The sequence below is a fragment of the Actinoplanes oblitus genome, assembly GCF_030252345.1.
GTDB classification, from domain to species: Bacteria; Actinomycetota; Actinomycetes; order Mycobacteriales; family Micromonosporaceae; genus Actinoplanes; species Actinoplanes oblitus.
The window spans coordinates 9380043-9495103 of record NZ_CP126980.1; the positions used below are offsets into that span (position 1 = coordinate 9380043).

The window sequence follows — 115061 nt, forward strand, 5'->3', positions numbered from 1 at the left end:
GCGAAGAACCCGGAGACCACCCGCTACGTCTCCTTCAGCCGGAACTTCGGCAAGGAGGCCGGCATGCTGGCCGGGCTGCGCGAGGCGACCGGCGACGCGGTCGTCATCATGGACGCCGACCTGCAGCACCCGCCGGAGCTGATCGGCCGGATGCTCGAACTGCACGCCCTCGGGCACGACCAGGTCATGGCGCGGCGCACCCGCAAGGGCGACCGGTTCCTCCGCACCCTGCTGAGCAAGACCTACTACCGGTTCGTCAACCGGGTGGTGGACGTCGAGCTGACCGACGGCGTCGGCGATTTCCGGTTGCTCTCCCGGGCCGCTGTCGACGCGCTGCTGTCCCTGCCGGAGTACAACCGGTTCTCCAAGGGCCTGTTCTCCTGGATCGGTTTCGACACCGTCACCTTCGACTACCAGAACGTCGAGCGCGAGGCGGGCGCCACCAAGTGGTGCTTCAGCTCGCTGCTGAACTACGGCCTCGACGGGCTCATCTCGTTCAACAACCGGCCGCTGCGGCTGGGCATCCACGTCGGCCTGGCGCTGACCGTGCTGGCCGGCCTCTACGCCGCCTGGATCACCGGCGAGGCGATCGTCGACGGCATCGACACCCCGGGCTACGTGACCCTGCTGGTCGCCATCGTCGGCCTGGGCGGCCTGCAGATGGCGATGCTGGGCCTGGTCGGCGAGTACATCGGCCGGATCTACTACGAGTCGAAGCGCCGGCCGCACTTCCTGGTCAAGGAGACCAACGTGCCGCGCGATCCCTTCCGCGGCGGCGGCACCGGCGTCCCGGCGATGCTGTCGCAGCGGCTCACCAGGCCCGACGAGCGCTGGCCGGCCGTCGAGGAGGCGACAACGGGACGACCCGCCTGATGCGGGTACCGCTGCTCCAGATCGCCACGTTCACCGCCGTCGGCGTGCTCAACACCGGCACGTTCTACCTGTGCTACCTGCTGCTGCGCGGGTGGTTGCCGTACTACCCGGCCTACGTGCTCGCCTTCCTGATCAGCATGGTCGGCTCGTTCTTCCTGAACACCCACCTCACCTATCGCACCCGGCCGACCTGGCGGAAGTTCCTGCTCTTCCCGCTGACCAACCTGACCAACTTCGTGGTCACCTCGCTCGGCGTCCTGGTGCTGGTCGAGTGGGCGCACGTGGACGAGCGGATCGCCCCGCTGACGGCCGCCCTGGCCGCCGTACCGGTCACCTTCGTGCTCTCCCGGCGGATCCTGACGCACCGCGACGCCGAGCGTCCGGCCGGCGAGGCCGCCGCCGGCGCGCGGCGCTGACCGCTCAGAAGCCGGCCAGCAGCACCGTGTCGGTCGTGTAGTAGTAGATCGGCGACTCCGGGTCGTCCGGCCCGTCCAGCCGGCGCCGCTCGATCGCCAGGTAATGCTCGGCGATCTGGTAACCGCCGAACTTCCAGAGGTCGTCCTCCTTGCCGAAGGCGAGGCGGACGTCAGCGGTCTGCCGCCCGGTGGCGGCCTCCAGGGTGATCAGGTGATGGTCCGGCCGGACGAGCAGCACCAGGCTCGACGAGCCGCCCAGCACGCGGGCCTCGCCCGGCCAGGTCCACCGCACCGCGCCGTCCGGGTCGTGCCCGGTGACCACGCCGTTCACGACCGACACCACGACTCCGGCGGCGACCGTGGCGTCCGGCGAGTCCAGCGCGGCGGCCCGCCGGGGCGTGGCGGCCGCGGCCAGCCAGCCGTGGCCGGCGGCATCCCGGAACCCGGCGCAGTTCGAGCCGGCGACCAGGCAGCCGAGCGCGGTGAACGGCCCGGCCGGCCAGTTCGCCATCGGCCGGCCGCTGGTGGCGTCGTAGGCGCCGGTCGCGCAGACGTACACCCCACCGGCGGTGGTGAAGCCGTCCACGCACCCGGCCGGCGGCGTGGCCCGCCAGCGCTCGGCGCCGGTGCTCACGTCGTACCCGAAAAGATCTTGACCCTGGGTGACCACGACGGACCCGGCGGCGATCCGCAGACCCGGCGGCGACCACACGGCCGCGGCGCCGGTCCGGTGTCCGGCGTAGTCCGGCGCGTCCGGACCGCTCGTCCGCCAGAGAATCTTCCCGGTACGCCCGTCCTGCCCCACCAACAGTCCGTCGGACCACCGGCTGACCACCGTCGTCCCGCTCGTCACCACCCCGCTGAGCTGCTGCGGCCAGCGGCGCAGCGACCACCGGCTGGTGTAGACGGCCCGGCCGTAGACCGGCTCGTCGGCGCGCAGCTGATGCTTGGCGGCATAGATCCGGAGGCGGTCGTTGAAGATCAACGGAGCCACGCCGATCCGGCCCTGCACGCCGGGGGCGGAGACCACCAGCGGCGGGTACGGCGCGGAACTGGTGTCCAGTCGCTCGGCCGGGCCGAGCACCCGCCAGCCGATCAGCGCGGAGGCCAGCAGCAGAAGCACCGCCGCGGAAGCTCGCAGCAGCACCCTTGTCACGGGCGTGAAGTATTCCAGGTCCGGTTCGGGGCGATCGCGGAACCCGCCGTGATCAAGGCCTCAGATCGCCGCGAGCAGCACCGACTCGGAGCTGAAGTAGTACGTCGGCGAGTCCGGGTCGTCGGGCGCCGTGGCGTTCTTCCGCTCGATCGCCACGAACCGCTCGGAGACCAGCACGCCCGAGGCCACCCACTCGCCGTTCCCCCGCTCGCCCTCCTGCTTGCCGAAGAACAACCCGAACTGGAACCGTCGCTCGCCGGTGGCGGCGTCCAGCCCGACCAGTTCCCGCCGCGGCGTCATCAGCAGGATCCTGGTCGAGTTGCCGCCGAGCACCCGCACGCCGGTGGCCGGCCAGGTCCACTTCACGCCGCCGTCCGGCCGATACGCGGTGACCAGCCCGTTCGCTGTCGACACCGGAACACCGCCGGCGATCGTGACGGCCGGGGAGTCCAGCGCGACGGACCGCTGGGGCACCCCGCCGCGGGTCAGCCAGCCGTGGCCGGCGCCGTCCCGGAACCCGGCGCAGTCCGAGCCGGCGACCGGGCAGCCGAGCGCGGTGAACGGCCCGGCCGGCCCGGACCGCAGCGCCGCCCCGCTGCCCAGGTCGTAGCCGCCGGTCGCGCAGAGGTAGCGGTCACCGGTCGTGAAACCGCCGGTGCAGCCGGGCGGGGTCGCGGTGTGCCAGCGCTCGGTGCCGGTGCTCACGTCGTACCCGAAAAGATCTTGACCCTGGGCGACCACGACGATCCCGGCGCCGGTCCGCAGCCCCGGCGGCGACCACACGGCCGCGGCGCCGGTCCGGTGTCCGGCATAGTCCGGCGCGTCCGGACCGCTCGTCCGCCAGAGGACCTTCCCGGTACGCCCGTCCTGCCCCACCAGCAGCCCGTCGGACCACCGGCTGACCACCGTCGTCCCGCTCGTCACCACCCCGCTGAGCTGCTGCGGCCAGCGGCGCAGCGACCAGCGCGCGGTCCGCACGAACCGGCCGGTGACCGGCTCGTCCGCGCGGACCTGGTGCTTGGAGCCGTAGAGCCGGAGGCGGTCCTCGAACAGGAGCGGCGCCAGGCTGAGCCCGCTGGTGACCCGGGGGCGAGTGGCGCTGGTCGGGGCCGGATAAGGGGTCTCGGCGGTCGCCAGGACCTCGGCCGGTTCCAGGATCCGCCAGCCGACCAGCACCGTGGCCAGCAGCAGGAGCAAGGCCACCGAGGTTCGCAGCAGCACCCTGGTCACGGGCGGAAGTATGTCAGGTGGGATCCAGGGGGATCAGTCCGCTTGCCCGGCCCTCGCGGCTTCTCCGGGTTCAACCTTGGCAACTTTCTCCGGGCTGCGGCTTTCCGGCTCGGGCTTCGCGGCCTTGCCGGGCCTCAGGTCTGGTAGCCGCCGTTGATCAAGCCGAGCCGGACCAGCTCGGTGAGCGGCTCGACGACGTTGGCCGCGCCGAAGCCGGTGAACAGCGGGCGCGGCAGGTCGCGGTGCGCCCGGGCCGGCTCGACCAGCGGCACCGGATGGGTGGCGGCCAGCGCCTCGGCCACCTCGGCCACCTCGCCGCCGTCGACCGCCAGCAGGGTGGCGACCAGCACGTTCAGAAAGCCGTGGTGGGTGAAGCCGGTCTCCGGGTCGGTGTGCCGGGTGGCGTGCCGGAGCCCGGCGGCCAGCTTGAAAGGGAGGTCGCGGTCGCGGCAGGCGCAGATCACCGCGGCCAGTTCGACAGGGGTGGGGAAGAGCTCCGCGGCCAGGCCGCCCACCCGGAACTTGGGGGCGATCGACAGGCCCTCGGCACGGGCGTCGGCGACGGCGTCGAGGGCGCCGATCAGACCCCAGCTCAGGGGGATCTCGGCCCAGACCCGGCTGGCCCCGGTCTCAGCCCCTTGGTCGCTTCTCGGCGCGCTCTCGTCGGCGGCTTCACTGTGCCGGGTGCGCTCGTTGGCCGCGAGGGCACGCAACAGGGACAGCCCGGGCTGGGGATCCTCGCCGCGGCGGGCCACCGCGGCCTCGACGTGCTTGATCAGCATGCCGGCGGCGCGCAGTTTCTCCACCGTCGCCGGCAGCGCGCCGAGCGGGATGTCACCGATCAGCGCGGCGGCGACGTGGGCCACCGGCTCGGCGCCGACCACCGACGCGGGAACCAGCAGGGCGCCGATGAGATCCGCATACCACGCCGCGGCGTGCTCGCGATGTTTCGCCTCGGCGTCGGCCAGGCCGGTCAGGCTGGGCGGCAGCAGGGACGCGTCATCGACGAGCCCGGCATACAGCGGAGGCACCATCGTCGACACGATCCGAACCTAACGGACCACGCACGAAGCGGACAACCATGCGAGTCGGACCGCCCACCCGGCCGTCTCGACCGTCACGCGCGTGGGCAGCGGTTTCTCGGCCGGTGACGCCGGAATCCGGAAGACCGGGACGGGTTTCGGGCCGGCCGTGCGGCGCATGCGGTACGCCCGGCCGGCCACCAATTCCATATATTGCGATTGATATGTCGCCCCGCTGCCCTCGGCGCACCCACCACCGGCCGTTCTCCAGCGGGTCCGCGCTCCAGACGCGCTGTCTCGCACCCCTGCGCGGCCCTCGTTCCGGCCGGGCCACTTCTCAGCGGCGGCTGGTCAGGACCACCAGGTCGGCAATCGCGGCCAGGACCATGCCGGCGATCAGTGTCGGCAGGCCGCCGACCGCCGCGTACGCCACCAGGAACAGCGGCGCGGCGAGGGTCAGATACAGCGCGACTGCCAGCCGGCGGTCGCCGGCGCGGAGCCGGGACAGCACCCGGCCGGCCGGCTCGGTGAGGCGGCTGCGGAACCAGAGGACCACGGCGAGGAAGACCAGCAGGCCGATCAGGCCGGCCCAGGCCCGGGAGATACCGGTGCTGACCAGGGTCATCGCGGCGGTGAGCACGGCGGCGACCAGGGTGCCGTTCGCGCCGTACCGGATCGTCTCGCGGACCGCCTCGGCCGAATCGGCGGAGACGTCGAGCACCGGTTGGCGCGGGCGGCTGACCGCCGGCGGCTCGGACCAGACCGGTCGGGACGGCGGGACCTGCTGCGACGTCGCGGCGGGGTCGATCCCCGGTCCCGGTGCCGGACCGGCCGGCGCAGCACCCAGCGAGGCCTCCTCGGCCAGCTCCTCCAAGGCCCGCGCCCAGCGGCGCCGCTCCAGCCGGACGATCCCCACGTCCTGCCCGGCGTCGCCGATCGCGGGATCGAGGTCAAGCGCCTCCGCGTACGCCCGCTGAGCCAGGTCGAAGAGCCGCAGCCGGGCCGCCACCACGGCCAGCACCAGGTGTGCCTCGGCCTCGGTCGGCGCCACCCGGACGCCGTTCCACGCGGCGTTCAGGGCTTCCTGGCCGTTGCGCGACTCGCTCAGCAGGGCGGCGCCGGTGCGTTGCGCGTACGGCTCCTCGGGCCAGGTCCGCAAGATCTCGCCGGCCACCTGAGCGGCCTCCGCGAACCGCCGGCTGTCGGTCAGCGCCATCGCCCGCACGACCAGTGAGGAGAGCTCGCCGGGGGCGGTCGCGGCGGCCCGGTCGGCGGCGGCGAGCGCCTCGACCGGTTGCTCGGCGGCCAGGTGGATGCGGGCAAGTGTGGTCAGCAGGCCGGTCTCGGCGGGGCCGGTCCCCGAAGCGACACCCGCATCCGGGTACGCCCCCGCCCACGCGCTCCCGTCCGGCCACCCGCCCGCGTCCGCTCCCCGGCCCGCCCCGGCGCTCGGGTCCACCGGCCCACTGCCGTCCGCGGCCGGGTCCGCCGGCCCGCTAGCGTCCGCGTCCGCGCTGGCGCCTCCCCTCGCGCCCGGGTCCGGCTTACCACCGCCGTCCGCATTCGCGCCCGGGTCCGCCTGCCCACTCGCGTCCGCGCCGCCGCGCGTCTCCGCCCACAAGTTCGCGTCTGCTTCCTTGTCGGCGCCGGGCGTGGCATGAGCGCCGGACGTGGCACCGGGGCCGGGCCCCGCGCCGAGGGTGGTGGGCGTGCCACCGGCGGAGGCGGCGCCGGACGAGCCGGCCGAGGCGGCACTCAGGCCGGCCGCGATCTCGTCGGCGGCCTCGTCGTAACGGCCGAGGTCGGCGAGCAGAAGCGCACGCTGGCGGTGGTCCTCCGGCGTGGTCTCGGGCTCCATGGGGGCGGGCACCGTCCGAGCGTAGGCGGTCTACCTGTAAATCACATGGGTCGGGGTGAGCCGGCACACCACCCGCACGGTCTCCGGGCTGTCGCTGGTCCACGGCTCGTTCGCGTACTTGTAGCTGAGCTCGCCGATCAGGTCGGCCGGGTCGTCGCGGAGCGTCACCACGCCCTCGACAGTGCAGTAGGAATACGGCTGCGCCGGGTCGAAGGCGCAGATCGACACCCGCGGGTCGCGCTCCATGTTCCGGGTCTTGCGCCGCCCGCGAATCGTGGAGAAGAGAACGTCGTCCCCATCCCGCTTCACCCAGATGACTGTCGACTGCGGGGTGCCGTCGGCATTGATCGTGTTGAGCACCGCATAGGTAGGGTTGTCGATCAATCTTCGTGCCACATCGGGCAGGACGACAGTCATGATCGTCATCATGCCGGACCATCCCGGCCCAGCTCGCCGTGACGGTTACCACCCGTTGTCGCCCACCCGCCCGGCACACGGTGGTTCACCCGCGACTACTCGGCCGGCCGCCCCGGGACGCGTGGCGAAGCACACGGTTCATCGGGCCCGGCTACCCGGGGGTCGCGGCCGCCATCTCGCTGTAGACCATCGCCACCGCGACGCCGGCCAGGCCCTCCCCGCGACCGGTGAGGCCCAGCCCGTCCGTGGTCGTGCCGGCGACCGTCACCGGCGCGCCCACCGCCGCGGAGAGCACCTTCTCGGCCTCCGCGCGCCGCTTGCCGATCTTCGGGCGGTTACCGATCACCTGGATCGACACGTTGCCGATCGCGAATCCGGCGGCCCGCACCAGCCGGGCCGACTCGGCGAGCAAGGTCACCCCGGCCGCACCGGCCCACTCCGGCCGGCTGGTGCCGAAATTGCCGCCCAGATCGCCGAGCCCGGCCGCGGAGAGCAGGGCGTCGCAGGCGGCGTGCGCGGCAACGTCGGCATCCGAATGGCCGGCGAGTCCCGGCTCTCCGGGCCACTCCAGCCCCGCCACCCAGCAGGGCCGGTCGGCGTCGAACGCGTGCACGTCGGTCCCGACACCGACCCGCGGAATGATCACCCCGTCACCCTAACGGCCGAAACACGCCGACAGCATGCGCGTCGGCCCGAAGCCGTCCCGGGGATGGTCGCCTCAGGCGTCCGGGTCGGGGAGGGCCAGCAGGTGGGTGGCCAGGGCCAGGTCGATCGGGCGGGTGATCTTCAGGGCCAGGTCGGAGCCGGGCACGCAGAGCACCGGCCGGCCGAGTTTCTCCACCGCGCCGGCGTCGTCGGTGTGCAGGTCGGCGGCGGCGCGGTGAGCCGCGCGCAGCACCGTGGCCCGGAAGCCCTGCGGGGTCTGCACCGCCCGGAGAACCGACCGGTCGACAGTCCCGAGCACGGTGTCGTCGGCGCCGACCTCCTTGATCGTGTCGACCACCGGGAGAACCGGGATCACCGCGTCGGCGCCCGCCCGGACGGCGGCGGCCACCCGCTCGACCACCGAGGGCGGGGTGAGACAGCGGGCCGCGTCATGGACCAGCACGATCGCCACCTCGTCGGGGACCACCGCGAGCGCGGCAGCGACCGACTCCTGGCGCTCGGCACCGCCGGGCACCACGGTGACCGGAGCCACCGGGGCGAGCAGGTCGTGCACCGCCTCGACGTCGGCCGGCGGCGCGGCCACCACGATCATCCGGACCGAGGGCGCCGCGGCAAGCCGGCGCACCGCGTGGACGAGCAGCGGCTCCCCGTCGAGCAGACGCAGCGCCTTGGGCGCGCCCGGACCGAGCCGGACACCGGCGCCCGCGGCTGGAACGACGACCGCGACGTCACCGCGAGCATTCAGCTGCGCGGTCACGTCGCGGTCGGCGTACATGGTGCTATGAGGGATGCGTCGGTGTATCAGGCCTCGGTGAGGACCTTGTCGAGCAGAACCTCAGCCTCGTCCTTGGTGCTCTTTTCGGCGAGGGCCACCTCGCCGACCAGGATGTCGCGGGCCTTCGCGAGCATGCGCTTCTCGCCTGCCGAGAGACCGCGCTCCCGCTCGCGACGCCAGAGGTCACGAACAACCTCGGCAACCTTCAGCGGGTTGCCGGAAGCGAGCTTCTCCAGGTTGGCCTTGTAGCGCCGCGACCAGTTGGTCGGCTCCTCGGTGTGCGGAGCGCGGAGGACGTCGAAGACCTTGCCCAGGCCTTCCTCGCCAACCACTTCGCGCACGCCGACTTCCTCGGCGTTCTCAGCGGGCACCCGGACCGTCAGATCGCCCTGGGCGACACGCAGAACGAGATACTGCCTTTCAACGCCCTTGATGACCCTAGTCTCGATTGCCTCGATGAGTGCGGCCCCGTGGTGGGGGTAAACAACGGTCTCGCCGACACTGAAAACCATAGGTTCGAAACCCCTTTCGCTGTGTCTAGGGTAACACGCCAAAGCGACGGTGTCTCGCCCTGACGGTCACTGTTAGTGCAGCTCAGAGGCCCTGTGACGGGGCTTTCTACCGCTTGACAGCGAAGCCGGAAGCTGCCTAAGTAACTCAAAGTGACCAAGACATCACGACTCCAGCCAACGAGTCGGAAATTCCGGACCTGATGGCTTTGCCAGATCAAGCGTATCCCTGCGGTCCATGCCACGACACCACTGGCGATGCGGCGTAGCGTGCGAGACGCTGGACGGAAGTTCCCCGACCGAAGCAAGATCTGGTCGGCCAGGGGGGAGGTGAGTCATGGCAGGCGCGAGCGACAACGGCGGCTGGCCGCCCGACGGCGGTTCGCCCGACGAGCTGCCCGACCTCCCTGAGGAGTGGGGCGTCATCGTCATCCCCGACGACCTCTCAGAGCTGTCTGACGAGGTGGAGGCGGTGCGCGCCGAGCTGCACCTGGCTCCCCCGCCGAACCGCTGGCAGCGATTCGCCCGCCGTCCGGGGGTCCGCCTGCTGAGCCGGGCCGCCACCCTGCTGCTGCGCGCCCCGGTCCTGATCGTCTCGATGGCGATTTTGGTGACGGTGGCGAGCCTGTTCGCCTCGGCGTGGCCCGGCACGCCCCGGCAGCCGGCCACCCAGCGCACCTCCGGCACCTCCGCGGCACCCGGCAAGACCCTGCCCGCCCTCGACCTGATCGGCCCCGACGGCCAGGCCGTGCCCCTCCTCGGGCAGAAACCGATGGTCGTCATCATCACTGACGGTTGCGACTGCGACCGCCTGATCGCCGACACGGTCGCCGCCGTCCGCCCGCACGTGTCGGTGCTTGCCGTCTCGACCACCGCCCCCACCCGGCGAGGCAATCCGACCACCGCCGCCCCGCCCCGAGGCGATGCGGCCCCCATCCCGCAGGGCAGTGCACCCGGCGCCCGGACGCCGCAGGGTGGTGCGCCCGGCGCTCAGACCGAGCAGGGCAGCGCGTCCGGCGGCCAGAATCCGCAGGGCGGCCTGACCACCGCGCAGACACCACGCTCGGATGGCAAGACCGTGCTCTACCTCCAGGACCCGACCGGCCACCTCCGCGAGCGCGCCGGCCTGACCACCCAGGACGGCAGCGCCGCGACCTTCGTGGTCAACAGCACCGGCGAGGTCCTGCGCCTCTACCAGCACGTCGTCTCGGTCACCGCGTTCCAGTCCGACCTCGACCGCCTCTAGCCCCAGGTGCGCCGCCCGATCCCGGTCACCCCGTTTTCCGGTACGCCCACCCGGCCCCGCATCGACCACCGCCCACGAACGCACCGATCGCGCACACGGCGACCCAGATCACCGGCATGCCCGTTCGAAGGCCTAGCCGGGGCTGCTCCGCTCGAGCGTGTAGCGGAAGATCACCGGGCCGATCTTGTCGACCACGACCCGCAGGCGCAGCTGGGTGCCCACGCCGACGCTGAACACCTCGGGCGTCCGCGACCCGGAACAGTGCAAGCCGCGCCCGGAATCCTCGTCGCCCTCGCCGAGGCTGACCCGGACCAGACTGCCGTCCGGCCCCGCGCACACCACCGAGACCAGAAACGCCCCGCCGTCCAGATCGTCTGTTTTCGCATAGTCTGCACCAGCGGCCAGCACCATGGTGTCCGCCGCCTCCTGCTCGCCGGTGTCCGGCAGCAGCCGCTCGGCAGTCAGCCGCCAATCCAGCAGCCGCGGATCAGCCGCCGACCGAGGCCGCGCCGACCACCACCAGGCTCCCCCCACCACAAGCAGCAGGGCAGCCGCGCCGTGCAGCACCACCCCGCGTGCCCGCGCACCGGTCACATCACTCCCCCGTCCGCCTCCAGCACGCCCGACCTTCACGCCATCGCCCCGCCGGCCATCGGTCGCGCTCGCAACATCACGTCATCGCCCCGCCTGCCACCGGCACCGGCCCGCTCGCGACTTCACCCCATCGCCGCGCCCGTCGCCGGCACCGGACCCGCTCGCGACCTCACGTCATCGGCTCGCCTGCCTCCGGCGCGGCGGGTGCGTTTCGCCGGTTCGGTTGCGACCCGGCTTTTGGCCGCTTGCTAGCCATCCATCCCTTTCGCCGCTTCCGGGGTGACTGTAGAGAATTCGAGCAGGGCGCCATAGAGGGTGAGGCCGGGACCGAAGGCCAGCATCACCACCCGGCGGGGCGGGCGCGGGGCGCGGCGGAGTGCGTTCAGGACCAGGAGAACGGTGGGTGAGGAGCAGTTACCGTACGCCGAGAGCACGCCCCGTGACGCCGCCAGCGCCGACTCCTCCAGGCCCAGCCGCTCGCGCACCACGTCCAGGATCCGCGGGCCGCCGGGATGCACCGCCCAGCCGTCCACCTCGTCGATCTTGAGTCCGTGACGGTCGAGCAGGACGTCGACCAGCTCCCGGACGTGCACGGAGAGCACGGCCGGCACCTCCGGGGACAGCCCCATCCGGAACCCGAGGTCGGTGACCTCCCAGGTCATGTGCCCGGTCGTGGTGGTGTCGGTGACCGCGACGACCTCGCGCACCTGGTACCCCGGCAGTGACCGGGCAGCCGGGGTGAGCACCGCCGCGGCCGCCGCGTCGGAGAAGAGCGCGTGCGAGACGATCTGCTGCACGTCCAGCGCGCCGGTCCCGGCCGGCTGCATGTGCAGGCTGGTCAGCTCGGTGCAGAGCAACAGCGCGGGACGGCCGCGGGCGACCACGAAGTCATTGGCCGCGCCCAGCCCCGGCAGCGCGGCGTAACAGCCCATGTGCCCGACGAAGAGGCGCTGCACGTTCGGTGACATGTCCAGGTCGCGGGCGAGCAGGATGTCCAGCCCGGGCGTGGCGTAACCGGTGCACGAGCAGACCGCGAAAAGTCCCAGCTCGGACGCGGTGAGCCCGGCGTCGGCCAGGGCCTGGCTCGCCGCGGCCCGGCCGAGCGGCACCGCCTCGTCCTGGTAGCGGCGCATCCGGCGCTCGGTGGACCACTCGGAGACGTCCTCCAGCAACGGGCTCACCGCGGCCTGCCGGGTGACCACCCCGGAGTTCGCGAAGATCCGCCGGGCCAGTCCGCGCCGCCCGCTCGCGTAGTGCTGGGCGAAGAAGCCATCCCACAGCGCGTCCTGCTCCGTGGTGGGCGGCAACGCCACGCCCAGCCCGCTGATCACCGCTCCGGACACGGCTGTCACCTGCCACCACGATCCCCGGCGGCGGCCCGTGCCGCCCGCCCGCTCGAGCGGTCGTCAAGCCAGGCCGGATAGTCGCCACCGCCGGCCGGACGGGAACGACGGTCGGGCGCCCGGCTCTCGCGCGGACCCGGATGCCGGCCACCGTCGCGGGTGGCAGAAGCCCCGGCGGGCTGAGGCCCCTGACCGGCCGAGGGATGGTGGGCCGACTTGCGGCCGAGGCCCTGGTAGAGGACCGCGGTGGAGAAGGTGGGCAGCATGCGCCCGAGCGGGCGGGCATTCCCGGTCCGCCCGGCGGTCAGCCACCGGAGCAGCCCGGACAGGCTCGGGCGCACGCCGCGGAACGCCAGCCGGACACCGTGCCTGGCGAACTCGGCACGCAGCCGGGCCGGCGACACGAAGAGCGCCGGGTCGTGCAGGCCGACGGGTGCCATGCCGGTCCGCTCGCCCAGGGTGACAGTGATGAACCGGCTGAGCCCGGTGGAATTCAGCGTGTCGAGCACCACCGTGCCGCCGGGCCGCAGCACCCGGCACAGCTCGGCGACGGTCGCGGGCAGGTCGGGGACGTGCTCCAGGATCTCGCCGGCCACCACCACGTCGGCCGAGTCGGCGGCGAGCGGGAGCGCTGCCACGTCACCGCCGACCGGCGTCACGCCCCGCTCGGCGGCCAGGGCGAGGCCGGATCGGCGCAGGTCCACGCCGACGTGCCGGTAACCCAGGTCGCGGACGTGCGGGGCGAGCAGGCCGCCGCCGCAGCCGGCGTCCAGCAGGATCCGGCCCGGCTCGGCCGGGCGTGGGATCAGCTCGGCCCGGGCCGCGGCGAGCCAGTGCAACAGCTCGAACCGGCCGCCCGGCCGCCACCACTCGCCGGCCAGGTCGTCGTACTGGCACGGATCGTTACGCCGCATCGACAGCATGTGATCGAGACTGGCACGATACCCGCCGCGGCACCACCGGACGGCGGCGAACCTGTGGACAACGGACCCCGGGAACACCGCGGCGCCGACCGGAAGAAGTCGGCGAAAGGCCAGCTGGCGAGCCAGGCGAGGCGCCCGGCGGGGCGGGGACAGCGGGTCCCATGAGGTCACCGAGGTCTCACCGGGAACGACAGGAACTCCTGGCCTGACCGTCACCTTCGGACGCAGACTGCTCACCATGTCCCGTGCGCTCGCCCTGCTGCGCTCCGCCCATCCGGAACCGGGTGCCGCCGTCACCCTGGTGATGACCCTGCTCGCCGCCGGCGCGGGACACCGCGGCCGGCGCCTGCTCTGCGTGGCCCTCGCGGTGGCCGCGACCCAGCTCGCGGTGGGCTGGGTGAACGACTGGCTGGACGCGGACCGGGACCGGCACACCGGCCGGCCGGACAAACCGGTCGCCACGGGCGCGGTCTCTCACCGTACCGTAGGAATCTCCGGGTTGATCGCGGCCCTGGCCGCGCCGGTCGTGGCGATTCCGCTGGGCGCGGCCGCCGCCGTGACCATCGGGGTGGCCGGGTTCGTCGGGCTGTCCTACGACTGGCCGCTGAAGTCCACGCCGTTCTCGGTGCTGCCCTATCTGGTGGCGTTCGGCCTGTTGCCGGCGTTCGTGGTGGTGGCGCTGCCCGGGCATCCGGCGCCGCCGGTCTGGCTGGTCGCGGCGGCCGGGCTGCTCGGCGCCGGCGCGCACTTCGCCAACGTGCTGCCCGACCTGGCCGACGACGCGGCGACCGGGGTACGCGGGCTGCCGCACCGGATCGGCGCCGGCGGTTCCCGGCTGGCCGCCGCGGTGCTGCTGCTGGGCGCGACGGCCGTCCTGGTCCTCGGGCCGCCCGGAGCGCCGTCGGTGACCGGCTGGCTGGCCGGAGCGGCGGCCGTGGTGGTGCTGCCGATCGGGTGGTATGCCGCCGGACGAGCCCGGGGACGCCAGGTGGCGCTGTTCCGCGCGGTGATGGTGGTGGCCCTGATCGACGTCCTCCTGCTCATCTCCAGCGGGCCGGTGGTGTGATCCACGCGGGCCGGAGGGCAAGACGGGAGCCCGGATGGATGGGTCGCCGCACGCGACGGATTACCGCCCACTAGGCTGATCTCACACCTTGGTGTCGCTATTTGGAGGATCGTGATGCGCTCGCTGGTAACCCGTCGCGCCGCCCTGGTCGCGGGTGTCGCCACCGTCGGTGCCATCGCGCTGGCCGGGTGCTCGGCCGGCCAGGTTGCCGAGACCGCCATCCTGGACACCCCGATCGCCGGGGTCAACGCGCAGTCCGCCAAGGGCAGCGTCTTCGTGCGCAACGCCCAGGTGGTCTACAACGGCATCAAGGGCTACGCCAAGGGCGAGAACGCGCCGCTCGAGCTGAGCCTCTACAACCAGTCGGACAAAGAGGTCACCGTCTCGATCACCAGCGAGCCGGTCGACCAGCCGCAGGTCGTCTCGGCGCGGCAGGTGGGCTTCGTCACCGCGGCCACGCCGGCCCCGGCGCAGTCCGGCGCTGCCCCGTCGCAGTCCGGTGCGGCCCCGTCCGCGTCCGGCGCGCTCCCGGAGGGCTCGGCCACGCCGTCCGCTCCGGCCGCCGCGCCGTCGGCGGCGGTGACCGCCGCGCAGGTCAAGATCGCCCCGCTCGGCCAGGCCCTGTTCCGGCCCACCGACGCGAACAAGCTGCAACTCGTCGGCCTCTCCGACGACCTGAAGCCGGGGCAGAACGTGAACCTGGTCTTCCACTTCAGCACCGGCGAGCCCGACCTGGCCATCCAGGCGCCGGTCGCGATCCCGGCGACCGCGGCCTCCCGGGCGCCCGGCACGACGGGCGAGCACACCGAGGGCGAGTGACGTTGTCGTACCCGGCGGCTAACTTGGCCGGGTGACATCCTCGCGAACCAGTTCCAAGGCGGCCCGGCCGGCCTACGTCTGCGACGCCTGCGGCCATCAGCCACCGAAATGGCTGGGCCGCTGCCCGGAGTGCGGCGAGTGGGGCTCGGTCATCGAGTCCACGGTGACCGTCGGGGTCTCCGGCCGGGTGGTCAGCTCCCGCATGCCGGCCGAGCCGGCCCGGCCGATCTCGCAGATCAGCGCCGCGCCCGCGCGGGCCGTGCCGAGTGGCGTCAGCGAGCTCGACCGGGTGCTCGGCGGCGGCCTGGTCCCCGGTGCCGTGGTCCTGCTCGCCGGTGAGCCCGGGGTGGGCAAGTCGACGCTGCTGCTCGACGTGGCCCAGCAGTGGGCGACCGGCGCCGGCACGCCGTCGCTGGTGGTCAGCGGCGAGGAGTCGGTGAGCCAGGTCCGGCTGCGCGCCGAGCGGCTCGGCGCCCTGCACGAGCGCCTCTTCCTGGCCGCCGAGAATGATCTGGGCGCGGTCATCGGGCACCTCGACGCGGTGAAACCGGGCCTGCTGGTGCTCGACTCGGTGCAGACCGTCTCGGCGCCCGGCACCGAGGGCGTGCCCGGCGGCGTCACCCAGGTCCGGGCGGTCACCGCGGCGCTGGTCTCGATCGCCAAGGAGCGGGGCATCGCCACCGTCCTGGTCGGTCACGTCACCAAGGACGGCCAGGTGGCCGGTCCCCGGGTGCTGGAGCACCTGGTCGACGTGGTGCTGCACTTCGAGGGCGACAAGCATTCGTCGCTGCGCCTGGTCCGCGGGGTGAAAAACCGGTTCGGCGCGGCCGACGAGGTGGGTTGCTTCGAGATGCACGAGGGCGGGATCAGCAGCCTGCCCGACCCGTCCGGGCTGTTCCTGACCCGCTATCAGGAGCCGGTCCCGGGCACCTGCGTGACCGTCGCGATGGAGGGCCGGCGAGCGCTGGTGACCGAGGTGCAGGCGCTGATCGGTGCCGAGGTGCAGGGTTCCCCCAGGCGCACGGTGTCCGGCCTCGACAGCGCCCGGCTCGCCATGGTGCTGGCCGTGCTGGAGCGCCGCACCAAGCAGATCAAGCTCTACAACCGTGAGGTGTTCGCGGCGACAGTGGGCGGCATCCGGCTCACCGAGCCCTCCGCCGACCTGGCGATGGCTCTCGCGGTGGCCTCCGGCGGGCTGGACCTGGCGATGGCGCCGACCCTGGTGGCGATCGGCGAGGTGGGGCTGACCGGGGAGATCCGCCGGGTGAGCGCGATCGGCCGGCGGCTGGCCGAGGCGGCCCGGCTCGGGTTCCGGGTGGCCCTGGTGCCGCCGGGCAGCCTCAGCGGTGAGGCCGGGGCGCCCAAGGGCCTGGAGGTGATCGAGGTCGGCGACCTGCGCTCGGCCCTGCAGAACGCGGCTCGCGCCTCGGCAGAGCACAGCACTCGGTGACCCAGAGTGACAAATCATCACGCTACGGAGCATTCATCGAACCATGCCTCGTTGCGCGTGATGAAGGTTCGTAGACTGTACCGGTGCCGCTCGACCGCGATGGTTCCAAGTCCGCCGCCAGTTCAACGCCGCGCCCCGGCGTCAACGGCGCGGGCCACCGCGCGGTGGCCCCACTGACCGGCATCGGTCTCACCGGGGGTGCCAGCGATCCGATCCGGGCGAACCTCGCCCTGATGGCGCCCGGCACCGCCCTGCGCGACGGCCTGGAACGGATCCTGCGCGGCCGCACCGGCGCGCTCATCGTGCTGGGCTACGACTCGGTCGTCGAGACCATCTGCACGGGTGGCTTCCCGCTGGACGTGGAGTTCTCCGCCACCCGGCTGCGGGAGCTGTGCAAGATGGACGGCGCCGTGGTTCTCTCCAGCGACGGGACCCGGATCGTCCGGGCGGCGGTGCACCTGATGCCTGACCCATCGATCCCCTCCGAGGAGTCCGGCACCCGGCACCGCACCGCGGAGCGGGTGGCCAAGCAGTCCGGCTTCCCGGTGATCTCGGTGAGCCAGTCGATGCACATCATCGGGCTGTATGTGAACGGCCAGCGGCACGTCCTGGACGACTCGGCGGCCATCCTGTCCCGGGCCAACCAGGCACTGGCCACCCTGGAGCGTTACAAGCTGCGGCTGGACGAGGTGTCCGGCACGCTCTCCGCCCTGGAGATCGAGGACCTGGTCACGGTCCGGGACGCGGTTGCCGTGGTGCAGCGGCTGGAGATGGTCCGCCGGATCGCCGACGAGATCTCCGGTTACGTGGTGGAGCTGGGCACCGACGGCCGGCTGCTCGCCCTGCAGCTGGACGAGCTGATGGCCGGCGTCGACGCCGACCGCACCCTGGTGATCCGGGACTACCTGCCGACCGGGCGCAAGGCACGCACCCTGGACGAGGCGCTGGTCGAGCTGGATCTGCTCACCGCCACCGAGATGATCGACCTGGTCGCGGTGGCCAAGGCGATCGGCTACCCGGGCGCCTCCGACGCGCTGGACGCGGCGGTGTCACCGCGTGGGTTCCGGCTGCTGGCCAAGGTGCCGCGGTTGCCCGCGCAGATCGTGGACCGGCTGGTGGACCACTTCGGCAGCCTGCAGCGGCTGCTCGGGGCGACCGTCGAGGACTTGCAGGCGGTGGAGGGGGTCGGTGACGCCCGGGCACGGGGAGTGCGCGAGGGGCTGTCCCGGCTCGCCGAGGCGTCGATACTCGAGCGTTACGTCTGAGCGGGCGGGCTCCGGGCGTACCGGAAACGGGGGAAACCGCGAGCGGAAGCCCGGCCGGGCGTCGCGGGCGAACCTCTTCCGGGTGATGCCGGCGGGGTGTCGGTCCTGACGCTGTGTCACGGCCGGCGGGGTCACACGGGGTGCGCGATGTCGTTGGCGTGGTCGGCGATCGCCGCTCCGGTCACCGTCGCGGTCAGCGGCAGGATCTCCAGGCAGCGGCGGATCGCCGGGGCCATCATCGGGTTCGGCACCCGCAGCGACACCGTGCAGTGCGGCACCCACCGGCCCGGCTGGTACTGCTCCCAGATCTCCACCCCGCCGGCCGCGAGCCGCTCGTGCACCACCCGGTGGTGGTCCAGCAGCTCCCCGGTCATGGTGATGCCGAGCCAGAGCACCCGGCCGACGAACTGGCCGGCGAAATCCATCCGCAGGGTGAGCCCGCGGCCCACGGCGAGCCCGTCGAGAGCGGTGGCAGCGGCCACCGGATCGATCGTCCGGGCGGCGGCCAGCGAAACGTGCGGGCGGTGCTTCTGATGCAGCGACCCCAGGGTCGGGATGCCCTCGGACTCCAGGGCACGCCACAGCGTCCGGACCCGCCGGGTGGCGTCGATGTCCAGATACAGCTCGAGTGCCGCGACCAACCCGGGATCAGGCGGTGATGGTCACGGTGACCGGCTTGCTTCTGATCTGGTCCAGGCGGCTGCGCAGCTGGTACTGCCCGGCCTCCGGGGCGGGGCCGGCGGCGGACGAGAGGCTGCACGTCGTCGACTGCCGGCCGTTCCAGGTGATGTGCCACTCGCGCTCGACGCCGGGCGGGAACGACTGCACGTCGCTGCCCCGGGCCGGGCTGCACTTGTCCGATGACCAGACCGTCTGCGCGCCCTGGTCGAGGTAGAGCTCCTGCGGGTCGGCGCCGACGTCACGGGTGCAGGTACGCGTACCCACGTTCTTGATCTTCAGAGTGATCGACAGGGGCGCGCCGCGCTTGATCGTGGCGGTCGCCGGCACCGGCGTCACCAGCATCTCGGCATCGGTGCAGGAGCCGTCGGCCGGCTCGTTGACGTTGGTGTTGCTCCCGGTCCCGTTGGCGCCGCCGGCGGTGGTCGGCAGCAGACCGCCGTCGTCACCGGGAAGGGTCTGCTGGGACTGCGCGGCGTCCGGGTCCGGATAGGACTGGCCGCCGGGCGGGGCCGAGTCGAGCAGGCCGGACGGGGTGGGCGACGCCGAGACCGACGGTTTGGCCGGGGCCGGTGTCGGCAGCGACGACGACGCGTTCTTGGTGTTCGGCGAGGTGTCGTCCTCGTGCGAGCACGCCACGAACCACACGATGATGCCCAGCAGCAGGGCGCCGAGCACTACCGCACGCCGCCGCCAGTAGACCGCGGGTGAGAGGGGACCAACCGTCGTACGCATGATGTGGCCCACCGTAAACCCGTACCCGTGGATGAAGCGCGCGACGCGCCGGGCGTCCGACACCAACTCACGTATCGTTCGTTAGAGATAGACCTTGCGTTGGTAGATCGCGTGCGCACCGGCCACCCGATCGAGGAACAGCTTTCCGGCGCAGTGATCGATCTCATGCTGCAGGGCACGTGCCTCGAAGGCGTCGGTGGTCAGCGTGACCGTCTCCCCGGTGCCCGGCCGCAGCCCCTCGACGACGATCCGGCCGGCCCGTTTCACGTCACCGGTCAGGTCGGGCACCGACATGCAGCCCTCCCGCCCGGGCCGCCACCGGCTCGCCTCGATGATCTTGGCATTGCAGAGCACGAACGCACCGTGCGTGGTGACGGCCTTGGGGTGGCCGGTGACGTCCACGCAGAACACGCTCGCCGAGACGCCGATCTGCGGAGCGGCCAGGCCGACGCATCCGGGTGACACCCGCATGATGGCCACCAGTTCCTCGGCGAGCGCGACGATCGCCGGATCGGCCGGGTCGACCTCGGCGGCGACCGTGCTGAGCACGCCGGCCGGCGCGGTGACCACCTTCCTCACAGCAGCTCCGACTCGGCACGCCGCAGGGTCACGTCGACACCCAGCTCCGCGCCGGCCACCGCGAGCTGCTCGGCCAGCTCGTCGGCCCGGCCCGGCGGCAGGTCCACCTCGGCGACCAGGACGTAGAGCGGGCCGGTGAGCCGGGTGGTCAGGTCGGTGATGTTGCCACCGGCGCCGGCCACCACCCGGGTGACCGCGGCGACGATGCCGAGCCGGTCCGCACCGTGCACGCTGACCAGGAAGGGCTCGCCCGCGCTCGGGGACGGCTCGGCCTCGACCTGCCGCACCGTGGCCAGCAGACCACCGCCCAGGGCGGAGAGTGCCGCCGACGCGTCGTCGGCGGACGGCCCGGTGCAGATCAGGGTCATCGCGAAGTGTCCACGCAACCGGGTCATCGTCGAGTCGGTCAGGTTCGCGCCGACGGCGGCGAGCGCCTCGGCCACGTCGGCCACGATGCCGGTCCGGTCCGGCCCGATGACGGTGATGGCGAGCTCATGCACCCACTTACAGTAGGTCCTGCTATGACTCTCGCCGACGAAGCCATCACCTGGTACGACGCCAACGCCCGCGATCTCGCGTGGCGACAACCCGAAACCACCCCTTGGGGTGTCCTGGTGAGCGAGGTGATGCTCCAGCAGACCCCGGTGGTCCGGGTGGAGCCGGCCTGGCGCTCCTGGATGACCCGCTGGCCGACGCCGGCCGATCTCGCCGCCGAGCCGCAGTCCGAGGCGGTCCGGATGTGGGGGCGGCTCGGGTACCCCCGGCGGGCGATGCGGTTGCACGCCTGCGCGCAGGCGATAGTGGAACGGCACGGCGGCACCGTGCCTGATGATCTCGACCAGCTGCTCGCGCTGCCCGGGGTGGGGACGTACACCGGGCGCGCGGTCGCGGCGTTCGCCTACGGTCAGCGTCACCCGGTGGTGGACACCAACGTACGACGGGTGGTGTCCCGCGTCGTCGAGGGCAAACCGGACGCCGGCCCGGCGACCACGGCTGCCGACCTGGTCGCGATGGAGGAGCTGCTGCCCGAGGAACCGGCCCGCGCGGCCCGGGCCAGCATCGCGTTCATGGAGCTGGGCGCTGTCGTCTGCACCGCCCGTGCGCCGAAGTGCGTGGCCTGCCCGTTTCACGACGTCTGCGCGTGGCGGCTGACCGGGCTGCCGCTGCCGGACGGGCCGAGCCGCAAGCCCCAGCGGTATGCCGGGACCGACCGTCAGGTGCGTGGCCTGCTGCTGGAGGTGCTGCGGCAGGCCACCGGGCCGGTCCCCCGGCAACGGCTGGACCTGGTCTGGACCGATGAGGTGCAGCGAGCCCGGGCGCTTGCCGGGCTGGTCGAGGACGGTCTGGTGGAGTCGCTGGGCGCGGAGGATTTCGTGCTGGCCGGCGACGCGCCGCGGGGTGCGGTGAACCAGCTGTCATAGCGGGTAGGGACGCTCCGGCGGCAGCAGCAGCGCCGCCCGAGCCTCGTCCCCCGCGTCCAGGTGGCCGCGGATCTCCCGGACCAGGCCGGTCACGTCGGTGATCCCGGTGATCCACTCGTCGACGTAGCGGGCGACCGCCTCGCCGCCGATGCCCAGCTGCAGCGAACGGTACGGCAACTCGCGCAGCCGCAGGTCCCGCTCCGGGTCCCACTGCACCCGGGTCGGCGCCCGCTTGAGCGCCTGCCGCCAGTCGGCGCGGCTCGGATACTCGCCGTGCTGGTAGCTGCTGTGCACCGCGTTGGCGAGCGCCCACTCGAAGCCCTCGCGGGTGATCGAGACGGCGAGGACGTGTTCCTGCCCCTCCTTGGTGGCCCACCCGCAGCGGTACATCATCCACAGGAAGCTCGGCTTGATCCAGGTCATCCGCTCCCGCTTGAACGGTGGGACGAACCGCCCGGCCGCCACCGCCGGCACCGCGATGGCCGGCGAGTACGCCTGGTAGACGGTGATGCTGCGGTCGTCGTAGACCGCCCTGATCTCGCGCATCCGCCCATGATGGGCGGTCAGAGCTGGTGCAGCCAGGCAATAAAGAACAGCACCTCGGCCGCGGCGATGAGCACGGCCACCGGCAGCACCCAGGCCCCGCCCGGCTCACCCGCCAACCGGCGGGTCCAGCGCCGGTGCAGGGCCGCGATACCGATCAGGGCGGCGATCCCGGCCACCGCGATCGGGACGCCGACCAGGAAATGTGCCAGCCACGCGCCGGCTCGGGTCGGCCCGCCCCACGAGGTGTCGTAGGGGCCGGGGTCGACCCACCCGTACAGGATGCCCCGGGCGACGAAGAGGACTTCGAGGGCCAGCGGGATCAGCGCCAAGAGACCGAGCAGCAGGCCCAGGCCGGCGTCGGCGGCCACCGGCAGGAAACGGCGGGGCAGCTCGACGGGCCGGCCGATGCGACTCTGCCAGCCGGCGGCGAGGCGCGCCGCGGTGCCCGGCCGGCCGGCAACGGCCAGGCCCAGGCCCGCCGCGCTGACCGGGGCGAGCCCGGCGCTGTAGAAGACGGCTTGACCGATGCGATGCTTCGCGTTCATGCATCGGAAGCTATGGATCGCACCGGGTCGGCCGCGTCACCCCTGGGTGCTCACCCGCGAGTGATACCCGGGTATGACAACGGCCCGGCCCTCGAGAGGGCCGGGCCGCCGGAGCTGTCGGATTACTCCGCTTACTCCTCGCCGGTAGCCGCTTACTCCTCGCCGGTGGCCGCGCCGAGGTCGGCCGGCACCGCGTCGGGCACCGCGCTCGCCTTCTCGGCGCCGCGGAAGACCAGCTTGGACTTCTCCACGTTGGCCGGGTCGCCCTCGCAGTCCACCACGACGATCTGGCCGGGGCGCAGCTCGTTGAACAGGATCTGCTCGGACAGGGTGTCCTCCAGCTCACGCTGGATGGTGCGGCGCAGCGGCCGGGCACCCAGCACCGGGTCGAAGCCCTTCTTCGCGAGGTACTTCTTCGCGTTGTCGGTCAGCTCGAGGCCCATGTCCTTGTTCTTCAGCTGGGACTCGATGCGCGCGGTGAAGATGTCGACGATCTGCAAGATCTCCTGCTCGCGCAGCTGGTGGAAGACGATCGTGTCGTCGATGCGGTTGAGGAACTCCGGGCGGAAGTGCTGCTTCAGCTCGTCGTTGACCTTGACCTTCATCCGGTCGTAGTTGCTCTCGGTGTCCTCCGAGGCCTGGAAGCCCAGCGACACCGCCTTGGCCACGTCCCGGGTACCGAGGTTGGTGGTCAGGATGATGACGGTGTTCTTGAAGTCGACGATCCGGCCCTGGCCGTCGGTGAGCCGGCCGTCCTCCAGGATCTGCAGCAGCGTGTTGAAGACGTCCGGGTGGGCCTTCTCGATCTCGTCGAACAGCACCACGCTGAACGGCTTGCGCCGCACCTTCTCGGTCAGCTGGCCGCCCTCGTCGTAACCGACGTAGCCGGGCGGGGCACCGACCAGCCGGGACACGGTGTAGCGGTCGTGGAACTCAGACATGTCCAGCTGGATCAGCGCGTCCTCGGAGCCGAACAGGAACTCCGCCAGGGCCTTGGACAGCTCGGTCTTACCGACACCGGACGGGCCGGCGAAGATGAACGAGCCGGACGGCCGCTTCGGGTCCTTCAGACCGGCCCGGGTCCGCCGGATCGCCTTGGACACCGCCTTGACCGCGTCCTCCTGGCCGATGACCCGCTTGTGCAGCTCATCCTCCATGCGCAGCAGCCGGGAGGTCTCCTCCTCGGTGAGCTTGTAGACCGGAATACCGGTCCAGTTGCCCAGCACCTCGGCGATCTGCTCGTCGTCGACCTCGGACACCACGTCCAGGTCGCCGGCCTTCCACTCCTTCTCCCGCTGCGCCTTCTGGCCCAGCAGCTGCTTCTCCTTGTCGCGCAGCTGGGCGGCACGCTCGAAGTCCTGCGCGTCGATCGCGGACTCCTTGTCGCGGCGCACCTGGGCGATGCGCTCGTCGAAGTCACGCAGGTCTGGCGGCGCGGTCATCCGGCGGATGCGCATCCGGGCGCCGGCCTCGTCGATCAGGTCGATCGCCTTGTCCGGCAGGAACCGGTCGGAGATGTACCGGTCGGCCAGCGTCGCGGCGGCCACCAGGGCGGCGTCGGTGATGCTGATCCGGTGGTGCGCCTCGTAGCGGTCGCGGAGACCCTTGAGGATCTCGATGGTGTGCGCCAGCGACGGCTCGCCGACCTGGATCGGCTGGAAGCGGCGCTCGAGCGCGGCGTCCTTCTCCAGGTGCTTGCGGTACTCGTCCAGAGTGGTCGCGCCGATGGTCTGCAGCTCGCCGCGGGCCAGCATGGGCTTGAGGATCGAGGCGGCGTCGATGGCACCCTCGGCGGCGCCGGCGCCGACCAGGGTGTGGATCTCGTCGATGAACAGGATGATGTCACCGCGGGTGCGGATCTCCTTGAGCACCTTCTTCAGGCGCTCCTCGAAGTCACCGCGGTAACGGGAGCCGGCGACCAGCGCGCCCAGGTCGAGCGTGTAGAGCTGCTTGTCCTTCAGCGTCTCGGGGACCTCGCCCTTGACGATGGACTGGGACAGGCCCTCGACCACCGCGGTCTTGCCGACGCCCGGCTCGCCGATCAGCACGGGGTTGTTCTTGGTGCGGCGGGACAGCACCTGCATGACCCGCTCGATTTCCTTCTCCCGGCCGATGACCGGGTCGAGCTTGCCCTCCCGGGCGGCCTGGGTCAGGTTGCGCCCGAACTGGTCGAGGACCAGTGAGGTGGACGGCGCGGCCTCGCCGGTGGCGGTGCCCGCGGCGGCCGGCTCCTTGCCCTGGTAACCGGAGAGCAGCTGGATCACCTGCTGGCGAACCCGGTTCAGGTCGGCGCCGAGCTTGACCAGGACCTGGGCGGCGACGCCCTCGCCCTCGCGGATCAGGCCGAGCAGGATGTGCTCGGTACCGATGTAGTTGTGCCCCAGCTGCAGCGCCTCCCGCAGGGAGAGCTCCAGCACCTTCTTGGCCCGGGGCGTGAACGGGATGTGCCCGCTCGGCGCCTGCTGGCCCTGGCCGATGATCTCCTCGACCTGCTGACGGACGCCTTCCAGGGAGATGCCCAGGCTCTCCAGAGCCTTGGCAGCCACACCCTCACCCTCGTGGATCAAACCGAGCAGGATGTGCTCCGTGCCGATGTAGTTGTGGTTGAGCATCCGGGCCTCTTCTTGGGCCAGGACGACAACCCGTCGCGCTCGGTCGGTGAACCGCTCGAACATGCCCTCGTGCTCCTCACGTGCCGTGCGCCCATGAACTGGCGGGGCCAGCGCACGGGCATCGGTGATGCCCGTGCTGTAACTCTATCGCCGCCGGGAGGATCCGCTGGGCCCTCGCAGCCCCTCGGAACGATCCGCGACGTTGATTTAGCCAACTTCGCACGCTCAGCGGCTCTTCCCCCACCCGAACGTGTACGCGGACAGCGAAATCCCCACGGTCCACAGCCTGTGGACAACGCGCTAGCGCCTGTGGATAGTGCCTGTGGATAACGCTGTGGGAAGCACGAAGAGGGCGTACCGATGATCGGTACGCCCTCTTCGGGTCGGACTCAGGCCCGGCCGGGGCCCTTCGAGTGGTACTCGTCGACGATCTCCTGCGGGATACGCCCGCGGTCGGAGATGTCGTAACCGGCCTTCTTCGCCCACTCCCGGATCGCCTTGTTCTGCTCCCGGTCGGCCGCCGCGCCGCCGCGGCCACGCGCCGCGCGGCCGCCGACGACCACACCGCCACGGGCCACCTTGGTGCCGGCGCTCAGGTACGGAGCGAAGACCTCCCGCAATTCCGCGGCGTTCTTCTCCGATAGGTCGATCTCGTACTGAATACCGTCGAGAGCGAACTTCACAGTCTCGTCGGCTTCGGTGCCGTCGATGTCATCGACCAGCTTGTGAATGATCTGCTTGGCCACGCGCCGTTATCCTCCCGAACACAGGTTCTCTCCCACGCAATGGGAGAACAATAACGCCAGGGGGACATCGCCCGTCAATGGCGGGGCAGATTTATTGACGGGGGCTACTCCGCCCGGACCAACGGGAAGAGGATCGTTTCCCGAATGCCCAGGCCGGTGAGCGCCATCAACAGCCGGTCGATTCCCATTCCCATGCCACCGGTCGGCGGCATTCCGTACTCCATGGCGCGCAGGAAATCCTCGTCGAGCTGCATCGCCTCGGCATCGCCACCGGCCGCCAGCAGCGACTGGGCGTGCAGCCGTTCCCGCTGGACGACCGGGTCGACCAGTTCGGAATAGGCGGTGGCGAGCTCGAAACCGCCGACGTACAGGTCCCACTTCTCGGTCAGGCCGGGCGTCTCGCGGTGCGCGGCGGTCAGCGGCGCGGTCTCCTCGGGGTAGTCCCGGACGAACGTCGGCGCCTGCAGGGTGTGCTGCACCAGGTGCTCGAACAGCTCCTCGGCCAGCTTTCCGGCGCTCCACTTGGGGTCGACGCCGAGCTGGACCTTCTCCGCGTACCGCTGCAATTGGGCCAGGTCGGTCCGAATGGTGACCTCCTCGCCGAGCGCCTCGGAGATCGCGCCGAACAGGGTGATCTGCTTCCACTCGCCGCCGAGGTCGAGCTCGGTGCCGTCGTAGTGGGTGACCACGTGCGAGCCGGCGACCGCCTGCGCGGCCTCCTGAATCCACTCACGCACCTGGGCCTGCATCACGTTGTAGTCGGCATACGCCTGATACGCCTCGAGCATGGCGAACTCCGGAGAGTGCGTGGAGTCCATGCCCTCATTACGGAAGTTCCTGTTGATCTCGAAGACCCGATCGATCCCACCGACCACCGCGCGCTTCAAAAACAGTTCCGGAGCGATCCGCAGATAAAGATCGGTATCCAGCGCGTTGCTGTGCGTCACAAACGGGCGGGCCGCCGCGCCACCGTGCAGCAACTGCAACATCGGCGTTTCCACCTCGAGATAATTGCGGCGGAACAGCGACTCACGAAGACTACGCACCACGGTTGCCCGGGTACGCACGGTGTCCCTGGCCTGCGGCCGGACGATGAGATCGACATAACGCTGCCGCACCCGGGTTTCCTCGGAAAGCGGCTTGTGCGCGACCGGGAGCGGACGCAGCGCCTTGGCGCTCATCGACCACGAATCGGCGAGCACGGAGAGTTCACCGCGGCGGCTGGTGATCACCTCGCCGGTGACCGCGACCAGGTCGCCGAGGTCGACCAGGCGCTTCCAGTCCTCCAGCGCCTCGGCGCCGACCCGGTCCAGGGAGAGCATCGCCTGCAACTCGGTCCCGTCCCCCTCGCGCAGGGTCACGAAGCAGAGCTTGCCGCCGTTCCGGATGAAGATCACCCGGCCGGTGACGCTCACCTGGTCACCGGTGGCGGTGTCGGTCGGCAGCTCCGCGTACTGCGCGCGGATCTGGGCCAGGGTGATCGTCCGGGGCACGGTGACCGGGTAGGGCGCGACGCCCTTGGCCAGCAACTGGTCCCGCTTCGCCCGGCGGACCTTCATCTGCTCGGGTAGGTCGTCGGCGGGATCGGTCACTGGCACGTTCTGCTCGGTCACGGCACGGTCTTCCTGTGTAGTGGGGGTTCGTCGGGACCTGGAAAGCCTACTCAGCCCGGTTCAGACGTTCCGCTCATATACCATCCGGAGCCCGATCAGCGTGATCATCGGCTCGTGGGCGGTCAGCGTGTGGCACTCGTCTTTCACCAGCCAGGCCAGACCACCGGTGGCGATCACCGCGCGGACCGGGCCGATCTCCTCGATCATCCGCTCGACGATCCGGTCCACCTGGCCGCCGAAGCCGTAGTAGAGCCCGGCCTGCAGGCACTCCACGGTGTTCTTGCCGATCACCGAGCGCGGCTTGGTGGGCTCCACCTTGCGCAGCTGGGCGGCGCGGGCGGCGAGCGCGTCGAAGGAGATCTCGATGCCCGGGGCGAACGCGCCGCCGAGGAACTCGCCTTTCGCGCTGATCAGGTCGAAGTTGGTGGTGGTGCCGAAGTCCACCACGATCGACGGTCCGCCGTAGAGGGCGTGCGCGGCCAGCGTGTTCACCACCCGGTCGGCGCCCACCTCCTTCGGATTGTCGATGGCCAGCTGCACCCCGGTCTTCACGCCCGGCTCGACGATCACGCTGGGCACGTCGCCGTAGTACCGCTTGAGCATCGTGCGCAGGTTGCGCAGCGCGGCCGGCACCGTGGAGCAGGCGGCCACCCCGGTGATCTCGACGGCGTCGCCGGCCAGCAGGCCGCGGAACATCAGCCCGAGCTCGTCCGCTGTCGAGGCGGCGTCGGTCTTGATCCGCCAGTTGTGCACCAGCTTGTCGCCGTCGAAGGTGGCCAGCACGGTGTTGGTGTTGCCGATGTCAATGCAAAGCAGCACGGATGCCCCTAAGAATCAAAATCAAGACGCTTATTTGTACGCGTCACAGCTCCCGTGCTCGCTCAGCGGGGCCGGACCGCGCTCGCTTCGACCGAGCTCTCGCCTCAGCGCGGCCGCAGGTCCAGCGCGATGTCCAGGATCGGCGACGAGTGGGTCAGCCCGCCCACCGACAGGTAGTCCACCCCGGTCGCCGCGTAGGCCGCCGCGGTGGCCAGCGTCAGGTTCCCGGTCGCCTCCAGCTCGGCCCGCCCGCCGATCGCCGCCACCACCTCGGTGAGCAGCTCCGGCGTCATGTTGTCGCAGAGCAGGAAGGTGGCGCCGGCCGCCGCCGCCTCCCGCGCCTCGGCCAGCGTGGTCACCTCGACCTGCACCGCCACGTCCGGGAAGGTCTCCCGGACCAGCCGGTACGCGGCGGTGATGCTGCCGGCCGCCAGCTTGTGGTTGTCCTTGATCATGGCGACGTCGTACAGGCCCATCCGCTTGTTGGTGCCGCCGCCGACCCGGACCGCGTACTTCTCCAGCGACCGCAGGCCGGGCGTGGTCTTGCGGGTGTCCAGCACCGTCGCCTTGCTGCCGGCGAGCTGGTCGGCCCATTTCCGGGTGTGGCTGGCCACCCCGGACATCCGGCTGATCAGGTTCAGCGCGGTGCGCTCGGCGGTGAGCAGCGCCCGGGTCGGCCCGGTCACCACGGCCAGCACCTCACCCCGGGTCACCCGGTCGCCCTCGCCGACGATCTGCCGGAACTCGGCGTGCCCCTGCGAGGTGACGGCGAAGACCTCGGCGGCCACCGGCAGGCCGGCCACCACGCCGTCGGCCCGGGCCACCAGCTCGGCGGTGTCCACCTGCTCGGCCGGGATGGTGGCCTCGCTGGTCACGTCGCGGGGCGGGGTACCGAGGTCCTCGGTCAGCGCGGTGAGCACGATCCGCTGGACCTCCGCGAAGTCCAACCCGAAGTCGATCACGCTGTGCCCCCTTCGGCGTGCTCTCCTGGCCCTTGCTTCGCTGCGGTGCAGTCGATCACGCCATCTCCTGGAAGTCTTGGGTCATGCCGCCGTCGGCGGCGATCGAGTTCAGCAGGTGCCCGCGCCACTCGTCGGCAGCGGTCGGGTAGTCCTCGCGCCAGTGGCAGCCGCGGGTCTCCCGGCGGCTGCGCGCCGACGCCACCAGCGCGGCGGAGACGGTGAGCAGGTTCGTCGCCTCCCACGCCGCGGTGTTCGGCGTGGAGCGGGACTCGGCCAGCCGGGACAGCTCCTTGCCGGCGGTGTCCAGCGAGTCGGCCGAGCGCAGCACCCCGGCGCCGCGGGTCATGGCCCGCTGCACCTCCGGCCGGATCGCCGGGTCGGCCACCCAGGCCGGTGTCATGTTCATCCGCACCGGCTCGGCCTGGGCCGGCAGGTCACGGCCGATGTCGTCGGCGATCCGCTTGGCGAAGACCAGGCCCTCCAGCAGCGAGTTGCTGGCCAGCCGGTTGGCGCCGTGCACGCCGGTGCAGGCCACCTCGCCGCAGGCGTACAGGCCCGGGATGGTGGTGCGGCCGTGCAGGTCGGTACGGACCCCGCCGGAGGCGTAGTGCGCGGCCGGCGCGACCGGGATCAGCTCGGTCGCCGGGTCCACCCCGGCACCGCGGGTGGAGGCCATGATGGTCGGGAAGCGGTGCTCCAGGAACTCCTTGCCGAGGTGCCGGGCGTCCAGGTAGACGTGGTCCGCGCCGGTGGCCCGCAGCACCCGGTAGATGCCCTTGGCGACCACGTCGCGGGGGGCCAGCTCGGCCAGCTCGTGCTGCCCGACCATAAACCGCTCGCCGTTCTCGTCCACCAGGTGGGCGCCCTCGCCGCGCAGCGCCTCGGAGATCAGCGGCCGCTGCACCGAGTTCAGCCCCGAGGTGACGAAGGAGGTCGGGTGGAACTGGACGAACTCCACGTCGGTCACCTCGGCGCCGGCCCGCAGCGCGAGCGCTACGCCGTCGCCGGTGGAGACCGACGGGTTCGTGGTGGACGAGAAGATCTGCCCCATCCCGCCGGTGGCCAGGACCACCGCGCGGGCCAGCACGGCACCCACCCCGTCCTCCGAGCCCTCGCCCAGCACGTGCAGGGTGATCCCGCAGGCCCGGCCGTCGGCGGCGCGCAGCAGGTCCAGCACCAGGGCGTGCTCGACCAGCCGGATCCACGGGTCGCGGCGGACCGCGGCGTGCAGGGCACGCTGCACCTCGGCGCCGGTGGCGTCGCCGCCGGCGTGCACGATCCGATCCGCCCGGTGGCCGCCCTCGCGGGTCAGCATCAGCGAGCCGTCCGGGTTCCGGTCGAACTCGGCACCCCGGCGGATCAGCTCACGGACCCGGGCCGGACCCTCCTCGACCAGGGCTTTCACCGCTGCGGGGTCGCACAGCCCGACGCCGGCGATCTCGGTGTCGTAGGCGTGCGCCTGTGGCGAGTCGAGCGGGTCGAGCACCGCGGCGATCCCGCCCTGCGCCCAGCGCGTGGAGCCGTCGTCGATGTTGACCTTGGTGACCACCGTGACGTGCAGGCCCTGCTCGCGCAGGTGCAGTGCGGCGGTGAGCCCGGCGATGCCGGAACCGACCACCACCACGTCGGTGGTCTCGGTCCAGCCCGGCTCGGCGGCGGCGAGCCGGCGCGGCAGGGCCGGCAGATCCGCGAGAGGTGACATGTGGTCAGTACACTCCGCCCCCGCGCACCCGTCACGCCGGGGGCACCATCAGTGGTCACCGTTACTTGTACTGGACCGGCAGCGCCTTGGTCCCCTTGCCCTTCAGGGTCGAGGTCAGCTCGGCGCCGTCCAGCCAGAGATAGCAGCGCACGCCGCGGTCGCCCTGCGCCCAGACGTCGGTGTTGCCCGGCAGCGAGACCACGCCGGTGCGGTACTGCAGGTTCTTGTCGTCCGGCACGCCGGTGTACCCGGACACCACGGTCCGGCAGCCGTCGTGGAACTCCTCCCAGGCCGTGTCGCCCTTGGGGTACGACGCGTCGGCCGGCGCGTCCCAGACGCCGGCGAACTCGGCGTTGTGCGTGGCGGTGCAGGCCGCCGGCGGCATGGTGTCGATCGCGCCGCCGTCGTCCAGCTTGATCGCGTAACAGCCGAGCCGCAGGCCGGAGTCGGTCGCCAGGGCCCCGCGCAGGCTGCCCTGCCGCTCCACCAGCGCCCCGTTGTCCTCGATCGAGTCGAGTTCCACCACGTCGCAGCGGAACCAGCGGGAACCACCGGTCCAGGCCGCCGGGGACGGATGGGTGACGCCGATCCAGAGGCGGCCGGTACGCCACGGGGCACCGACGTACGCGGTCGTCTTCTCGTCGCAGGTGTGATACGCCGCGCGTGCCCCGGCCGAGTTCTCCGACGGCGGCTGCTCGGCGTCCGCTGCCGTCCCGGTGTAGGTGCCCACGAAGACCGTCTCGGTGCGGTGCCGCACCGTACAGTCCACTTCCTCGTAGGTGGCGCGCGGCCCGGTCGCCGCGAAGTTGGCCAGGTGGCAGGTGTCGGCCATCGGTTCGAAACCGGTCGCCGGGGCCATCGCGCCCCAGTCGTTGGTGAGGTTGCCGTCGACGTCTCCGGGGTTCCCGCACCCGGCCGCGACGAGCAGCATCACACCCAGCGTGGCTGCCAGGTCGAAGCCGAGGCCCGGGCCCGGTCGGGCACGCCAGTGTCGCATGAAGGACCCTCCCACACGCCGCCGATGTCCGATTTATCGATCATATGGTGATCGGACCGGTTCATCGGCGGCGTTCGGGAAAGTCACCCTAAGATCAACGGGCGGACAGGGTGAGATCCCCCCGGACCAGGTCATCGGCCATGCCCGCGACCGCCTCGGCCGGGTCCGCGCCCAGCTCGATCACCCGGTTGTCGGCGTCCACGTGCACCACCCGCGGCTGGTACTCGCGCGCCTCGGCGTTGTCCATCTGGCCGTAGGAGATCAGGATGACCAGGTCGCCCGGGTGCACCAGGTGGGCGGCGGCACCGTTGATGCCGATCACGCCGCTGCCCCGCTCGCCCGGGATCACGTAGGTCTCCAGCCGCGCCCCGTTCGTCACGTCGACGATCGCCACCTGCTCGCCGGGCAACAGGTCGGCGGCCTCCATCAGGTCGAGGTCGACGGTCACCGAGCCGACGTAATGCAGGTCGGCCTGCGTCACGGTGGCCCGGTGGATCTTCGACTTCAGCATGGTGCGGAGCATCAGGCTTCCTTCCGGAGAACGATCGGGACGTTGTCGATCAGACGGGTGGCGCCGACCTTGGCGGCCACCAGCAGGCGAGCCGGGCCGTCATCCGGGACGACGCCCAAATCCGGACCGGTCAGTTCGAGGTAGTCGACGCGTACGCCAGGCTCGTCCGCCAGAATCTTCCCGGCGGCGGCCAGGATCGCGGTGGGATCGGCGTGCGTCGCGCCCTCGCGCAACGCGCGAGACAGGGCCAGAGCGGACTTCCGCTGTTCCGGCGAGAGGTACCGGTTGCGGCTGCTGAGCGCCAGACCGTCGATTTCCCGTACGGTCGGCACGCCCACGATCTCGACGCCCAGCTCCAGGTCCACCACCATCCGGCGGATCAGGGCGAGCTGCTGGAAGTCCTTCTCCCCGAAGTAGGCGACGTCCGCGCGGGTGAGGCGGAGCAGCTTCGCCACCACGGTGAGCATCCCGGAGAAGTGGCCGGGCCGGCTCGCGCCCTCCAGGATCCCGCCGAGCGCACCCGGGTTCATCGTGATCGACGGCGCGCCGCCCGGGTACACGTCGTCGCGGCCCGGCGCGAAGACCACTGCGGCACCCTCGGCGCGGCACGCCTCGAGGTCGGCGTCCAGGGTCCGCGGGTACTTGTCGAAGTCCTCGGCCGGCCCGAACTGCAGCGGGTTCACGAAGATCGTCACGACCACGAACGGCGAGCGCTCGCGGGCCACCCGGATCAGCCGCCGGTGCCCCTCGTGCAGCGCGCCCATGGTCATCACGACAGCGATCTCCGCCGGCCCGGCTCGCTCCGCCAGGGCGGCGGCCAGCTCGTCGCGGGTGTGTACCACCTGGGTCACGCTGGGCTCCCAACCGTGCTCTCGGCGCCGTTGCCGGCACCAGTGACATGTGTGCCGGCCTCACCGCGGGCGTCGAACAGGACCGCGAGCAGGGCCGCGGCGTCCTGCGGGCGCAGGCGCCCGGCCGCGAGCGCGCGGTCCGCCGTCCGCCGGGCCAGGGCGAGGTACGCCGGGACGGCCCGCGCCGGCATCCGCTCCAGGTGCTTGGCCACCGTGCCGGCGTCGCCCCGGGAGACCGGCCCGGTCAGCGCGGCGTCGCCCATCCGCAGCGCGTTGTCCAGCGCCGCGGTCAGCAGCGGAGCGAGCACCCGGGAAGGCTCCTCGACTCCGGCCGCACGCAGCGTGTCGGCCGCCTCGTTGACCAGGGTGACCAGGTGGTTGGCGCCGTGCGCGAGAGCCGCGTGATAGACCGGCCGGGCCTCCTCGGCGATCCACTCCGGCGCGCCGCCCAGGTCGGCGATCAGCCGGGTGGCGAACGCGCGGTCCCGGGTGGTCACCCCCCAGGCGATGCCGGGCAGCCGGTCCAGGTCGGTGTCCGCGCCGGTGAAGGTCATCGCGGGATGCAGGGCCATGCCGTTCACATCGCCCAGCACGTCCAATCCGTGAGCCCCGGAGGTGTGCGCCACGATCTGCCCCGGCCGCAGCGCCCCGGTGCGGTTCAGCCCGGCGACCACGCCGGCCAGCGCGTCATCCGGCACGGCGAGCAGCAGAAGATCGGTGGCGGCCCGGGCGACCTCGTCAGCCGGCAGGACGGCGGCCTCCGGCAGCAGGCGCGCGGCCCGCTCCCGCGACGCCGTGGAGACGGCGGCGACGGCGACCACCCGGTGCCCGGCCCGGCGCAACGCCGCACCCAGCACGGCGCCCACCCGCCCGGCGCCGACAACGCCGACGGTCAATACGTTCATCAGATCCAGTCCTCATGTCGGGGTACCGGTCGAGCGCCAGTATGCGCCGTCTTAACACGCCCGTAGCAACCGCCTGTGAACAACCGCACCGGCGACTCCTCCCCGTTCGGCGGAGGGGTCGGGGCGCTGAGGGCGTGGGGTGGGCTGCGTCCCAGATCACGTCCGGGGTCGCGGGGGTGCTGGTTATCCACAGGTGGGGCTTGTCCACAGGGCTTCGCCTTCGATCACGCGAATCCCGCCAGACTGTCTTGCGGGGGCTCCCCCTGGGATAGGGCGGGCTCTGACGTGGGCCGGGGACGATCGGCCGCGACTCGCGGCTCGCGGAGGGCGATCGGCCGCCACCCACGGCCCGCACAGGACGACCAGCCACCACCCACGGCCCGCACAGAACAACCGGCCACCACCCACGGCCCGCACAGAACAACCGGCCACCACCCACGGCCCGCACAAGACGACCAGCCACCACCCACGGCCCGCACAGAACAACCGGCCACCACCCACGGCCCGCACAAGACGACCAGCCACCACCCACGGCCCGCACAAGACGACCAGCCACCACCCACGGCCCGCACAGAACAACCGGCCACCACCCACGGCCCGCACAGAACAACCGGCCACCACCCACGGCCCGCACAGAACAACCGGCCACCACCCACGGCCCGCACAGAACAACCGGCCACCACCCACGGCCCGCACAGAACAACCGGCCACCACCCACGGCCCGCACAGAACAACCGGCCACCACCCACGGCCCGCACAGAACAACCGGCCACCACCCACGGCCCGCACAGAACAACCGGCCACCACCCACGGCCCGCACAGAACAACCGGCCACCACCCACGGCCCGCACAGAACAACCGGCCACCACCCACGGCCCGCACAAGACGACCAGCCACCACCCACGGCCCGCGGATGGGCGTGGGTCTGCTCGGCGGGGCGGGCTTAGGCTGGCGGCGTGGTGGGGATCGGGTGGCGGCTGGCCATGCAGGCCGCGCTCTACGGGGCGGACGGGTTCTTCGTACGGCAGCGGTCCGGGCCCGCCGATCACTTTCGGACGAGCGTGCACGCGTCGCCGCTGTTTGCCCGGGCGTTGGTGGGGCTTGTGGAGCGGGTGGACGCGGCGCTGGGGCGGCCGGCCGCGTTCGATCTGGTGGACGTCGGGGCCGGGCGCGGGGAGTTGCTCAGCGCGGTGTGCGCGATGCTGCCCGGCGAGCTGGCGGGGCGGGTCCGGCCGGTGGCGGTGGAGATGGCTCCCCGGCCCGCTGGGCTGAGTCCGGCGATCCGGTGGCGGCGGGCGGTGCCGGAGGTGGTGACCGGGCTGCTGGTCGCGACCGAGTGGCTGGACAACGTGCCGCTCGACGTGGTCGAGACCGACGAGGCCGGGCGGCTGCGGAAGGTGCTGGTCGATCGGCACACCGGTGCCGAGACGCTGGGTGGCGCCGCCGATCCGGCCGAGGTGTTCTGGTCGGCTCGGTGGTGGCCGGGGCCGGGGCGGGTGGAGATCGGGGCGCCGCGGGACGCCGCCTGGGCGGAGGCGGTGAGCCGGGTGCGGCGGGGTGCGGCGTTGTGTGTCGATTACGGGCATCGGCGTGCGGAGCGGCCACCGTTCGGGAGTCTGACCGGGTTCCGGGAAGGGCGGCAGGTCGCGCCGGTTCCGGACGGGAGCTGCGACGTGACGGCGCACGTCGCCATCGACGCGGTCGCCAGTGCCAGCGGCCTGGCGTACGAAATGGTCCGCCAGCGTGCCGCCCTGCAAGCGCTCGGAGTCAGCGGCGCGCGACCACCGCTCGCCCTGGCCGGCAGCGATCCGGCGGCCTACCTGCGGGCCCTGTCCGCGGCCGGTGCCGCCGCCGAGCTCACCTCGTCGACCGGCCTGGGCGATCACTGGTGGCTCTGGCATCCGATCGGCATCGACCTGCCACTGATCTGAGCGGTCCGCCCGCGGAACGGACTCACCAGCGGCGCGGGCGGAACACGCGCTGCGGTCCGCGGTTGCCAGCGCCCCGCGCCGCACCCACAGATCACCGGAACGCGCGTTGCGGTCCGGGGCGGCCAGGACTGGTGCGCGCCCGGCCACGGCGGTCGGGTGGTACCCGTACCGAAAGGATCTGGGGTGTGGACGGGCCTGACGGGGCCGGAGCCGGGAGCTGACGGCGTGCGACGATGCGGGGGTGACGGACGCGCTGCGCGAGATGACCGTGGGGACCGGGGCCGGGCTCGAGACGGCGGACATGGTGCTGAACATCGGGCCGCAGCATCCGTCGACGCACGGGGTGTTGCGGCTCAAGCTGACCCTGGACGGGGAGCGGGTGGTCGCCTGCGAGCCGGTCGTCGGGTACATGCACCGGGGCGCCGAGAAGCTGTTCGAGGTGCGCGACTACCGGCAGATCATCATGCTGGCGAACCGGCACGACTGGCTGTCCGCGTTCTCCAACGAGCTGGGCGTGGTGCTCGCTGTCGAGCGGCTGATGGGTATCGAGGTGCCGGAGCGGGCGGTCTGGCTGCGGATGGCCCTCGCCGAGCTGAACCGGGTGCTGAACCACCTGATGTTCCTCGGTTCCTACCCGCTGGAGATCGGCGCGATCACGCCGATGTTCTACGCGTTCCGGGAGCGGGAGACGCTGCAGGCGGTGATGGAGGAGGTCTCCGGCGGGCGGATCCACTACATGTTCAACCGGGTCGGCGGGCTGAAGGAAGAGGTCCCGGCCGGTTGGACGAAGCGGGCCCGGCAGGCGGTCGGCGCGGTCCGGCGGCGGATGCCCGACCTGGCCAACGTGATCCACAAGAACGACATCTTCCTGGCGCGCACGGTCGGGGTCGGCGTGCTGCCGGCGGCTGACGCCGCCGCGTTCGGGGCCTCCGGTCCGGTGGCGCGGGCCAGCGGTCTGGACTTCGACGTACGCCGTGACGAGCCCTACCTGTTCTACGACCAGCTCGACGTGCCGGTGGTGACCCGGACCGCCGGAGACTGTCACGCGCGGTTCGAGGTGCTGCTGGAGCAGGTGTACGTGTCGCTCGACCTGGTCGAGCAGTGCCTGGACCGGGTGGAGCGGATCGGCGGGCCGGTCAACGTGCGGCTGCCCAAGGTGGTGAAGGCACCGGAGGGGCACACCTACGCGTGGACCGAGAACCCGCTCGGGGTGAACGGGTACTACCTGGTGTCCCGCGGGGAGAAGACGCCGTGGCGGTTGAAGCTGCGGACGGCGTCGTACGCGAACGTGCAGGCGCTGGCGACGCTGATCCCCGGGTGCCTGGTACCGGACCTGATCGCGATCCTGGGGTCGATGTTCTTCGTGGTCGGCGACATCGACAAGTGACCCGTGCCGGGGGTCACCAGTTGTTCTGACCCTGGGCGTCGTCGCGGTAACCGGGCATGTTGGCGAAATCGGCCAGCGAGCCGACGTTGGTGTCGTTGGCCGAGGGGCGGTGGCGGCGAGCCTTGTACTGGGCCGAGTCGGCGTAGTGGCCGTGGTCGGCGTACTGGCCGGGGTCGGCGCCGGCGGGCGGGAAGCCGTCGCTGTCCGGGCCGAAGGCGTTCGGGGCGTAGCCGTTGGCGGGATCGCCGTAGCCGTCCTCCGGGCCGTAACCGTTGTCCGGGCCGTAGCCGTTGTCCGGGTCGTAGCCGTCCTCGGCGGCGTAGCCCTCGTGGGGGTCGGCGTAACCGGGGCCGGGGTAGCCGTTGGCCGGTGCGCCGGGGCGGCCGTAGGCGGCCGGAGCGGGGCGGACGACGGCGGCGGCTCGCGGTGGGGCGTCGGCGGGAACCGGGGCGTGGCCGCCGGCGCCGTAGACGGGGCCGGCCGGGCCGGACTGTGGGGCCACGGAGACCCGGGCGGCGCCGGTGACCGGGGCGGGGACAGCGGCGGCGCCGCGCTGCCGCGGCATCGGGGCGCCGGGGACGGAGGCCGCGCCGACCTTCGGGGCCCCGACCTTCGGAGCCCCCACCTTCGCGGCACCGACGCTGGCGGCACCGACCTTCGCGGCGCCGACCGAGGCCGCGCCGACCGAAGCGGCACCGACCGGAGCCGGGCCGACCGAGGCGGCGCCGACTGACGCGGAGCCGGCGGCGGGGACGGCGGCGGAGGCGCGACCGGCTGGGCCGCTCGGGGACATCGGACGGGCGCTGCCGGCGACCACGGCACGGCCGCCGGTGGGGCGGACGGGCTCCTCGTAGTACTCGGGCTGCTGGTCCTGGTAGGCGGGCTCGGCGTCGTATCCGGCCGGGTCCGGGCCGTAGGTGACCGGCTCGTCGTAGCCGGCCGGCTCGTCGTAGGTCCCCGGCTCGTCGTAGCCGGCCTGGCCGAAGACGGGCTGCTCCTGGTAACCGGGCTGCTCCACGTAACCAGGCTGACCGAAGACCGGCTGCTCGTCGTAAACCGGCTGCTCGTCGAGACCGGGCTGGCCGTGGAACTCGGGTCGGCCGCGGAAAGCGGGCTGGCCGTCGAAATCGGGCTGGCCGCTGACGTCGGGCTGATCGGCGAAGAAACCGCCACCACCCGGCTGCGGGCCGTAACCAGCCGCCGGGGCGCCGGCCGCGACCGGGACCCGCCCGCCGGGCTTGCGCGGGGTCAGCGGCGGCCGATTCGGGTCCGGGACCGGATTGGCGGGCAGTTGCGCCGAGAGTTCCGCCAGCAGCTGCTTGCGGAGTCCGTCCATCTCCTCGGCGACGCGGTCCTCGACATCCATCCGCAGCAGCACCGGATCGGTGCGGATCAGCACCGACGCGCCGATCAGCACGACGCTGACCGCGATCAGCAGCACCGCGAACCGTGCCGAGTTGGAGTTCCCGCCGAGCAGCACGACGGCGGCCGCGAGCGGGGCGAGGATCACGCCCGCCCAGACCAGGCCGCGGAGCAGGCGTGCGCTGTGTCCCGCTTGGGGGTCCCGTTCCGGCATGGGCGCTGATGTTACCGAGAGTGCGCCCCGGACGAAACGGCCGAACGCCGGGTGGCATGTCGCGACCCGGCGTCCGGCACCTCGTTCATCCCGTCGTGGCCCGGCGGCCGGGGCGCCGCCCGAGTCGGGGACCAGCCGATTCCCAACCGGCGGCGAGGGCGCCGCCCGCGCTGAGGGCCGGCCGATTCTCAGCCGGCGGCGAGGGCGCCGTCCGAGCTGAAGACCAGGCCGACCGAGATGGTGCCCTGCTTCAGCGCGTTCTTGGTGAGCGGGCCGCCCGCGTCCAGCGTGTCGAACCGGCCGGCCTGGAAGCTGTAGGTCTGGACCAGGCCCTGCTGGCACTTGGGCCGCTGCGGGCACTCGGCCGGGCCACCCAGCACGGTCGCCGTGCCGGAGCACTTGCTGGCCAGGTCGGAGAGGGTGGTCAGCGAGTACTTCTGGGCGAAGGCGGAGGTGACGGCGAAGGCGTTCTGGTCCTGCGCCGTGCTGGCCTGGCCGAACACCAGACCGCGCTTGTCACCGAGGGTCTTCAGGTTGGTGACGGTGGTCTCCAGCTCCGGCGAGGACGGGTCCTTGGCGTCCTTGCCGTCGACCTTGCCGGCCAGGAAGTAGGCCAGGGTCGCGGCATACTCCGGGACGACCTGCAGGTCGCCCTTCTCCAGGGCCGGCTCGTACAGCTCACGGTTGCCGATCTGCTGCACCTTCACGGTGTAGCCGGCGGCGGTGAGCACGATGTTGTACAGCTCGCCGAGGGTGGCGCTCTCGGCGAAGTTGGCGGCGCCGACGGTGATCGCGCCGCCCTTGCCCTTGGCGATGCCGGCGGTCAGGTTGTTCGCCGTGGCGAACTCCTGGGCGGCGGCCTTGGACGACTTGCGGTCGATGTCGACCGCCTTGTTGAGCTCGATCAGCTTGGTGGTGTCCAGCGCCGCCGACACCTTGTCCAGCGCGGCGATCAGCTCGGGCGAGGACGCCTTCTTGTTGATCGCCGGGATGACGTTGTCGGTGTTCTGCAGTTTCTTGTCGTCGGTGAGGACGACCAGCTTGTCGCCGGCGACCGGGGCGCAGCCCTGGCCACCAGCGGCGGCGGCCGACGGGGGCGCCTCGGTGCCGGAGGAGCCGGCCTCACCACAGCCGGCTAGGACGACGACGGCCGCGGCGAGGGCGCCGGCCGTACGGAAAAGGTTTCGACGCATTACTGCCGCCTTCTGTGTCCCGGCGCCGCCCGGATGGCGGTGCCGCGTGTCCGACGGGCAGCCAAAGTTTGCGATGCCCGCTCAGTGCTCTCATCTTTCCTACCAAGGGGGTATGACAAGATCACCTTTTGAGGCCGGAGCGTTATGGGGTGGTTACCGTCACAGCGCGCCGGCGACGCTTTCCGGCCCGCAGCGCGCGCGGGGTGACCAGGCGCTGGACGAGCGCCAGCACGCCCTCCACAAGGAGTGCGAGCAGCGCCACAGCCAGGCCCCCGGCGACGATCTGACCACCGCCGCCGTTGCTCATCCCGATCCCGAACCCGGCGCTGATGACCTGGCCCAGCCCGCCGCCGTTGACCAGCGCGGCCAGCGCCGCGGTCGCCACCACCTGGACCGCGGCGGTGCGCAACCCGGCGGCGAGATAGGGCACCGACAGCGGCAGCTCCACCCGGCGCAGCAGTTGGCCGCCGGAGAGGCCCATGCCGCGGGCCGCCTCCCGGGTCTCCGGGTCGATCGAGCGCAGCCCGGTGTACGCGTTGGCCAGCAGCGGAGGCACCGCGAACACGGCCAGGGCCACCACCACCGGCGGCTTGCCGAAGCCGAGCGGGGTCAGCGGCAGGATGGTGAGCAGCGCCAGGGTGGGTACGGCCAGGGTCAGGTTGGCGACGGTGACCACCGGGCCGCCGCCCTTGCCGCGGTGCCCGAGCCAGATGCCCAGCGGCCAGCCGATCACGCAGCCGAGCAGGACCGCCCAGAAGCTGATCACCAGGTGCTCGGTGAGCCGGTCCAGCAGGCCGCCCGGGTTGGTCCAGTTGAGCGGGTCGTTGAGCCAGGTGATGCCCTCGCCGAAGTAACTCACGCCGCACGTCCTCGGGTCCACGGGGTGAGCAGCCGGCCCAGCCCGGACAGCAGCAGGTCGAGGACCAGGGCCAGGCCCACGCAGAGCACGGTCCCGGTCATGATCTCCGCCTTGTAGAAGTTGTTCCGGAACCCGCCCAGGATGAGGTCGCCGAGGCCGCCCTGCCCGATCAGCGAGCCGACCGTGACGAGGGCCACAGTCGAGACGGTGGCCAGCCGCAGCCCGGTCAGGATGCCGGGGAGGGCGAGCGGCAACTCGACCCGCCAGAGCCGGCCGAACCGGCCGTACCCCATGCCGGTCGCCGCCTCGATGACCTCGGCCGGGACCTGGGTGAGCCCGGCCAGCGAGTTGCGGACCAGGACCAGCAGCGCGTACAGCACCAGGGCGATCAGGACCGAGGTGGTGCTGGTGGTGCCGACCAACGGGGCCAGCAGGGAGAGCAGCGCCAGCGACGGGATCGTGTAGAGAATGCCGGAGAGTGCGAGAATCGGCGCGGTCAGCGGTCTGATCCAGTAGGCGACGACGGCGAGCGGCACGGCGACCAGCAGCGCGATGAGCACCGTCTGCGCGGTCAGCCCGGCGTGGAAGCGCAGGGCGGTGCCTATCGCGTCGGCGTTCTCGGTGACGTACCGCCAGGAGAACCACGGATTCCCCGGGCCGTCATCGGCTGGTGCGGCCACCGGCGTCAGCGATGCCGGGCCCCAGGACAGGAGAGACATACGTGGACGCTACCGCGGCATCGATCACCCTGGCGGACGTCGGCAAGGTGTACCCGGACGGCACCGTCGCCGTCGAGGACTTCAGCCTGGAGGTACCGGCCGGCGAGCTGGCCGTGCTGATCGGCGCCTCCGGATCCGGCAAGTCGACGATCCTCCGGATGATCAACCGGCTGATCGAGCCGACCCGCGGCGAGATCACCATCGACGGCCGCAACGTCCTGAAGCAGGACCCGGTGCGGCTGCGGCGGCAGATCGGCTACGTGATCCAGAACGTCGGGCTGTTCCCGCACCAGACCGTCCGGGCCAACGTCGGCACGGTGGCGAAACTGCTCGGCTGGGACCGCAAGCGGATCACCGCGCGCGCCGACGAGCTGCTGGAGATGGTCGGGCTGGACCCGGCCCGGTACGGCAAGCGATACCCGCACGAGCTCTCCGGCGGCCAGCGGCAGCGCGTCGGGGTGGCCCGGGCGCTCGCCGCGGATCCGCTGGTGCTGCTGATGGACGAGCCGTTCTCGGCAGTCGACCCGATCGTGCGGGCCCGGTTGCAGGAGGAGTTCCTGCGCCTGCAGGCCGCGGTGCGCAAGACGATCGTGCTGGTCACCCACGACATCGACGAGGCGGTCCGGATGGGCGACCGGATCGCGGTGCTGGCCGAGGGCGGCCGGCTGCTTCAGTACGCCACGCCGGCCGAGCTGCTGAGCCGGCCCGCGTCGGCCGAGGTGCGGGACTTCGTCGGCGCCGACCATGGCATCCGGCGCCTGGCGGTGACCCCGGTACGCGAGGTGATGTCCGCCTTCGACGGCTCCGGCGAGGGCCTGCCGAGCGTGGACGCCGCCGCCACCCTGCACGACGCGCTCGCCGTGATGCTCACCGAGAACGCCACCACGGTCCTGGTGACCGAGAACGGCCGCCCGGTCGGTCAGGTGACCCGGACGGCCGTGTTCGAGACACCGGCGGAAACCCCGGTCTGAGCGCTACGACCGGGTGCCGCGCCAGCCGCCGAGGCTCGCCAGGCCGACGATCCAGCCGACGAACAGGCCGTACTGAGCGCCGGTGCCGGCCGCCCGGAACGCGCCCAGTAGCGAGGGGTTGGTCAGGAAGAGGGTGGCCAGCAGGGCGGCGAAGCCACCGGCGAAGATGTACGCGGCCCAGCCGGCGAAGAACTGGCTGATCGTGCCCCGGGCCCGGGCCAGCTGCGAACCCGGCAGCAGGACCAGGAAGAGCAGGGTCAGCACGACGACCAGAATCGCCTTGAGGTCGCCGACGACGACGTCGCGCAGTGAGTCGGAGCTGTCGAACTGCCAGGCCGGCCAGTGCAGCAGGCGCAGCCACCAGCCGCCGGCGGTGTTCTCGTTCGTGTTGTCGGCCACCCAGTCCCCGTACCAGGGACTGCCGAAGACCAGAACGAGTACGAGTGCGGCGATGGTGCCCGCACCGGGTGCGGTCTTGTACCGATTTCCGAGAGCCATGGCCCGGTATTTCCCTGCCGGGCCGCGCGCTCAAACGATGACCGTCACTCCCTGCTCAGATAGTCGATGAACGCGGCCCGGAGCAGCGGCTCCTGCTCGCCCAGGTCACGGCCCTCCAGCTCGCGCCAGAGGGCGACCGCCTCGTCCACGGTGGGGCCGATGGAGTTCGGCGCGCCGTCCAGCGCGGCGGCCTGGTCGGAGTCCGGCAGGTGTTTCAGCACCGACCAGAAGAACCGGACGTCGTGCCTCTCGCGGGCCTTGACGAAGGCGCGCTCGCGCAGCTCCTCGGTGGGCAGGGCGTCCAGTTCGGCGAAGCCGGGCATGGTCATGTCGGAAAGCATACGGTCAGCGGGTGGCGCTCCAGGGTCCGTCGTCCCAACGGTCGCCGCGGGCCGGCGGGGCGGCCGGGGTGTTCCAGGTCTCCGGCAGGGTGGGTGACCAGTTGCTCAGGCCGCTGGACGGCGCCGCGTTCCAGTCCTCCGACTTGGCCGCGCTGGCCAGCCGCCCGTACGACTCGACGATCCGGGTGGCGACCAGGCCGGCGGCGAACACCGCGCCGGCGATCGCGAAGAGCGCGATGTCCAGCTGCTTGCGGGTCTGGTAGTCCAGGAAGATGGTCAGCGCCATCACCGCGAAGAGGGTGCCGAAGATGCCGCCACGCCGGCCGTACGCGCTGGTCCCGCCGAGCAGGGCCAGGCCCAGGCCGATGCCGGTCCACTCCAGGCCGGTGCCGGGCTGGATCGGGCCGGCCGACTGACCGGCCAGGATGACGCCGGCGCCGGCCGCGAAGACCGAGGAGAGGATCAGGGCCAGCAGCACCGGCAGCACCACCGCGAAGCCGCGCCGCCCGGCCGGGTCGCCGGCCTGTCGCATCCGGCCGAAGAACCGGCGCACCGGGCCGATCGCGCCCAGCGCGCCGCCCAGCACGGCCAGCATCGCGAACCCGCCGAACAGCAGGAACGCCCGGTCGCTGGGCTCCCAGGGGCCCTGCACCGCGACCGCGCCGACCCGGAGCTGGTCGAACGTGATCACGCCGAACGCGGCGGCCAGGGTGACCGCCCAGCCGGGCACGTGCAGCACCAGGATCAGCAGGCCGGCCACCAGCCCGCCGGCGGCCGCGATGATCAGGGCCGGGACCAGTGCCTGGACCAGGCCCTTGTCGCCGTTCTCGGCGAACTGGAACTCGGCGGCCAGCACGATCGGGCCGATCGCCAGGTTGGGCACGCCGGCTCGCAGGGACAGCCCGGCGCCGAGCGTGATCAGGCCGATCGCGGCGCCGGTGACCAGCAGCGCGTCCAGCGCGGGGCGCTGCACGGCGGCCGCGTCCTCGCGCCAGAGCAGGAAGCCCAGCACGGCCGCGGCGACCAGCAGGACGACCTCCCAGCCGAGGTGGACGCCGAGCCGGTCGCGGGCGTCGTCGGTGGTGGAGGTGGCGGCTCCCGGTGCGGTCACCGGGGCGCGCAACGACTGGTCGAGGGTGCCACCGGCGGTGTCGTCGAACTGCACGCGGCGCCGGTACGCGGCCGGATCCGACTCGCCGGTGCTCTCCCCCGGTTGCCGGATCGTCGTGTCGTCGTACGCCATGGTCCGCGCCTCCTTACGCCTCCACCAGCGGTTCGAGGCGCACGCTACTCCGGGTCAGGTCGCCCGCCGCAGAGGATACGGATACGAGACGGCCTCAGTTCAGAACCCTTAATGCTTCGACGCCGGTCAACGCCGGCCGGTCGGCCGGTCCGAGTCGTCGTCCTGGCGGTCCGGCCGGTCCGGAACGCGGCAGGCCCGCTCCAGCCAGAGCGCGGTGCCGACCAGGGCGGCCGCCGCGACCAGCGTGGTGGCCACCGTCGGCAGGTCCGACCTGGCCGCGTCGGTGGGCTCCAGCACCAGCCAGGCCAGCACGCCGGCGGAGAAGCCCGCGGTGAGCGAGCCGACCAGGGAGGACGCCTTGGCCAGCGCGACGTAGCGGGCGACGAGCAGCGGCTCGACCGGCGGGGCGCCGGGTTTGCGCTGGATCCGGGCGGCGGTGTTCTGCGCCAGGTAGCCCTCGGTGATGGCGAGCGCGACCAGCACCACGGCGGCCGTCCAGGGCAGCGGGGTGAGCCGGTAGAACAACTGGTTGTAACCGAGCAGCAGCCAGCCCAGCGCGGCACCGATCAGCGCCGCCAGCACCAGGGCGGAGACGCTCGTCGGGTGCAGCGACGGGTCGGTCCGGCGTCCGTGGGGGGAATCGTCGGGGTTGGCGCTCACACCATCGACTCTAGCGACAGATCCGGACGCGGCGTCACTGCGGCGACGTCGGCGGCGAGTTCGGGCGCGCCGAGCAGAGCGGCCAGCGGGCCGTGCCCGGGCAACTCGCCGGCCGGCTGCACGTCGAGCCACGGGCGCAGCACGAAGGCGCGCAGGTGGGCCCGTGGGTGCGGCAGGGTCAGCTCGGGGTCGGCGCTGAGCACCGGCCGGCCGTCGGCATCCCACACGGTGATCACGTCGACGTCCAGGGTGCGCGGTCCGAACCGGCGTTCCGGGTCGCGCTCGCGGCCTTCGGCCGCCTCACAGGCCCGGGCCCGCCGCAGCCAGTCATGCGGTCCGGCCGCGGTGTCCTCGACCAGGATCACCGCATTGAGGTACGCCGGTTGCTCGGTGTCGCCCCACGGTGGTGTCTCGTAGACCCCGGAGACCAGCCGGACGCTCCCGCCGAGCAGGGACACCGCGGCCCGCAGGTGCGCGAGCCGGTCGCCCAGGTTGCTCCCGAGGGACAGCACCGCCCGGCTCACGCGGCACGCGCCTTCCGCAGGGTGACCGCGACGTCGCCGAACTCGTGCGGGATCGGGGCCTGCGGTTTGTGCACGGTGACCTCGGCGGCGGCCACCCGACGGTCGGCCAGGCAGACGTCGAGCAGCCGGTCGGCGAGCCGCTCCAGCAGGTTCACCGGCTCGCCGGTGAGCACCTCGACCAGGGCGGTCGCCAGCTCGCCGTAGTGCACGGTGTCGGCCACGTCGTCGGTGGCGGCGGCCCGGCTCAGGTCCAGGTCGAGCCGGACGTCGACGACGAAGTCCTGGCCCCGCTCGCGCTCGAAGTCGTAGACGCCGTGCCGGCCGCGGGCACGCAGCCCGGTCAGCGTGATCTGTCCGGTCACCCGGTTCCCCGCAATCAACTCGATCCCCGCTGGGCGCGGGGCTGTGGGCGTACGTCTAGATCTTGCCGAGTCGCGGCGACCCGGTCGCGCGCCACACTGCCAACGCGTCGGCGGTCTCGCGGACCTGATGCACCCGGACGCCCCAGGCGCCGGCGGCGAACGCCAGCAGAGAGGTGGCCAGGGTGGCCGCCTCGCGGCCGTCCACCGGACGCGGCGTGCCGTCCGGCGCGGCCAGCAGCCGGCCCAGGTAGGTCTTGCGGCTGGCCCCGAACAGGACCGGGAAGCCGAGGTCGATCAGGACGTCGAGGTGGGCGCTGAGCGCCCAGTTGTGCTCGGCGGTCTTGGCGAAACCGAGACCCGGGTCGAGGATGATCCGGCCGGGGTCGACACCGGCCGCGATCGCCTCGTCGGCACGGGCCCGCAGCTCGTCGCGGACCTCGGCGACCACGTCCTGATAGTCGGCCAGCCGCTGCATGTCGCGGGAGTGCCCGCGCCAGTGCATCAGGATCCACGGGCAGCCGGCGGCCGCGGCGACAGCCGCCATCCCGGGGTCGGCCAGCCCGCCGGAGACGTCGTTGATCACCACGGCGCCCGCCGCGAGGGCCGCCTCGGCCACCGCCGCGCGAGTGGTGTCGATGCTCAGCCGGATCCGGGCGGCGGCCAGTGCCTCGATCACCGGTACCACCCGGGCCGTCTCGGTGGCGGCGTCGACACGCTCGGCGCCGGGGCGGGTGGACTCGCCGCCGACATCGACGATGTCGGCGCCCTGCCGGGACAGCGAAATGCCATGTTCGACGGCAGCTTCAAGATCAGCCCAGCGGCCGCCGTCGGAGAAGGAGTCCGGCGTGACGTTGAGGACGCCCATCACGACCGGGTGGTCCCGGTGCACCAGCTCGGCGCCGATGACCTGGGCCTCTGTCCGCGGAGTCAGCACTCGTCGAGAGTACGGGGCCGGGGTCGTTCGAACAGGTGTACGATGCGCCATGACGCTGATTCATCCATTCCTTCACCTTGGGTAACGAAACGGACGCTTGTTGCTCGCAAGTACGGGCCGTACTCTTCGGAACTGGGCATCATGAAGTAACCGAAGAGAGCAGACGAGCATGGCAGTGCCCGAACGGCTCACTCGACGTGGTGAGCTACAGGCTGCACGATATGGGCGTTGCCGCAAGGCTTTACCACTGCAGCGTGTCCGCACCCCCCATACCGGACACGGGGAGGTTTACCGATGATCGCCACCGAGCTCGCCGGACAGGTCGCGACGGCGTTCCATAGCGGTGTGCTCGCCGCCGCCGCGGAGCCCACGGGCATCAACACCTCGGGCATCGTCACTTTCTTTGCGAAAAACATCGCACCGATCCTGCTGGCGGTGCTCGGCGTGATCTTCATCGGCCGGGCCAGCCGCGGTGAGGTGTCCAAGGTCCTCACCAGCTCGGCGATCGCCATCGTCGGCCTGGCCTTCATCGCCGGCGCGGCGACACTCTTCTTCGTCGGCGACTACCTGATCAAGCTGATCTTCAACTGAGATGCGGCTCCGGACCGACGACGACATCTACCGGGCCCGCCTGGTCTATCTCGGCCCGCCCGGCTACACCCTGCCCGTCCACCTGCCGTACGCGCAGTACGGCATGTTCGTCGCGCTGGTGCCGCTCTTCATGGCCCTGCACTACCTGATCACGCTCGACTTCGACCCGTTCCCGGCCTGGGAGATCGCCCTCGCCATGGTCTCGACGTCGTACGTGTTCCGGCATGTCGACCCGGACCGGCCGGCTCGTGTCGTCATCCGCACCGCGCTCACCGACTGGCGCCGCACCCGCGAGCCCGCCGTGGAGCAACGCGATCCACGACTTGTCGCCACTCGCATCCGGGTCCGGGAGGAGTTGGTATGACCAGTTTGGCCATCCTCGGCGGTGTTGACGCATGACCGGGAACATTCCGCGCGGGCATCCCGGCGCGGACGCCTCGAGGCCGGGCAGGCAAAGTAACGGTGTGCGCCCGGACAACTACTCCTCGGCAGAATCACTGGAAGACGTGGAAGAGCTGGTGGCCGCGCCCGGGCACGGTGGTGTCGCCGTGTTCCAGGCGCCGCACACGGTCCGGCCGACGGGGGCGCCGATGGACACCGCGATGGACATCGACTCGCCGTTCCTCGACCTCTTCGGCGGGACCGGGGCGCCCACCCGTCCGAGTGATCTTCCGGCGAACCCGGAGCCGACCAACGGGCATCATGCTCCGGCCACGGCGAACGGGCACTCGGCGCCGCCCACCTCGAACGGGTATCGGGGCGCGTCCCTCACCCGGGCTCCGGTCGCGCCGGACCCTGACTTCTACCCGGCTCCGGTCGCACCCGCCGCCAACGGGTCGTCAGCACCCGCCCTTGCCGGTCCCGCCGCCGCGGGCGCGCCGACTCGCCCGGACGGCCGGTCCGTTCCTGGCGGGCATCCGGTTCCTGACGGCCACACCGGTGCGAACGGGTCCTCGGTTCCGGGCGGGCCTTCCGTCCCCTTCGGGCCTCCGGTTCCCTTCGGGCCTTCCGTTCCCGGCGGGCCTTCCGTTCCGGACGCGCCCGGGGCCGACGATTGGGCCGAGTTCGACGAGTGGCCGCCGCAGCCGGCGCCGCCGATCGCCGCCGCACCACCGGCTCCGGTCGCGGCACCCACGCCGGCTCCGCTCGTCCAGGCGCCGGCTCCCGCGCTGCCGGTGCCCGTACCGGAAAAGGCCCCGGCCAAGCGCAAGGCGAAAGCCCCGGCCCGCCGGTCGGAGCCGAAGGCCGCCAAACCGGCGCCGCTGCGGCCGCAGAAACTCAAGTTCAGCGACCGCGATCCGGCCATCGAGCTGGCGATCAGCGAGATCGCCGGGCATCTGACCTTCACGCAGGGCACCGTGACGGCGTGGTACCACCTGCCCGAGGTGCGCTGGGCGTTCCGGCCGGACGCGGAGCGCGAGGCGCTGCTCAGCGCGATCTCCGAGCAGTACGCCGGCCTGGCCGGGTTCCGGCTGCACCTGCGGCGGACCACCCGGCCGTTCCCGGCCGACGAGTGGGCCCGCACCGTCGACTCGTTCACCAGCCGGCCGCTGCCCGACGTGCAGGGCGCCACCTCGTGGTCGGACCACATGGTCGGGGCGCAGCGTCACCTGCTCTCGATGAGCCACGCGGAGGGGCAGACGTACCTCGGTGTCACGTTCGCCCGGCGCTCGCTCGGCGACACGTTCTCCGAGCGGATCCTGCGCGTCTTCGGCCGCGGCACGTCCGAGAACGAGCGGCGCAAGCTGGGCCGGACCGTCGAGCAGTTCGACGAGGTGCTGAACGCGTTCGGCATGCGCGGACGGCGGGTCACCCCGCAGGAGCTGGAGTGGCTGCTGTTCCGCTCGGTGGCGCTCTGCATGGCACCGCCCGGCCTGCTCTCCCCGGTCTCCAACGGCCACTGGGAGACCGGTGACCTGCTCGCGCTCACCGAGCAGGTCGAGCGCTACCGCACGCCGTACGGTTCCACCGTCAAGCTGGTCAACCGGATGACCGGCGAGGAGCGCCACGTCGCGGTCCTCTCGGTCGGCCGGATGGAACCGCTGGAGATCCCCGAGAAACACGAGCCGTGGCTGCACTTCCACGAGCGGCTGCCGTGGCCGATGGAGCTCTCCTCGCGGATCGACATCCTCGGCTCGAACAGCTCGTTCAAGAACCTGGAACACCGGCTCCGGATGATCCGGTCGCAGCAGCTGGACTACGCCGAGCACGGCATCGACGCCCCGCCGGAGCTGGAGCGCCTGGCCAAACGCGCCCTGGTGATCGGCGACGAGATGACCACCGGCCTGCCCACCGACTCGGCCCGGGCACACGGCTGGCACCGGATCGCCGTCGGCGGCGCCAACCGCGAGGAGTGCCTGGAACGCGCCCGGCGGTTGATCCAGCTCTACTCCCGCGAGCTGCGGATCTCCCTGCAGCACCCGAAGAACCAGGACCAGCTGGCCCGCGAGTTCATCCCGGGCGAGCCGATCGCCAACACCGGCTACGTCCGGCGGATGCCGGTCAAGCTGCTGGCCGCGGCGCTCCCACAGGCCGCCTCCACGGTCGGGGACCGGCGCGGCGACCTGATCGGGCGGACCGCCGGCACCTGCCGCCGGCCGGTCTTCCTCGACCTGCACTTCCCGATGGAGGTGCGAGAGCGCTCCGGGCTCGGTGTCTTCGTCGCCGAGCCGGGTGGTGGCAAGTCCACGCTGATGGGCGCGCTCGGCTACCTGAACGCCCGACGTGGCGTGCAGGTGACCTTGCTCGACCCGTCCGGGCCGCTCGCCCGGCTGTGCCAGATGCCGGAGCTGCGGCCGTACTCGCGGGTGCTGAACCTGACCGGTTCCGAGCAGGGGACGCTGGCGCCGTACGCGCTGATCCCCACCCCGATCCGCTCCGAGTTCTCCACCGGCCCGGCCGGCGACCGGGAGTACGAGATCGCCGTCTCCAACGCCCGGGCCGAGCGCCGCATGCTGGTCCAGGACATCTGCTCGATGCTGGTGCCGCCGCAGGTGGCCAAGGAGGCGTCCACCGCGACGCTGCTGCGGCACGCGGTACGGCAGGTCCCGGCCGAGGAGACGTCCACCCTCGACGACGTGGTCGCCACCCTCCAGGGCCTGGACGACGACGAGGGCCGGGAGCTGGCCAACCTGCTGCTGGACACCGCGGAGATGCCGCTCGCGCTGCTCTTCTTCGGCCGCCCGCCGCAGCACCTGCTCGGCGCCGACGCCGCGCTCACCGTGATCACCATGGCCGGCCTGCGCCTGCCCGACCTGAAGATCGAGCGGGAGTACTGGTCAGCCGAGGAGTCCCTCGCCCTGCCGATGCTGCACACCGCGCACCGGCTCGCGGTCCGCCGCTGCTACGGCGGCTCGATGTCGTCGCGCAAGATGGTCGGCCTCGACGAGGCGCACTTCATGGAAGGCTGGCGGTCCGGGCGCTCGTTCCTGGTCCGGCTCGCCCGCGACTCCCGGAAATGGAACCTGGCCGCGCTGGTCGCCTCGCAGAACCCGCGCGACATCCTCGGCCTGGACGTGCAGAACCTCGTCTCCACGGTCTTCGTCGGCCGGATCGCCGAGGACCAGGAGATCGCATCCGAGGCGTTGCGGTTGCTGCGGGTGCCGGTCCACGACGGGTACGAGGCGACGCTCGCCTCGCTGTCCCAGGTGGACACGTCGTCCCAGCATCGGTTGGGCTTCCGCGAGTTCGTGATGCGGGACGTGGACGGGCGGGTGCAGAAGATCCGCGTCGACGTTTCGTATGTCGAGGGTTTGTTGGAGCACCTGGACACGACGCCTGGGGCGGCACAGCCTGCGGTGGTGCCGCTACCGTCCGACCTGGAGGTTTGAGATGGTGCGGCGGGGGTTGGCGCTGTTTTCGACCTTGGTGATGATGGTGGTGGCGTCGGTCGCTTGGGCAGTCGCCGCCCCATCTAACGCTTACGCGGTTCCAAATAAACCTCCCAAGCCTACCGAAGCCTGCACTTTGAATGAGTGGAAAAACAACACTCAGCAGTGCGTTGACCGGCTCGTTGATGCTGTCGGCAACAAGACGACTTGCGATAATGCACCTACCCCAAGTACACCAGATTCCGGCTTGGCGGGCTGGTTCACGGAGATGCCGGAGGCGTCAACCGAGCCGGGCCCTAAGGGCATGTACACGCTCTATGGATATTCCGGATACAACTTCCCCAATTACGATCCAAATAGCGGTTGCATAGCATCAATAACCGAAGCAGATTCTCACGTCGAATCAACTATTGCCAACGGCGAATTCATGCTGGCGACCGCAATCATCGGGGCTTCAAACGCACTCCGCGAGCGAGCCTGGGATCCTCAGTCCCTCTGGGGCTGGGCAGACACACTCGTACAGCAGGCGACCACCGCGGTATACCAAAAGGTTTTCACGGTCTTCGGAGTGATCACGCTCGCAATCGTAGGACTCTATCTTATCTGGCGTTCGCGGCAGGCGGACATGGGCGCCGCCACCACAACCGCAGGCTGGGCAATTCTCGTTATGGTTGGCGTTACAGCCATCGCAGCATGGCCAGTAAAGTCGGCCAACTTGGCGGATCAAACGCTGGTGACATCGCTGAACGTAATTCATGGCGCCATCGGACCCCAGCCAAAGACTGCCCAGAATGGAGCCGACTGCATACTCGGAAAAGCCGATGCGTGCACCGACAAGCGGCCCCCGGCCGTACGCGCCAGCGATACAGCCACCGAGACTGTTCTCTATCGCAACTGGCTGCGAGGCGTTCTTGGATCCGCAGATAGCGAGACTGCACAGAAATACGGAATGGCACTTTACAGTGCACATTCTTTGCGATGGGATGAAGCGGAAACCATAAGGAAGCAGCCAGCTCTTCGGGATGGGATCCTTAGCCGTAAGAACGCCCAATGGACCGCCGTCGCGGAGCAAATCAAGACGGAGGACCCTGAGGCATACGAGTACCTTCAAGGCGCGAAAGGAATGGAACGGATCGGTTCGGGGTTCGTCGCAGTCCTTGCAGCCGCGATGTTCGCTATGTTCGACCTCACTGCCTCCATACTGGTGTTGCTTGGTTTCTTGATATTCCGCTGGGCGGTCATTGCAGCACCCATCCTTGGCACGGTTGGCCTCCTTCGACCTGCAAGTGCAGGTATCCGACGGCTCGGCAATGCCGTAGTGGCGGCCATCTTCAACATTGCCATCTTCGGCACCGGTGCAGCGATCTATCTCTTTGCCGTCGACCTCATCATGAACACAGCAACCCTGCCCGGATGGCTGCAAGTGGTTCTGGTGTGGCTGTGTGGCGTGGTCGGCTGGCTGCTGCTTCGCCCATATCGCCGCATCACTCAGCTCGGCGGCAAGGACAGTGCAGCGGCCATCGCCTCCGCCGGCTCCTGGCACCGTCGTTTCTTCCGCGACATGCGTGAGGCTGCGAAGCTTGAGGTTGCTGAAGGGGGCGGAACGCGGGAACCGATCATCGGCAAGGACGGTCGCGTAGTCTTCGTCGAACAGCGCAACCTGCGCCCCGAGGCCCGACTTGAGGATCCCGCGCACGCAGCGGCTACTCGAGGCGAGACGGTAGGCGCTACGCCAGATGAGTCCAGGCCCGCGCTTCCGACGCGTCCGGACGGCACCGAGACTGTGCGCACTGACAAGCCTGTGGTGGAGACAACCAGCCGCCCCGTCCCAACTCGGACTCGACGTAACGCCGAATGGACCGAGCCCGACGTCGCGGAACGCCCCGCCTCCTATGCGATCTATCGGCCGGAAACGGGTGCCACCACCGAGGAACCGGCGACTCCGCGGGTGCGTTCCGAGGCCAGGTGACGCATGTCGGGAATAGTCGCTCGCGCGTTGAACGCTCTTTTCCGTTCGCGATTGGGCATAGCGCTCGTCCTGATCGCCATCGTGCTGGCCGTGGTCGGTGTCGGCCGTCTCTTCTCGGACGGCGAGTCGGCTTCACCGTCGCTCGGGCTGGGATCGCCGGCTCCGGCGATCAGCATCGATCCTTCCGAGGACGACAGTGTGGTCTCGTCCGAGGCGCCACCAACACCCAGAACCAGCCCGGGGCGCGCTGAGCCCGAAGCGGTGGCCTACGCGTTCGCCTCGGCATGGGTGAGCCACACCGGCGTCACCTCGAAGAAGTGGCTCGACCGGCTGCTGCCGAACGCCACGGCTGATCTCGCGGATCAACTCCGAGGGGTGGATCCGGCCGGCGTCCCGGCTGACCGGGTGGTCGGCCGACCCAGCGTGAGCGCGGTCAATGACACGATGGTCAATGCGGTGGTGACGGTGAACTCTGGCCGGCTCAGCCTCCGCCTGGTGGCCCCGGACGGTCATTGGCTGGTCGACGGCATCGACTGGGCAGCGGCATGACTCTCCGGCGGCCCCGCAGGATCGTTCTCCTAGTGGCAGTTGTCGCGACGCTGGCGCTGCTGTGCTGCGGTGGAGCCACCACGGTGATCCTGTTCAGCGGACTGAACGACAAAGACGAGCAGAGTGATCTCAGTTCCGCCGCCTTCGGATGCGGCGAGGGCGGCCCGATCGACCCGAGCGCCAAGCTGCCCAGCGTCGACGAGTACGGCCCGGCGCAGGTCCGCAACGCCGCCATCATCATCAGCACCGGTGCGAAGCTGAAGTTGCCGCCCCGCGCCTGGGTTATCGCGGTGGCCACCGCGATGCAGGAGTCAGGGCTCGTCAACCTCGGCGATCTGGGCGCCCGGAACGACCACGATTCGCTCGGTCTGTTTCAGCAGCGGCCCAGTTCCGGTTGGGGTACGCCCCGCCAGGTCCGCGATCCGGTTTATGCCAGCACGAAGTTCTACGAGAAGCTCAAGAAGGTTCGTGGCTGGGACAAGAAATCGTTGACCCGTGCAGCACAGGCCGTACAGATCAGCGCCTATCCGGACGCCTACGCCAAGCATGAGCAGGCCGCCACTCAGATGGTGAACAAGCTTGCTCATGGTGCAGCGAACGCTGTGGGCAACTCCGTCTCCATGGTGTGCGCGGCGGGTGGGCAGATCGCCGCCTCCGGCTGGACCGTCCCGGTGCATGCGGAGGTCGGTTCTGGGTTCCGCAGTCCGGATCGTCCCAACCACCAGGGCGTCGACCTGATCATTGGGCGATACACACCGATCGTGGCCGCCGCCAGCGGCATCGTGTCGATGGTCAAGTGCGACGAGGACTTCAGTGGCCGGAAGACCTGCGACGTCGATGGCTATCCGGGCAAGGGCGGCTGCGGATGGATGGTGGAGATCCAGCACGCCGGGAATGTGATGACCCGCTACTGTCACATGGTGCAGCGACCGTTCGTTCACAAGAATCAGAAGGTGGAGGCCGGCCAGGTCTTGGGCAAGGTCGGCACCAGCGGAAACTCCTCAGGCCCGCACCTCCATTTCGAGGTGCACTTGAACAATGACAGATCAAGTGCAGGAGCAGTTAACCCCGTACCGTTCATGCAACGGCATGGGGCACCCCTAGGCAACGCAGGATGATGGCCGAGAACATACCAGATCCCTTCTCCCATCTCGCAGATTGGGGAATAGATCCTCCGCGTCCGATTGTTCCAACACCGGCAACAATGAGCGGCCAAACGCGGGGGCGCCGAGTGATAACCGGAGTACCCGGACATGGCTGGCGGGGCGATCTCCGAGCTGACGAGAAAGTCATCCAGGGAAGCCGTACCTATATTCCAATTATGCCAGAGTCGGAATGGTATCGAGCCGAATCCGAACAAACCGAAGTATTTGCCGCACTTGTACCGATTGACAGAATATGGGTCGAAGAATTAGGTATGGCGGCTACACCGAGCATGAATCCGCGCAGCGAGTCACGCTTGGTCTCCCTAGACGAGCCACCGCGACGAACTCCGCAGGCGGCCGATCAGGCCGGCTCCTTGACGGGGCGACGTGCAGTCAGGCTCCTTGATGACGGCGGTGAGCAACGAGATCTTCGCGCTATCACGGAGCTATACACTAGCGACAATGGCGATATTTGCGCTCGAGTGACGACGGAACTTGAGTGGTATCGATGGTCTTGGAGCGGGAGGGTTCCACAAACTCTAGAAGTCGCGGCGGACCTGCTATGGATCGAGTGATTCACCTTCCAGGCGTAGCAGAGCATACCCGCCAACCGCCATCATTGACCATTCCAAATTCCCACACGTCTACAGTCTCTTCCGACCCACCCGCTACCGTTCGAACGACTTCGGCAGTCGCGACTGCGCGCTCGCCGGAAACGCTTGCATTGACATTTCTCCAGGTGATCGAGATTTCGACAGAATGCTTCGACTCGGCCTGCTGGATACCGTCGCGAAAACTGCCGAGCTGACTGAAGTTGCCGCCTGTTTTGCAGGCGTACTCCTCAAGCTGCCGATCATCTCGATAGACCAAAAATGCGCCTAAGAAAGCATCTAGCACGACGCTCGGGTCTGTTCGTTCGACCTTGGTGGCGTTGTCATAGAGGGAGACGACCACACCAACCCCACCCAAACACAACACCGCGAGAATCCCGGCCCCCAACGCCAGCCACAACCTCGTACGCCTGCTCTTGAACCCCCCACCACCAACACCAGCCCCCGGCACCGCAGACAACCCCGACGGCATCGGTCCAGGACGGAACTCCGGCTCAAGCGGCTGCATACCCACGACACTAATTCCTCCCCGCCGTCCCATCACGACAGCCCGCGCGCCAAACTCTCGAACCCCACCGCACTCCACCCCGTACCGATCACCGACGGTTCCTGTTAGGACACAACGGGCGGGCATCCTTGAGACCCGGGCCCGGGCACCACACCGGGACCGCATTGCGTGGAGCACCGCTGGTCTGGGATAGGTTTTATGCGCGCGACAGGAGGTGACGGCAGTGGCGGATTCGGCTCTGCGGGTCCGGCAGGCCGCTGCTCTGCACCGGCAAGCGGTGGCGACAGCGGACGCGGCCGCCGCCGCGCTGGAGGCGTTCGCGCCGAGTGCCGCCGACCCGCGCGAGCAGCATCGGCTGGCTGAGCAGTTGCGGGTCGCGGCGGCTCAGGTCGCTCCGGGGTGGCTCGGGGCGCCGCTGGACGCGTTGACGCCCAAGGCGCCGCTCGGTGGCGGGCAGCCGCCCCAGTTCGTCCGGATCGGGGTGGCCCAGCCGCTGGACGACGTCCGGTTCCCGGCGATCGTGCCGCTGCTCGGGGTCGGGCATCTCACCGTTGACGCCAGCGCCACCGATCCCCGGGTGTTCGGTCTGCTCCGGGCCGTGCTGCTGCGGCTGTTCGCGGCGGCGCCGGCCGGGTCGCTGCTGGTCCGGGCGGTCGACGGGGTGGGTGGCGGCGCGGTCTTCCAGCCGTTCGAGGAGCTGGCCGACGCCGGGCTGATGTCACCGCCGGCCACCGATCGGCAGGGCCTGCGGGACGTGCTCGCCGAGGCGGAGAAGTGGCTGCGGCCCGCCCGTGGTGGCAAGAAGCGGCGGGATCGGATGCTGCTGGTGGTGATCGCCAGCCTGCCCGAGCTGACCGAGGGCGAGGAGCTGCGCCGCATCGCCGCGCTCGCCCAGCAGGGCCCGGATTCCGGGCTGCACCTGATCGTGGCCGGCTGGCCGCCGCCACCGTTGACCGCGGAGACCACTCAGGCTCCGCTGCCGCGCACCACAGCGGTCTCGGTGCGTAACCCGTTCGCGGTGGTCGGTGACCCGCCCGGGGGATCCTTCGGCGCGACCCCGGAGGCGCCCTGGCTGAACGCGCCGGTCTTCCTGGACGAGGATCCGCCGCCGCACCTGGTCGACGCGGTCTGCCAGGAGCTGGCCGCGCATTCGGCGGCGGCCTCCCGGGTCACCTTGGCCGACCTGCTGCCCGAGCCGACCGAGGAGCTGTGGTCGGCGGACGCGTCGGGCGGGGTGGAGACCGTGGTCGGGCATCACGGCGACGTGCCGCTGGTGCTCCGGTTCAACGATCTGACCCCGCACTGGATGGTGGGCGGCCGGTCCGGTGGCGGCAAGACCGCCTTCCTGATCAACGTGCTCTACGGCCTGGGTGCCCGCTACTCCCCTGACGAGCTGGCGCTCTACCTGCTCGACTTCAAGGAGGGCGTGTCCTTCGCCGAGTTCGTCCCGACCCAGCGGGACCGGACCTGGCTGCCGCATGCCCGCGCGGTCGGCGTCGAGTCCGACCGGGAGTACGGGCTGGCCGTCCTCCGCGAGTTGGACGCCGAGATGGGCCGCCGCTCGATGGCGTACAAGCGGGCCGGCGTCTCCCGCTTCGCCGACCTGCGCGCGGTGGCCGCCGAGGAGGGCCGGGGCCGCCCGCTGCCCCGGGTCCTGTGTGTCATCGACGAGTTCCAGGTGCTGCTGGCCGGGAACGATCCGACCGCCACCGAGGCGGTGGGCCTGCTCGAGTCGCTGGCCCGCAAGGGCAGGTCGTACGGTATTCATCTGGTCCTGGCGAGCCAGACGGTGCTCGGCGTCGAGGCGCTCTACGCCAAACGCGATTCGATCTTCGGGCAGTTCCCGGTGCGGATCGCGCTGCCGGGCGGCGGCGACGTGCTGGAGCCGACCAACGACTCGGCGGCCGGCCTGCCGCTGGGCAGCGCCGTGGTAAACACGGCAGGTGGGCTGGGCGGCCCGCGCGGCGCCACCCGGGGTCACGAGCGGGTGGTCCGCTTCCCCGATCCGCACGCCGACCAGGAGCTGCTCAGCGACCTGCGGCACAAGCTGTGGGGCGCACGCGATCCGGAGTCGGTCCCGCCACGGATCTTCGCCGGTTACGCGCATCAGCATCTGGCCGACGACCCGGTCTATCGGGCCGCGCTGGCCGGCCGGTCCGGGCGGCCCACCGCCCTGGTCGGCCGGATCATCGACGTGAGCCTGTCCACCGCCACCTTCCCGCTGGACTCGTCGCCGGGCCGGCACCTGGCGATCCTGGGCTCGCACGCGGCCGGTTCGGAGGTGCTGGAGGCGGCGGCCCGCAGCGTCGCGGCCTGTCACTCGCCGCGGACGGCCCGGTTCGTGATCGCCTCGCTGGTCGCCGAAGGTGATGCCCTCGCCGCCGCGCTGGCCGCGGAGATCAGCCACCGGCAGGAGGTGGTCGTGGTGGACGCGGCCGGGCTGCCCGCCGAGCTCTCCTCCGAGCAGCCGGGCTACTACGTGGTGTTCGGCATGGACGCCGCCCCGCCGGGCAGCCTGACCGGCCTGCGCCAGCTGCTGCGCGAGGGGCCGAGCCGGGGCGCGCACCTGCTCTCCTGGTGGCGCGGGGTGCGCCGGTTCGGCGAGGAGACCGGCGGCAGCATGGGCCGCGAGGACGTGGCCGGCCTGCTCTTCCTCAACGTTCCGCAGTCGGATGTCACGCTGCTGCTGGGCCGCCCGGTCGACTGGCAGCCCCGCCCGAACCGGGCGTTGCTGCACGACCGGCACACCGACCGCACGGTCACGGTGGTCCCCTTCGTCCAGCCGGAAGAGCCGGAAGGCGCGAACCCATGACCGAGCAGGCAGAGCAGAGCGGCGTCGTGCCGGCCCAGGCCTCCCCGCCGTCGAGCGGCCCGTGGGCCGCCTACCTGGCCGCCGCCCGGGAGCTCGACGTGGTGCGTCGCGCGGCGAGCTCGGTCGCCGGCGAACAGGCCGCGACGATCAACACGGCCCGGCAGGAGCTTTCTTCGGTACGCGCCCGGCTCGCTCCCCAGCAAGCCCGGCTGATCCGCGACTTCGGCGTGCCGGCAGCCGACCTGGTGCCGCTGGAGGGCGAGCGGGCCAGCGCCCTGGCGGCGGTGACCGGCGGCCCCGACGCGGTGCTGGCCGCGCTCCGGCAGGCCCGGGTCACCGCGGACGCCGCCGATCACGCCTTCATCGGCCCGGCCCCGATCGGCCCGTCCCGCCCCTGGGCACGGAACCTGCTGGTCTACGGCCCGTTCGCGGCCGCCGTGCTGTTCGTGCAGATCATCCTCTACCTGGTGGCACCGAGCGGCTCACTGCCCACGTACACGCTGCTGTGCGGGTTGAGCATGCCGCTGCTGGCGTTCGGCCTCGGCTACGCCACCATCGGCTTCGTCTGGGGCCCGGACGCCGAGAAGGCCGGCGTCCCGGTGGACCGCACCCCGGTGGCCGGTGTGGTCGCCTGCCTCACCCCGGTGCTGCTCACCTGCATGGGTGTCGGCCTGCAAGCCATCTTCCACTGAAGCGACAGAGCGGAGCCGACGAGATCATGGCCAACGTCGAGGAAGTCAAGGTCAGCCTCGCCGCCTCGGTGGACGGCGCGGGACGCGCGATCGCCGGCATCCAGGCGGTCGCCGACCAGCTGGATCAGTCCCTGGCGCTGCTGCGGCTGACAGCGGTCGGCTCGTTCCACCCGACCACCACGGCCGCCATCGCGCAGTTGGAGCAGGCCCGCACCCGCTTGGACGAGGCGACCCAGCTGACCCGGGCCGCCATGGAGTCCGCCAACCAGTTCCGCAACATGATCTGACCGCGCCGACCCGGGAGCCGGCCGCTGAGCAGCTCAGCCGCTGACGCAGGGACCGAGCCGATGCCACGGCTTCCACGGCGCGCCCGCCGGCAATGACGACGCGCGCGACAACCCATTCACCTCGACTTCAGAATCAGAAGATCGATGACTCGGATCCGCGCTGATCACTGATCGTCGCTCCCGCCAGGGACCCTTCCGGGCCGGGCAGGACGCTGGCGCGTCCAAAACGCCCGACCCTCCAGGGCGACGTCCGCGGCTGGCCACGACCGCCAACCCTAAACCCGACCCCACCCCGAAACCCCGCCCACTCCCGACCCAACCCCGGCTGGCACCCACGGTGGCCTCACGAGCCCGCACACCACCACCACAACCAGCCGCCACCAACAGGCTGGCACCCACGGTGGCCTCCCAAGCCCGCACACCACCACCACAACCAGCCGCCACCAACAGGCTGGCACCCACGGTGGCCTCCCAAGCCCGGACACCACCACCACAACCAGCCGCCACCAACAGGCTGGCACCCACGGTGGCCTCCCAAGCCCGGACACCACCACCACAACCAGCCGCCACCAACAGGCTGGCGTTCACGGTGGCCTCACGAGCCCGGACACCACCACCACGACCAGCCGCGACCGACGGGCTGGCGTTCACGGTGGTCTTTGAGTTCGGACACCACCGTCAGGGCCAGCCGGGGGCGACTAGGTCGATGGGCTGGCGCTGACCATGTTCAGCAGGTGCCACGCGCGGCGGGTCCGGAGTCGGGTCGGCGCAGGGAGGTCAGGACGGCTTGGCGGGTAATCAGGCACCGCGCTACCAACGGGTGTTACGAGCGGGCGGACCGGGTTCGGTTGGCTGCTGCGGCACCCGAGGCAGGCAAAACGCCGCCGGTGAGGAGGCAAGTGAGATGGCGACGCCCGCGGGATCTTCCGCTCCGCCCGCACCGTCCTGGCCAGCTCCTCCAACGCCGACGCCGCACGTGTGCGGATGGCGGAATCTCGCCTGCTTCCTCACCGGTTATGGAGCGTCTGCCGCGAGGGGAAGCGGAGCCGGTCAGCTAACGCGCGTTGATCAGGGCCATCGCTTCGGCTCGGACCTTGCCGTCGGTCTGGAACGCGCCGCGCACCGCCGAGGTGACAGTGCGGGCGCCGACCTTGCGAATGCCGCGCATCTCCATGCACAGGTGCTCGCACTCCAGGACGACGATCGCCCCGCGGGCACCCAACTGGGCCATCAGCAGGTCGGCGATCTGCGAGGTGAGCCGCTCCTGGACCTGTGGGCGGCGGGCGTAGACCTCGACCAGGCGGGCGAGTTTCGACAGACCGGTGATGCGGCCGTCGGTGCCCGGGACGTAGCCGATGTGCGCGACGCCCTTGAACGGCAGCAGGTGGTGCTCGCACATGCTCTGCACCTCGATGTCGCGGACCAGCACGAGTTCCTCGTGGTCCGCCTCGAAGGTGGTGGTGAGCACTGTCGCCGGATCCACTCGCAGGCCGGCGAAGAGCTCCGCATAGGCACGAGCGACCCGGGCCGGAGTGCGGGCCAGGCCGTCCCGGTCCGGATCCTCACCGATCGCGATGAGGATCTCCCGGACCGCCTTCTCGATCCGCCCGAGGTCGACGGCCTGCTCCACCGGAGTACCGGTGAGCTTGCCGTCGACCAGCCGGGCGGCGAGGTAGTCGAGTTCGTCTTGCGTACTGATCAGTTGCTGCCTTCCGCGGCGCCGTTGGCGTTCGGCCCGACGGCGAGCTGACCATCCGACTCGGCCTGCGCCTTCAGCTTGTCCCGCTCGGCGGGGGTCAGCACCGGCGGGGCCTCCGACGGCAGACGCTTGCCGAAGCCGTTGAACGGCGACATCGGCGGGCGCTTCTGCACCCGGGCACAGATCCTATCCATGTCCTCGCGAGTGATGGTCTCTTTCTCGATCAGCTCGAGGACCATGCTGTCCAGCACGTCGCGGTACTCGACCAGGATCTCCCAGGCCTCGTCGTGGGCCAGCTCGATCAGGGCGCGCACCTCGGCGTCGATGTCGGCGGCGACCGCGTCCGAGTAGTCCCGCTCGTGGCCCATGTTGCGGCCCAGGAACGGCTCGTCGTTGCTGGTGCCGTACTTCACCGCGCCCAGCTTGGAGCTCATGCCGTACTGCGTGACCATGGCGCGGGCCAGGCCTGTCGCCTTCTCGATGTCGTTGCCGGCGCCGGTGGTGGGCTCGTGGAAGACGAGTTCCTCGGCGGCCCGGCCACCCAGCGCGTACGCCAGCGTGTCGATCATCTCGGCCCGGGTCTGGGTGTACTTGTCCTCGGTCGGCAGGACCAGCGTGTGGCCGAGCGAACGGCCACGCGGCAGGATCGTCACCTTGTGCACCGGCGCGGAGTGCGGCAGCGCGTAGGCGACCAGCGCGTGCCCACCCTCGTGGTACGCGGTGATCTTCTTCTCGTTGTCGCTCATCGCCCGGGTGCGGCGCTCGGGGCCGGCGATGACCCGGTCGATCGCCTCCTCGAGGAAGTGGTTCGAGATGGCCCGCTTCTCGTTGCGCGCGGTCAGCAGGGCGGCCTCGTTGATCACGTTGGCCAGGTCGGCGCCGGAGAAACCGGGCGTGCGGCGGGCCACCGAGTCGAGGTCGACGTCCGGCGTGAACGGCTTGCCCTTGGCGTGCACCCGCAGGATCGCCTTGCGGCCCTCCATGTCCGGGTTGTCCACCGGGATCTGCCTGTCGAACCGGCCCGGGCGCAGCAGCGCCGGGTCGAGGATGTCCGGCCGGTTGGTGGCCGCGATCAGGATCACGCCGCCCTTGGTGTCGAAGCCGTCCATCTCGACGAGCAGCTGGTTGAGCGTCTGCTCGCGCTCGTCGTGGCCGCCACCCATGCCGGCACCACGGTGCCGGCCGACCGCGTCGATCTCGTCCACGAAGACGATCGCCGGCGCGTTCGACTTGGCCTGCTCGAAGAGGTCGCGGACCCGGCTGGCGCCGACACCCACGAACATCTCCACGAAGTCCGAGCCGGAGATGGAGTAGAACGGCACCCCGGCCTCGCCGGCGACCGCGCGGGCCAGCAGCGTCTTACCGGTACCGGGCTGACCGAAGAGCAGCACGCCCTTCGGGATTTTGGCGCCCAGCGCCTGGTACTTGGCCGGGTTCTGCAGGAAGTCCTTGATCTCCTGGAGCTCCTCGACCGCCTCGTCGGCACCCGCCACGTCGGCGAACGTCGTCTTCGGCGTGTCCTTGGTGATCATCTTCGCCTTGGACTTGCCGAAGTTGAGCACCCGCGAGCCGCCACCCTGCATCTGCGACATGAACAGCAGCAGCAGGACCACCAGAATGGCGATCGGCAGCAGGTTGATCAGCAGGCTGAGGAGGATGTTGTCACCGGAGACGGTGGTGTTGATCGTCCCGGTGATCCGGCCGGCCGACTTGGCCTGCTGGACGTCATCCCAGATGTCGCTGGTGACCTCGTACGGATATTGGGTTTCGATCTTGTCCGTGGTCTTGCCGTTGAACTGCTCGGAATCCTTCAGGTCGATCTGGAGCGTCTGCTCCTTGTCCTTCTGGACGACCTTCTCGATGCCGGGCTGGTTCAGACGCTCAAGCGCGACCGAAGTATCAACTCGCTGGTAGCTCGGACCACTGGTGAAGATCGAGCTCAGCGCGACTACGCCGATGATCACCAGAATGATCCAGACCACCGGGCGGCGGAAGAAACGCGTACGTTCCATACTGTTGTCGGGCGCCAAGCGCCCGGACCCTCCTGATCGGCGTCCTGGTCACCTCAACGTCGCCGCCCACCGGCGGCCGCCGGGATCAATTCCCCCGTTTGGTGACGGTGAATCACTCCTGGCCCCTCCAGCGCTCGTGACACCGCGCCATCGGTCACTCGACCGTACACCGTGGGCACGGTTTGCGAACCCGTGAGGCCGGAGGGCGAACTCCACGTAACCCCCCGCAATCCAGCGCGTTTCAGCAATAAAACCGGCCATAACCACCATTACTGAGAACACGCTGAGAAAACGGTTCAGCTACGGGCGTAGACCTCCGGCTTCAGTACGCCCACGTAGGGCAACTCCCGGTAACGCTCCGCGAAGTCCAGTCCGTAACCGACGACGAACTCGTTCGGGATGTCGAAGCCCACGTAGCGGACCGGCACCTGGACCTTCACCGCGTCCGGCTTGCGGAACAGGGCGACCACCTCGACGCTGGCCGGCTGCCGCGACTCGAGGTATTTCATCAGCCAGGACAGGGTCAGCCCGGAGTCCACGATGTCCTCGACGACCAGCACGTGCCGGCCGGCGATGTCCCGGTCCAGGTCCTTCAGGATGCGCACCACACCGGAGGAGGTGGTGCCCTGCCCGTAGGACGACACCGCCATGAACTCCATCTCGGTGGACGGCCCGTGCCGGCCCAGCGAGCGGGCGAAGTCGGCCATGAACATGACCGCGCCCTTCAGCACGCAGACCAGCAGGATGCCGTCGGTGGCGTCCGCGTGATCCACCGAGACCTGCTTCGCCATTTCGTCGATCTTCTCGCGGATCTGCTCCTCCGAGATGATCACGTGGTCGATGTCGGCGTCGTACCAAGAGCCATCAGCCATGTGCCTAAGCCTGCCGCATCGAGGTTACCGATGGCCAAACGGGGCCGGATTCCGTGCGGCGACCTCACTTGATATGTGCCGGAACCACCCGAACGAGGTCACTTCCTCGCCGGGTCACGGCGATCCCGGCGGGCAGGAAGACCGGCCCCTGCCCGCGCCAGCCGGTCACCAGCGCGTCGAGGGCGGCCACGTGCGGGTACGCCAGCGCGCCCCCGGGCGCCCCCAGCTCCCGCGCCCACCGGTGCAGCACCCGCCCGCGGATCGCGGCGAGCATCCCGGCCAGCGCCGGCACCGACAGCCCGGCCACCGACCGGGCCTGCTCCAGGGCCGCGTCGGCCAGCTCGTCCAGCGCCGCGTTGTCCGCGGCGACCAGCGCGGCGGTCCGGGCCAGGTTGTCCACCACGGCCGGGCCCAGCTCGGCGACCAGGGTGGGCAGCGCGGAGCCACGGACCCGGGACCGGGCGTACGCCGGATCGGTGTTGTGCGGGTCCTCCCAGGGCGCCAGGCCCAGGGCGGCGCAGGCCTTCCGGGTGTCCGAGCGGCTCACGTCCAGCAGCGGGCGGCGGAACACCCCGCGCCGCTGCGGCATCCCGGCTAGCCCGCGCGGCCCGGCGCCCCGGGCCAGCGCCAGCAGCACCGTCTCGGCCTGGTCGTCGCGGGTGTGCCCGAGCAGCACCGCGGCCGCCCCGAGCTCGGCGGCGACCGCCTCCAGGGCGGAGTACCGCGCGGTGCGGGCGGCCGCCTCCGGACCGCCGGGCAGGCCGGCGACGGTGACGGTGCGGACCCGCACCGGATCGAAGCCGGCGTCCCGCGCCCAGGCGGCCACCGACCGGGCGCGGCGGTCGGAGCCCTCCTGCAGGCCGTGGTCCACGGTCACCAGACCGACCCGGTCGTGGGTGAACCGGGCCGCGGCGGCCAGCGCCAGCGAGTCGGCGCCGCCCGAGCAGGCGACCAGCACGAGCGCGCCGGCCGGCAGGTCGGACAGTCCGCGGCGGACCGCCGTGCGGACCGCGGCGACCGGGGCCGGGATCCGGGCCACGGTCAGTCGAGGACCGGGCGCGGGCCGTGCACCCGGGTCACCCAGGCGTCCGGGTCACCCAGCTCGTCCAGCGCGGGCAGGGTCAGCGGGGACTCGAAGATCCGGTTGAACCCGTCCATCCCGACCCGCTCGACGACGCCGTGCACGAACTTGCGGCCCTCCGCGTACTGCCGCATCTTGACCTCGATGCCGAGCAGCCGGCGGATGGTCTTCTCCAGCGGGTTGCCGCTCTCGCGGCGGCGGTTGAACTTGGCCCGGATCGACTCGACGGACGGGATCACCTCGGGGCCGACACCGTCCATCACGAACTCGGCGTGCCCCTCCAGCAGGGTCATCAGCGCGGTGAGCCGGTCCAGCACCACTTTCTGCCCCGGCGTCTGGACGATGTCCAGCACCGAGACGCGGCTCTCCGGGTTGCGCAGCGCGTCGGAGAGGTCGGCGATGCCGCGGCGCATCCGCTCCAGCATGTGCTCGCCGCCCTGCGACGCGTCGACGAAGGCCTGCACCTGGCCGAGGAAGTAGCCTCGCATCCAGGGGACCGCGGTGAACTGCGTGAGATGAGTCACCTCGTGCAGGCAGACCCAGAGCCGGAAGTCGCGCGGGTCGGCACCGATCTTGCGTTCCACCTCGACGATGTTCGGCGCGTTCAGCAGCAGCTGGCCGGGGTCGGCGGAGAACACCTCATACTGCCCGAGGACGCGGCCGGAGAGGTACGCCAGGATGGTGCCGGCCTGCACGCCTGTCACCCGGGAGCCGATCGCCTCGGCGAACGCGCCCGGCTGCCGGTCGCCGGAGAGCTTGGTGACCAGCGGGGTGATCACCTGCTGGAGGCCGGCGATGTTCACCTTGGCCCAGTCGCGACGGTCGACGACCCGCACCGGTGCGGCCTCGGCCTGCGGGCGGAGACCGGTGTACGCGGCCACGTGCCCGGCCGCCTCGTCGGTCAGCACCCGCAGCTCGGACACCACCTGGGCGGCCTCGTCGTAGGAGACCGCCGGGCCGGATTTCGACAGCGCGCCCGCGGTCGCGGCGGCCAGATCCCAATCAACGAACTGCGCCATGGAGCCGACAGTACCCGCGCGACTCCACAGCGCACTCCGGTGAAACCCGCAAGGGCGGCCCCTGGATCAGGAGCAGCCGCAGGCGACCAGCCGGGCCACCACCTTGTCCAGCGCGGACTTGGCCGCGCCGGCGTCCGAGGTGCCGCTCGCCATCAGGGCGAACGCGAGCACCCGCCCGTCCTTGGTGACCAGCACCCCGGCCAGCGTGTTCACCCCGCTCAGCGTGCCGGTCTTGGCCCGCACCACGCCCTGCGCGGTGCGGTTCGGCCGGGGCGTGACGAACCTGGTGCGCAGGGTGCCGGACCAGCCGGCCACCGGCAGCCCGTCGAACATCGCGGAGAGTTCCGGCTTGGTGCCGCCGGCCGCCAGCGACAGGGTCTGCACCAGCAAGGCGGGGCTGATGCCGTTGTGCCGGGACAGGCCGCTGCCGTCGTACAGATCCGCCTCGTCGCCGTTGAGGCCGAGGTCGCGCAGCTTCTGGACCATCGCCTCGGAGGTGCCGTCGAAGCTCGCCTCGCGGCCGGCGGCCAGCGGCACCTGCCGCGCCACCGCCTCGGCCAGCGTGTTGTCGCTCTGCTGCAGCATCCAGTCGAGGATCTGCACCAGCGGCGGCGACTCCACCCGGCCGAGTTCCCGGCCCGGCGCGGAGCCGGCCGCGGGGGCCGATGCCGCGGCGTCCGCCGTGGCGGGCGCCTTGCCCTTGCCGACCTTCTCCGCCGGGACGTCCAGCAGTTTCGCGAAGGCCCGGCCGGCGGCCAGCGCGGGATCGGCGAAGCGCGGGTCGCCGCCGTGCTCGTTGTGCACCGGGGTGATCCGACCGGCGTTGGTCATCAGCGCCTGGATCCGGGCCACCTGGCCGAGCGGCGAGATGTCCTCCGAGTCCCAGCCGATCGCCGTCTCCGGACCGGTGAACAGCGAGATGTCGACGGTCACCTTGGTGATCGGGGTGTCGCCCATCGCCTTGCGCACCTGGGCGGCCAGCTTGTCCAGCCGGGCCGCCCCGGGGAACTGTCCCTTGGCGTTGATCGCCAGGGTCGGGTCGCCACCGCCGACGATCACCACCTCGCCGGGGCTCGTGCCGGCCACCGCCCGGGTGGCCAGCCGGTAGGCCGGGCCCCGGGCGGCCAGCGCGGTCACCGCGGTGAGCAGCTTGGTGGTGGACGCCGGGGTGGTCGGCACCTCCGCGTCGCGCGAGTAGAGCAGCTCTTGGGACGCGACGTCGACCACCGAGGCGTGCACGTTGTCGCCGAGCGCCGCCGCGCCGATCAGCGGGTCGAGGGCCTCCTTGACGGCGACCGCGCTCGGCACCTCGCCGCGCGCGGCGACGGCGGCCAGCACCGGTGTCGGTTTCGGGTCGGGGGTGGCGGCGGCCCGGCTGGGCGCCGCCGACTCGGCGCTCAGCCAGCCGTCGACCGGGCCGGGCCGCACCACGAGGCCGACCACGGCGAGCACGACCAGGACGACGCCGGCTGCCACGCCGGCCACGAGTCGCGTACGGACATCGCGGTCCCCGCCGGTCCTGACCGGGCCGTCGCCGTCACCGTCCGGCGATCCCGCCGGCGGCCTCGCCGCCGAACCGGCCGGCGCCGGCGACGCGGGACGCGCGGTGTTCAGCGGAACCGAGGCTTTTCCATAAACTCCGGGCGGCGGTGCCGGTGGAACCTGCGGAACACCGGGCCGACCAGGGCCTCCGGGTGGCACACTGGCCCAGCCGGGCTGCCATTTACCGGCATCCGGGCGGTTTGACCCGTCCGACACGCCGTTGTGGTCCGGACCGTTCTGTGAATCTTGCCTCGTCACACGCCCCTCCTCGCCCGTGGCGTCAGACTTAGGGGAGACTAGCGACATCCGGCACACCGTTGCGCGCGGATCCTGCGGGCTTGCTTCCACTCCCCGCTTCCCCGCCCGGCGGACCGGCCTATTCAAGCGGGCAAGCAAAAGGGGAGCGAAATAATGGATTTCGACGTTCTGGTTGAGATCCCCAAGGGGCAGCGCAACAAGTACGAGGTGGACCACAAGACCGGGCGAATCCGCCTGGACCGGACCCTCTTCACCGCGACACAGTATCCCGCCGACTACGGGTACATCGAGGGCACCCTGGGGCAGGACGGCGACCCGCTGGACGCCCTGGTGCTGATCCAGGAGCCGACCTTCCCCGGCTGCCTGGTCCGGGCCCGCGCGATCGGCATGTACCGGATGACCGACGAGAAGGGCCGCGACGACAAGGTCCTCTGCGTGCCCTACGAGGACCCGCGCCAGGAGCACCTGCGGGACATCCACCACCTGGGCGAGTTCGACCGGATGGAGATCCAGCACTTCTTCACGGTCTACAAGGACCTGGAGCCGGGCAAGTCCGTCGAGGGCGCCACCTGGGTGGGCCGGGTCGAGGCCGAGGCCGAGATCAAGGCGTCCTTCGCCCGGGCCGAGGCCGCCGAGGCCGAGGGAGAGCACTGACCGCTCGCTTCCCACGCACCGCTGACGACCGCACCTGCGGGGCTCCGGCCCCGCAGGTGCGGTCGTATGGCGTACCGGACGAACCGGGCGCTCAGAACGAGATGCCGCTGACCGCCGCGTAGAGCCCGGTCACCGCGCAGGCCACCGGGATGACCGCCACCGTGGCCAGCACGTCCAGCACGTCCGCCAGCCGGGCCAGCGCCGGCGCCGGCGGACCCGCCGGCCAGGCCACCGCGGCCAGGGCGGCCAGCACGCACCCGGCGGCCGCCGCCGGCAGGACGCCCGCGCCGGCCGCGCCGAGCAGCTCCGCACCCAGTGCCAGCACGGCGGCCAACCCACCCGCGAGCAGCGGCAACCGGTGCCGCCGGGCCCGGAACAGCCGGGCCCGCAGCAGCAGCGCGAGCGCCGCGGCACCGAGCAGGACCCGGGCCGCCGGGGTGTCCAGCCGGGCCAGCGCCACGGCCGCCCCGGCCACCAGCACCGCGTGCCCGAGCAGCAGGCCGGTCAGCAGGTCGTCGGTCCGATCCAGCGCGGCCAGCACCTCCGCCCGGTCCGGGCGGTGGCGGACCGCCTCCAGCGCCGGGCCCTCCGGCGGGCCGGCCGGTGGCCGCGGCAGCCGGCCCAGGTGGATGGCCAGGCCCGGCAGCAGCGAGACGCCGCAGACCAGCGCCGCCAGCAGGACGGCCGGACCGGTGAACACGGCCGCCGCGCCGAGCGTCCCGGCCGCCGCCCCGGCGGTCCACACCCTCGTCCCGGTGGCCGGCCCGGCCGCGCCGGCGACCGCCGCGAGCAGTAGCGCCACCGAGCCGGCCAGCAGCGCGCCACCCGGGTCAGCCAAACCGGCCAGGAGCGCGCCACCGGCGAACGCGTAGGGCAGCGCGAACCCGCCGAGCAGCACGGCGGCCGGCGCCGCGCCGAACGCCCGGGAGGCGGCCGTCGCGGCCAGCACGAGCAGGACGGCCAGGGCGAGCCCGGTCCCGCCGGCACCGGCGCGGCACAGGACGATCAGGCCGGCGGTGAGCGCCACCCCGGCCGTGGCCAGCGCGGTGGCCCGGGTGGCCGCCGGACTCCAGGTGCCGCCGCGCCGCCGGGCGCCCTCGGCCACCGCCTCGGCCACGTCGTCGTACTCGAGCTCGGGCCAGTCGTCGTGGGCGGGCCGCAGGTGCAGCACCTCGCCGTCGCGTACGCCCTGCTGGTGCAGCCCGCGGCCGACCTCCAGCGCGTCCCCGGCGGCCCGCCGCAGCACCCAGCCACCGTGCCGCTCACCGGCGTCGGCGAGATCCTCACCGGCGTGCCGGAGCACCTCCGGCAGCAGCTCGGCCAGCGGCACGTGCTCGGGCAGCGCCACGTCCACCCGGCGGCGCGGCGTGCTGATCGTGACACGAGCCAGACCGGTTTCCACCAGGCCCTCCCGGTTGTCCACAGGAGACGGAACGATGCTGTGGCATCGATGGCAATTTATCTACCATGAGCCGTGGACGGAGGGGAGGCGGAGCGCGCATGGGTACCGTGCCGATCAGGCGGGCGGAGCGCCGGCCGGCGCCCGAGATCCCGACCGGCGACCTGCCGGTCGAGCCGCCGCCGGAGGTGCCACCGCGATTCGCCGGGCGGTGGCAGCAGGCGCTGATGGTGCTGCCGATGCTGGGCGGCACGGCGGCGATGGCGATGATGATGGGCCAGGGCCGCGCCGGGGCGTACTCGTACGTGATCGGCGGCCTGTTCGGCATCTCCTCGATCGCCATGCTGGCCACCTCGTTCGGTGCGGCGGGCGGGCCGCGCCGGGCCGAGCTGACCGCCGCCCGCCGGTCCTACCTGCGGCACCTCGCCGAGCTGCGCCGCCGGGTCCGGGAGACCGCGCACCGGCAGCGGACCGGCCTGCTCTACCGGCACCCCGATCCGGCCCGGCTCTGGTCCACGGTGGCCAGCCATCGGCTCTGGGAGCGCCGGCCGGACGATCCGGACTTCGGCGTGGCCCGGATCGGGCTCGGGCCGCAGACCCTGGCCACCCCGCTGCTGGCGCCGGAGACGCGCCCGCTGGCCGAGCTGGAGCCGGCCACCGCCGGCGCGCTGCGCCGCTTCCTGGACACCTACTCGGTGGTGCCGGACCTGCCGGTGGCCCTGTCGCTGCGCGGGTTCGCCCGGGTGCACGTGCGCGGCGGCGAGCCGGCCCGGGCGCTGGTCCGGGCCGCGCTCATCCAGCTCGCCGTCTTCCACGCGCCGGACGACCTGCTGACAGCGGTCTGCGCCGGGCCGGGACGGCGACCGGACTGGGAGTGGGTGAAATGGCTCCCGCACGCCCTGCACCCCGTCCGCCGGGACGCGCTCGGCCCGCTGCGGCTGGTGGCCGGCACCTCCGCCGAGCTGGACCGGCTGCTCGGCGACCTGCTCGGCGGCCGCGCCGGGTTCCGGCCCGGTGGCGAGCCCGGGCCGGGGCCGCACCTGGTGATCGTCCGGGACGGCGCCGAGCCGGCGCCGGGCGGTGACGGCCTCGACGGCGTCACCGTGCTGGATCTGGACGCCGTGCCGCCCCGGCTGCCCGACCGGGCCACCCTGGTGCTCGAGGTGGGCCCGGGCGGCGCGCTGCTGACCACCACCCGGGACGCCGACGCCGAGGCCGGCCGCGCGGACGGCCTGCCGGTCGGTACCGCCGAGGCGATCGCCCGGCGGCTGGCCCCGCTGCGCCTGGCCGGCCCGGCCGACCCGGACGGGACGCCGGCGCCGGCCCGGGCCGGGTTCGCCGAGCTGCTCGGCATCGGCGACCCGGAGAGTTTCGTCCCGGCCCGGGGCCGGCGGTCGCCCCGGGACCGGCTCCGGGTGCCGATCGGGACCACCGCCGAGGGAGTGCCCGTCGAGCTGGACCTCAAGGAGCCGGCCCAGGACGGGATGGGCCCGCACGGGCTGCTGATCGGCGCCACCGGCTCCGGCAAGTCGGAGCTGCTGCGCACCCTGGTCCTGGCGCTGGCCGGCACGCACTCGTCGGAGTCGCTGAACTTCGTGCTGATCGACTTCAAGGGCGGGGCGACGTTCGCCTCGCTGGACCGGCTGCCGCACACCGCCGCGCTGATCACCAATCTGCAGGACGAGCTGCCGCTGGTCGACCGGATGGCGGACGCGCTGGACGGCGAGCTGATCCGGCGGCAGGAGCTGCTGCGCAGGGCGGGGAACTACGCCGGGCTGCCGGACTACGAGCGGGCCCGGGAGTCCGGTGCCGCGCTGCCCCCGCTGCCGTCGCTGCTGGTGGTCTGCGACGAGTTCGCCGAGATGCTGCAGCAGAAGCCCGAGTTCATCGACCTGTTCCTGCAGATCGGGCGGCTCGGCCGGTCGCTCGGCGTGCATCTGCTGCTGGCCAGCCAGCGCCTGGAGGAGGGGCGGTTGCGTGGGCTGGACACCCACCTGTCGTACCGGATCGGGCTCAAGACGTTCAGCCCGATGGAGTCGCGGGCGGTGCTCGGGGTGCCGGACGCGGCCGAGCTGCCGAGCGCGCCCGGGCACGCGTACCTGAAGGCCGGCGGGTCGCTGATCCGGTTCCGCGGGTCGTACGTGTCGGGGCCGTTGCCCCGGGCCGTCGCCGTGGCCGGTGAGGTGCCCGGCCGGGTGATGCCGTACACGACCCGGACCGTGGCGGCGGCCGCCCCGGTCGCCGCGCCCGAGGCCGCGCCGGACCGGCCCACCCTGCTGGGCGTGCTGATCGACCGGCTGGCCGGGCAGGGGCCGCCGGCCCACCGGGTGTGGCTGCCGCCGCTGGACGCCGCCGCCACCCTGGACGAGCTGCTCGGCCCGCCGGTGCGGTCCACGGAGCGCGGGCTGAGCTGCGCCAACCCGGCGCTGCACGGCGCGTTGCAGGTGCCTGTCGCGCTGCTGGACAAGCCGCGCGAGCAGCTACGGGACGTGCTGTGGCTGCACCTGGGCGGGGCGGCCGGGCACGTGGCGGTGGTCGGCGGCACGCTCAGCGGCAAGTCGGCGGCGCTGCTGTCGCTGGTCTGCGCCCTGGCGCTGACCCACACGCCGGCCGAGGCGCAGGTGTACTGCCTGGACTTCGGGGGCGGGTCGCTGGGCGGGCTGCGGGAGCTGCCGCACGTGGGCGGGGTGTTCGGACGGCTGGAGGCGGAGGGCGTACGCCGGACCGTGGGCGAGATGGTGACCCTGCTCACCGAGCGGGAACGAGCCGGCGCGACGAGAGCGGGGGCCGACGTGTTCCTGGTGGTGGACGGCTGGTCCACGGTGCGCACCGACTTCGAGGAGCTCGAACCGGTGCTCACCGACCTGGCCACTCGCGGACTCTCGTACGGCATCCACCTGGTGGCCGCCGCCTCCCGGTGGATGGACTTCCGGCCGGCGGTCCGGGACCTGTTCGGTTCCCGGCTGGAGTTGCGGCTGGGCGACCCGGCGGATTCGTCGGTCGGCCGCCGGGCCGCCGCGGCAGTGCCGGAGCAGCAGCCCGGCCGCGGCGTGACCGAGGACCCGGCGGCGCCGGGCCGGTTCCTGCACCTGCTCACCGCGCGTCCCGAGGTGCGCTCGCTGTGCGGCACCGCCGGCCTGGTCAAGGCGGTGGCGGCGGCCTGGTCCGGGCCGGTCGCGCCGCGGGTGCGGTTGCTGCCGCCGGTGGTGCCGTGGGCCGAGATCGCCGGGGCCGGGGCCGGCCTGCGCCTGCCGATCGGCATCGCCGAGTCGGATCTGCGGCCGGTGACCATCGACTTCGCCACCGACCCGCACCTGCTGCTGCTCGGCGACGCCGAGTGCGGGAAGTCGACCTTCCTGCGCACTCTGGCGATGTCGGTGACCGGGCGGTTCGCCCCGGAACAGGCCCGGATCATCCTGGTCGACTACCGGCGCAGCCTGATGGACCTGCCGGAGACCGAGCACCGGATCGGGTACGGCATGCGGACCCAGCCCACCCTGGACCTGATCCAGTCGGTCGCCGGATACATGCGCGACCGCCTGCCCGGCCCGGAGGTCACCGCGAAACAGCTGCGCGAGCGCTCCTGGTGGACCGGCCCGGAGCTGTTCGTCCTGGTCGACGACTACGACCTGGTGGTGGCCGGCCCGGTCAACCCGCTCGCCCCGCTGCTCGAGTTCCTCCCGCAGGCCCGGGACATCGGCCTGCACCTGGTGCTCACCCGGCGGGCCGGTGGCGCGAGCCGGGCGCTGTACGAGCCGGTGCTGCAACGGCTGCGGGAGCTCTCCGCGCCCGGTCTGGTGATGTCCGGGCCGCCCGAGGAGGGCGCGCTGATCGGCACCGTCCGACCGGAACGAATGCCGCCGGGGCGTGGTCGCCTGATCACTCGTCGTGATGGAATTCGGCTGATTCAGCTGGGCTTTCCGGATTCCGGGCCGATGACAGACGCCGGGTGCGATTAGGCACCGCGGACCGCAGCGACACGCCGTGGTTTCGGAGTAATCTCCCCCCATCGACTGACCATCATCAGAATGGCGACGCCGACCCGTGACCAGAGTGAGCGCAACCTTCCGGCCGTACCGGCCGTGGTCTCGTGCACGCCACCTCGGAGCCGCGGTGCTGACCGGCGTCCTCGCGCTGGCACCGGTGGCCGCACCCGCATGGGCCGAGCCGGGCGTCACCGACGAGATGTTCGAGCCGATCGCCGAGCCGGCGTCCGGGGCCGACCAGGTCCGGGCCGACGAGTGGCAGTTGCAGACCCTCGACCTGGCCGACGCGTGGACCTATGCGGACGGCAGCGGGATCACCGTCGCGGTGATCGACTCCGGGGTCGACGCGCACCACGCCGACCTGGCCGGCCAGGTGCTGCCCGGGCTGGACCTGGTGGACGGCAAGGGCAACGGTGGCACCGACGAGGTCGGCCACGGCACCACGGTGTCCGGGATCATCGCCGGCCGCGGCGACGACAACGTCGGCGTGGTGGGCATCGCCCCGAAAGCCAAGATCCTCCCGGTCCGGGTGCTGGACGCCGACAACCGCTACGACGACGCCCTGATCGTGGCAAAAGGGCTGCGCTGGGCGGTCGACCACGGCGCCCGGGTGGTCAACCTCTCGCTCGGCGGCACCGCGAACAGCCCGGCGCTGGCCGCCGCCCTGGATTACGCGTTCGCCAAGGACGTCGTGGTGGTCGCCTGCACCGGCAACGTCAGCGCGTCCTCCAGCGCCCGCGGGGTGTGGTACCCGGCCCGCGAGCCCGGGGTGATCGCGGTGGCCGGCGTGGAGCGCAACGGGACCGACCTCTGGAGCGGCTCGATCACCGGCCCGGAGACGGTGGTCAGCGCGCCCGCGACCGAGCTGGTCGGCGCGAAACCGGGCGGTTACTGGCGGGTGCAGGGCACCAGCTTCGCCGCGCCGATGGTCTCCGGCACCGCCGCGCTGATCCGGTCCCGCTGGCCGGACATGCCGGCCGGCGAGGTGGTCAACCGGATCATCAAGACCGCCAAGGACCGCGGCGCCCCGGGTCGCGACGACGTGTTCGGCTTCGGCCTGATCGACCCGACCGGCGCGCTCACCGCGACGGTTCCCGCGGTGACGAACAATCCGCTGGACACCACCCCGCCGCCCGGTGTCGCGCGGTTCGGCAGCGCGCCCGCCTCGGGCGAGGCCCAGTCGGCCCCGAGCGACGTCGCCCAGCGCCCGGACACCGCCGCCGACCCGGGCACCAACACCGGCGGCTGGGCCGCGCCCGCCACCGCCGAGCCCACCGGCCCCCATCACGCCCGCTGGCTCGCCTTCGCGCTCTTCGCGCTCTCCGCCATTGCTGGCGCGTTCACCGTCCGCCGCTTCGCCAGCACCGCCGGCTGACCACCAACCCCACCGCCGGGCGCGGGGCCCGCTTCACCCCTTGTCCGCCATTTTCGGTACGCCCGCAGCTTCCACCTTGCCCACGCCCCGCCCGCCTGCCGGTTCCCGCCCGACATCCCGCTCGAGCGGAGCCCTCAGCGGCGAGGCACGACCGCCTCACACGTCCGGATCGCCGGCCCGCAAGCGCGGCACCTTGTGCCGAGCAGCTCACCTGACCGGCCCGGAGTCGCGGCACTGCCGTTGCCGAGCGGATCTCGCGAGCTCAGCCCGGCACGGCCTCGCGGCCCGGCACCGGGACCACCGCGCGCCGAGCCACGGGACTGGGCCGTTGCGCCTGTAGCGGTCCGAGAGCGTAGAAAATCATGGTTTTGAAAGCACGATCAGGCACATTCGCCGGTTTTGACGCCTTCGGTGCGCTCGCGGCCCAGCTCGGCCACCGGAGCGGCCTCGGCGGCGGTCAGCGCGAATCCGACGTTCTTGTCGTCGGCCGCCGCCGCGAAGATGACGCCGAGCACGTCGCCGGCGGGCGAGATCAGCGGGCCGCCGGAGTTTCCGCTGCGGACCAGGGACTTGATCGTGTAGATCTGCCGGGTCACGTCACCCGACTCGTAGATGTCCGGGCCGGTGATCGGGCCGACGTCGCGCACCCGGGCCGACTGCGCGTTGTAGGGGCCGTCCTGGGGATAGCCGAGCACTATCGCGTTCGCACCGCTGGCCGCGGCCTTCGTCACGAAGGACATGACCGGCGCCTTCAGACCGGGGACCCGGATCACCGCGAGGTCGCGTTTCGGGTCGTAGACCACCACGGTGCCCTCCAGCTGGCCGCGGGAGGTCTCCACGACCACCTCGCGGGTGCCGGCCACCACGTGGGCGTTGGTCATCACCCGCTCGTCGGCGTAGACGAAGCCGGTGCCCTCGATCCGGCGGGAGCAGCTGGGCGCCGCGCCCAGCACCTTGAGCACCGATTTCTTCGAGGTCTGCACGATCCGCGAATCCCGCAGCGCCGGGTCGGGCGCGGCGACCTCCTTGGCCTCGGTGCGGGCCAGGCCGCCGAACACGTCGGGGAAGCCGCTGGTGTCCAGGGTGTCCCGGAGCGCCGAGGAGAGCGCCTGTGCCTGGTCGGGCATCAGCCCGTTGATGCCGCCGAGGATGGCGCTGCTGCGGACCGCCTTGTTGATCGCCGGGAACGGCGTCGAGCCCATCGGCACGGCGACCAGCCAGGCGGCGAGCAGCACCGCGACCACCGAGACGACAGCGCCGCCGGCGTCGTCCAGGTGCTGCAGCGGCCGGTTGAAGATCGCCCGGCGCAGGCTGGTGCCGAGCCAGCCGGCCAGGGTCTGGCCGAGCACGGCGAGAGCGAGGATCACGGCGAGCGCGACGATCAGCCGGACCGTGCCGTCGGCGAACTGTCTCGCCAGCAGCGGGCCGAGTTGCAGCCCGATCAGCACCCCGCTGAAGAAGCCACCGAGCGACAGCGCGCCGATCACGAATCCCTGCCGATAGCCGCTGATCGCGAAGAGCAGCATCAGCACGATCAGGATGACATCGACCACGGGCACTCACTCAACATAGAAGTCAGGCGCACGTCACGGCACCACCTCGTCGGGTGCGCCGCCGCGCGCCGCCGGCACCGGGGCCGCGGCGTCCGGCAGCTCGACGACACGTCCCGGCTCCCACGGCCGCGTCCAGCCCGCCATGTCCAGCAGCACTGAGATCACCCCCGCGGTGAAACCCCAGACGAGCATGCCGCGGACCTGGAAGGCCGGTCCGATCCAGCCGCTGGGGTGTCGCACCCGGATACGGTTCGCGGGGTCGGCGAGTTCACTGATCGGGAGCCGGGCCACATGGGCGACCTCGGTGACCTGCCTCGGCCGGACCGGGTGTGGCCGCCGCCACCAGGCCAGCACCGGAGTGACCGAGAACCGGCTGACCGGGATCCACAGCTCCGGCAGCAGGGCGAGCGGCTCGGCGCTGCCCCGGTCCAGGCCGACCTCCTCGTCCGCCTCGCGCAGCGCGGTGGCGACCGCGTCGGCGTCCTCCGGGTCGGTGGCGCCGCCCGGGAAGGCCGGCTGGCCGGCGTGGTTGCGCATGGTCGCGGCCCGTTGCAGGACCAGCACGTCGGGGCCGCCCGGCGTGTCCGCGTCCGGCGGGCTCTCGCCGAGCAGCACCAGCACCGCGCTGGACCGCCCGCCACCGCCGGCCGGCTGGCGCAGCACGCTGAAGTCCTCGGCCCGGCTCCGGGCGGCGCCCGTCAGCAGCGGCTCGAACCAGGACGGCAGGTCACCGGGCCGGTTCAGCAGCACGCCCCGGCTCATAGCCGCACCGTGACGCCGGTGTGCTCGGCCACCAGCCGGGTCAGCTCGGCGGCGTCGACCGGCAGCCGGTGCAGGTAGTACTTGCCGGCGGCGTCGACGAAGACCGTGTTGGGCAGGTTCACCGCGCCGAGGGCGGCGATCAGTTTCTGGTCCCGGTCGTAGAGGGTGGGCATGCTGACCCCGTGGTCGGCCCCGAACGAGGCGGCCGCGTCCCGGGCGTCGCCGGTGTCCACCCCGAGCACCGTCAGCCGGCCCGCGCTCCGGTCGGCGAGCCGCTGGATGACCGGCAGCTCCTCGCGGCACGGCCCGCAGAACGACGACCAGATGTTGATCACCGCGGGGCCGCGCAGCTCGCCGAGCCGGACCTGCTCGCCGCCGGTGAAGCAGGCGAGCGTGACGTCGGGCAGCTCGGTGTCGCCGCCGGCGGGCGGGGCGCAGGTCGCGAACGGGGAGGGCGTCTCGTCGTCGGCCGGCGCGGCGGCGGTGCACCCGGCGAGCAGCAGGAGGGCCGCAACAGCGGGCAGAACGGCTCGGATCACGATCCCTCCGGGGCGAGCGGCTCGCCGGAACCGAGCGGCTCCGCCACGTTGAGCGGGCCGCTGGCATCGAGCGGTTCCTCCGGGGCGAGCACGGCCGCGGCCGGGACCAGCTCCGGGTCCACGCCCGCGGCGGCCGCCAGATCCCGGGCCCGGGGGCCCTTGAGCAGTTTCGCCGCCGGTGCCGCCTCGGTCGGGCCGGTGCCGTAGGACGGGCAGGACGCGGCCAGCGTGCAGGCACCGCACGCGGGCTTGCGCGCGTGGCACACCCGCCGCCCGTGGAAGATCACCCGGTGCGACAGCATGGTCCAGTCGCGTTTCTCGATCAGCTCGGCCACCAGGAACTCGATCTTGACCGGGTCCTCCTCCTGGACCCAGCCGAACCGATTGGTGAGCCGCCGGAAATGGGTGTCGACGGTGATGCCGGGAACGTCGAAAGCGTTGCCCAGAATGACGTTCGCGGTTTTCCGTCCGATTCCCGGCAGCTTGACCAGCTGGTCCAGTTTGCCGGGCAGCTGCCCGTCGTGGTCGGCCAGCAACGCCTGCCCGAGCTTGATCAGGGAATCGGTCTTGGCCCGGAAGAAGCCGGTGGGCCGGAGCATCTCCTCCATCTCGGCCCGATCGGCGCCCGCGTAATCGGCGGCCGTCCGGAATTTCTGGAACAGCCGGGGAGTCACCTGGTTGACCCGGACGTCGGTGGTCTGCGCGGAGAGGATGGTCGCCACGGCCAGCTCCAGCGGCGTGCTGAAGTCGAGCTCGCAGTGCGCGTCCGGATGGGTGTCGGCGAGCACCCGGCCCATCTTCCTGGCCCGGCGCTTGCGCCCGATTGGCGTCTCCCCCGCGAAGCGTTTCATCGACCGCGCCAGCACGGCTGACCCGGCGTCGGCGGGCGCGCTGCGTGGAGTCACCGGTAAAGAGTACGTCGGCACGTCCGCCCCGTCGGTCACGCGGACGGCTTGATCGTCCCGTCGTCGCCGATCGACGCCCCGGTCTCCGGGAAGTCCGCCTTCGTCAGGTCGTTGACCAGCTCCCGGCCGCGCTCGTTCGCGGTGTCCCGGGTGGGCAGGCCGCTGTCGTTGAGATAGGTGGAGAGGAACTTGCCGGACACGTACTTGCCGTCCGCGGTCAGGGTGACCCGCAGGATCCCGGCGTACTTCTTGATGCCGTCCTTGGACAGCGTGTGCCCGCCGCCGGCGAAGTTGCCCAGGCTGTACGCGATCAGCTTGCCCTTGTAGAACTCCATGCCCCGGAGCACGTGCGGCCCGTGCCCGATCACCACGTCGGCCCCGGCGTCGATCACCGTGTGGGTGAACTCGATCGGGTCGCCCCGGTCCTCCCGGTAGTAGATCTCGTGGCCCGGCTTCACATGGTTCCTGGTGCTGCCCTCGGCGCCCATGTGCACCTGCACCACGACCAGGTCGGCGGTCTCCTTGGCCTTCGTGATCACCGCGCGGGAGTGCGCGAGGTCGTTCAGGTTGTTGGTGCCGGCGTACGGCGAGAAGCCGACCACGGCGACCTTGACGCCCTTCACCTCGACCACGGTGATCTGGTCCTGGGCGCCGGTGTGCTCCAGGTCGGCACCCTCCAGCGCCTTGATGGTGTTGCGGTTACCGGCCGCACCGAAGTCCTTGGCGTGGTTGTTGGCCAGGTTGAGCAGCTGGAAGCCGCCCTCCACGAGGTGCTTGGCGTACGACGGCGGTGACCGGAAGGCGTAACAGTTGGCGCTGCCCGCGCCGCACTTGGAGGCTCCGGTGTCGTCGGTGAGCGGCTGCTCCAGGTTGCCCATCACCAGGTCGGACGCGAGGCTCTTGCGGACCCCGTCGAAGAAGCCGGCACCGTCGCGCGGGGGCAGCCCGTTCGGCGCGTCGGCCATCATGATGTCGCCGGTCGCGGAGAGCGTGATCGACGGCAGCTCGGCCGACTCGGTGCGGCCGGCCGAGGGCTTGCCCGACGAGGCGGGTGCGGTGGGCGCCTGCCAGGCCGCCTCCTTGTCGCTCCCCCGGTTGGCCAGGGCGACGCCACCGAGGCCGGCACCGGCCGCCGCAGCGGCAACAAGCACGACATTGAGGACAATCCGCCCAGAGCGGCGCTGGCGGTCGGAGCCGGGATGCGAATTCATCGACCGGGACGATACCGTCGGCTCGCAAGCGCAAGCGACCGACGAAAGTGCCGTCCCGAATTGCCCGGACCGTGGAATTGTCTCCGGCGGTCCAGACAATTCTGGTTACCGTCCAGTATCTGGATCAAGGGGTGGCCGCCCGTTTCCCGCCCGCGTGCGCCTAGACTGATCGAGCGCAGACGTTGCGCGTTTCGGAGGTGCGGCGATGGATGAGGTACTGGCGCGCAGCGGAATCTTCCAGGGCGTTGACCCGGAAGCCGCGGAGGCGCTCGCCAAGGAGATGGACACGATCGAAGTCCGCAAGGGCGACGTGGTCTTCAACGAGGGCGAGGCCGGCGACAGCCTGTATATCGTTCTGTCCGGGAAGATCAAGCTCGGTCGCCGGGCCGCTGACGGCCGGCAGAACCTCGTCTCGATCATGGGTCCGTCCGACATGCTGGGCGAGCTCTCGCTCTTCGACCCGGGCCCGCGCACCGCGACGGCCACCGCGGTCACCGACAGCCGGCTGGCCCGGCTGAAGAAGTCGTCGCTGCGCCCGTGGCTGAACAACCGGCCGGAGATCGCCGAGCAGCTGCTCCGCGTGCTGGCCCGCCGGCTGCGTCGCACCAACGACGCGCTGGCCGACCTGATCTTCACCGACGTGCCCGGCCGGGTGGCGAAAAACCTGCTGCAGATGGCCGGCCGGTTCGGCACCCGGGACGGCGGTGTGCTGCGGGTCACTCACGACCTCACCCAGGAGGAGCTGGCCCAGCTGGTCGGCGCGTCCCGCGAAACGGTGAACAAGGCGCTCGCCGACTTCGCCTCCCGCGCCTGGCTGCGGCTGGACGGCAAGAGCGTGATCATCCTCGATCCGGAACGGCTCGCCCGGCGCGCTCGCGTCTGACTTCCCGTCGCTTCACGTCATAGGGGCTGTCCTGGTGGACAGCCCCTCAAACGTGCTTGATCCACTCTTTCCAGTGACCGGTCGTTAACGCCCGGATCCGTGTCGCGCCCATGCGGCCGCTCGTTACGGAGGTGGCCGAGAGGCACCGGCGTGACAGGGAAGGGCGCGGCATTGAACGCAGGTAGGGGCGTAGCGGGCAGCGGGGTCTCCACATGACCGTGCTCGATACCACGCTGGACCCGCGCGACCCGGCCTACCTGGAGGGGCGCAGCACGACCCTGCAATGGCTCGCCGCTCTGGAGGCCGCGCTCGACGAGGCGCGCGCCGGGGGCGGCGAGAAGTGGGTGACCAGGCATCACGCGCGCGGCAAGCTGCTGCCCCGGGAACGCATCGAGATGCTGCTCGACCAGGACAGCCCGTTCCTCGAGCTGTCCCCGGTGGCGGCCTGGGGCTCGGAGTTCCCGGTCGGCGCCAGCGTGGTCACCGGCATCGGGGTGGTCGAGGGCGTGGAGTGCGTGGTGATCGCCAACGACCCCACGGTGGACGGGGGCGCCGTCAACCCGTACACCGCCGACAAGATCCGCCGGGCCGCCCGGATCGCCTCGGAGAACCGGTTGCCGCTGGTCAACCTGGTCGAGTCGGCCGGCGAGGCGGCCCCGGCCGGGAGCATCGCCCGCGAGCTGAGCCGGCTCACCGCCGACCGGGTGCCGACCGTCTGCGTGGTCTTCGGCGCCACCAGCGGCGACGCGGCCTACCTGCCGGCCCTCTCCGACTACACGATCGTGGTACGCGGGCACGCCAAGGTGATGACCATCCACCCGCAGCGTTCCGGGGTCGAGGTGCGGGCCACCCCGGTGGTGCCGGCCGGCCCGCCCGGACCGGCCGACCAGCTGGCCGAGGACGAACGCGACGGGCTGCGGCTGGCCCGGCAGTGCGTACGCCGGTTCAACTGGCGCAAGCAGGGCCCCCGCGCCCGTACCACCCGCCCGCCGGCCCCCCGGTACGACACCGAGGCGCTGCTCAGCCTGGCCGCCGCCGACCCGGCCACCTTCGACCCGCGCGAGGTGCTGGCCAGGATCCTGGACGACTCCGATTTCGACGAGTTCAAGCCGGGCCAGGGCGGCGTGCTGGTGGCCGGCTGGGGCGAGCTGCACGGTTACCCGGTCGGCGTGCTGGCCGGTCCGTGCGGCACCTGGCTCTCCCCGGCCGAGTCGCAGAAGGCCGTGCACTTCCTGCAACTGGCCAACGCCACCGCCACCCCGGTGATCTTCATCCGCCATCCGGGGGAAGCCCAGAAGGGCGACGACGCCGACGTCCGTCACGACGCCCCCCTGGTGCACGCCGTGGCCAAGTCCACGGTGCCGCACCTGGTCCTCACCATCGGCCCGGAGCCCGGCGGCACGCCGGCCCGCGCCGACGAACCCCGATTCCAGTTCAGCTGGCCGCGTCCCCCGGCGGAACCCGCCACGGCCGACGACGGCGTCATCGACCCCCGCGACACCCGTACGGTCCTCGGCCTCTGCCTCTCCGCAGTGCACAGCGCCGCCGTGGCTGGTGCCGAACACGTCGGCGTGTTCCGACCTTGAAAGGTAGACCCGTGATCCGACGACTCTTGGTCGCCGACCGTGGTGAGATCGCCCGCCGGGTGTTCGCCACCTGCCGTCTGGTCGGCATCGAGACGGTCGCCGTCTACTCGGACGTCGACACCGACGCTCCGCACGTCAACGAGGCCGACTACGCCGTCCACCTGGAGGGCAACACCCCGGCCACCACCTACCTGGAACAGCACGCCCTGATCGCCGCCGCCAAGCGGGCCGGGGCGAACGCCGTGCACCCGGGCAACGGGGTGCTCGCCGAGGACCCCGAGTTCGCCGCGGCGGTCGTCGACGCCGGGATGATCTGGGTCGGGCCGCCGGCCGCCACGCTGCGCACCCTGCACCGCAAGACCGAGACGAAGAAGCTGGTCGCCGAGGCGAAGGTGCCGGTGCTGCCGAGCTTCACCGACCCGGCCACGGTGCCCGGGTTCCCGGTGCTGATCAAACCGGACGCCGGCATCGGGGGCGCCGGCATGCGGGTGGTCCGGGACGCGGCGACGCTGGCCGAGGCGGTCGCCTCGACCCGGCGCGAGGTGGACGGCGACGTGTTCTGCGAGCCGTACGTGCCGAACGTGCGGCACATCGAGGTGCCGATCCTGGCCGACGCGATGGGCGCGGTGGTGCCGTTCGGCGAGCGCGAGTGCTCGGTGCAGCGGCGGTACCAGAAGATCGTCGAGGAGACGCCGTCGCCGGCGGTGGACGCCGCGCTGCGCGAGGACCTGTGCCGGGCGGCGATCGTCGCGGTCCGGGCGCTCGGCTTCGTCGGGGCCGGCGCCGTCGAGTTCCTGCTCGACTCCGACGGCGACTTCTGGTTCCTGGAGCTCACCCCGACCCTGCAGACCGACCACGCGGTCACCGAGTGCACCTCGGGATACGACCTGGTCCGGCTGCAGCTGCTGGTCGCCGAGGGCGGCAGCCTGCCGATGCCCGGCCCGCCGCCGATCCGCGGGCACGCCATCGAGGTGCGGATCTGCGCGGAGGACCCGGCGTACGCCTGGCTGCCCAGCGCCGGCACCCTGCACCGGTTCGCGGTTCCGGACGTAGCCGGCTCGTTCCGCCCGCTGCCGCAGCCCGGCCTGCGCCTCGACTCCGGGGTCGCGGACGGCTCGGTGACCGGCATGCACCACGACCCGATGCTGGCCAAGCTGATCGCCTGGGCGCCGTCCCGGCAGGAGGCCGCCCGGATGCTGGCCTCCGCGCTGGCCCGGGCCCAGCTGCACGGCGTGGTCACCAACCGGGACCTGCTGGTCCGTACGCTGCGGCACCACTCCTTCCGGGCCGGCGACATCGACACCGGGTTCCTCGACCGGCACCCCGAGGTGTTCGCCCCGCTGCTCTCCTCGGTGGACGCGGTCCGGCTGTCCTGCCTGGCCTCCGCGCTGGCCGGGGCCGCCGACCGGCGGGCCAGCGCGCCGGTGCTGGGCTCGCTGCCGTCCGGCTGGCGCAACGTCCCGTCCGGCTCGCAGACCGCCGTCTACGACGGCCCGACCGGCCCGGTCGAGGTCGGCTACCGGATGAACCGGCACGGCGAGCTGGCCGGCTGGTGGGTCCGCTCGGTCGACCCCGAGGAGCTGGACCTGGCCGGCCTGGGCCAGGAGCCGGTCGACGAGCACCCGCCGATCGTGGTGGTCTCGGCCCGCCGCGACCGGGTGGTCCTCAACGTCCAAGGGATCCGCCTCGCGGTCCTGGTGCACCGGGTCGGGGACGTCTCCTACGTCGACAGCCCCGAAGGATCGGTCACTCTGCGTGAGATCTCGCGCTTCCCGCTGCCCGCTCCGGAGGCCGCCGAGAGCTCCCTGATCGCCCCGCTTCCGGGCGCGGTCCGCCGCGTCCTGGTCGTGCCCGGTCAGCGGGTGCGGGCCGGGGAGCTACTGCTCACGCTGGAAGCGATGAAGCTGGAGCACCCGGTCCACGCCCCGTCGGCGGGAGTGGTCGCGTCCCTTCCGGTCCATCCGGGCGCCGAGGTGGACACCGGCGAACTGCTGGCCGTCCTTGACCCTGAGTAACAATTCTTTACGGTACGAAACTGCCCGGTCCCCAGAAGCGGCAGCGAAGCCCCGTGCGTCCGCGACGCGGCCTCCGATCATGTGGTCCGGACCGCCACGCGCGTCCCGGCTCCGGCCCACCCGCCGCGGTCCGGACCGCGGCGCGCCCCCGGCTCCGCGCCCTCACGCGAGGCCCGCTGCAGTCCGGACCGCAGCGCGCCCCGGCCCCTGGCTGGTCGTCATGGTGGTATCCGCAGCGCGGATACCACCATGACGACCAGCCGAAGAGCGAGTCGCGGCACGACCCGGACCGCAGCGGATCTCGCGGGCTACGCGCCCGCGGACCGGGGAGCGCCGCACGGGCCTGGACCACAGCGGATCTCGCGGGCTACGTGCCCGCGGACCGGGACGCGCGTGGCGGACCCCGACCACATGATCGGAGGCCGCGTCGTGGACGCACGGGACGCGGCTGCTGCTCCTGGGGAGAGGGCAGTTTCGTACCGGATAAGGGGTTTCATGAAGAACCCACCCCTCGAATCACCAGCTGAACCACTTGGTGAAGAAGCCGCCCTTACGGGTGTGGACGGTGGGCGTCTCGTCGGACTGGGTCGGCGTCGTCGGGGCGATCGGCCGTGGGCGCGGCGGCAGGTACGTCGACGAGCTGCGGTAGACCGTCGGGGACGGGGCCGGCGCGTTCGGGTCCAGGTGCAGGTTGGTGAGCTCGTGGTGCAGCTCCTGGGCGGACGGGCGGCCGCGCGGGTCGCTGTGCATGCCGCGGCGGAGCACGTCGGTGAGCGAGCGGGGGACGCCGGGCAGGTCCGGGATCGGCTCGTCGAAGAGGTTCATCAGGGTGATCAGGCTGGGGCTGCGGTCGCTCTGCCAGCGGGGCGGGCGACCGTACATGACCGCGTAGAGCGTGGCGCAGAGCGAGTAGACGTCGGCCGCGGCGGACGGGCTCTCGTGCCGGAACATCTCCGGTGGCGCGTAGGCCGGGGTGAGCACCTCGAGGGTGACCGAGGAATCCCGCATCTCGCCCAGCACGGCCAGCCCGAAGTCGGCCAGCACCGCCTGGTTGAACTGCGAATACAGGATGTTGGCCGGTTTCACGTCGCGGTGCAGCACGCCGTTGGCGTGGGTGTGCACCAGCGCATCGGCGATCTTGACGCCGACGTCCCGGGTCTCGGCCGGACTGAGCGGCTTGACCCGCATCCGGTCGAGGTAGGACCCGTCGCAGAGTTCCATGATCAGGTAGGGATGCTGGTCGACGGTGACGCCCACGTCGAACAGGTCGACCACGTGCGGGTGCGACGACATCCGCCCGGCGGCCCGCGCCTCGCGCAGGAAGCGGGCCTGGTCGCGCGCGTTGTCGAGGGTCCGGTTCTCCATCTTGATGGCGACCTCGCGGCCCACGGAGTCCTGGGTGGCCCGGTAAACGGTGGCATAGCCACCACGGGCCATGACCGACAAGCCGGACATGCCCGGGACATATGGCACGGGCAGGGCGCCAGGCGGTGTCTCCGTCACGGCTTAGAAAATACGCCAGGCATCGGGAAGATCATCCCGGCATGTCAGACGCGTAGGCGACAGTTTCCGCCGGAGCCGGTTCGACGCCGGTGACCGCCAGGGTGTCGCGCAGCTCGGCGGCGGCGATCCGCTCGCTCGCCTGCTCGGTGGAGTGTGCCAGCCGCACCGCCTCCTCGGCCGACGCCCGGGCCTCCGCGCACCGGTCCGCGGCGGCCAGCACCCGCGCCCGGACCATGGCCGCCACCACACCGCTGCGCACGTCCTCGGCCTGCACGTCGCGGGCCCGCTCGATCCAGGTCAGCGCCGACTCCACCCGGCCCTCGGCGAGCAGGGCCGAGGCGTACGACGCCAGGGCGTGCCGCCGGGAGAAGAGCAGCGACGGCGACGAGGTGTCGCTGGCGATCGGCGCCAGCAGCCCGATCGCGGTGGCCGCGTCACCGGCCCGGGTCCGCGCCTCGGCGAGCAGCACCCGCGGCCCGACCTGGGCCGGGGCCAGCGCGTTGTGCGGCTCGACGGCGGTCATCACCCGGCGGGCGTCCGCCTCGGCGGTGGCCAGGTCGCCGCGTTGCAGCGCGACGAACCCGTGCAGCGTGCCGGCCATCCCGAGCAGCAACGGATGCCCGGTCTTGTCGGCGAACCAGAGCGCGTCGCCGAGCAGGTCGGCGGCGTGGTCGAACTCGCCCAGCCCGCGGGCGATGGCGCCGCGCACCACCATGGCCAGCCCGCAGCCCCAGTCGTCGGCGACCTCCTGGAACTCGCGGTAGGCCCGCCGGGCCTGGCTGTCGGCGGCGCCCAGGTCGCCCAGCTCGGCCGCCGCGTAGGCCTCGACCACCCGCAGCGTCCCGACCGCCCAGCCCTCGCCGACCCGGTCACCGAACGGCAGGAAGATCCGGGCCAGCCGGCGGGCCTCCTGCAGCCGGCCGGCCAGCAACCGGGCGAACGCCGTGGTACCGCGCAGCCAGGACCGGCCGACCGGGTCACCGAGCTCGGCGAAGAGCCGGGCCGCCCGGCCCAGCACCGCGTCGGTGCCGGCGAAGTCACCCCGGGTGGTGGTCACCCAGGCGAGATTCTGCAGCGCCCAGGCCTGCCCGTGCCGGTCGCCGGCGGCCAGGGTGACCTGGTACGCCGCGGCGAACCGGCTGCTCGCCTGGCTCAGCTTGCCGTTCAGGAAGTCGGCCATGCCGAGCCGGCGCATCGCGTTCGCCCGCTCCGGCAGCAGCTGCGCCTCGGTGGCCACCTCGAGCGCCTCCTGCCAGGCGGCCACCGCGCGGCTGCCGTCGCCGAGCGCCTCGTAGGCCCGGCCGGCCACGATCATCGCCTCGGCCCGGCTGACCGGGTCGTCGGCGGCCCGCTCGCTGATCTTCTGCCCGTACGCCAGCGCCTCCTCGGCCCGCCCCAGCCGCAGCAGCGCCCGGGCCAGCACCAGTTGGTCGGGCAGCGGCAGCTCACCGCCGGCCAGCGTGGTGGCCCGCTCGGCGTACTCGATGGCGGCGGCCGGCTCGATGTTGGCCAGCGCCCGCCGGGCCATCCGGCCGAGCGCCGCCACGGCCAGCCCGGCCACCTCGCGGACGGCGGCGTCGGGGCGCAACCGGACCGCGTCGGCCAGCTCGATCGCCGCCTCGGCGTGCGCGGCGACGAACGCGTCCCGCTCGTTGCCGGTCAGGCTCAGCCGGGTGGCGCCGTCCGGATAACTGCGCACCGTCTCCGGTGCCGCCCAGGTCGCCAGGTAGGCGTGCCGCTCGGCCAGGTCGGCCTTGCCGATGCCGGCGTAGGCCGCCTCCCGCATCAGCGGGGTGGTGAACTGGTAGCCGCCCCGGCTGCGGTGGATCATGCGGCGTTGCAGCAGCTCGTCGACGGCCCGTTCGAGTTCGGCGGCCGGGTCGGCGTCGCCCGGCGCCTCGGCCAGCGGGCGGCGCTCGTGCAGCGCCTCCAGCACCCCGCCGGGCACCGTGGTGCCGGCCACCGACGCGTCCCGGAGCACCGCGCGGGGCTCGGCGGGGAGCGCGTCGATACGCGCGGCGAGCACCGCCGCCAGGTCCCGGGAGAGCAGCCGGCGGCCCAGCGAACCGGCCGCCAGCTGCCACTTGCCGGCCGCGTTGGCGCCCACCGCCGGGGTCAGCGCCCCGCGCTCCATCAGCAGGGTGACCATCTCGGCCAGGTAGAACGGGTTGCCCTGGGCGGTGGCCAGCAGCCGGTCGATGTCCGGCTGCGGCAGTTTCCCGCCGTTCAGATACGACGTCAGCAGCCGGGACGCGTCCGCCCCGCGCAACGGCGGCAGGGTGTGCACCTCGGCGTCGGCGAGATGGGTGAGCGCCCCCGCGGTACGCACCAGCTCGGGCCGGCCGAGCAGCAGCACCACGACCGGGCCCTCCAGCCGCGACAGCGTGCTGCCCAGCGCGTCGACAGTGGTGGCGGTGGCGTCGTGCAGGTCGTCCACGATCACCACCAGCGGGGTGGCGCCGGCCATCGCGTTCAGCAGGTCGGCGACGGCTATCGAGATGGCCTCGGCATCGACCCGTTTGGCGCTCGGCGGCCAGTCGGCGGGCGCGGCCGGGCCACCCGGGTTGACCGGGGCCTCGCCGTAACCGAGCAGGACCAGCAACCGGTCGGTGTCCAGCACGACGCCGAGCCGCTGGCCGACCTTGCGCAGCCGTTCCTCGACGACCGTGCGGCCGATCGAGGTGACCACGTCCTTGGGCAGGCCGGCGGCCTTGCGGACCAGGTCGGCCAGGGGCGCGTAGCGGCGCCGCTCGCCGAACGCGCGGCAGCGCACCCGCAGCACCCGGGCGCCGCCCGCCTCGTAACCGGCGGCCAGCCGTTTCACCTCGCCGGCGAAGCGGGACTTGCCGATGCCGGCCTCGGCCGTCATCACCAGCACCCGGGGCGTGCCCGAGTCGATCGCCTCGGCCAGCCGCCCGGAGACCCGGCCCAGCTCGGCCTCGCGCCCCACGAACGGCGCCTCGTCGCCCAGGCCCGACCGGGTGCCCGGCGCGTCGTGCAGGCCGAGCAGCTCGTAGGTGGGCACCGGCTCGCGCTTGCCCTTGAGCCGCAGCGGGCGCAGCTGCCGCCAGGAGGCGACGTGCCGGGTGCCGTTGCTGGTCCGCTCGCCGGCGTAGACGGTGCCGACCGCGGCGGCGTCGGCCAGCCGGGCGGCGGTGTTCACGGTGTCGCCGATGACCGTGTATTCGATGCCGGCCTGCATGCCGGCGACCACCTCGCCGGTGTTCAGCCCGACCCGCAGGCCGAGCGGGGCGCCGCCGCCGCGCTCGTCGTCGAGCACCCGGCGGACCGCGCGCTGCATGCTGAGCGCCGCCCGGACCGCCCGCTCGGCGTCGTCCTCGTGGGCGACCGGGGCGCCGAAGACCGCCATGATGCCGTCGCCGGTCAGCTTGTCGACGTGCCCGCCGAACGTTTTCACCGCGCCGGCCAGGGCCGCGAGGACCCGGTCGGTGACCGCGCCGACCCGTTCCGGGTCGAGGTCCTCGGACCAGGAGGTGAAGTCGGAGAGGTCGCCGAAGAGCACCGTGACGATCCGCCGCTCGGCGGCCGGCAGCGCGGCGGCAGCGGGCAGCGCGGAGCCGCAGTGGTGGCAGAAGCGGGCACCGGGGACGGCGACGGTGCCGCACACGGGGCAGGTCACAGCCGGTCCAAACCGTCGGCCCTCGCCGTTGATTCCCGTTCCAGGTGAGCGATCTGGGCGGCCGCCGACCACTCCGCCGCGAACCGCACCCGCGGATCGATGTCCGGGTAGACCATGTCGACCACCGCCTCCGGGGTCCGCGCGCCGGCCGCCATCGCGGCTCTGACCTGCGCGAGGCGTTCCACCCGGTGCCTCAGGTATTCCCCGGCCAGGGTCGCGGTGTCGGCCCGGGCCGGTCCGTGGCCGGGGAGCATCACGACGTTTTCGTACGCCCGGAGCAGCTCGAGACTCGTCAGGTAGGAACTCAGGTCCCCGTCCGGCGCGGCCACCACGGTGGTCCCCCGCCCCAGGATCGTGTCGCCGGTGAACAGCACCCGCTCGCCGGCGTACTCGGCGAGGAAACAGACCGAGTCGAGCGTGTGCCCCGGTGTCGCCAGCACCCGGATGCCGAGCCCGTCGTGGTCGAGGCTCCCGGGCGGGTCGAACGACGTGCCGTGCTCCGGGTCGGCGGCCCGCACCGGGACGCCGCCGAGCAGCTCGGCGAGCCGCCCGGCGCCCTCCACGTGGTCGTGATGACCGTGCGTGATCAGGATCGAACGGTAGGGCCCCCGCTCGGCGATCGCGCGCAGGTGTCCCTCGTCCAGCGGTCCGGGATCGATCACGGTGGCGAACGCCGCCCCGGGAGGCCGCAGAATCCACGTGTTCGTACCGTCCAGCGTCATCGGCCCCGGGTTGGGCGCACGCAGCAACGACACCCAACCCGGCAGCCGGTCGACGGACGGATTACCCGTGGCCGACGCGGGCTCAGCACCCCCCATGCCGAGAATCGTACGTCGCGGATTCGAGGTGAGCCGAGACACGATGTCCGTTCCGGTCACCTTGGGTGATCAAACCCGGCCGAACCCGCCCAACCTCACTGCACCTCGGCGATCACGTCCACCTCGACCGGCGCGCCCAGCGGCAGCTCGGCCACCCCGACCGCGCTGCGGGCGTGCCGGCCCTGCTCACCGAGCACCTCGCCGAACAGGTTCGAGGCGCCGTTGATCACGGCCGGCTGACCGGTGAAGCCGGGCGCGGACGCGACGAAGCCGCCCACCTTGACAATTTTCACCAGCCGGCCCAGCCCGACCAGACTCTCGATGGCGGCCAGCGCGTTCAGGGCGCAGATCTTGGCCAGCTCGGTGGCCTCCTCGGCGGTCACCTCGTCGCCGACCTTGCCGGTGCGCAGCAGCTTGCCGTCGACGATCGGCAGCTGGCCGGAGACGTAGACGTGGTTGCCGGACTGCACGGCCGGCACATAGGACGCCAGCGGCGGGACCACCGTCGGCAGAGCCAGGCCCAGTTCGGCCAGTCTCGCGTACGCGTCGACGCCGCCCTCCCCGGCGACCGGCGTCGTCACGACTTCGGCCGCTTCATGTAGGCGACCAACTGCTCGGGGTTGGGACCCGGCACTACCTGGACCAGCTCCCAGCCGTCCTCGCCCCAGTTGTCGAGGATCTGCTTGGTCGCGTGTACCAGCAGGGGCACGGTCACGTACTCCCACTTCTGCATGGCTCGGACACTCCTTAGTCGGGTACGGCACAGCTTAGGGCTCTGGACAACGGCCGGTTGGCTAGGCTGAGCGGGAATACGCACGTTGAGCGTTCGAGTCGTCGCGGAGGGTGACGAGATGCAGGTACCGCGAGACGGACAGCCCGGCCATCCCGATCCACCGCCGTCGCCCGATCCCGAGCCCCCGTCGCCGATCCCGGAGCCGATGCCGGCGCCGGAGCCGCCGCACCACGGGCGGCACGCCTCCGCCGACGAGCCGGCGCTCGCCCACGACCTGACCATGGAGCACCCCGTGGTGCCGGCCACCGGGTGGCACCAGCCGCCCGCCCACGGCCCATGGCACGCCCAGCACGAGCGGCCCGGCGAGTGGCAGTACCCGCCGCCGGAGCATCTCGCCTGGGAACACTCCCCGCCGGCCGAGGTGCAGCCCGCCGAGCCGGAGCCGATCTGGGTGAGCCGGCCGGGCGACACCGACTCCTGGCAGGTGCCGCGGCGTCCCGGCGCACCCGCCTCCCGCCGCTCGTCGCTGTTCGTCTCGCTGGCGCTGGCCGCCACCCTGGCGCTCTGCGGTGGCGGGGCGGTCTCGGCGTACCTGCTCTACCGGGACGCCGACAATCCCGGCTCGCCGGACCCGGCCACCGCGGTGAACCGGTTCCTCACCGCGGTGTACACCCAGCAGGACGCCGGTGCCGCCGAGGACCTGGTGTGCCGCAAATCTCGGGACGTGACCCGGCTCGCCGACCGGGTGCGGCAGATCCGCAACTACGCCGACAGCTACTCCGGTGCCGTGTTCCGCTGGGACGACCCCGCGGTGACCAGCGCCAACGAGGGTGCGGCGGAGGTCGGCGTACGGGTGGTGATGTCCACCGACGACGAGAAGTCGGCAGCTCAGGATCTGCAGATCACCGTGGTGCGCAAGAGCGGCTGGCTGGTCTGCGAGGTCTCCGGCTGACCCGGCGCCTGGCGGGAAAACCCTGGTGGCCCCGTTCCCGGAGCCGGTGCCACGGGGAAATCCCGGGACACCCCGTTTTGAAGACGCCGTAACGGGGGAGACATGGGCGAGCATCACGGCAACTGGCCGGAGCGACTGCACATCGTCACCGGCAAGGGCGGCACCGGTAAGACGAGCGTCGCCGCCGCCCTGGCGCTGGGCCTGGCCGCCGGCGGCCGTCGCACGCTGCTGGTCGAGGTGGAGGGCCGGCAGGGCATCGCCCAGCTGTTCGGCGTCGACCCACTGCCCTACGCGGAGCGCCGGATCACCACGACCACCGGGGGCGGCGAGGTCCGCGCCCTGCCGGTGGATCCCGAGGAGGCCCTCCTCGAATACCTGGACATGTTCTACAAGCTGGGTGCGGCCGGCCGGGCGCTGCGCAAGGTCGGCGCCATCGACTTCGCCACCACCATCGCCCCGGGCCTGCGGGACGTGCTGCTCACCGGCAAGGTCAAGGAGGCCACCACCCGTGCGGCGGACGGCCGCCGGGTGTACGACGCGGTGATCCTGGACGCCCCGCCCACCGGCCGGATCGGCCGCTTCCTGAACGTCACGGCGGAGACCGCCAAGCTGGCCAAGATGGGTCCGATCAAGACCCAGAGCGACGGGGTCTCCTCCCTGCTGCGCTCGCCGATGACAGCGGTGCACGTGGTCACCCTGCTGGAGGAGATGCCGGTGCAGGAGACCCTGGACGCCGTCGACGAGCTGCACGGGCTGGGCATCCCGGTCGGCCGGATCATCCTGAACGGCGCCCGGCCGCCACTGCTGGCCGGCGGCAAGGTGACCAAGGCGGAGATCAAGCGGGGCCTGGTCGCCGCCGGCCTGCCCGCCGCGCCGGCCACCGTCAGCCAGCTGGCCGCGCAGGCACAGGCCCATCTGACCCGGCGCGAGCTGGAGGAGTCGCTGCGGCACGACCTGGCCGAGCGGGGCCGCCCGATGGTCGAGCTGCCGCAGCTGCCGGACGGTGTGGACCGCGCTGGGCTGGATGTCCTGGCGGCACGCCTGATGAGCGTTTGATCTCCGCCCGTCCGATCAACAGGCCTTACTCTGAAGTGGTGGTTGATGTGACCGCTCCACGGCTCGACGTCGACGGTCTGCTGGCCGACCCGGCCATCCGGATCGTGGTGTGCTGCGGCTCCGGCGGGGTCGGCAAGACCACCACCGCCGCGGCACTCGGGTTACGCGCCGCCGAGGTGCACGGCCGGCGCACGGTGGTGCTGACCATCGACCCGGCCCGCCGGCTGGCCCAGTCGATGGGCCTCACCGAGCTGGACAACACCCCGCGCCAGGTCAAGGACATCGACGCCGCGGCGTCCGGCGGCGAGCTGCACGCCATGATGCTGGACATGAAGCGCACCTTCGACGAGGTGGTCGAGCAGCACACCCGGCCGGAGCGCGCCGCCGAGATCTTCGCGAACCCGTTCTACCAGGCGATGAGCTCGACCTTCGCCGGCACGCAGGAGTACATGGCGATGGAGAAGCTGGGCCAGTTGCGGTCCGGCGACCAGTGGGACCTGATCATCGTGGACACCCCGCCGTCCCGGTCCGCGCTCGACTTCCTGGACGCGCCGGCCCGGCTCTCCCGGTTCCTCGACGGCCGGATGCTGCGGATGCTGCTGGCCCCCGCCCGCAGCGGTGGGCGGAGCATGTTCAGCCTGGTCACCGCGTCGTTCGGGCTGTTCTCCCGGGCGGTGCAGAAAATCCTCGGCGCCCAGTTGCTCACCGACCTGTCCGGTTTCGTGGCGGCGCTGGACTCGATGTTCGGCGGCTTCCGGCAGCGCGCCGACCAGACGTACCGGATCCTGCAGGACCCGCAGACCGCGTTCCTGCTGGTCGCCGCCCCGGAGCGGGACGCGATCCGGGAGGCGGCCTATTTCGCCGAGCGGCTGGTCGCCGAGCGGATGCCGCTCAGCGGGCTGGTGCTCAACCGGATGCACGAGACCGAGCCGGCCGGCCTGCCGGCCACCGAGAGCGAGGCCGCCGCCGAGCGCCTGGACGCGGCCGGCGATCAGCCGGTCACCGCCGACGTGCTGCGGATCCACGCCGGGCTGCTGCGCCAGACCGAGCGGGAGATCCGCGTCGCGGCTACCTTCACCGAGGCGTTCCCCCAGGTGCCGACGACCGCTGTCGCGGCACAGCCCGCCGACATCCATGACGTCGACGGGCTGCGAACGATCGGCGCGTTGCTCGCCTGACCGGCGGTGCGCCCCGACGAGGGCGCTCGCCGGGCGAGCCCTGCTCGCCTGATCAGCGGGTGGAGACCAGCACCTTGTCGGCGCCTTTCTCCTTCAGAGCGGCTTCGAACATCTTCCGCCAGCTCGCCACGTGCGGGTGGCGGCGCAGCAGAGCCCGCCGTTCCCGTTCCGTCATGCCTCCCCAGACGCCGAACTCGATCCGGTTGTCCAGGGCGTCGGCGAGGCATTCGTAGCGGACCGGGCAGCTGCGGCAGATCCTCTTCGCCACGTTCTGCTCGGCGCCCTGCACGAACAACGCGTCAGGGTCGCCACTCTGACACGCCGCCATGCTGGGCCAGTCGCTGATCATCCCCATTGGTAAACGTCCCCCCTTGCATTTCACCCCCGGACGCCCGCGCGGCAGCCCATGTCCCCCATTGCCGCGCAGACGTCATGCGAGATGTCTCGCCGGACCATCATGCTCTGTAGTTGGGTGATTACGCAACGTTGTCCCTCAAATACGTATAGCCCGGTAGTTCCGGGCAAAGCGGCCGGGGGGCGGTGGCCGAACGGGGGTATCTTCGGTGCAGATGCGGGAAATCACCTCGCCGACGTGGGTGACAAGTCACACTCATTACGGCAACGACGGCCTTCTCGCCGGGCGGTCGCGTGCGCCGTTCGCGTATCCTGCCTCGGGTGACCTCCTGGATGCGCAGACGCGATCACAACATCTTTACGAACGCGACATCGCTGCTGGTCTGTGGCCTGCTCGCCGGCGTGGTGGTGGCTGCTGCCGCCTTCCCGGCCGCGGCGATGTCCGGTCTCGCCGCCAAGGCCGGTGGCGAGACGTTCGCGAATCTGCCCAGTGAGCTCAAAGACTTCAGCTCGCCGCAGCTCACCCGGGTCTACGCCGCGGACGGGCGGACGCCGCTGTCGACGTTCTACGACGAGTTCCGCAGCGACGTCCCGCTCAAGGACATCTCGCCGTTCATGCAGAAGGCGATCATCGCCGCCGAGGACCGCAAGTTCTACGAGCACAACGGCGTGGACCTCAAGGGCGTGGCGCGCGCCTTCGTGAGCAACAACCAGGGTGGCGCGCAGCAGGGCGCCTCGACCCTGACGATGCAGTACGTGCGGATGTCGCTGGCCTACTCGGCGACCAACCCGCAGGAGGTGATCAACGCCACCAAGGACACCCCGAAGCGCAAGATCACCGAAATGAAGTACGCGCTGCAGGTCGAGAAGCAGCTCTCCAAGGAGCAGATCCTGGAGCGCTACCTGAACATCGCGCCGTTCGGCAACCAGGCCTACGGCGTCTACGCGGCCAGCCAGGTCTACTTCAACAAGAAGCCGAAGGACCTGTCCATCGCCGAGGCGGCCATGCTCGCCGGCATGGTCAAGGCGCCGACCAGCTTCAACCCGACCACCAAGACGGGTCACGAGCAGATCCTCGCCCGGCGCAACAACTACATCATCCCGGGCATGGTCGCGATGAACGCGATCACCCAGGCGGACGCCACCAAGGCCGCCAAGGTGGGCATCCCGACCAAGGTCAAGCCGATCGGCAACGGCTGCGTCTCGGTGTCGAAGAACAGCTGGGGCTTCTTCTGCGACTACTTCTACCGCTGGTGGATGAGCCAGGAGGCGTTCGGCGCGACAACGTACGACCGGGAGCGGCGGCTGAAGAGCGGCGGCTACAAGGTGATCACCACGCTGGACCTGAAGGGTCAGGCCGCGGCCCGCTCGCGGATCCTCGACAACGCGTCGGACAACAGCCGTAACGCGCTGCTGCTGGCCGGCATCGAGCCGGGCACCGGCAAGGTCCGGATCCTCTCCGCCAACCGCAAGTACGCGCTGGACGACCCGGATCACCCGACCAACAAGATCTCCTCGGACCCGAGGAAGGCGAAGAAGAAGATCCGCGGGTCGTACCCGAAGACCACCAACCCGCTGATCACCGGCGGCGGCGACATCAAGGGTTACCAGGCCGGCTCGGTGTTCAAGATGTTCACCATGGTGGCCGCCCTGGAGTCCGGCCTGCCGCTGAGCTTCCCGATCACCACCAAGGCCACGTACCACTCGAAGTACAAGGCGGGCTACGGCACGCCCTCCTCCTGCCCCGGCTCGGACGACTGGTGCCCCAGCAACGCCAGCAAGAAGGAGGCCGGCGTCTTCAACATGTGGACCGGCTTCGGCGCCTCGGTGAACACCTACTTCGTCCCGCTCGAGGAGAAGGTCGGCGCGCAGAACGTGGTCGCCGTCGCCAAGCGGTTCGGCGTCCAGTTCCGCCAGCCGCGGGAGAACGACTGGGCCAACGACGAGAACTACGCGGCCGGCTGGGGTGCCTTCACCCTCGGCGTCACGGCGTCCACGCCGCTGGACATGGCGAACGCGTACGCCACGCTGGCCGGTGACGGCAAGTACTGCGAGCCGACCCCGATCGAGCAGATCACCACCAAGGACGGCGAGAAGATCGACGTCGGCAAGCCGCACTGCATCCAGGCCACCACCAAGGACGTGGCTCGCGCGGCGCTGGACGCGACCCGCTGCCCGGTCGGCGACTCGGCGCAGATGGGCAGCTGCGGCGGCCACGCCACCGCCCGGCCCACCCGCGACATCGTCGGCCACCCGGTGTTCGGCAAGACCGGCACCACCGACAACAGCCGGACCGCCTCGCTGATCGCGGGCACCACGAAACTGGTGGTCGCGGGTTACCTGGTGAACCCGGACTGGCAGGACCACAACGACCAGATGCAGCACGACCCGGTCAACTCCGCGGTTCAGTGGACCCTGCACGACTACATGAAGGGCAAGCCCAAGGTCCAGTTCAAGACCACGTCGAACGACAAGATCTCGATCGGTGACCTGCGCCATGTCCCGGACGTGACCTGCGCCTCGCTCTCCTCGGCCGAGGACCGGATCTCCGGCGCCGGCTTCGTCCCGGAGATCGGCGGCAAGGTGGAGTCGGACTGCCCGAGCGGCACGGCCGCCGGCACCTCGGTGTCCCAGACCGTCAAGGGCGGCGGCGTCGAGATCCTGGTCAGCAGCGGGAAGAAGGAAGCACAGCCCGGCACCACCGAGACGAAGAAACCCAAGCCCGGCCGACGATAGTCAGCGGGCACGCAAACGGGCGGGAGAGCACCTCTCCCGCCCGTTTCCGCGTATCCGGCCGGACGACCCTCAGGCCAGCTGGCGGCGCACCTCGGCAGCCACCCGGCCGCCCTCGGCCCGGCCCGCGACGGCGGCCTGGGCCGCCTTCATGGCCGGGCCCATCTGCGCCTTGCCGGCGAAGCCGCCGGCCGCCAGCGCCTGCCCGACGATCTCGGCGATCTCCGCGTCGGTCAGCTGTTTCGGCAGGTAGCGGTCGAGGACCTCGCCCTCGGCGGTCTCCTTCGCCGCCTGGTCGGCGCGCCCGGCGCCGGCGAAGGCGGTGGCCGCCTCGCGACGCTTCTTCGCCTCCTTGGTCAGCACCGCCAGCACCTCGTCGTCGCTGAGCTCGCGGGCCTCGTCACCGGCCACCTCGGCGGTCCGCACCGCTGCCAGCGCCATCCGCAGCGTCGAGGTGATCAGCTCGTCCCGGGACTTCATCGCGGTGTGCAGGTCATCGGTCAGGCGGTCTTTCAACGTTCCCATGGACGGAGAAACTACCCTTGCCGTCATGCGTAAGCGCTCCCTTATTTCCGCCGCCGCCGCGCTGACCGTCGCCGGCGGTGCCGCGTTCGCCTATGCCTCGCTCATCGAGCGCAACCTGTTCACGCTCCGGCGCTTCGACGTACCGGTGCTGGAACCGGACGCGGAGCCGCTGCGCATCCTGCATCTGTCCGACCTGCACATGATGCCGGAGCAGCGGCGCAAGCAGGAGTGGGTGGCCGGGCTGATCGGCACCGATCCGGACCTGGTGATCGTCACCGGGGACAACATGGCCTCGCCCTATGCCGTCCCGGGCGTCCTGCGCGCCCTGGAACCGCTGCTCGACGTGCCCGGCGCGTTCGTCTTCGGCTCCAACGACTACCGCGGACCGGTCTGGAAGAACCCGCTGCGGTACCTGATGCCCGAGCGGGAGTACGTGCAGGGCGCCGACCTCCCCGCCGACGACCTGCGCGCCGCGTTCACCGACGCCGGCTGGGCCGACCTGAACAACGCCCGCACCATCCTCAAGGCCGGCGGCCGCTCGATCGAGCTGGCCGGCGTGGACGACCCGCACGTCGAGCGGGACGACTACGCCGCGGTGGCCGGCTCGATCAGCGCCGGCGCCGACCTGCACCTCGGGGTGACCCACACGCCGGCCTCCCGGGTGCTGGACGCGATGGCCGCGGACGGCTTCGAGCTGCTGCTGGCCGGCCACACGCACGGCGGCCAGGTGTGCGTGCCGGGCTACGGCGCGCTGACCACGAACTGCGACCTGCCGACCCGGATGGCCAAGGGGCTGCACCGGTGGCCCGGCTCGGACGCCTGGCTGCACGTCTCGGCCGGGCTGGGCACCCACCCGACCGCCCCGGTCCGCTTCGCCTGCCGCCCGGAGGCGTCGGTGCTCACGCTGATCCCACGCTGACCTGCGGAAACGCTGCGAGGGGAGCCCAGATTTCGGGCCTGCGCGACGGTCCGCTAGTATTCTTCTCGCAGCAACGGGGTGTGGCGCAGTTTGGTAGCGCGCTACGTTCGGGACGTAGAGGCCGTGGGTTCAAATCCCGCCACCCCGACCACATGCTTGCCAGAGGGGCCCGGCATTCATCACGAATGCTGGGCCTTCTTCTCTTTCCGGCCACCGGCGCGGCACGCCTCTTCGGCGGCCGCCGGTCCGGCGTGCCCGGCCCCAGCACCGCCCTTGTATGCTGGCTCCCGGTAACGGGGTGTGGCGCAGTTTGGTAGCGCGCTACGTTCGGGACGTAGAGGCCGTGGGTTCAAATCCCGCCACCCCGACCAGGCGACACAGGCGAGGCCCGGCACCCTTCGGGGAGACCGGGCCTTCAGCTTGCCGGCATCACCACGGCAGCCGAAGATCAGCGAGGCCCCTTCCGGGCGCTCAGCGGACGCAGGAGACGCGTGCCGCGCCAGGGTGCGGGGCGGTGGGCCGGAGAGCGGGCCGCGAGCTCACACGGCGAACTGCGGGCGGACCGGCACGCCGGCCACCGCCGGCCCCACCGGCCGCGGCGCCATCTGCTGCGGCACGCAGTACGGCCCCAGCATCGTCTCCACCACCGGCGCTATCGTCTGCCGCTCGCCGAGTTGCATCAGCCGGGTGGCCCGGGCCAGTGACCCGGTCTCACCGTCGCGAAAGCCCTCCCGGTATCCGCGCTCGTAACGCTCTCCACGGCCGAAGGCCCGACCGAGCGCGAAGCACGTCGATCCGGCCAGGGCGAGCAGGAAGACCATGGCGAAGGGTGTCACAGCGATGTTCCTTCCGGGCACAAGCCGCTAATTAGGCGAAAACTACCCCAAACAGACATAGAATGCCGTATTGCGGAGATCAAGTACGCCAACGGGTGACGATCCCATAGCCGCGCGTCGCGCATCGAGCAATGCAGACGAGCCGGCGACCGGGAACCGGGGTGGTCGCACGCCCCCGGACCGCCGCCTGACAAGCTGGGACCTTGTGACTGACTCCACCGACCTCGCCCGCCAGGTGCGTACCGTGAGCCGCCTGACCGGCGAATTCACCCTGCGCTCCGGCCGCATCGCCAACGAATACTTCGACAAGTACCAGTTCGAGGCCGACCCGGTCCTGCTCGACCAGCTGGCCGAGCGGCTCGCCGTCCTGATCCCGGAGGGCACCGAGGTGCTGGCCGGCCTCGAGATGGGCGGCATCGCCGTGGTCACCGCGCTGGCCCGGCACGCCGGTCTGCCCACCGCGTTCGTCCGCAAGGAGGCGAAGAAGTACGGCACCGCACGCCTCGCCGAGGGCGCCGAGGTGGCCGGCCGCCGCGTGCTGGTCGTCGAGGACGTGGTGACCTCCGGCGGCCAGGTCGTCATCTCCACCGGCGAGCTGCGCAAACTGGGCGCGCACGTGGATCACGCGCTCTGCGTGATCGACCGCCAGGAGGGCGGGGCGCAGGCGCTCGCCGACGCGGGCATCACCCTGCGCGCCCTGCTCACCCGCGCCGACCTGGACGCCGTCGCCTCCTGACCCTCATCCGGGCGTGGCGCGCGGCTTCCCGGCCGCGGGCCACGCCGGATCCGGCCGCCGGTCAGGCGAGCGCGGACCGCAGCACGTGTACCGCGCGGGCGAGCGTCTCCCGCAGCACGGCCAGCTCGCGGGCCGTCCACACCGGCTGGTACTCCTCCAGGCCGAACATCCAGGGCGCCTGGTTCGCCATCAGCTTGTCGTGGCAGGCGTCGCGCAGACCGCCGCGCTGGACGAACGGCTGCCCGGTGGACCGGGCCACGTCGATCGCCAGATTCCACAGGTTCAGCGCGCTTTCGGCGGGGACGGCAAGACGCTTACCGCGTACCCAATCCTGAGCCGGCCCCAGGTCGGCCGCGAGTGGGCCGTCATCCTCGGTCTCCGAGTCCGGCCCGCAGCCGCCATCGCCACAGCCGCCGCAGCCGCCGGACCCGCAGACAGTGGTGGCGGACGCGTCGGCGACAGCGGGCGAGGCCGGCACCAGCGCCTTGAGGGTCAGCACCGGGAACATCGCCTGGCACGCCGCCGCCGAGTCGAAGGTGAGCAGCCGGCCGCCGCGCACCGCCACGCAGTCCTCGCCGTCCAGGTCCGGCCCCCACCAGAGCCACCGCTCCACCCCGTCGAAGACGATGCCCGCCGGCTCGCCGAACAGCGGCCCGGCGTCGAAACGCGGTCCGGCCGGCGAGGTGGTGACGGGAGGTGCGGGGAAAGCTGTGTGGATCGTGGTCACTTACTGAGCTCCGCAGCGAGTAGTTCGGCGGTCTGGACGGTGTTCAGGGCGGCGCCCTTGCGCATGTTGTCGCCGGTGACGAAGAAGTCCAGGGCGCGCGGATCGTCCATCGCCCGGCGGATCCGGCCGACCCAGGACGGGTCGGTGCCGACCGCGTCGATCGGCATCGGGAACTCGCCGGCCTCCGGGTCGTCGACCAGGATCACGCCCGGCGCGTTGCGCAGCACCTGGCGGGCGCCGTCGGCGGTGACCTCGGCGGCGAAGACCGCGTGCACGGCGACCGAGTGGCCGGTCACCACCGGGACGCGCACGCAGGTCGCGGAGACCTTGAGGGCCGGCAGGCCGAGGATCTTGCGGCTCTCGTTGCGGAGCTTGAGCTCCTCGGAGGACCAGCCGAGCGGGCCGGCGGCACCGGACCAGGGCACCACGTTGAGCGCCAGCGGGGCCGGGAACGGGCCGAGGTCGTCGCCGACCGCCTGCCGCACGTTGCCCGGGCGGGAGCCGAGCAGCCGGTCGCCGGCCACCTTGGTCAGCTGGTCGTGCAGCGTGTCGACGCCGACCTGGCCGACCCCGGAAGCGGCCTGGTAGGAGGCCAGGACCAGCTCGCGCAGGCCGTACTCGAAGTGCAGCGGGGCGACCGCCATGATCATCGCGGCGACCGTGCAGTTGGCGCTGGAGACGATGCCGCGCGGCCGCTCGCCGATCAGCTCCTGGTTGATCTCGGGCACCACCAGCGGGACGTCCGGCTCCATCCGGAACACCGCGGAGTTGTCCACCACCACGGCGCCCCGCGACACCGCGATCGGCACCCAGTGCACGGCCACCTCGTCGGGGGTGTCGAACATGGCGACGTCGACGCCGTCGAACGCCTCGGCGGTCAGGTCGCGCACCGGCAGGGTCTCCCCGCGGCAGATCAGCGACTTGCCCGCCGAGCGCGACGAGGCGATCAGCCGGATCTCGCCCCAGACGTCACGCCGGGACGAGAGCAGGTCGAGCATGACGGTCCCGACGGAACCGGTGGCTCCGACGACGGCGAGGGTCGGCCGCGCCATCGGACGGCTTACCGGCCGGTACCGCCGTAGACGACGGCCTCCTCCGAGCCACCCAGCTCGAACTGGTCGTGCACGGCGCGGACCGCGGTGTCCAGGTCGGTGTCACGGCACACCACCGACACCCGGATCTCCGACGTGGAGATCATCTCGATGTTGACGCCGGCCTCACCGATGCAGGCGAAGAACGAGGCCGCGACACCCGGGTGCGAGCGCATGCCGGCGCCGATCAGCGACACCTTGCCCACGTGGTCGTCGAAGAGCAGGCTCTTGAACTTGATCTGGTCCTTGATCTTGTCGAGCGCGCCCATCGCGGTCGGGCCGTCGGCCTTGGGCAGGGTGAACGAGATGTCGGTGCGGCCGGTGCCCTCGGTCGACACGTTCTGCACGATCATGTCGATGTTGATCTCGGCCTGCGCGACGGTCTCGAAGATCCGGCCGGCCGCACCCGGCTCGTCGGGCACCCCGACAATCGTGATCTTGGCTTCGCTGCGGTCGTGCGCGACCCCGGTGATAAGTGCCTGTTCCACGTCGGGGTCCTCCATCGATCCGGTGACGAGCGTGCCTTCTTTGTTCGAGTACGAAGAGCGTACGTGGATCGGCACCTTGAACCGGCGCGCGTACTCCACGCATCGCAACATCAGCACCTTCGCCCCGCCGGCGGCCAGCTCGAGCATCTCCTCGTAGGTGACCTTCTTGATGTGCTGGGCGTCCGGGACGATCCGCGGGTCGGCGGTGAACACGCCGTCCACGTCGGTGTAGATCTCGCAGACGTCGGCGTGCAGCGCCGCCGCGAGCGCGACAGCGGTGGTGTCCGAACCGCCGCGGCCGAGGGTGGTGATGTCCTTGGTGTCCTGCGACACACCCTGGAACCCGGCGACGATGGCGATGGCGCCCTCGTCCAGCGCGGTCCGCAGGCGGCCGGGGGTGACGTCGATGATCCGGGCCTTGCCGTGCGTCGAGGTGGTCAGCACGCCGGCCTGCGAGCCGGTGTAGGACCGGGCCTCGTAGCCCAGGTTGTGGATCGCCATGGCGAGCAGCGCCATCGAGATCCGCTCGCCCGAGGTGAGCAGCATGTCCAGTTCGCGGCCGGGCGGCAGCGGGCTGACCTGGTTGGCCAGGTCCAACAACTCGTCGGTGGTGTCGCCCATCGCGGAGACGACCACGACCACGTCGTCGCCCGCCTTGCGGGCGGCCACGATGCGCTCGGCCACGCGCTTGATGCGCTCGGCGTTCGCCACCGACGAACCACCGTATTTCTGCACGACAAGAGCCACGGCCAACCAATCCTCTCGGGGCAATCGCCACCACCCTAGCCGCGCCGGGGCGCCGCCTCGACAGACGATCCCAGAATCCGGCCGCCGCATCGCGACACGCCGGGCCGCGGTGACCGGCGTGTCGCGTGTGACGGGCGGTATGGGGCGAGAATGACGCGGTGCGCCTTCCCTCCGGATCCGGACGCGGCCTGACCGCGCTCACCGCCGCCCTCACCCTCGGCCTGTCCGGGTGCGGTGGCGGCACGCCGGACCCGGCGCCGGTCACCACCTCCGCCGCGACGGCCGCCCCGGACGGCCCGGACGCCCGCACCGAGTTCGCCGGCCTGGCCGCCAGCGCCCTGGACCGGCGGTACGCCGCGCTCTACACCTTCACCGGCCGGGACGGCGTCCCGCGCCGGGTGGTCGCGACGGTGGCCAACGACGGCAGCTGGCGGGTGGACATCGCGAACGGGGCGCTGGGCGGCACCGCCGACGTCTCGATCGTGCGCAACCAGAACGGCGTCTACCAGTGCACGGTCTCGATGTCCGGCACCCCGGTCACCCCCGGCTGCGTGCACGTGGCGGAGAAGGGCGAGAAGGTGCCGCGCCGGTACGACCCGCAGGTGCAGCGACTGTTCCGGCAGTGGCTGACGGTCTTCACCGACCGGGACTCGGCGCTCTCGGTCGCCGCGGTGCAGCCGCTGGACGGCGCGCAGGGCGGCGCCTGCTACTCGGTCGACTCGACGTCCGCCTCGCTGGACGCGCCGGTCGACGTCGGCGTCTACTGCTATTCCGCGGACGGCCTGCTGACCGCGGCCCGGGTCGGCTTCGGCGTGCTCCAGCTGGTCAAGCAGGTCGGCGCGCCGGCCACCGTGCAGTTCCCCGGCCCGGAGGTGGGCGGCGAGGCGATGGGCATGTCCGCCGTACAGGGCGGGAGCGACCCGTCGGCCGGCGCCTCCGCGGCGGGCTGACCGGCCTTTCCCACGATCCGGTCGTTCGGTTAGCCGCCCAGAAGTTGATCACGTAACGTGGTGGGCGACATGTGGCAGGTGAACCTTCTCCTTCGCTGCCGCGACGAGGCCCCATCCCAGGCCGGCACCTCGTCGCGGAGTTGATGCACGCCGCCTGCTCGGTTTCTTTTCGACAGGAGCAGTCACATGTCCAACCCCTTTGAGACGCAGCGTCCGAGCGCCATGCCGTTCCAGCGCTACGAGTCGTACCACAAGCAGTTCTCGATCTCGCTGCCCGATCGGCGATGGCCCTCGCGGGTGGTCGAGAAAGCACCGCGCTGGTGCGCTGTCGACCTGCGCGACGGCAACCAGGCGCTGATCGACCCGATGTCACCGGAACGCAAGCGGCGGATGTTCATGCTGCTGGTGAAGATGGGTTACAAGGAGATCGAGGTCGGCTTCCCGGCGGCCAGCCAGACCGACTTCGACTTCGTCCGCCAGCTCATCGAGCAGGACCTGATCCCGGACGACGTCACCATCCAGGTGCTGGTGCAGTGCCGCGAGCACCTGATCGACCGGACCTTCGAGTCGATCCGTGGTGCCAAACGCGCCATCGTGCACTTCTACAACTCGACCTCGGTGCTGCAGCGGCGGGTGGTCTTCGGCCTGGACAAGGACGGGATCACCGACATCGCGACGCAGGGCGCCCGGCTCTGCCAGAAGTACGCCGAGATCCACACCCCGGACACCGAGATCTTCTACGAGTACTCGCCGGAGTCCTACACCGGCACCGAGCTGGAGTACGCGCTGGAGATCTGCTCCGCCGTGATCGACGTGATCGACCCGACCCCGGCCCGGCCGCTGATCATCAATCTGCCGGCCACCGTCGAGATGGCCACGCCGAACGTCTACGCCGACTCGATCGAGTGGATGCACCGCAACCTGCCGCGCCGGGACAGCGTCATCCTGAGCCTGCACCCGCACAACGACCGCGGCACCGCGGTGGCCGCCGCCGAGCTGGGCCTGCTGGCCGGCGCCGACCGGATCGAGGGCTGCCTGTTCGGCAACGGCGAGCGCACCGGCAACGTCGACCTGGTGACCCTGGGGCTGAACCTGTTCTCCCAGGGCATCGACCCGCAGGTGGACTTCGCGAACATCGACGAGATCAAGCGCACCGTCGAGTACTGCAACCAGCTGCCGGTGCACGAGCGGCACCCGTACGCGGGCGACCTGGTCTACACCGCCTTCTCCGGCTCGCACCAGGACGCCATCAAGAAGGGCTTCACCGCGCTGCAGGCCGACGCCGACGCGGCCGGGGTGGAGATCGACTCCTTCACCTGGGGTGTTCCGTACCTGCCGATCGACCCGAAGGACGTGGGCCGCACCTACGAGGCGGTCATCCGGGTGAACTCGCAGTCCGGCAAGGGCGGCGTGGCGTACATCATGAAGGAGGAGCACAAGCTCGACCTGCCGCGGCGGCTGCAGATCGAGTTCTCCGGCGTGGTGCAGCACCACACCGACGAGGAGGGCGGCGAGGTCGGCCCGCAGGCGATGTGGGACATCTTCGCCACGGAGTACCTGGTGGAGCACCAGCTGGCGACCGCGTTCAAGGTCGAGCGCTACAGCACCGCGACGGTGGACGGCAAGGTGGAGATCGACGTCGAGGTGTTCCACCGCGGCGTGCGGCGGCCGCTGACCGGGGTCGGTAACGGCCCGATCGACGCGTTCACCCAGGCCGTCGAGCCGCTGGGGATCAAGGCGCGGGTGCTGGACTACCAGGAGCACGCGCTGACCTCGGGCGGCGACGCGCAGGCCGCGGCGTACGTCGAGGTGGAGGTCGGCGACCGCGCGTTCTGGGGCGTGGGCATCGACGCCAACATCGTCAGCGCCTCGATCAAGGCCGTGACCAGCGCTATCAACCGCGCTCGATGATTCACTCCGTCGCGTGCCGTCCGGAGGCGGCACGCGACGGACCGCCTTAGGCTGGACGGGTGCCCCCACGTAACTGGCTCCCCCTGTTCCTCGCCGCCACCCTCCTGACCGGTTGCCAGACCGTCGACGCCGGCTCGCCCGGCGCCACGACGAAGCCGGCCACCAAGCCGGCCCCCAAGCCGTCGGGCAACGCTTCGGCACTTCTCACCAAACTGACAGTCGTCACCAAGACCGGAACGATGGCCGGTTACAGCCGGGAGAAGTTCCCGCACTGGGACAGCACCGGCAAGAACTGCGACACCCGCGACTCGGTGCTCGAGCGCGACGGCACCAAGGTGAAGACCTCCGGGTGCAACGTCGTGGCCGGCACCTGGAAGAGCTTCTACGACGGCGCCCTGCTCAACTCGCCGACCAAGGTGGACATCGACCACACCGTGCCGCTGGCCAACGCGTGGCGGTCGGGGGCGAACAAGTGGACCACCGCCCAGCGCGAGGCGTTCGCCAACGACCTGGACCGCCCGCAGCTGCTCGCGGTCTCGGCCACCTCCAACCGCTCGAAGGGCGACCAGGACCCGTCCACCTGGAAGCCACCGGCCAAGGACGCCTGGTGTGCGTACGCCGAGGACTGGATCACGGTGAAGAGCTACTACAAGCTGACCGTGACGCAGAAGGAGAAGGACGCCCTCACCGACATGCTGGAGACATGCGGATGACCAAGACCGAACCCACCAAAGCCGAGGCGGCCGAGACGGCCGCCGAGCCGGCTGCCGCGACGGCCGGCAAACCGGCCGCCGCGCCGAGCAAGACCACCGACATCGTCCCCGGTCCGGGCGGCGTGATGACCGACGAGGTCGGCGTCGTGACCGGTGACCTGACGCTGCGCACCGAACTCACCGGCGGCGACGTCGTCGTCCGCGTGCAGTACAAGGACGCCGAGGAGTGGTACACCGTGACCGGCGGCCGCGCCAAGCTCGCCGATCCGTCCGATCTGGACGCCGTGCACCAGATCGTCATCGGCCTGCTGAACCGCCCCGAGGGCTGATATCCACCCACTTCCCGCATAGAACGGGACGGCGAAACGCTGCCGTCCCGTTCTATGATCACCCGACGCGTCGATGATCATGCGTGCCGGGGAGGAAGTCATGACACTGACCGCGACAGCCGTTCTGGCGAGCAGTTCGCCGGCGCGGGCCGCGAGTACCAGCGCCGATGTGGTGACGAACTGCGAGCGGTGACTCCACTTCGCGCTACGTCCGGGTGGGTGCGCCGCAAGCTGCTCACCGGCCTGACCGTCGGCGGAGTCCTGCTGCTGCCGCTCGTCTCGACCGTCGCGTCGGCGGCGAATCCTCCGGCGCCCGGGCCGATCACCCTGGACCGGGTCGTCCCGGCGCCGGCCGTGGTCGTACCGTCGGACGCCGCGCCCTTCGAACTCACCGCGACCACGGTGATCACCGCGACCGAGGCCGCCCGGCCGGTCGCCGAGCGGCTGGCCGCGACGTTGCGCCCGGCCACCGGCTTCTCCCTGCCGGTCCGCAGCGCCGGGGTCACCACCGTCGACCTCCGGCTCAATCCCGTCGCCGACCCCTGGTTCGGCGACGAGGGCTATCAGCTGGAGATCGACACCACGGGCGTGGCGCTGCGCGCCAACCGCCCGGCCGGCCTCTTCGCCGGTCTGCAGACGTTGCGGCAGTTGCTTCCCCCGGCGATCGAAGCGATTTCGGTACGCCATGAGCACTGGACCATCCCGGCCGGGGTGATCCGCGACCGCCCTCGCTACGCCTACCGTGGCGCGATGCTCGACCTGGCCCGGCACTTCCACCCGCCGGCCGACGTGAAGCGCTACATCGACGAGATCAGCCGCCTCAAGATCAACTATCTGCATCTGCACCTCGCCGACGACCAGGGCTGGCGGATCGAGATCGACAGCTGGCCGCTGCTGACCGCCGTCGGCGGCGGCCCGGGCACCGGCGTGCGCGGGATCGGCGGCGGGTACCTGACCCAGCCGGAGTACCGCGACCTGGTGCGTTACGCCGCCGATCGGTACGTGACGATCGTTCCGGAAATCGACATGCCGGGGCACGTCAACGCGGCACAGGTCGCCTACCCCGAGCTGACCTGCGCCGGTGTGGCGCCGCGGCAGCGGATCGACATCCGGGTCGGCTACAGCTCGCTCTGCACGAGCAAGGAGATCACCTACCGGTTCGCCGAGGACGTGATCCGGCAGCTGGCCGCCCTGACGCCGGGTCGGTACCTGCACATCGGCGGGGACGAGGCGATGTCCACCCCGCACGCCGACTATGTCGCGTTCGAGCAGCGGATCCTGCCGCTCGTGGCGAAGTACGGCAAGACGGCGTACGGGTGGCACGAGATCGCCGCCGCGCCGGCCGCGACCGGCGCGGTGATCCAGTACTGGGCGGTCACCCGGGACCGTCCGGAGATCGCCTCGGCCGCCGCCGCTGGGGCGAAGGTGATCCTCTCCCCCGCCGACCGCGCCTACCTCGACATGCAGTACGACCTGCTCACCCCGGGCGGCCTGCACTGGGCCGGGACGATCGAGGTGCGGACCGCGTACGACTGGGATCCGGGCGGGTGGGCACACGGCGTGCCGGCCGGCGCGGTCCTGGGCGTGGAGGCGCCACTGTGGTCGGAGACGCTGCGCGATTACGGCGACGTGGAGTTCCAGGCGTTTCCCCGGCTGGCCGCGATCGCCGAGCTGGGCTGGTCACCCTGGGCGACGCACGACTGGCTGGCGTTCCGCGACCGGCTCGGCGCTTACGGCGAACGCTGGACCCGCCGTGGCGTTCACTTTCACCGTTCTTCTGAGGTCCGCTGGTCGTGACCGTCCTCATAAGATCTTACGAATCGACGTATCTGACGGGAGATTTCATGGTGTCCCGCGCACGCCCGCTCGCCGGCCTGGCCCTGCTCACCGCCGGCGACCTGCTCTGAGCTCACTCATCACGGGGAAGGATCTCTCATGGCACGCTCACCCTGGTTCTACCGCGCCGGAGCGACACTGATCGCCGGCGCCGCGGTGCTGACCGCCGCCTCACCCGCCCAGGCCGCCAGCACCGGCACCGCCTCGGCGTCGGGCACGGTCATCAAGTTCACCGCCCGGCCCGGGAAGGCCAACAACGTCGTGGTCACCCGGTCCGGCAGGACCGTCACCATCGACGACAAGTACGCGATCAAGCCCGGCAAGGGCTGCAAGCGGGTCGACTCGACAAAGGTCCGCTGCACCACCGAGGAGCCGACCACGGCCCTCTGGGTCTACCTGGGCACCAAGAGCGACCGGTTCGTCAACAAGACGTCCATCCGGTCCGACGTTTCCGGTGGATCCGGCAACGACGTGATCACCGGCGGCAGCGACCACGACATCATCCACGGTGACACCGGCAACGACGTGATCAACGGCGGGTACGGCACCGACGAGATCTACGCCGAGGGCGGCAACGACCGGGTCGACGGCGGCTCCGGCAAGGACTGGCTCGACGGCGGAACCGGTAACGACAAGGTCTACGGCGGCACGTACGGCGACTACGTGCAGGGCGGCCTGGGCAACGACCTGGTCGACGGCGGCTCGGGTAACGACTACCTGGCCGGCGAGAACGAGGACCGTGGACTCGCCGGGAGCTACCCGGTGGGCGCGGACATCTTCCGCGGCGGCACCGGCCGGGACACCGTCAGCTACGAGTTCCACGGGCTGCCGGTCACGGTCGACCTGGACGGCGCCACCCGGGACGACGGCCAGGCCGGCGAGCACGACACCGTCGGCACCGACGTGGAGAACATCGACGGCTCCCCGCTGAACGACACGCTGATCGGCAACGCCGGGGACAACGTGCTCTGGGGCAACCGGGGCAACGACACGATCCGGGGCGGCGCGGGCAACGACTCGATCGTCGGTTTCTACGGCGTGGACAAGCTCTACGGCGAGGCCGGTGACGACACGCTGGACGCTGTCGAGCCGTTGGACCCGCAGGAGGCCGACCGGGTGGACGGCGGCAAGAACGCCAGCGCCCTCGGCGATCTCTGCAAGTCCACCGCCGCCGACGTGGTGACCGCCTGCGAGCGGTAACAGCGGCATAGCGCACCAACGAAGCGGGCGGGGGAACCGATCGGTTCCCCCGCCCGCTTCGTCGTCACGCGCGTACGTGAAGAGATCTTGATTTGGTCCTGTCAGGCCGGGGTCGCGGCCGGTGTCCGGCCCTCTACCGCCTCGTCCTCGACCACCGGGAAGTGGCAGGCGGTCAGGTGCGACGCCGGGTCGTCCAGACGCTGCACCAGCGGCGGTTCCTCGGTGGCGCAGATGTCCTGCGCCTTCCAGCAGCGGGTCCGGAACCGGCAGCCGGACGGCGGGTTGATCGGGCTGGGCACGTCGCCGGTGAGCAGCACCCGGTTGCGCTGGGCGCGGTCGCGGCGGACCGGGTCGGGGACCGGGACCGCGGACATCAGGGCGACCGTGTACGGGTGCCGCGGGTTCTTGTAGAGGTCGTCGCGGTGCGCGATCTCCATGACCTTGCCCAGGTACATCACGGCGACCCGGTCGGAGATGTGCCGGACCACCGACAGGTCGTGCGCGATGAACACGTACGTCAGGTCGAACTCCGACTGCAGGTCCTCCAGCAGGTTCACCACCTGCGCCTGGATCGACACGTCGAGCGCCGAGACCGGCTCGTCGGCGATGATCAGTTTCGGGCGCAGGGCCAGCGCCCGGGCGATGCCGATACGCTGCCGCTGACCGCCGGAGAACTCGTGCGGGTACCGGTTGTAGTGCTCCGGGTTGAGGCCGACGAGCTCCAGCAGCTCCTGCACGGCCTTCTTCAGGCCCTGCGGGGTCGGGATCTTCTGGATCTGCAGCGGCGCCGAGATGATCGTGCCGATGGTGTGCCGCGGGTTCAGCGACGAGTACGGGTCCTGGAAGATCATCTGGACGTCACGGCGCAACGGCCGCATGTCGGCCACCGACCGGTGGCTGATGTCCTGACCCTCGAAGACGATCTTGCCGCCGGTCGGCTCCAGGATCCGGGTGAACAGCCGCCCGGCCGTCGACTTGCCGCAGCCGGACTCGCCGACCAGGCCCAGCGTCTCGCCGGCCTGCACGGTCAGGTCGATGCCGTCCACCGCGCGGACCGCGCCGACCTGCCGCTTGAACAGCCCCTTCGTGATCGGGAAGTGCTTCTGCAGCCCGGTCACCTCGAGCAGGTTCTCGCTCATGGTTCTCTCACTTCCCCGCTCAGAGGTTCGGTGCAATTTCTTCCTCGAAGAGCCGTGTGCGCTCTTCGGCCGGCAGGTGACAGGCGACCGCGTGCGCGCCGCCCCTCAGCACCGGGATCTCGGTGAACGACCGGTTGCCGTTGCGGCCCGCGTACGGGCAGCGCGGGTGGAAGGCACACCCCTCGGGCAGGTTGATCAGGCTGGGCGGCGAGCCCTTGACCGGGATGAGCCGCTCCCGGACGTCGCGGTCCAGGCGGGGCATCGAGCCGAGCAGACCCCAGGTGTACGGGTGCTGCGGCCGCTGGAACAGGTCGATCGTCGGGCCGCGCTCGATGATCTTTCCGCCGTACATCACCAGGACGTCGTCGGCGAGCTCGGCCACCACGCCCAGGTCGTGGGTGATCATGATGACCGCCGAGCCGAACTCCTCCTGCAGATCCCGGATCAGGTCCAGGATCTGCGCCTGGACGGTCACGTCCAGGGCGGTGGTCGGCTCGTCCGCGATCAGCAGCTTCGGGTCGTTGACCAGCGCCATCGCGATCATCGCGCGCTGCCGCATACCGCCGGAGAACTGGTGCGCGTAGTCGTTGTAGCGGCGCGCCGGCTGCGGGATGCCGACCCGGGTGAGCATGTCGATGGCCCGCTCGCGAGCCACCTTCTTGTTCACCCCGGGGTGGTGCACCCGGTACGCCTCGGCGATCTGCGATCCGACAGTGAAGAACGGGTGCATCGCGCTCAGCGGGTCCTGGAAGATCATCGCCATCTTGCCGCCGCGCAGCGCGCGGACGTCCTCGTTGGTGGCGGTGACCAGCTCCTGGTCGTCGAGCCAGATCTGGCCGCTGACCTTGGCGTTGCTGCGGGTGCGGTGCAGGCCGAGCAGGGCCAGCGAGGTGACGCTCTTGCCGGAGCCGGACTCGCCGACGATGCCGAGCGTCTTGCCGGCCTCCAGCGTGAAGTTCGACTCGGTGACCGCCTGGACGATGCCGTCGTCCGTCTCGAAACGGACAGTCAGGTCTTTGACCTCGAGGAATGGGCGTGACATGCGCTCTCCCTCAGCCCAGCCGCACGCGCGGGTCGATGATGCCGTAGACCAGGTCCACGATCAGGTTGGCGAAGACGATGAAGAACGCGGCGATCAGCGTGACGCCCAGGATCACCGGCAGGTCGTTGCCGCGGATCGCCTGGAGCGCCTGGTAGCCGAGGCCACGCAGGTTGAAGACGGCCTCGGTGAGGACCGCGCCGCCGAGCAGCGCGCCCAGGTCCAGGCCGAAGATCGTGACGATCGGGGTCAGGCCGGACCGCAGCCCGTGCTTGCCGATCACGGTGCGTTCCGGCAGGCCCTTGGCCCGGCCGGTACGGATGTAGTCCTCGCCCAGCGTCTCGAGCATGTTCGCCCGGGTGAGGCGGGCGTAGGTGGCGGCGAAGAGGAACGCCAGCGTGATCCAGGGCAGCAGCATCTGCATGAACCAGTCGCCGGGGCTCTCGGTGAAGGGCACGTACTGCGGCGGCGGGAGCCAGCCCAGGTCGTACACAAAGATCTTGGTCGCTAGCAGGCCGGTGAAGTAGACCGGCAGCGAGACACCGGCCAGGGCCACCGTCATCGTGGCCCGGTCGAGGAGGCTGCCTCTTCGCAGGGCCGAGATGACGCCGGTACTGATGCCGCCGATGAGCCAGAGGATCGCGGCGCCGAGGGCCAGTGACATGGTCACCGGCAGGTCGCTCAGCAGCAGCGGGGTCACCTCCTGCTCGGTCTTGAACGAGTAACCGAGGCACGGTGCCGGGCAGTGCGTGACCTCGGTGCCGGTGACGTAGTCCCGGCCGGCCACCATGCCTTTGAGGAACTTGCCGTACTGCACCAGGATCGGGTCGTTGAGGCCCATCTTGGTACGGATGCCCTCGATCGACGCGGCATCGGCGGTCTTGCCGATGTAGAGCAACGCCGGGTCGCTGCCGGTGAGCTTCGGCACCATGAAGAAGACGCCGAAGGTCACGAGCGTGACCACGAGCAGCGTGAGGACGGCGTTGATCAGCCGCCGGATGAGGTATGCCAGCACGACGTTCGGCCGAGGAACGGGCGGGCACCGGTCGCGAGAACCGGTGCCCGCCCGCCGTGGGCGGCCTTCACCAACCCTTCGAATTACCCGTTGCTATTAGGGCGGACGGCGCGGTTACTTGCCGTCGCTGACGCCGAGGGCCTGGAAGTCGATCATGCCGAAGGCCTCGTGCACGTAGGCGTTCGTGAGCCGCGGGTTGCGGTAGTTGAGCGCCTTGTCGACCACGAACGGCAGGTAGTACGCGCCCTCCATGATCTTGTGGTTGATCTGGCTGTAGATCTCCGCGGCCTTGGCCGGGTCGGTCTCGAGCTGGGCCTGGTCGAACAGCTTGTCGATCGCCGGGTCCTTGATCTCGGGCAGGTTGTAGTTGCCGTTCTTCGGGATGAAGCGGCTGTCCGCCAGCGGCTGCATGTAGCCGGCGCCGGTCGGGTAGTCAGCGCCCCAGCCGCCGATGATGATGCCGTAGCCCTTGGACTTCACGTTGTCCGGCGCACCGGTGA

Annotated in this window: 103 protein-coding genes, 2 tRNA genes and 2 pseudogenes (2 of these 107 cut by a window edge); 41 read left to right on the forward strand and 66 right to left on the reverse strand. The window is 71.5% G+C overall.

Annotation, left to right across the window (positions count from 1 at the left end; genetic code table 11):
• Positions 1-873, forward strand: the 3' portion of a protein-coding gene (locus Actob_RS41830) for a glycosyltransferase family 2 protein (protein WP_328518405.1). 174 nt of this gene lie to the left of the window's left edge; the window shows 873 of its 1047 coding nt (coding positions 175-1047); its start codon lies beyond the left edge, outside the window; it ends in the stop codon at positions 871-873.
• Positions 873-1289: a GtrA family protein gene (locus Actob_RS41835; RefSeq protein ID WP_284917493.1), complete on the forward strand. Its 417-nt coding sequence runs from the start codon at positions 873-875 to the stop codon at positions 1287-1289. The genes Actob_RS41830 and Actob_RS41835 overlap by 1 nt, the downstream gene beginning before the upstream one ends.
• Positions 1290-1293: 4 nt before the next feature.
• On the opposite strand, the gene Actob_RS41840 is transcribed toward Actob_RS41835, so the two are convergent.
• The 8 genes from Actob_RS41840 to Actob_RS41875 form a co-directional block, all read right to left on the reverse strand.
• Positions 1294-2445, reverse strand: a complete 1152-nt coding sequence (locus Actob_RS41840) for an outer membrane protein assembly factor BamB family protein (RefSeq protein WP_284917494.1) — start codon at positions 2443-2445, stop codon at positions 1294-1296.
• 60 nt (positions 2446-2505) lie between these two features.
• Positions 2506-3675, reverse strand: coding sequence for an outer membrane protein assembly factor BamB family protein (locus Actob_RS41845; RefSeq protein WP_284917495.1), 1170 nt, complete (start codon positions 3673-3675; stop codon positions 2506-2508).
• Positions 3676-3809: 134 nt separating this feature from the next.
• The gene (locus Actob_RS41850) at positions 3810-4718 is read right to left on the reverse strand and encodes a hypothetical protein (protein ID WP_284917496.1); all 909 of its coding nucleotides are present in this window, start codon (positions 4716-4718) and stop codon (positions 3810-3812) included.
• Positions 4719-5034: 316 nt separating this feature from the next.
• Positions 5035-6567, reverse strand: coding sequence for a tetratricopeptide repeat protein (locus Actob_RS41855; protein ID WP_284917497.1), 1533 nt, complete (start codon positions 6565-6567; stop codon positions 5035-5037).
• 18 nt (positions 6568-6585) lie between these two features.
• Positions 6586-6972: a PPOX class F420-dependent oxidoreductase gene (locus Actob_RS41860; protein WP_284917498.1), complete on the reverse strand. Its 387-nt coding sequence runs from the start codon at positions 6970-6972 to the stop codon at positions 6586-6588.
• 151 nt (positions 6973-7123) lie between these two features.
• The gene (gene ispF, locus Actob_RS41865) at positions 7124-7618 is read right to left on the reverse strand and encodes a 2-C-methyl-D-erythritol 2,4-cyclodiphosphate synthase (protein WP_284917499.1); all 495 of its coding nucleotides are present in this window, start codon (positions 7616-7618) and stop codon (positions 7124-7126) included.
• Between the two features lie 72 nt (positions 7619-7690).
• Complete coding sequence (ispD, locus tag Actob_RS41870) at positions 7691-8395, reverse strand: 2-C-methyl-D-erythritol 4-phosphate cytidylyltransferase (RefSeq protein ID WP_284922511.1); 705 nt, start codon at positions 8393-8395, stop codon at positions 7691-7693.
• 44 nt (positions 8396-8439) lie between these two features.
• Positions 8440-8925 carry a CarD family transcriptional regulator gene (locus Actob_RS41875; RefSeq protein ID WP_014447856.1) on the reverse strand — a complete coding sequence of 162 codons (486 nt, stop codon included), beginning with the start codon at positions 8923-8925 and terminating at the stop codon, positions 8440-8442.
• Positions 8926-9259: 334 nt separating this feature from the next.
• Here Actob_RS41875 and Actob_RS41880 point away from each other — a divergent pair, with 334 nt between their 5' ends.
• Positions 9260-10168: a hypothetical protein gene (locus tag Actob_RS41880; RefSeq protein ID WP_284917500.1), complete on the forward strand. Its 909-nt coding sequence runs from the start codon at positions 9260-9262 to the stop codon at positions 10166-10168.
• Between the two features lie 132 nt (positions 10169-10300).
• On the opposite strand, the gene Actob_RS41885 is transcribed toward Actob_RS41880, so the two are convergent.
• From Actob_RS41885 to Actob_RS41895, 3 genes and pseudogenes are all read right to left on the reverse strand, one after another.
• Positions 10301-10762, reverse strand: coding sequence for a DUF6023 family protein (locus tag Actob_RS41885; RefSeq protein WP_284917501.1), 462 nt, complete (start codon positions 10760-10762; stop codon positions 10301-10303).
• 248 nt (positions 10763-11010) lie between these two features.
• Complete coding sequence (locus Actob_RS41890; protein ID WP_407653505.1) at positions 11011-12114, reverse strand: type III polyketide synthase; 1104 nt, start codon at positions 12112-12114, stop codon at positions 11011-11013.
• A gap of 206 nt (positions 12115-12320) precedes the next feature.
• Positions 12321-13028: pseudogene (locus Actob_RS41895) on the reverse strand (methyltransferase domain-containing protein); the annotation flags it as partial.
• Between the two features lie 238 nt (positions 13029-13266).
• Between Actob_RS41895 and Actob_RS41900 the strand changes: the two are divergent.
• The 4 genes from Actob_RS41900 to disA all read left to right on the forward strand — a co-directional run bounded on the left by Actob_RS41900 (position 13267) and on the right by disA (position 17628).
• A complete protein-coding gene (locus tag Actob_RS41900) occupies positions 13267-14094 on the forward strand; it encodes a UbiA family prenyltransferase (RefSeq protein WP_284917502.1) in 828 nt (275 codons plus the stop codon).
• 114 nt (positions 14095-14208) lie between these two features.
• A complete protein-coding gene (locus Actob_RS41905) occupies positions 14209-14913 on the forward strand; it encodes a hypothetical protein (protein ID WP_284917503.1) in 705 nt (234 codons plus the stop codon).
• A 31-nt stretch (positions 14914-14944) separates the two neighbouring features.
• The gene (gene radA / locus Actob_RS41910) at positions 14945-16363 is read left to right on the forward strand and encodes a DNA repair protein RadA (RefSeq protein ID WP_284917504.1); all 1419 of its coding nucleotides are present in this window, start codon (positions 14945-14947) and stop codon (positions 16361-16363) included.
• A 164-nt stretch (positions 16364-16527) separates the two neighbouring features.
• Positions 16528-17628 carry a DNA integrity scanning diadenylate cyclase DisA gene (gene disA / locus Actob_RS41915; protein ID WP_407653749.1) on the forward strand — a complete coding sequence of 367 codons (1101 nt, stop codon included), beginning with the start codon at positions 16528-16530 and terminating at the stop codon, positions 17626-17628.
• A 131-nt stretch (positions 17629-17759) separates the two neighbouring features.
• On the opposite strand, the gene Actob_RS41920 is transcribed toward disA, so the two are convergent.
• The 4 genes from Actob_RS41920 to Actob_RS41935 all read right to left on the reverse strand — a co-directional run bounded on the left by Actob_RS41920 (position 17760) and on the right by Actob_RS41935 (position 20120).
• Positions 17760-18269, reverse strand: coding sequence for a 2'-5' RNA ligase family protein (locus tag Actob_RS41920; RefSeq protein WP_284917506.1), 510 nt, complete (start codon positions 18267-18269; stop codon positions 17760-17762).
• 7 nt (positions 18270-18276) lie between these two features.
• On the reverse strand, positions 18277-19041 hold the full coding sequence (locus tag Actob_RS41925) for an adhesin (RefSeq protein ID WP_284917507.1): 765 nt from the start codon (positions 19039-19041) through the stop codon (positions 18277-18279).
• Positions 19042-19122: 81 nt separating this feature from the next.
• A complete protein-coding gene (locus tag Actob_RS41930) occupies positions 19123-19620 on the reverse strand; it encodes a peptide deformylase (protein WP_284917508.1) in 498 nt (165 codons plus the stop codon).
• On the reverse strand, positions 19617-20120 hold the full coding sequence (locus Actob_RS41935) for a glycine cleavage system protein R (RefSeq protein ID WP_284917509.1): 504 nt from the start codon (positions 20118-20120) through the stop codon (positions 19617-19619). Before Actob_RS41935 ends, Actob_RS41930 begins: the two co-directional genes overlap by 4 nt.
• A gap of 21 nt (positions 20121-20141) precedes the next feature.
• Between Actob_RS41935 and Actob_RS41940 the strand changes: the two genes are divergently transcribed.
• Positions 20142-21041, forward strand: coding sequence for an HhH-GPD family protein (locus Actob_RS41940; protein WP_284917510.1), 900 nt, complete (start codon positions 20142-20144; stop codon positions 21039-21041).
• On the opposite strand, the gene Actob_RS41945 is transcribed toward Actob_RS41940, so the two are convergent.
• The 12 genes from Actob_RS41945 to Actob_RS42000 form a co-directional block, all read right to left on the reverse strand.
• Complete coding sequence (locus Actob_RS41945) at positions 21036-21587, reverse strand: DUF4291 domain-containing protein (RefSeq protein WP_284917511.1); 552 nt, start codon at positions 21585-21587, stop codon at positions 21036-21038. The genes Actob_RS41940 and Actob_RS41945 overlap by 6 nt on opposite strands.
• 17 nt (positions 21588-21604) lie before the next feature.
• The gene (locus tag Actob_RS41950) at positions 21605-22132 is read right to left on the reverse strand and encodes a hypothetical protein (protein ID WP_284917512.1); all 528 of its coding nucleotides are present in this window, start codon (positions 22130-22132) and stop codon (positions 21605-21607) included.
• Between the two features lie 152 nt (positions 22133-22284).
• Positions 22285-24807, reverse strand: a complete 2523-nt coding sequence (locus Actob_RS41955; RefSeq protein ID WP_284917513.1) for an ATP-dependent Clp protease ATP-binding subunit — start codon at positions 24805-24807, stop codon at positions 22285-22287.
• Between the two features lie 326 nt (positions 24808-25133).
• Complete coding sequence (locus tag Actob_RS41960; RefSeq protein ID WP_185038159.1) at positions 25134-25490, reverse strand: histone-like nucleoid-structuring protein Lsr2; 357 nt, start codon at positions 25488-25490, stop codon at positions 25134-25136.
• A 104-nt stretch (positions 25491-25594) separates the two neighbouring features.
• Positions 25595-27103, reverse strand: a complete 1509-nt coding sequence (lysS, locus tag Actob_RS41965) for a lysine--tRNA ligase (RefSeq protein ID WP_284917514.1) — start codon at positions 27101-27103, stop codon at positions 25595-25597.
• A 60-nt stretch (positions 27104-27163) separates the two neighbouring features.
• Positions 27164-27922 carry a type III pantothenate kinase gene (locus tag Actob_RS41970; protein WP_284917515.1) on the reverse strand — a complete coding sequence of 253 codons (759 nt, stop codon included), beginning with the start codon at positions 27920-27922 and terminating at the stop codon, positions 27164-27166.
• Between the two features lie 104 nt (positions 27923-28026).
• A complete protein-coding gene (gene nadC / locus Actob_RS41975; RefSeq protein ID WP_284917516.1) occupies positions 28027-28884 on the reverse strand; it encodes a carboxylating nicotinate-nucleotide diphosphorylase in 858 nt (285 codons plus the stop codon).
• Positions 28885-28939: 55 nt separating this feature from the next.
• On the reverse strand, positions 28940-30586 hold the full coding sequence (locus tag Actob_RS41980) for an L-aspartate oxidase (protein WP_284917517.1): 1647 nt from the start codon (positions 30584-30586) through the stop codon (positions 28940-28942).
• 61 nt (positions 30587-30647) lie between these two features.
• Positions 30648-31583 carry a septum formation family protein gene (locus tag Actob_RS41985; RefSeq protein WP_284917518.1) on the reverse strand — a complete coding sequence of 312 codons (936 nt, stop codon included), beginning with the start codon at positions 31581-31583 and terminating at the stop codon, positions 30648-30650.
• Positions 31584-31677: 94 nt separating this feature from the next.
• A complete protein-coding gene (panD, locus tag Actob_RS41990; protein ID WP_284917519.1) occupies positions 31678-32106 on the reverse strand; it encodes an aspartate 1-decarboxylase in 429 nt (142 codons plus the stop codon).
• Positions 32106-32945 (reverse strand): pantoate--beta-alanine ligase, encoded by an 840-nt coding sequence (gene panC / locus Actob_RS41995; protein ID WP_284917520.1) that lies wholly within the window; start codon positions 32943-32945, stop codon positions 32106-32108. Before panC ends, panD begins: the two co-directional genes overlap by 1 nt.
• The gene (locus Actob_RS42000; RefSeq protein WP_284917521.1) at positions 32942-33850 is read right to left on the reverse strand and encodes a Rossmann-like and DUF2520 domain-containing protein; all 909 of its coding nucleotides are present in this window, start codon (positions 33848-33850) and stop codon (positions 32942-32944) included. Before Actob_RS42000 ends, panC begins: the two co-directional genes overlap by 4 nt.
• Positions 33851-34809: 959 nt before the next feature.
• On the opposite strand from Actob_RS42000, the gene Actob_RS42005 reads away from it, so the two are divergent.
• Positions 34810-35781 carry an SAM-dependent methyltransferase gene (locus Actob_RS42005; RefSeq protein WP_284922513.1) on the forward strand — a complete coding sequence of 324 codons (972 nt, stop codon included), beginning with the start codon at positions 34810-34812 and terminating at the stop codon, positions 35779-35781.
• A 262-nt stretch (positions 35782-36043) separates the two neighbouring features.
• Positions 36044-37168 carry an NADH-quinone oxidoreductase subunit D gene (locus Actob_RS42010; RefSeq protein WP_284922514.1) on the forward strand — a complete coding sequence of 375 codons (1125 nt, stop codon included), beginning with the start codon at positions 36044-36046 and terminating at the stop codon, positions 37166-37168.
• A gap of 13 nt (positions 37169-37181) precedes the next feature.
• Here the strand turns inward: Actob_RS42010 and Actob_RS42015 are convergent, their stop codons facing one another.
• The 4 genes from Actob_RS42015 to Actob_RS42030 all read right to left on the reverse strand — a co-directional run bounded on the left by Actob_RS42015 (position 37182) and on the right by Actob_RS42030 (position 41515).
• Positions 37182-38744 carry a hypothetical protein gene (locus Actob_RS42015; RefSeq protein WP_284917522.1) on the reverse strand — a complete coding sequence of 521 codons (1563 nt, stop codon included), beginning with the start codon at positions 38742-38744 and terminating at the stop codon, positions 37182-37184.
• Positions 38745-38932: 188 nt separating this feature from the next.
• Positions 38933-39937: a glycine betaine ABC transporter substrate-binding protein gene (locus tag Actob_RS42020; RefSeq protein WP_284917523.1), complete on the reverse strand. Its 1005-nt coding sequence runs from the start codon at positions 39935-39937 to the stop codon at positions 38933-38935.
• A 142-nt stretch (positions 39938-40079) separates the two neighbouring features.
• Positions 40080-40796, reverse strand: coding sequence for an ABC transporter permease (locus tag Actob_RS42025; RefSeq protein ID WP_284917524.1), 717 nt, complete (start codon positions 40794-40796; stop codon positions 40080-40082).
• Positions 40793-41515, reverse strand: coding sequence for an ABC transporter permease (locus tag Actob_RS42030; protein ID WP_284917525.1), 723 nt, complete (start codon positions 41513-41515; stop codon positions 40793-40795). Before Actob_RS42030 ends, Actob_RS42025 begins: the two co-directional genes overlap by 4 nt.
• Here Actob_RS42030 and Actob_RS42035 point away from each other — a divergent pair.
• Positions 41488-42486 carry an ABC transporter ATP-binding protein gene (locus tag Actob_RS42035; RefSeq protein ID WP_284917526.1) on the forward strand — a complete coding sequence of 333 codons (999 nt, stop codon included), beginning with the start codon at positions 41488-41490 and terminating at the stop codon, positions 42484-42486. The genes Actob_RS42030 and Actob_RS42035 overlap by 28 nt on opposite strands.
• Before the next feature lie 3 nt (positions 42487-42489).
• Here Actob_RS42035 and Actob_RS42040 read toward each other — a convergent pair whose 3' ends face one another.
• The 7 genes from Actob_RS42040 to folP form a co-directional block, all read right to left on the reverse strand.
• Positions 42490-42984 (reverse strand): hypothetical protein, encoded by a 495-nt coding sequence (locus Actob_RS42040; protein WP_284917527.1) that lies wholly within the window; start codon positions 42982-42984, stop codon positions 42490-42492.
• Positions 42985-43028: 44 nt separating this feature from the next.
• Positions 43029-43313, reverse strand: a complete 285-nt coding sequence (locus Actob_RS42045; protein WP_407653506.1) for a hypothetical protein — start codon at positions 43311-43313, stop codon at positions 43029-43031.
• Between the two features lie 16 nt (positions 43314-43329).
• Positions 43330-44568, reverse strand: coding sequence for an ABC transporter permease (locus Actob_RS42050; RefSeq protein WP_284917529.1), 1239 nt, complete (start codon positions 44566-44568; stop codon positions 43330-43332).
• 126 nt (positions 44569-44694) lie between these two features.
• On the reverse strand, positions 44695-45228 hold the full coding sequence (locus Actob_RS42055) for a DUF3180 domain-containing protein (RefSeq protein WP_284917530.1): 534 nt from the start codon (positions 45226-45228) through the stop codon (positions 44695-44697).
• Complete coding sequence (gene folK / locus Actob_RS42060; protein ID WP_284917531.1) at positions 45225-45752, reverse strand: 2-amino-4-hydroxy-6-hydroxymethyldihydropteridine diphosphokinase; 528 nt, start codon at positions 45750-45752, stop codon at positions 45225-45227. The genes Actob_RS42055 and folK overlap by 4 nt, the downstream gene beginning before the upstream one ends.
• Positions 45749-46114 carry a dihydroneopterin aldolase gene (gene folB, locus Actob_RS42065; RefSeq protein WP_284917532.1) on the reverse strand — a complete coding sequence of 122 codons (366 nt, stop codon included), beginning with the start codon at positions 46112-46114 and terminating at the stop codon, positions 45749-45751. Before folB ends, folK begins: the two co-directional genes overlap by 4 nt.
• Positions 46115-46169: 55 nt before the next feature.
• Positions 46170-46979, reverse strand: a complete 810-nt coding sequence (folP, locus tag Actob_RS42070; RefSeq protein ID WP_284922515.1) for a dihydropteroate synthase — start codon at positions 46977-46979, stop codon at positions 46170-46172.
• A gap of 363 nt (positions 46980-47342) precedes the next feature.
• On the opposite strand from folP, the gene Actob_RS42075 reads away from it, so the two are divergent.
• From Actob_RS42075 to Actob_RS42105, 7 genes are read left to right on the forward strand one after another with little or no spacing between them, the layout of a single operon-like run.
• On the forward strand, positions 47343-47639 hold the full coding sequence (locus Actob_RS42075) for a hypothetical protein (protein ID WP_185038178.1): 297 nt from the start codon (positions 47343-47345) through the stop codon (positions 47637-47639).
• 1 nt (position 47640) lies between these two features.
• Positions 47641-48003 (forward strand): hypothetical protein, encoded by a 363-nt coding sequence (locus tag Actob_RS42080; protein ID WP_185038179.1) that lies wholly within the window; start codon positions 47641-47643, stop codon positions 48001-48003.
• A gap of 31 nt (positions 48004-48034) precedes the next feature.
• Positions 48035-51469 (forward strand): ATP-binding protein, encoded by a 3435-nt coding sequence (locus Actob_RS42085; protein WP_407653507.1) that lies wholly within the window; start codon positions 48035-48037, stop codon positions 51467-51469.
• A gap of 1 nt (position 51470) precedes the next feature.
• Positions 51471-53438: an MFS transporter gene (locus tag Actob_RS42090; protein ID WP_284917533.1), complete on the forward strand. Its 1968-nt coding sequence runs from the start codon at positions 51471-51473 to the stop codon at positions 53436-53438.
• Positions 53439-53465: 27 nt separating this feature from the next.
• The gene (locus Actob_RS42095; RefSeq protein ID WP_284917534.1) at positions 53466-53987 is read left to right on the forward strand and encodes a hypothetical protein; all 522 of its coding nucleotides are present in this window, start codon (positions 53466-53468) and stop codon (positions 53985-53987) included.
• A complete protein-coding gene (locus Actob_RS42100; RefSeq protein WP_284917535.1) occupies positions 53984-55105 on the forward strand; it encodes a M23 family metallopeptidase in 1122 nt (373 codons plus the stop codon). Before Actob_RS42095 ends, Actob_RS42100 begins: the two co-directional genes overlap by 4 nt.
• A complete protein-coding gene (locus Actob_RS42105) occupies positions 55105-55707 on the forward strand; it encodes a hypothetical protein (protein ID WP_284922517.1) in 603 nt (200 codons plus the stop codon). The genes Actob_RS42100 and Actob_RS42105 overlap by 1 nt, the downstream gene beginning before the upstream one ends.
• Before the next feature lies 1 nt (position 55708).
• Here the strand turns inward: Actob_RS42105 and Actob_RS42110 are convergent, their stop codons facing one another.
• Positions 55709-56251, reverse strand: a complete 543-nt coding sequence (locus Actob_RS42110; protein WP_284917536.1) for a hypothetical protein — start codon at positions 56249-56251, stop codon at positions 55709-55711.
• Positions 56252-56465: 214 nt separating this feature from the next.
• On the opposite strand from Actob_RS42110, the gene Actob_RS42115 reads away from it, so the two are divergent.
• Genes Actob_RS42115 through Actob_RS42125 form a run of 3 tightly spaced genes read left to right on the forward strand, consistent with a single transcriptional unit; the run spans position 56466 to position 60042 of the window.
• Positions 56466-59063 (forward strand): FtsK/SpoIIIE domain-containing protein, encoded by a 2598-nt coding sequence (locus Actob_RS42115; protein ID WP_284917537.1) that lies wholly within the window; start codon positions 56466-56468, stop codon positions 59061-59063.
• On the forward strand, positions 59060-59755 hold the full coding sequence (locus tag Actob_RS42120; protein ID WP_284917538.1) for a hypothetical protein: 696 nt from the start codon (positions 59060-59062) through the stop codon (positions 59753-59755). The genes Actob_RS42115 and Actob_RS42120 overlap by 4 nt, the downstream gene beginning before the upstream one ends.
• Before the next feature lie 26 nt (positions 59756-59781).
• Complete coding sequence (locus tag Actob_RS42125; RefSeq protein WP_284917539.1) at positions 59782-60042, forward strand: hypothetical protein; 261 nt, start codon at positions 59782-59784, stop codon at positions 60040-60042.
• Between the two features lie 1054 nt (positions 60043-61096).
• Here the strand turns inward: Actob_RS42125 and folE are convergent.
• From folE to dacB, 6 genes are all read right to left on the reverse strand, one after another.
• Positions 61097-61744, reverse strand: a complete 648-nt coding sequence (gene folE, locus Actob_RS42130) for a GTP cyclohydrolase I FolE (protein WP_284922518.1) — start codon at positions 61742-61744, stop codon at positions 61097-61099.
• Entirely contained in the window at positions 61741-63753 is a 2013-nt protein-coding gene (ftsH, locus tag Actob_RS42135) for an ATP-dependent zinc metalloprotease FtsH (protein WP_284917540.1), read from the reverse strand. Before ftsH ends, folE begins: the two co-directional genes overlap by 4 nt.
• Before the next feature lie 296 nt (positions 63754-64049).
• The gene (gene hpt / locus Actob_RS42140) at positions 64050-64625 is read right to left on the reverse strand and encodes a hypoxanthine phosphoribosyltransferase (protein ID WP_284917541.1); all 576 of its coding nucleotides are present in this window, start codon (positions 64623-64625) and stop codon (positions 64050-64052) included.
• Between the two features lie 64 nt (positions 64626-64689).
• Entirely contained in the window at positions 64690-65664 is a 975-nt protein-coding gene (tilS, locus tag Actob_RS42145) for a tRNA lysidine(34) synthetase TilS (protein ID WP_284917542.1), read from the reverse strand.
• 2 nt (positions 65665-65666) lie between these two features.
• Entirely contained in the window at positions 65667-66725 is a 1059-nt protein-coding gene (locus Actob_RS42150) for a zinc-dependent metalloprotease (protein WP_284917543.1), read from the reverse strand.
• A gap of 66 nt (positions 66726-66791) precedes the next feature.
• Positions 66792-68201 carry a D-alanyl-D-alanine carboxypeptidase/D-alanyl-D-alanine endopeptidase gene (gene dacB / locus Actob_RS42155; protein ID WP_284917544.1) on the reverse strand — a complete coding sequence of 470 codons (1410 nt, stop codon included), beginning with the start codon at positions 68199-68201 and terminating at the stop codon, positions 66792-66794.
• A 477-nt stretch (positions 68202-68678) separates the two neighbouring features.
• Between dacB and Actob_RS42160 the strand changes: the two genes are divergently transcribed.
• A complete protein-coding gene (locus Actob_RS42160; RefSeq protein WP_284917545.1) occupies positions 68679-69179 on the forward strand; it encodes an inorganic diphosphatase in 501 nt (166 codons plus the stop codon).
• Positions 69180-69270: 91 nt separating this feature from the next.
• Here Actob_RS42160 and eccD read toward each other — a convergent pair whose 3' ends face one another.
• Complete coding sequence (gene eccD / locus Actob_RS42165) at positions 69271-70581, reverse strand: type VII secretion integral membrane protein EccD (protein WP_284917546.1); 1311 nt, start codon at positions 70579-70581, stop codon at positions 69271-69273.
• A 98-nt stretch (positions 70582-70679) separates the two neighbouring features.
• Between eccD and eccCa the strand changes: the two genes are divergently transcribed.
• Positions 70680-74537 (forward strand): type VII secretion protein EccCa, encoded by a 3858-nt coding sequence (gene eccCa, locus Actob_RS42170; protein WP_284917547.1) that lies wholly within the window; start codon positions 70680-70682, stop codon positions 74535-74537.
• Between the two features lie 154 nt (positions 74538-74691).
• The gene (gene mycP / locus Actob_RS42175) at positions 74692-75939 is read left to right on the forward strand and encodes a type VII secretion-associated serine protease mycosin (RefSeq protein WP_407653508.1); all 1248 of its coding nucleotides are present in this window, start codon (positions 74692-74694) and stop codon (positions 75937-75939) included.
• Between the two features lie 380 nt (positions 75940-76319).
• Here mycP and Actob_RS42180 read toward each other — a convergent pair whose 3' ends face one another.
• The 5 genes and pseudogenes from Actob_RS42180 to Actob_RS42200 all read right to left on the reverse strand — a co-directional run bounded on the left by Actob_RS42180 (position 76320) and on the right by Actob_RS42200 (position 80909).
• Positions 76320-77498 (reverse strand): MarP family serine protease, encoded by a 1179-nt coding sequence (locus tag Actob_RS42180; RefSeq protein ID WP_284917548.1) that lies wholly within the window; start codon positions 77496-77498, stop codon positions 76320-76322.
• A gap of 27 nt (positions 77499-77525) precedes the next feature.
• Complete coding sequence (locus tag Actob_RS42185) at positions 77526-78254, reverse strand: NUDIX hydrolase (RefSeq protein WP_284917549.1); 729 nt, start codon at positions 78252-78254, stop codon at positions 77526-77528.
• Positions 78251-78793 carry a TlpA family protein disulfide reductase gene (locus Actob_RS42190; RefSeq protein WP_407653509.1) on the reverse strand — a complete coding sequence of 181 codons (543 nt, stop codon included), beginning with the start codon at positions 78791-78793 and terminating at the stop codon, positions 78251-78253. Before Actob_RS42190 ends, Actob_RS42185 begins: the two co-directional genes overlap by 4 nt.
• Before the next feature lie 71 nt (positions 78794-78864).
• Positions 78865-79659, reverse strand: a pseudogene (nth, locus tag Actob_RS42195) (endonuclease III); the annotation flags it as partial.
• Between the two features lie 74 nt (positions 79660-79733).
• Positions 79734-80909 (reverse strand): CapA family protein, encoded by a 1176-nt coding sequence (locus tag Actob_RS42200; protein WP_284917550.1) that lies wholly within the window; start codon positions 80907-80909, stop codon positions 79734-79736.
• 205 nt (positions 80910-81114) lie between these two features.
• Between Actob_RS42200 and Actob_RS42205 the strand changes: the two genes are divergently transcribed.
• The 3 genes from Actob_RS42205 to Actob_RS42215 all read left to right on the forward strand — a co-directional run bounded on the left by Actob_RS42205 (position 81115) and on the right by Actob_RS42215 (position 85393).
• Positions 81115-81792, forward strand: coding sequence for a Crp/Fnr family transcriptional regulator (locus Actob_RS42205; protein WP_014447921.1), 678 nt, complete (start codon positions 81115-81117; stop codon positions 81790-81792).
• Positions 81793-82004: 212 nt separating this feature from the next.
• Positions 82005-83378, forward strand: a complete 1374-nt coding sequence (locus Actob_RS42210) for a carboxyl transferase domain-containing protein (protein WP_284917551.1) — start codon at positions 82005-82007, stop codon at positions 83376-83378.
• 11 nt (positions 83379-83389) lie between these two features.
• Positions 83390-85393 (forward strand): ATP-binding protein, encoded by a 2004-nt coding sequence (locus Actob_RS42215; RefSeq protein WP_284917552.1) that lies wholly within the window; start codon positions 83390-83392, stop codon positions 85391-85393.
• 516 nt (positions 85394-85909) lie between these two features.
• Here Actob_RS42215 and Actob_RS42220 read toward each other — a convergent pair.
• From Actob_RS42220 to Actob_RS42240, 5 genes are all read right to left on the reverse strand, one after another.
• Complete coding sequence (locus Actob_RS42220) at positions 85910-86896, reverse strand: serine/threonine-protein kinase (protein WP_284917553.1); 987 nt, start codon at positions 86894-86896, stop codon at positions 85910-85912.
• Between the two features lie 31 nt (positions 86897-86927).
• Complete coding sequence (locus tag Actob_RS42225) at positions 86928-90536, reverse strand: adenylate/guanylate cyclase domain-containing protein (protein WP_284917554.1); 3609 nt, start codon at positions 90534-90536, stop codon at positions 86928-86930.
• Complete coding sequence (locus Actob_RS42230; protein ID WP_284917555.1) at positions 90533-91354, reverse strand: MBL fold metallo-hydrolase; 822 nt, start codon at positions 91352-91354, stop codon at positions 90533-90535. Before Actob_RS42230 ends, Actob_RS42225 begins: the two co-directional genes overlap by 4 nt.
• A gap of 95 nt (positions 91355-91449) precedes the next feature.
• Positions 91450-91935, reverse strand: a complete 486-nt coding sequence (locus tag Actob_RS42235) for a RidA family protein (protein WP_284917556.1) — start codon at positions 91933-91935, stop codon at positions 91450-91452.
• Positions 91932-92087 (reverse strand): DUF4177 domain-containing protein, encoded by a 156-nt coding sequence (locus Actob_RS42240; protein WP_185038204.1) that lies wholly within the window; start codon positions 92085-92087, stop codon positions 91932-91934. The genes Actob_RS42235 and Actob_RS42240 overlap by 4 nt, the downstream gene beginning before the upstream one ends.
• A gap of 118 nt (positions 92088-92205) precedes the next feature.
• Between Actob_RS42240 and Actob_RS42245 the strand changes: the two genes are divergently transcribed.
• From Actob_RS42245 to Actob_RS42255, 3 genes are all read left to right on the forward strand, one after another.
• Positions 92206-93039 (forward strand): Rv0361 family membrane protein, encoded by an 834-nt coding sequence (locus tag Actob_RS42245; RefSeq protein ID WP_284917557.1) that lies wholly within the window; start codon positions 92206-92208, stop codon positions 93037-93039.
• Positions 93040-93141: 102 nt separating this feature from the next.
• Complete coding sequence (locus Actob_RS42250) at positions 93142-94095, forward strand: ArsA-related P-loop ATPase (protein ID WP_284917558.1); 954 nt, start codon at positions 93142-93144, stop codon at positions 94093-94095.
• 35 nt (positions 94096-94130) lie between these two features.
• A complete protein-coding gene (locus Actob_RS42255) occupies positions 94131-95273 on the forward strand; it encodes an ArsA family ATPase (RefSeq protein WP_407653510.1) in 1143 nt (380 codons plus the stop codon).
• 52 nt (positions 95274-95325) lie between these two features.
• On the opposite strand, the gene Actob_RS42260 is transcribed toward Actob_RS42255, so the two are convergent.
• Positions 95326-95628, reverse strand: a complete 303-nt coding sequence (locus tag Actob_RS42260; protein ID WP_014695048.1) for a WhiB family transcriptional regulator — start codon at positions 95626-95628, stop codon at positions 95326-95328.
• A 332-nt stretch (positions 95629-95960) separates the two neighbouring features.
• Between Actob_RS42260 and Actob_RS42265 the strand changes: the two genes are divergently transcribed.
• Positions 95961-98363, forward strand: a complete 2403-nt coding sequence (locus Actob_RS42265; RefSeq protein ID WP_284922522.1) for a transglycosylase domain-containing protein — start codon at positions 95961-95963, stop codon at positions 98361-98363.
• Between the two features lie 69 nt (positions 98364-98432).
• Here the strand turns inward: Actob_RS42265 and Actob_RS42270 are convergent, their stop codons facing one another.
• Entirely contained in the window at positions 98433-98885 is a 453-nt protein-coding gene (locus tag Actob_RS42270; RefSeq protein WP_284917559.1) for a GatB/YqeY domain-containing protein, read from the reverse strand.
• Between the two features lie 25 nt (positions 98886-98910).
• Between Actob_RS42270 and Actob_RS42275 the strand changes: the two genes are divergently transcribed.
• The 3 genes from Actob_RS42275 (at position 98911) to Actob_RS42285 (ending at position 100175) form a co-directional block, all read left to right on the forward strand.
• On the forward strand, positions 98911-99804 hold the full coding sequence (locus Actob_RS42275; RefSeq protein WP_284917560.1) for a metallophosphoesterase: 894 nt from the start codon (positions 98911-98913) through the stop codon (positions 99802-99804).
• Positions 99805-99878: 74 nt separating this feature from the next.
• A tRNA-Pro gene (locus Actob_RS42280) sits at positions 99879-99955 on the forward strand.
• Positions 99956-100098: 143 nt separating this feature from the next.
• A tRNA-Pro gene (locus tag Actob_RS42285) sits at positions 100099-100175 on the forward strand.
• 168 nt (positions 100176-100343) lie between these two features.
• On the opposite strand, the gene Actob_RS42290 is transcribed toward Actob_RS42285, so the two are convergent.
• Positions 100344-100640: a hypothetical protein gene (locus Actob_RS42290; protein WP_284917561.1), complete on the reverse strand. Its 297-nt coding sequence runs from the start codon at positions 100638-100640 to the stop codon at positions 100344-100346.
• A 205-nt stretch (positions 100641-100845) separates the two neighbouring features.
• On the opposite strand from Actob_RS42290, the gene pyrE reads away from it, so the two are divergent.
• Positions 100846-101376 (forward strand): orotate phosphoribosyltransferase, encoded by a 531-nt coding sequence (gene pyrE / locus Actob_RS42295; RefSeq protein WP_284917562.1) that lies wholly within the window; start codon positions 100846-100848, stop codon positions 101374-101376.
• 61 nt (positions 101377-101437) lie between these two features.
• On the opposite strand, the gene Actob_RS42300 is transcribed toward pyrE, so the two are convergent.
• From Actob_RS42300 to Actob_RS42310, 3 genes are read right to left on the reverse strand one after another with little or no spacing between them, the layout of a single operon-like run.
• A complete protein-coding gene (locus tag Actob_RS42300) occupies positions 101438-102103 on the reverse strand; it encodes a hypothetical protein (protein ID WP_284917563.1) in 666 nt (221 codons plus the stop codon).
• Positions 102100-103155 carry an aspartate-semialdehyde dehydrogenase gene (locus Actob_RS42305; RefSeq protein WP_284917564.1) on the reverse strand — a complete coding sequence of 352 codons (1056 nt, stop codon included), beginning with the start codon at positions 103153-103155 and terminating at the stop codon, positions 102100-102102. The genes Actob_RS42300 and Actob_RS42305 overlap by 4 nt, the downstream gene beginning before the upstream one ends.
• Before the next feature lie 8 nt (positions 103156-103163).
• Positions 103164-104429: an aspartate kinase gene (locus Actob_RS42310; RefSeq protein WP_284917565.1), complete on the reverse strand. Its 1266-nt coding sequence runs from the start codon at positions 104427-104429 to the stop codon at positions 103164-103166.
• Positions 104430-104587: 158 nt separating this feature from the next.
• On the opposite strand from Actob_RS42310, the gene Actob_RS42315 reads away from it, so the two are divergent.
• From Actob_RS42315 to Actob_RS42340, 6 genes are all read left to right on the forward strand, one after another.
• A complete protein-coding gene (locus Actob_RS42315; RefSeq protein ID WP_284917566.1) occupies positions 104588-105379 on the forward strand; it encodes a hypothetical protein in 792 nt (263 codons plus the stop codon).
• Between the two features lie 186 nt (positions 105380-105565).
• Positions 105566-107290, forward strand: a complete 1725-nt coding sequence (leuA, locus tag Actob_RS42320; protein ID WP_284917567.1) for a 2-isopropylmalate synthase — start codon at positions 105566-105568, stop codon at positions 107288-107290.
• A gap of 59 nt (positions 107291-107349) precedes the next feature.
• The gene (locus Actob_RS42325; RefSeq protein ID WP_284917568.1) at positions 107350-108003 is read left to right on the forward strand and encodes an HNH endonuclease family protein; all 654 of its coding nucleotides are present in this window, start codon (positions 107350-107352) and stop codon (positions 108001-108003) included.
• Positions 107994-108332: a hypothetical protein gene (locus Actob_RS42330; RefSeq protein WP_328518406.1), complete on the forward strand. Its 339-nt coding sequence runs from the start codon at positions 107994-107996 to the stop codon at positions 108330-108332. Before Actob_RS42325 ends, Actob_RS42330 begins: the two co-directional genes overlap by 10 nt.
• Before the next feature lie 219 nt (positions 108333-108551).
• Positions 108552-110129: a beta-N-acetylhexosaminidase gene (locus tag Actob_RS42335; protein WP_284917569.1), complete on the forward strand. Its 1578-nt coding sequence runs from the start codon at positions 108552-108554 to the stop codon at positions 110127-110129.
• Between the two features lie 138 nt (positions 110130-110267).
• Positions 110268-111368, forward strand: a complete 1101-nt coding sequence (locus Actob_RS42340) for a calcium-binding protein (RefSeq protein WP_284917570.1) — start codon at positions 110268-110270, stop codon at positions 111366-111368.
• A 101-nt stretch (positions 111369-111469) separates the two neighbouring features.
• Here Actob_RS42340 and Actob_RS42345 read toward each other — a convergent pair whose 3' ends face one another.
• The 4 genes from Actob_RS42345 to Actob_RS42360 all read right to left on the reverse strand — a co-directional run.
• Positions 111470-112507, reverse strand: coding sequence for an ABC transporter ATP-binding protein (locus Actob_RS42345; protein WP_284917571.1), 1038 nt, complete (start codon positions 112505-112507; stop codon positions 111470-111472).
• Between the two features lie 19 nt (positions 112508-112526).
• Positions 112527-113549 carry an ABC transporter ATP-binding protein gene (locus Actob_RS42350; RefSeq protein ID WP_284917572.1) on the reverse strand — a complete coding sequence of 341 codons (1023 nt, stop codon included), beginning with the start codon at positions 113547-113549 and terminating at the stop codon, positions 112527-112529.
• Between the two features lie 10 nt (positions 113550-113559).
• Positions 113560-114561, reverse strand: coding sequence for an ABC transporter permease (locus Actob_RS42355; protein WP_284917573.1), 1002 nt, complete (start codon positions 114559-114561; stop codon positions 113560-113562).
• 114 nt (positions 114562-114675) lie between these two features.
• Positions 114676-115061: the end of an ABC transporter substrate-binding protein gene (locus Actob_RS42360; RefSeq protein ID WP_284917574.1), read on the reverse strand. 1399 nt of this gene lie beyond the right edge of the window; the window shows 386 of its 1785 coding nt (coding positions 1400-1785); its start codon lies off the right edge, out of view; it ends in the stop codon at positions 114676-114678.

What these genes read in the sequence shown, in the direction of transcription:
- Actob_RS41835 (WP_284917493.1), top strand. Translation starts at nt 873, where the DNA reads ATGCGGGTACCGCTGCTCCAGATCGCCACGTTCACCGCCGTCGGCGTG.
- Actob_RS41860 (WP_284917498.1), bottom strand. Translation starts at nt 6,972, where the DNA reads ATGACTGTCGTCCTGCCCGATGTGGCACGAAGATTGATCGACAACCCT.
- Actob_RS41875 (WP_014447856.1), bottom strand. Translation starts at nt 8,925, where the DNA reads ATGGTTTTCAGTGTCGGCGAGACCGTTGTTTACCCCCACCACGGGGCC.
- Actob_RS41880 (WP_284917500.1), top strand. Translation starts at nt 9,260, where the DNA reads ATGGCAGGCGCGAGCGACAACGGCGGCTGGCCGCCCGACGGCGGTTCG.
- Actob_RS41900 (WP_284917502.1), top strand. Translation starts at nt 13,267, where the DNA reads ATGTCCCGTGCGCTCGCCCTGCTGCGCTCCGCCCATCCGGAACCGGGT.
- Actob_RS41905 (WP_284917503.1), top strand. Translation starts at nt 14,209, where the DNA reads ATGCGCTCGCTGGTAACCCGTCGCGCCGCCCTGGTCGCGGGTGTCGCC.
- Actob_RS41925 (WP_284917507.1), bottom strand. Translation starts at nt 19,041, where the DNA reads ATGCGTACGACGGTTGGTCCCCTCTCACCCGCGGTCTACTGGCGGCGG.
- Actob_RS41940 (WP_284917510.1), top strand. Translation starts at nt 20,142, where the DNA reads ATGACTCTCGCCGACGAAGCCATCACCTGGTACGACGCCAACGCCCGC.
- Actob_RS41945 (WP_284917511.1), bottom strand. Translation starts at nt 21,587, where the DNA reads ATGCGCGAGATCAGGGCGGTCTACGACGACCGCAGCATCACCGTCTAC.
- Actob_RS41950 (WP_284917512.1), bottom strand. Translation starts at nt 22,132, where the DNA reads ATGAACGCGAAGCATCGCATCGGTCAAGCCGTCTTCTACAGCGCCGGG.
- Actob_RS41955 (WP_284917513.1), bottom strand. Translation starts at nt 24,807, where the DNA reads ATGTTCGAGCGGTTCACCGACCGAGCGCGACGGGTTGTCGTCCTGGCC.
- Actob_RS41980 (WP_284917517.1), bottom strand. Translation starts at nt 30,586, where the DNA reads ATGTCACCTCTCGCGGATCTGCCGGCCCTGCCGCGCCGGCTCGCCGCC.
- Actob_RS41985 (WP_284917518.1), bottom strand. Translation starts at nt 31,583, where the DNA reads ATGCGACACTGGCGTGCCCGACCGGGCCCGGGCCTCGGCTTCGACCTG.
- panD (WP_284917519.1), bottom strand. Translation starts at nt 32,106, where the DNA reads ATGCTCCGCACCATGCTGAAGTCGAAGATCCACCGGGCCACCGTGACG.
- Actob_RS42000 (WP_284917521.1), bottom strand. Translation starts at nt 33,850, where the DNA reads ATGAACGTATTGACCGTCGGCGTTGTCGGCGCCGGGCGGGTGGGCGCC.
- Actob_RS42010 (WP_284922514.1), top strand. Translation starts at nt 36,044, where the DNA reads ATGACCGTGGGGACCGGGGCCGGGCTCGAGACGGCGGACATGGTGCTG.
- Actob_RS42015 (WP_284917522.1), bottom strand. Translation starts at nt 38,744, where the DNA reads ATGCCGGAACGGGACCCCCAAGCGGGACACAGCGCACGCCTGCTCCGC.
- Actob_RS42020 (WP_284917523.1), bottom strand. Translation starts at nt 39,937, where the DNA reads ATGCGTCGAAACCTTTTCCGTACGGCCGGCGCCCTCGCCGCGGCCGTC.
- Actob_RS42035 (WP_284917526.1), top strand. Translation starts at nt 41,488, where the DNA reads ATGCCGGGCCCCAGGACAGGAGAGACATACGTGGACGCTACCGCGGCA.
- Actob_RS42030 (WP_284917525.1), bottom strand. Translation starts at nt 41,515, where the DNA reads ATGTCTCTCCTGTCCTGGGGCCCGGCATCGCTGACGCCGGTGGCCGCA.
- Actob_RS42040 (WP_284917527.1), bottom strand. Translation starts at nt 42,984, where the DNA reads ATGGCTCTCGGAAATCGGTACAAGACCGCACCCGGTGCGGGCACCATC.
- Actob_RS42045 (WP_407653506.1), bottom strand. Translation starts at nt 43,313, where the DNA reads ATGACCATGCCCGGCTTCGCCGAACTGGACGCCCTGCCCACCGAGGAG.
- Actob_RS42050 (WP_284917529.1), bottom strand. Translation starts at nt 44,568, where the DNA reads ATGGCGTACGACGACACGACGATCCGGCAACCGGGGGAGAGCACCGGC.
- folP (WP_284922515.1), bottom strand. Translation starts at nt 46,979, where the DNA reads ATGGGCGTCCTCAACGTCACGCCGGACTCCTTCTCCGACGGCGGCCGC.
- Actob_RS42075 (WP_185038178.1), top strand. Translation starts at nt 47,343, where the DNA reads ATGATCGCCACCGAGCTCGCCGGACAGGTCGCGACGGCGTTCCATAGC.
- Actob_RS42080 (WP_185038179.1), top strand. Translation starts at nt 47,641, where the DNA reads ATGCGGCTCCGGACCGACGACGACATCTACCGGGCCCGCCTGGTCTAT.
- Actob_RS42085 (WP_407653507.1), top strand. Translation starts at nt 48,035, where the DNA reads ATGACCGGGAACATTCCGCGCGGGCATCCCGGCGCGGACGCCTCGAGG.
- Actob_RS42090 (WP_284917533.1), top strand. Translation starts at nt 51,471, where the DNA reads ATGGTGCGGCGGGGGTTGGCGCTGTTTTCGACCTTGGTGATGATGGTG.
- Actob_RS42100 (WP_284917535.1), top strand. Translation starts at nt 53,984, where the DNA reads ATGACTCTCCGGCGGCCCCGCAGGATCGTTCTCCTAGTGGCAGTTGTC.
- Actob_RS42105 (WP_284922517.1), top strand. Translation starts at nt 55,105, where the DNA reads ATGGCCGAGAACATACCAGATCCCTTCTCCCATCTCGCAGATTGGGGA.
- Actob_RS42110 (WP_284917536.1), bottom strand. Translation starts at nt 56,251, where the DNA reads ATGCAGCCGCTTGAGCCGGAGTTCCGTCCTGGACCGATGCCGTCGGGG.
- Actob_RS42120 (WP_284917538.1), top strand. Translation starts at nt 59,060, where the DNA reads ATGACCGAGCAGGCAGAGCAGAGCGGCGTCGTGCCGGCCCAGGCCTCC.
- Actob_RS42125 (WP_284917539.1), top strand. Translation starts at nt 59,782, where the DNA reads ATGGCCAACGTCGAGGAAGTCAAGGTCAGCCTCGCCGCCTCGGTGGAC.
- ftsH (WP_284917540.1), bottom strand. Translation starts at nt 63,753, where the DNA reads ATGGAACGTACGCGTTTCTTCCGCCGCCCGGTGGTCTGGATCATTCTG.
- hpt (WP_284917541.1), bottom strand. Translation starts at nt 64,625, where the DNA reads ATGGCTGATGGCTCTTGGTACGACGCCGACATCGACCACGTGATCATC.
- Actob_RS42150 (WP_284917543.1), bottom strand. Translation starts at nt 66,725, where the DNA reads ATGGCGCAGTTCGTTGATTGGGATCTGGCCGCCGCGACCGCGGGCGCG.
- Actob_RS42160 (WP_284917545.1), top strand. Translation starts at nt 68,679, where the DNA reads ATGGATTTCGACGTTCTGGTTGAGATCCCCAAGGGGCAGCGCAACAAG.
- eccCa (WP_284917547.1), top strand. Translation starts at nt 70,680, where the DNA reads ATGGGTACCGTGCCGATCAGGCGGGCGGAGCGCCGGCCGGCGCCCGAG.
- Actob_RS42185 (WP_284917549.1), bottom strand. Translation starts at nt 78,254, where the DNA reads ATGAGCCGGGGCGTGCTGCTGAACCGGCCCGGTGACCTGCCGTCCTGG.
- Actob_RS42200 (WP_284917550.1), bottom strand. Translation starts at nt 80,909, where the DNA reads ATGAATTCGCATCCCGGCTCCGACCGCCAGCGCCGCTCTGGGCGGATT.
- Actob_RS42205 (WP_014447921.1), top strand. Translation starts at nt 81,115, where the DNA reads ATGGATGAGGTACTGGCGCGCAGCGGAATCTTCCAGGGCGTTGACCCG.
- Actob_RS42210 (WP_284917551.1), top strand. Translation starts at nt 82,005, where the DNA reads ATGACCGTGCTCGATACCACGCTGGACCCGCGCGACCCGGCCTACCTG.
- Actob_RS42230 (WP_284917555.1), bottom strand. Translation starts at nt 91,354, where the DNA reads ATGGGGGGTGCTGAGCCCGCGTCGGCCACGGGTAATCCGTCCGTCGAC.
- Actob_RS42240 (WP_185038204.1), bottom strand. Translation starts at nt 92,087, where the DNA reads ATGCAGAAGTGGGAGTACGTGACCGTGCCCCTGCTGGTACACGCGACC.
- Actob_RS42245 (WP_284917557.1), top strand. Translation starts at nt 92,206, where the DNA reads ATGCAGGTACCGCGAGACGGACAGCCCGGCCATCCCGATCCACCGCCG.
- Actob_RS42250 (WP_284917558.1), top strand. Translation starts at nt 93,142, where the DNA reads ATGGGCGAGCATCACGGCAACTGGCCGGAGCGACTGCACATCGTCACC.
- Actob_RS42260 (WP_014695048.1), bottom strand. Translation starts at nt 95,628, where the DNA reads ATGGGGATGATCAGCGACTGGCCCAGCATGGCGGCGTGTCAGAGTGGC.
- Actob_RS42265 (WP_284922522.1), top strand. Translation starts at nt 95,961, where the DNA reads ATGCGCAGACGCGATCACAACATCTTTACGAACGCGACATCGCTGCTG.
- Actob_RS42270 (WP_284917559.1), bottom strand. Translation starts at nt 98,885, where the DNA reads ATGGGAACGTTGAAAGACCGCCTGACCGATGACCTGCACACCGCGATG.
- Actob_RS42275 (WP_284917560.1), top strand. Translation starts at nt 98,911, where the DNA reads ATGCGTAAGCGCTCCCTTATTTCCGCCGCCGCCGCGCTGACCGTCGCC.
- Actob_RS42305 (WP_284917564.1), bottom strand. Translation starts at nt 103,155, where the DNA reads ATGGCGCGGCCGACCCTCGCCGTCGTCGGAGCCACCGGTTCCGTCGGG.
- leuA (WP_284917567.1), top strand. Translation starts at nt 105,566, where the DNA reads ATGTCCAACCCCTTTGAGACGCAGCGTCCGAGCGCCATGCCGTTCCAG.
- Actob_RS42330 (WP_328518406.1), top strand. Translation starts at nt 107,994, where the DNA reads ATGCGGATGACCAAGACCGAACCCACCAAAGCCGAGGCGGCCGAGACG.
- Actob_RS42340 (WP_284917570.1), top strand. Translation starts at nt 110,268, where the DNA reads ATGGCACGCTCACCCTGGTTCTACCGCGCCGGAGCGACACTGATCGCC.
- Actob_RS42345 (WP_284917571.1), bottom strand. Translation starts at nt 112,507, where the DNA reads ATGAGCGAGAACCTGCTCGAGGTGACCGGGCTGCAGAAGCACTTCCCG.
- Actob_RS42350 (WP_284917572.1), bottom strand. Translation starts at nt 113,549, where the DNA reads ATGTCACGCCCATTCCTCGAGGTCAAAGACCTGACTGTCCGTTTCGAG.